Genomic DNA, 114,970 nt, shown 5'->3' with positions numbered 1-114,970 from the left:
CGATGTCGGCGAGCATCTGGCGGAAAAACGCCTCATGCTCTTGCTCGCTGAAGCCGAATCGCGTCTGCGCCACATAGTTGCGGTACGGCACCGGTGCTGCCAGCGGTGCGTCGTGCCCGGACAGGCTGGCGTGGATTTCTTCGCGCATCGCCTCCAGTGCAATGTGATCCATCGCCAGGTGATGGAACAGCAATATGCCGACCACCCGGTTATGCGCCGGGTCTCGGGCATACATCAAGCGCAGCAGCGGCGCCTGACTGACATCGAGGCGATAACGCCGCGCGTCGAAGCGCTCGTGCAACTGATCGATGATTGCGCCGCCAGCAGGGTCAAGTTCGACTTCCTGCACCGGCAAAATGGCCTCGCGCCAAACGACCTGAACCGGTGACGTCAGCCCTTCCCAAACCACCGCCGTACGCAGGATATCGTGCCGTGCGATGACCTCGCGCAGCGCAGCGGCGAAGGCCTCGACCCGCTCGACGCTGTCGAACGCCAGCAGCGATTGCAGCAGGTACGGATCGCCCTGCGCAGCGGTGATGTGGTGATAGAGAATGCCTTCCTGCAACGGCGCCAACGGGTAGATGTCCTGCACATTGGCGGCGCCACCCGGCACCGTCGCAACGATACGCTCGATCATCGCCTGATCCAGTTGCACCAGTGGCAACAGGTCCGGCGTGATGTGCGTGCAGTCGGCGGAAATACGGTTGGCCGGCACCTCGACTTCGCGACCGCTGCCCTCCGCCGCTGCCAGCGCCGCCAGTGTCGGCTGGCTGAACAGCACGCGAACATCGCTGCTCATGCCAATCTGGCGCATGCGTTCGATCAGGCCCACAGCCAACAAGGAGTGGCCACCCAGCTCGAAGAAATGGTCGTGACGCCCTACCCGTTCAACCTGCAAGACCTCGGCCCAGATCTGCGACAGGGCGATTTCGACGTCACCTTGTGGCGCCTCGTATTCCCGACGGATCAACGCCTCCGGTCCCGGCGGCGGCAAGGCTCGACGGTCGAGTTTGCCGTTGGCCGTCAGTGGCAACGTTGCCAAGCGCACGTAAGCAGCCGGCAGCATGGCGGCTGGCAAACGCAAGGTCAGGTGCGCGTGCAGTTGCAGGATGTCCAGCGTTTCACGCTCGGTGAACCACGCCAACAGTTGACCGTCGCGCACCAGCACCACGGCTTCCTGCACCGCATCATGGCTGGCGAGTGCCGCTTCGATTTCGCCCAGTTCGACACGCACACCGCGGACTTTCACCTGGTCATCGTTGCGGCCGATGTACTCAAGGTTGCCGTCGGTGCGCCAACGTGCGAGATCGCCGGTGCGATACATACGCGCATCCGGCTGCGCACTGAACGGGTCGTCGAGAAAGCGTTCCGCTGTCAGATCCGGGCGATTGAGATAGCCGCGGGCAACCCCGGCACCGCCGACATACAGCTCGCCGATGATGCCGATCGGCACCGGGCGCTGCTGATCATCGAGCAAATACGCTGTGGCATTGCTCACGGGTTTGCCGATGTGCAACGCCTGCCCTGGGGTGATCAGCCCCGAGGTCGCGACCACCGTCGCTTCGGTCGGGCCATAGTTGTTGACCACCGCAAAACCCTGCGCGCGGTTGAACTGGCGCAGGCGATCGCCGCCGATCAACAAGGTGCGCAAGGTCGGGTGATCGAGTTGTTTGCTGAAGGCGTATTCGGCAATCGGCGTTGGCAGGAAGCTGACGTCCAGCGGCTGGGCACGCCACCAGTCGAGCAGCGCGTCGATGTCTTCACTGCCTTCGCTTGCGGGCGACAAATGCAGCGTCGCTCCGGCACTCAGCGCCGGCCAGACCTCCCACGCCATCGCGTCAAAACCGAAGCCGGCGAGGCTCGAAGTGTGCTGCCCGAAGCTGAGCCCGAATGCCTCGCAGTGCCAGTCGACCAGATTGCCCAGCGTACGGTGCTCGACCATCACGCCTTTGGGCAACCCGGTTGAGCCTGAGGTGTAAATCACATACGCGAGGTTGCTCGTGTTCAGCTCCGGCAGGTCGGGATCGGTCAAGTTGTCGAGCGACCATTCGCGCCGATCAAGCTCGATCAACGGCAGCGCTGTGGCGGGCAAGCGCTCACGCAGATCACTTTGCGTCAGCAGCGCTACCGGAGCACTGTCGCTGAGCAGATAATTCAGGCGCTCGACTGGATGCGCCGGGTCAATCGGCACATAGGCGGCGCCAGACTTGAGAATCGCCAGCAGCCCGACCAATGTCTCCAGGCTCCTACGCGCGACGATCGCCACGCGGTCATCCGGCCGTACACCGAGACCCAGCAGATGATGGGCCAACGCATTGGCTTGCTGGTTCAGCTCGGCATAGCTCAGGGTTCGTCCCTGATACGTCGCGACCACGGCGTCCGGTTGTTCGGCCACTCGGGATTCGAATCGCTGATGAATCAGCTGCCCCTGCGGATAACTGACGCGGGTGTCGTTCCACTCATCGAGCAGGGCCAGCTCTGCCGGGCTATTGAGGTTGAAATCGGTGATCTCGAGTTCCGGACATTCCAGACCCTGCTCCAGTATCAGCAACAAGCGCTCGGTCAACGACGTCATCTCGTCAGCCGTGAAATAGGCCGGCGAGTACACCAGATGCAGCCAGGCCTTGTCGTTGTAACGGTTGCTGCGCAGGTGAAGGGCCAGCGGTGTTGCCTCGTGTTGGTTGGAGACCTTGACCGAGTGTCCCGACGCCTCACCGTAACGGTAGTCATGGTCGTCCTGTTCGTAGGACACCGACAGCTCGAACAGTTGCGCGCGGTCTTCACGCAACAGACCCAACGCGCGGTTCATCTCGCTCAGCGGATAGCGTTGATGGCGAAAATCCTGCTTCAGGCTATCGCCGATTGCCTTGATCAACTCAGCGAATGACAACGCTCGGCCAAAGCCCATGCGCATTGCACTGACCTGGGTGAACAAGCCCAAAGTGCTTTTGAAGCGGGCGCCGGAGCGATTGAGAATCGGCAAGCCGACCACCCACTCGTCACGCTGGGCGGTACGACTGAAATACACATGCAGCGCCGCCAGCAAGACATGAAAGGCCGAGCCACCGAATCGTCGCGCGCAGTCTTTCATGCGCTCATGCAGAACGGCAGGAAAAGCCTCGACGTGGATGCGACTGGGCGCCGCTTCAGGCTCAAGGGGTTCGCGATGACGGGGCGTCAACAAGGGCTCGGGAAGGCTGCGGTACTTGTCCAGCCAATAGCGTTGATCACGTTCATAGCGGAGTGACTGATGGTAGCGCGCATCATCTTCGATAAAGCCGACATAGGACGGTGCCGCTCTGCGCGGATGCTCGCCACGGTACAACGCGCTGTAGATCTCACCCACCGACTTGAACAGCAGCGCGAACGCCCAGCCATCGATGATCAAGTGATGGGCCTGGGCCGCCAGCCAGTGGCGATGGCGATCGAGGCGAATCAGACAGAAGCGGAACAACGCTTGCCCGCTCAGTACAAAGGGCTGCGCCATCTGCGCTTCGACCAGTGTCCGGGCAGCCGACTGTGGATCAGTCTGGCCGCTGACATCATGCAGCGACATCACCACCGGCAGCGCCTGGGCAAAACCTTGCAACGGCAGCCCGTCGCGACCAACGTCCGATCGCAGAACAATGCGCAAGGCGTCATTGGCTTCAACCAGATATTCAAGCGCCGATTGCAGCAATGCCGGATCCAGCGGGCCGCTCAGTTCGACGTAACCGCCAATGTTGTACAGCGGCGAATCTCCGCGGCTCAGTTGGTCCAGCCAGATATCCCGTTGAGCGGCAGTCAGCGGGAATGTCTCGACAGGCACGGACAGATCGTCCGCCACGTTGGCAGAAATAGGCTGCATAAGGTCCATCTCATGAAATTTTGCCGGTATTCAAGCATCGGCCTCCGCGCCGACATGACACCTGAAACCCGGACAACCACTAGCCTCGTACGCGCCTGTCTGACGTTGCGGGCGTGTTTATCGTAGGCACTGCGCAAAAACCCGGAGAGGAAATACTGAAAAGCTTGTAGGAAAAAAGCCACATACCAGCGCCGCCATTTGCTCAAGCGCTGTCGATCAGAATTTGACTATCGCCCGGGTTTCCGGGGCCTGAGCGTGACTGAACAGTCACTCACACCGGTACACCTGTGTTCAGCGGCGTCAGAACCCCGGCGCCAACATTCAGAAATAGTGGCACTTTGTGTCCCTGTTTTCCCCTACAGACGTAGGACAAATCCATGGGCTTAAATCCCGCTCCAGATCGTGTTCAAGGAGAAATGACGGCGTGGGCGGCTTTTGCAAAGACGGCAGACGATTCAGTGAGGGTTCTGAACCAGGGATGACAAGGATATGAATCTGACCGGCAGTATTCGCAATATGGAAAACCCGCATTTCTACTGGCAACTGGGTGAGCTGATTGCAAGCACGGGCAATGACCACTTCGCCACGAACATGTTCCAGTTGGTCGACACGCTGGTGCCGGTCAACCGGGTAGATCTCAGCGAGTGGACACTGGATGAGCGACAGGCCAGCGTGGTCGACATCAAACCGTTGGGCAGCGCCGGTCTGACGCAGACCTGTGCACCGGCCGATCCGCTGGAAAGCCCCGACGATCATCCGTTGTTGCAGAAAATGATCGAGATGAACGACTCGCTGCTGATTCAGCTGCGAGCCTCGCTGCAGCCTCGGCATCCGCAACACAGCGCACACCAATGCAATCTGGTCTCGCGTACGTCCAACCGGCGTTGCGTGATTTCGTTTTACCGACCGCATACGCAACGGGTGTTTTCCCTGCCGGAGTTGTCGTTTCTAAAAAGCCTGTCCGACACCCTGCTGCCACTGATCGAACGCCACGCACAGATCAGCCGGCAGATCCTTGCCCGTCAACCGCGCCAACCCTTGGCCGAGCTGGATCAGGCGCCGCTGGCGCAAGTGTTCGATGAGCGATTGGCGCTCAGCGACATCGCCCTGTCGGTGCGCGAAAAAGAAGTCTGCCTCGGTTTGTTGACGGGCGGCACCGTGCCGCAAATGGCGGAAAAACTGCGGGTCAAAAACAGTTCGATCGAGACGTATCTCAAGCGCGCCACCGCCAAACTCGGCGTCAGTGGCCGCCATGGTCTGGCGAAATGGATGGCCGGGGCCTGAGCAAAACGCTCTCCATATGCATGAGGCAGTTCGATGTTGACGTTGCGACTTTCCCTGCTGTCCATGGCGATGCTGATGGGCGGTTGTTCATTGATTCCCGAGTATCAGCGGCCCGTTTCACCCAGTGCCGCGCAGTATCCGACAGCGACACAGGCGGCAACGCACACCGAGGACTGGCGCACGCTGTTCACTGACCCGGCGCTGCAACAGCTGATTGAAAGCGCTTTGGTCAACAACCGCGACCTGCGCGTGGCGGCACTCAACGTCGAGGCCTTTCAGGCGCAGTACCGCATTCAGCGCGCCGACCTGCTGCCGGCGGTGTCGGCCAATGCCAACGAGTTGCGCCAACGCATGCCGCCGAGCGTGACCCAAGGCAAAGCGCTGATCAATTCGACGTACTCGGTCAACCTTGGCATAAGCGCCTATGAGCTGGACTTCTTCGGCCGCGTGCGCAGCCTTAGCGAGCAGGCGTTGCAAACCTGGCTGGCGACTGAACAGGCACGGCGCAGCGCGCAATTGAGTCTGGTGGCCAACGTCGCCAACGCCTACCTGACCTGGCGCGCCGATCAGGAACTGCTGGAACTGACCCGCGACACACTCGCCGCCGACGAACAGAGCCTGCACCTGACTACGCGCAACCGCGAGGCTGGCAAGTCTTCGGCGCTGGAACAGGCCCAGGCGCAGACCAGCGTCGACAGCTCTCGGGCCAATCTGGCGCGTTATCAGCGGCAGGTTGCGCAGGACTTGAACAGCTTGACCTTGCTGGTCGGCGCACCGGTGCCGGACGCCCTGCCCGCACGTCCTCTGGCCAGCGATCTGGTGCAACAACTGCCCGCCGGTTTGCCATCGGATCTGCTGCAACGGCGCCCGGACATTCTCCAGGCCGAGTACAAACTCAAAGCAGCCAATGCCAATATCGGCGCAGCGCGGGCGGCGTTTTTCCCCAGTGTCAGCCTGACGGCGAATGCCGGCACCTCCAGTCGTGACCTGTCCGGTTTGTTCGGCGCTGGTTCCGGGGCGTGGACGTTTCAGCCGCAGATCAGTCTGCCGATTTTCAATGCTGGCAGCCTGCGCGCGAGTCTGGATTATTCAAAGTTGCAGAAAGACGTGGCCGTGGCCGAATACGAAAAATCCATTCAAACCGCCTTTCAGGAAGTCGCCGACGGCCTCGCCGCGCGCCGCACCTATCAGCAGCAATTGCAGGCGCAGCGCGATCTGGTCGAGGCCACGCAGACCTATTACAACCTCGCGCAGAATCGTTACAAGAACGGCGTCGACAGCAGCCTGACGTTCCTCGATGCGCAGCGTTCGCTGTTCAGTTCGCAACAAGGCCTGATCACCGATCGCCTCGCGCAACTGGTCGCCGAAGTCAATCTGTACACCGCGCTGGGCGGTGGCTGGAGCGTTGAAGAATCGCGCGTGCAGTGAGGCTGCCGTCACTTTTTCTTACACCTTTTGTCGCTCGATCCTGCGCCGAGTGGCGATCCGTGGCCGGCCTCTGCCTTCAGTTTGGTATCATGCGCCGCTTTTACGGTTAACCCCCCGCCAGTCCTGCTGACTGACGGGCTGCAAAAGGCGGTATTAGATGACGGCTTTGTTGACTCGCCGCAAGGTGCTTGCGGGAATGGGCGTGCTCGGGCTAGGCCTGCTCGCCGGCTGTGACACCCGCGGCCAACTGTCGTACAAGTACGGCAAGGATCTGAGTAACAAGATCATGGGGCGCACCTTCAAACTGAAGAACACCGATGGCGAAACCATGACGCTGTCGAGCTTTCGCGGCATGATGCCGATGGTGTTTTTCGGCTTCACCCAGTGCCCGGCAGTCTGCCCGACCACCCTCGCCCGCGCGGCCAAAATCAAGAAGCTGATGGGCGCTGATGGCGACCGTTTGCAGGTGATTTTCATCAGCCTCGATCCCGAGCGCGACACGCCGGAAATCCTCGACGCCTACATGAAAGCCTTCGACCCGACGTTCGTTGCGCTGTACGGCACGCTTGAGGAAACAGCGGCCACGGCCAAGGAATTCGACGTGTTCTACGAGAAAGTCCCGGCCGGCGACACGTACACCATCTCGCACACCGCCACCAGTTACGTTTACGACTCCAACGGCGGCTTGCGCCTGGGGCTGTCCACCTCGCTTTCGGCAGAACAATGCACGGAAGATTTGCTTACTGTTATGGAGGTTTGCTGATGCAACCTGTTCTGAACCACATCAAACGTGCTGTCATCGGTTTTTCTCTGCTGGGTCTGGCATTCCAGGCGACCGCAGCGACCGAAGTCGACGATGCCTGGGTCCGAGCCACCGTGCCGACCCAGTCCGCCAGCGGTGCATTCATGACCCTGACTGCCGACAGCGACAGCAAGTTGCTCAGCGTCGCCACCCCAGCAGCCCGAGACGTGCAGATCCACGAAATGAGCATGAAGAACGACGTGATGAGCATGGGCCCGGTGAAGTTCGTCGAGCTGCCGGCCGGCAAAGCCGTCAAGCTTGATCCGAACGGCTACCACGTGATGCTGATGGGCCTGACCGGTCAGCTCAAGGAAGGCGAAAGCGTGCCGCTGACCCTGACCGTGGAAAACGCCAAAGGCGAGAAAGAGACCATCGAAGTGAAAGCGCCGGTTCGCGCGCTGACTAACATGGAAGGTCACGATCACAGCAAAATGCACTGATCTGACTGAGCGGCGATAAAAAGGGGCGGCCTGATCGATGATCAGGCCGCCCTTTTTTTTGTCTTTTCTGTGCAGGCATTAACGCTTGCGGGCCAATGCCCTGCGCACGCTTTCTCGTGACATCCCCGAGCCGGAACGGCTCACGGCTTTATCTACGGGCGCCTTGGCCAACTGTTCCTTGCGCTTTTCCACCTCACGCCACTGGTAACCGAGATATCCGCCTGCCGCCACAATCCCCAGCCAACCGAACACCGAACTGACGAAGAACCACAGCCCGAGGGTGATCCATACGTTTTTCGAGGTGAATAACTTCAAGCTGTCATCGACAGGCAGCGGTTCCTCCGGTTCAACCGCTGCCTTTGTCACCGGAATTCTATGCACCCCGTCCAGATCAATGCGCCAAGCGAAGTCCGCCCCGGCCACCGGAATGTCTAGCTGATTGCCTTCAGCACGATGCACGCGAATTTCGCCATCGACGAGCGACGTGGAGCTGAAACTGATCTGGGTTTCATAGTGAATCTCGCCGTTGACCTGTGTCACGACCGTTCGTTTTTGGTCAATGCGGGTGTCGCGCATGTCGATTCCTTGAGCGTTCCACGTCGGACGACGTGCGAAGGGATAATCCGTTGGACTCGAATGCTACTGAGTGGCTTTTACGCTGTCCAGAAACAACCCACGGCGTTCCGCTCCTTGCCCCGGCGTGATCAGCTCCCCGCGCCACCATGCGCCTCTTCAAAGAAATAATCCTTCCAGCTGTCGGCCTTGTTCTTCAGCACGCCCAGTTCCTGCAATTTCTCGGCATAAATAAAGGTGCGCTGCGGCACCACGGTGAAATCGATTTCCGGGTCCTTGACGATTTGCTCGACCAGAGCCAGCGGCAACTTCGACTGCTCGACACGAATGTACGCCTGAGCCGCTGCCGGCTTATCAGCCTTGATGATCTTCTCGGCCTCGGCCAAAGCGTCGTAGAACGCCTTGTAGGTCTTCGGGTTTTCGTCGTGGAATTTTTCTGTGGTGTACAGCACGTTGAACGTCGCCTGGCCGCCGAGCACGTCGTAGGAACTCAACACTTTGTGCACGTTGGGATTCTGCAGGGCCTGATACTGGAACGGCGGGCTGGAGAAGTGCGAGTTGATTTCCGAGCCGCCGGCAATCAGCGCCGCCGTTGCATCGGGGTGCGGCAGGCTGACTGAGATGTCGTCGAACTTCTTGTATTGCGCGTCACCGAACTCCTTGGCGGTTTCGATCTGCAAGGTGCGCGACTGGAAGCCGACACCGGCGGCCGGTACGGCAATGCGGTCCTTGTCGGTGAAGTCCTTAAGCGTCTTGATGTTCGGATTGTTGGTCAGCAGATAGTTGGGCATCGAGCCCAGCGCGGCGATGGCTTTGACGTTCTGTTTGCCTTTGGTGCGATCCCACACCGTGAGCATTGGCGGCACCCCGGCAGACACCACGTCGAGCGATCCGGTGAGCAACGCTTCGTTCATCGCCGTGGCGCCGGAAATACTGTTCCAGTCGACCTTAATGTCGAGGCCCTGCTCCTTGCCGTGTTTTTCGATGAGGTTCTGATCGCGCACTACATCGAGAATCAGGTAACCGATGCCGAATTGCTGGGCGATGCTGATCTTGCCTTCGGCCTGAGCGCCGGTGCTGAACAAGGCACTCGCCGCCAGGGAAGCGGCCAACAGAGTCAGTGCGGAACGTTTGAACGGTGTGGCCATGACAACCTCGCAGCATGGGGGTGGTTTGCTGAAAGGCCTGACTTTATCGCTATAAAAAATAGAAATTAAATATCTTTATCGCATATCGATAGCACGGGTTGTTGAGCGAAACGAGGTTGCGGGCTTTTGATTCCGAAGTTGAAAAAGATCGCAGTGTTGCGCAGCTCCTGCATTGGATACCGGTGATGGTTTGGCGGCTTAAACAGCCTGAAACAATAAATCCGTCGGTGGCAATATCGCCGATTGCCGTTTGACCCGAGGGCCGATCAGGGCTGCAGCCGCGCCATCACCTTCGAGAGCTCGTGCGCCAGCACATCAGTTGCGCGTTTAAAAGGGCGATCAGACAGCCCACCCTTGATATCATCGCGCACACTTTTATGACGACTTAATGGCTGGAAGGTCTTTTTTGTGAGCGCTCTTTTTAACCGGTTGCGGCAGCCGCATGCCCGCCTCTTTTCGTTGATCTTTCTCGTGCTGATTGTGCCGGTGTGCCTGCGTGCGGCACTGGGCTGGTCAACGCCACTGGGTTATGTGTCGGATCTGGCCATCGGCAGTCTGTTGGTGGTTTTGCTGCATCGTCGTGCCTGGTGGCTGGCCTTGCCGGTGCTGGTGTTCTGGGGCTTGCTGGCCGTGGCGACCGCTGAACTGGTCAGCGCCGTCGGGCGTCTGCCGACGCCTTCGGATATTCATTACCTGATCGATCCGCAGTTCGTAGAGAACTCCACGGGTGGCGGGCTGGCGCACCCGGCGCTGGGCATCACTTTGCTGCTGGCCCTGCTGTTTTGGCTGCTGACTCAATTTGCCAGCCGTGGCACACCGCGTCCGCCCCTGCCCCGCGCTGTCTGGGGCGCGCCGCTGGTGTTGTTCGCCGCGCACTGGGGCGCGCAAAACCTGTGGCCGAGCGAAGCGGATCCGTGGCGCCAGTACAACCTGCCGCACCAGTTGCTGGCCACCGAAGTCGCCGATTTGCAGATTCAGGCCGAGGAATGGCTGGACGGCGATGTTGAAGAACCCGCTCCGGCCATGGCCGGTCTCACCGACGTCGACCTCAACGGGCAGAAACTGCTGGCCGCCCCTGGGCAAGCGCGCAACGTACTGATCATCGCGCTGGAAGGCATTCCCGGTGCCTACATCCGCGCCAACCGCGAAGCCATCGGCAGTCATTATCAGGAAGACCTGATGCCCAACCTCAGCCGCTGGGCCGAGCGCGGCATGAACACCCCGGATTACGTGCTGCATACGCACCAGACCATTCGCGGTTTGTACTCCATGCTCTGCGGCGATTACGACAAGCTCAACAACGGCACGCCCAAAGGCGTGGAGATGCTCACCCTCAACGAGCGCAATCAGGCCTGCCTGCCGGCGCAACTGCGTGAGCACGGCTTCAGCACGCACTATCTGCAAGGTGCCGGCCTGCGTTTCATGGCCAAAGACAAGATCATGCCGCACATCGGTTTCGATGCGACTCATGGCCTGGAGTGGTTCAGCAACAGCAATTATCTGGAGTTCCCGTGGGGCAAGGATGACGGGGCGTTTTTCGAAGGTGCGCTCGATTACGTCGGCCAACTGAAAAAGCAGAAACAGCCGTGGATGTTGACGCTGCTGACCGTGGGCACTCACCAGCCCTACTCCGCACCGGAGGAGTATCTGGAGCGCTATGAAACGCCCAAGCAAGCCGCCGTCGGCTACCTTGACGATGCGCTGGAGCAGTTTCTCAACGGCCTCGAGCGTCAGGGCGTTCTGAAAGACACGCTGGTGGTGATCACCTCGGACGAATCCCACGGCATCGACGGCGTGCGGCTGGCCTCTTCATGGGGCTTCAATCTGACCCTGGCGCCGGAGCATGAACAACTGCCGCGACTGAACAAGGGCGTCTACGGTCACGTCGATCTGAGCACCTCGATCCTCGACTACTTCGACCTGCCGGTGCCTTCCGCGCTAAGCGGCCGTTCGCTGTTTCGCGACTACGACAGCGGCCGCGAAATCATGTCGTTCACCAACGGCAAACTGCGTTATCACAACGGTCAGGGGATCTTCTCCGAGTGCGACATGCCGCGCCGCTGCCGCTACTACGAAAGCGCCGGCTTCATCGCCGAAAGCGCCACGTACAAAGGCAACTACAGCGGCCACCCGGCCCGGCAGATCGCTGCTCGCGCCAACGCCCTCGACCTGTCGCTGCTGCGCACGCCGCTCAATCATCGCTATCAATTCGGCAGCACCAACGTCATCCCCCTGCAAGCGCAGATCAAGGATGACTGGGCCGACAACCTGATCGGCGCGCAGTATCTGGAAATGCCCAAAGGCTCGCACACTCGCGTGCGTCTGACCGTACGTTCAGTCGACCCGCAGCAGGCGGCGTACATTCAGCTCAAGGCCAAGGAGTTTGAACAGGATGTGCAGATCGGTCTGCCGCAGGAGATGGTTGCAACCGCCGAGCAGCCGCTGGAAATGAACTTCAGCTTCGACAACCCGCAAGAGCGCAAAGCGTTTTCTTTCCATCTGCTGGGGTATGGACTGGGCGCAGTTGAAGTGACGGACTTCAGTGTGATCACTGAATTGCCGGGGCAAGAGGACATCCTCGACGACGTGCCGGATGACGACACCGCCCAATCCACCTGATCACGCCCGTGTAGGAGCTGCCGCAGACTGCGATCTTTTGCTTTTAAATCGCAGCCTGCGGCAGCTCCTACAGTGGGAATCAGTGATTATCAGAACGTCGTGCGCAAGCCGACCTGAATGCTGCGCCCTTCTGCCGGCGCAATGTCGCGCAGGATCGAACTGGCGTAACGCACGGTTTGATTGGTCAGGTTCTCGGCATTGACGAAGGCCAGCCATTGGCTCTGACCGACATCGAAGTGATACCCGACATTGGCGCCCAGCGTGGTGTAGCCGTCAGTGCTGCTTTCATTGTCCGGCACGCGATGTTGTGAACTGGCGTGTTCGACATCAATGCGCGCCTGCCATTTGTCCAGTTCCCACAGCAACCCGGTGTTCAACCGCAGCGGCGCGATGCGCGGCAAATCCTCGCCAGTGTCGAGGTTCTTCGCGCGGGTGTAGTCGCCGGACATTTCCAGCGCAAACTTGCCGTAGGCGCTTTCGCCGAGGGACCAGCGATCTTGCGCTTCAATACCACTGAAGCGCGCACGAACACCGGAGTAGGTGTATTCAGGAATACCATCGGCGTCCTCTTCACCCTCGTCATTCAGCGTTCGGCCCGTGCCGAGCAAGCCGATGTAGTTGGAGAAGTGGCTGTAGAACACACCGACACTGCCCTTGTGCGTACCATTGTCGAAGCGCAGCGCGAGATCACTGGACACGGCTTTTTCTTTCGACAGCCCGGCATCGCCGACTTCATAGGTGCCGGTCGCCACGTGGGCTCCGTTGGCGTACAGCTCATAAAATGTCGGCGCACGTTCGGTGTAGCCCAACGTCGCGGCCACCGACCAGATCGGCGTCAGCGTGTACACCGCACCGGACGACAGACTGCCAGCGGTGAAACTGCTGGAGCGATCGGCGTTGGCAAAGCGCTCATTGCCCTTGGCATCCGGATCGACCGTGGTGTGCTCAAGGCGTCCGCCGAGGGTGAACAGCAGTCGGTCGCTGGCTTGCAACTCTTCCAGAATGAACAGCGCACTGGCATCGGTATCGGTCTGCGGCACGAATGCTTCTTCGCCGAGTGCCGAGAACTCGTTGCGGCTGACCTGCGCACCGATTACCCCATTGAACGGCCCCAACGGCTGGTGCCGCGCCTCGACCCGCGCCTCGTAACCTTTGTTCTTGAACGTGGTGCCGACCTCGCCACCTTCGATTTCGCGATGCTCGTAATCGGTGTAACCCGCATCCAGTTTGATCGAACTGAACGGCCCGTCGAGATTGCGTATCTCCGAGGCGAAGGCGTAGTGCTCTTGTTGCATGCGGATGCGCACATCTTGTTCAGCGGGCGAACCGTAATTGGAATCGTAGTTGCTGTAGGACAGGCCAGCGTATCCGTCATCCCAAGTGTAAGACCCGCCCACTGCGCCGCCGTCCTGACGACCATCACTGTTGGCCAGGCGATGTTTTTTCGAATCGCCGTCGTCGTTCGCGCGTTCGCGGCTGGTTTTCGCGTAGCCGGGGATTTTCAGGTCATTGAACTCGCGGGCACTGGCGTCCAGATGCAAGGCGAATTGACCGTTGCCAGCTTCGAGTTTGCCGGCGCTGCTGCGCGTGGTGTCGGCACCGCCGTAGCGCAACTCACCGGCGCCGTGGATACCGTCGATAGCCTCGGTCGGAATGCGGTTATCGAAGGTGTTGACCACCCCGCCAATGGCACTACCGCCGTACAGCAGCGCTGCCGGGCCACGGACGATTTCAACGCGCTCGACATTGACCGGGTCCAGCGGCACGGCGTGATCGTAAGACAGCGACGAGGCATCCAGTGCGCCGACGCCATTGCGCAAGATACGGATGCGATCACCGTCCTGACCGCGAATGATCGGCCGGCTCGCTCCAGGCCCGAAGTACGACGAGGACACGCCGGGTTGCTTGTTCAGGGTTTCGCCGAGGCTGCCCTTCTGTTGGAACGTGAGGTCGTCGCCGCTGAGCACCGTCGAGGGCGACGCGAGTGTCTGGCTGCCGAGCGGATTGCCGGTGATGACTTGCGGTTGCAGTTCGAGGGTGTCAGCGGCGAACACCGGGGATGCAAAAAGCAGCGCGGCGGCCAACGGATTGAGGCGTCGTTGCAGGGGTTTAGAACGGGCAGGCATTGCAGAATTTCCATGCGCTGAAAAGTGAGGATCGCTGCCAGCGTTTTTCTTTAACGCTGGTAGAAACAGAATGAAACGAATTTTATGTTATACAATAACATTTCTTCCTGTCATCCCGATTTTCACTTTTTGTTTTTTTGCAGAGGCTCAACCACGCATGTTTCCAGCAGGTAGCCGCTATCGGCTGATCCGTGAAGCGCTCCGAAAAACGCTGAAAGACTTTGCCTATCAGCGCCCAATAGTCGGCCTATTAGCTGACTCTCCAAGTCGGGTCTAGCCTTACTAGTCCGAAGTCGGCACGAGCCGGCCGTAGCAGACCTGATAAGGACCCGAACATGGCAAACGAATCGAAATGCCCGTTCAACCACGCCGCCGGTGGTGGTACGACGAACCGTGACTGGTGGCCGAATCAACTCAACCTGAAAATCCTGAGTCAGCACTCGCCCAAGTCCGATCCGTTGGGCAAGGACTTCGACTACGCCAAAGCCTTCAAGAGCCTCGACTTTCAAGCCCTGAAACAAGACCTCAACGCCCTGATGACCGACTCCCAGGACTGGTGGCCGGCCGACTTCGGCCACTACGGCCCCCTCTTCATCCGTATGGCCTGGCACAGCGCCGGCACCTATCGCACCGCCGATGGCCGTGGTGGCGCCGGCTCCGGTCAGCAACGTTTTGCGCCGCTGAACAGCTGGCCGGACAACGTCAGCCTCGACAAGGCCCGGCGCCTGCTGTGGCCGATCAAGCAGAAATATGGCCGCAATATTTCCTGGGCTGATCTGATCGTTCTGACCGGTAACGTCGCGCTGGAATCCATGGGCTTCAAGACCTTCGGTTTCTCCGGTGGCCGCCCCGATGTGTGGGAGCCGGACGAAGATGTGTACTGGGGTTCGGAAACCGAGTGGCTCGGCGGCGATAACCGTTACGGCAAGAGCAACGGCCCGGTGCAGGAGCCCGGCGACGGCACGCTGGTGGCGGAACCGGATCTGCATGGCCGCGAAGAAAGCCGCACCGATCAGGGCGAGCGCAACCTGGAAAATCCCCTCGCCGCCGTGCAAATGGGCCTGATCTACGTGAATCCGGAAGGCCCTGAAGGCAATCCGGATCCAGTGGCCTCGGCCAAGGACATCCGCGAAACCTTCGGCCGCATGGCCATGAACGACGAGGAAACCGTCGCGTTGATCGCTGGCGGTCACGCCTTCGGTAAAACCCACGGCGCCGGACCTGCGGACAATGTCGGCCCCGAGCCGGAAGCGGCAGGCCTCGAAGAACAAGGCCTCGGCTGGCGCAACGCGTTCGGCACCGGCAAGGGCGCCGACACCATCACCAGTGGCCTGGAAGTGACCTGGACCACTACACCGACGAAGTGGAGTAACAACTATCTGGAAAACCTGTTCGGCTTCGAGTGGGAACTGACCAAAAGCCCGGCCGGTGCACACCAGTGGATACCGAAAAACGGCGCCGGTGCCGGCACCGTCCCTCATGCTCACGACTCGAACAAGAAGCTCTCGCCGACCATGCTGACGTCCGATCTGGCGCTGCGTTTCGATCCAGCGTATGAGCAGATTTCGCGTCGATTCCTGGCCAATCCCGATCAACTCGCCGACGCGTTTGCCCGCGCCTGGTACAAGCTGATCCATCGCGACATGGGTCCGCTCTCGCGCTATCTCGGCCCGGAACTGCCAAACGAAGAACTGCTGTGGCAGGATCCGATTCCAGATGTTACTCACCCGTTGATCGACGACAGCGATGCGGCTGCGCTAAAAGGCAAAATCCTCGCGTCAGGGCTTTCGGTGTCACAACTGGTCTCCACCGCTTGGGCAGCACTCTCGACGTTCCGCGGTTCAGACAAGCGAGGCGGCGCCAATGGCGGTCGTCTGCGTTTGGCACCGCAGAAGTTCTGGCAGGCCAACCAGCCGGAGCAACTGGCCAAAGTGCTGCAAACCCTTGAGGGCATTCAGGGCGAGTTCAATGACGGTGGTGCTGGCAAGAAAGTCTCGTTGGCAGACCTGATCGTATTGGCGGGGAATGCCGGGGTCGAACAAGCGGCGAAAAACGCCGGTCACTCGATTAGCGTGCCGTTTAATCCCGGACGCACGGATGCCACTCAGGAGCAAACCGACGTCGACTCCTTTGGCTTCCTTGAGCCGGCTGCCGATGGTTTCCGCAACTACAGCAAAGGCAAATACACCGTTTCGGCCGAAGCACTGCTGATCGACAAGGCACAACTGCTCACCCTCACTGCACCGGAAATGACAGTGCTGCTGGGTGGTCTGCGGGTGTTGAATACTAACGTCGGGCAGACGCGGCATGGCGTGTTCACCGACAAAACCGAAGCGCTGACCAACGACTTCTTCACCAACCTGCTGGACATGGGCGTGGAGTGGAAGCCGACTTCGAGGGATGCGGATGAGTTCGAGGGACGTGACCGTAAAACCGGTAGCGTGAAATGGACGGCGACGCGGGTGGATCTGGTGTTTGGTTCCAATGCGCAGCTAAGGGCGTTGGCTGAGGTGTATGCCAGTTCGGATGCGAAGGAGCAGTTCGTTAAGGACTTTGTTGCGGCGTGGACGAAGGTCACCAACCTCGACCGTTTCGACCTGAAGTAACTTTTAGTCAATAAAAACGCCGCATTGGTTAATGCGGCGTTTTTTTGTGCGTACGGCTTGGGGAGTTGTGTTGATGCATAAATCTTACCCCCTCACCCCAGCCCTCCCGAAACGTCGGACCGCCCCCAAGGGGGCGAGGGGGAAAGGGAGCCGATCTTCGTGCTTTTCAAGTCCTGAGTTCGACTCCGGACTTTCAGGTCGGCGTATAGCGCAAAGACGCCTCAGTCAGTCCCCTCTCCCACTGGGAGAGGGTTAGGGTGAGGGCCAGTCCACAGCTGGAACACCGACTCCAATCCACCATCAAGCCAGACTTTTGCTCACCACCTCATACACATCACTCGACAACTGCCCCGACGCCCGAATCCGCTCCAGCTCAGCCTTCATCAACGCCTGACGCGCATCGTCATATTTACGCCAGCGAGTCAGCGGCGCCAATTGGCGAGAAGCGATCTGCGGGTTGAAGCCGTTCAGCTCGATCACCAGATCCGCGAGGAAGCGATAACCCGAGCCATCTGCCGCGTGGAAGTTGATCAGGTTCTGCCCGGCAAACGCGCCGACCAGCGCACGTACCTTGTTCGGGTTCTTGATGTTGAACGCCGGGTGCTGCATCAACGCTTTCACGCGCTCCAGACCGCCAGGCAGAGTGCTGCCGGCCTGCACACTGAACCACTGATCCATGACCAGAGGATTGTCCTTGAAGTGCTCGGCGAAACTCGCCAGCGCCAAGGCTTTCTGCTCTTCAAATGGCGAATTCACCAACACCGCCAGCGCCGTCAGGCGCTCGGTCATGTTGTCGGCGCTTTCGAATTGCTCCAGCGCCGCCGCCAGTACTTCCGGCTTGCCGCTAAGCATCAGGTACGACAGCGCAATGTTCTGCAGCGCGCGACGGGCAAAGTGCTCGGCCTCGGCGACGTACGGGGTTTTCTTCGACAGGTCACGGTTGGCCTGATAACGCAGCCACAGCGCCTCGAACAAGCCTTCGGCCAGTTGCTTGCGCGCGAACTCGCGAGCGATATGGATCGCATCGACATCCGCCACTTCGCTGATTTCAGTGAGGTACGCCTCACCCGGCAGCGAGAGCATTTCCGCGACCATCGCCTGATCCAGCGAGTCGTCCGACAGCACCGTACGCAGTGCCGAGACCAGACGCGGATCAAGCTTCAGGCTTTCGCCCTTCTGCTGCTGGCCAATCAGTTCTTGCAGCACCTGCACTGACAGTTGCTGACCGGCATCCCAGCGGTTGAAACCGTCGCTGTCGTGCTGCATCAGGAACATCAGTTGATCGCGGTTGTACGGGAAGCTCAGTTTCACCGGCGCCGAGAAGCCACGCAGCAGCGATGGCAGCGGCTGTTCGGCGATGTCAACGAAAGTGAAGGTCTGCTCGGCTTCAGTCACCGAGATCACGCGAGTGGTGCCTTGCGCCGACGCTTCACCGCTCAGGCGCAGGGCAATCTCGTTGCCCTTGCTGTCAAGCAGACCGAGTTCGACCGGGATCACGAACGGCAGTTTTTCAACTTTGTCCGGGGTTTCCGGGCAGCTCTGGCGGAAGGTCAGGCTGTAGGTTTTCGCAGCGGCATCGTAAGACTCGCTCACCGCCAGACGCGGCGTGCCAGCCTGGCTGTACCAGCGCTTGAACTGGCTCAGGTCGACGCCGTTGGCATCTTCCATGGCCTTGATGAAGTCGTCGCACGTCACGGCTTGGCCGTCGTGGCGTTCGAAGTACAGATCACTGCCCTTACGGAAGCCTTCTGCACCGAGCAAGGTATGGATCATGCCAACCACTTCCGAGCCCTTTTCGTACACGGTCAGGGTGTAGAAGTTGGAGATCTCGATGAAGCTGTCCGGGCGCACGGCATGGGCCATCGGGCCGGCGTCTTCGGCGAACTGGTGGGTACGCAGGTAGGCGACGTCCTGAATGCGCTTGACCGTGGCCGAGTTCATGTCGGCAGAGAAGCCGGAATCACGGAACACGGTGAAGCCTTCTTTCAGCGACAGCTGGAACCAGTCGCGGCAGGTCACGCGGTTGCCCGACCAGTTGTGGAAGTATTCGTGGGCGACGATGGCTTCAACGCGCTGGTGCGCGGCATCGGTAGCGGTTTCGGCGCGGGCCAGTACGGCGCTGGAGTTGAAGATGTTGAGACCCTTGTTCTCCATCGCGCCCATGTTGAAGTCGTTGACGGCGACGATCATGAAGATGTCCAGATCGTACTCGCGACCGTAGACCTCTTCGTCCCAGCGCATCGACTTCTTCAGGCTGGTCATCGCGTGCTGGCACTTGTCGATGTTTTCCGGCTCGACGTAAATGCGCAGCGCAACGTTGCGGTCAGTCATGGTGGTGAAGCTGTCTTCAACGCACCACAAGTCACCGGCCACCAGCGCGAACAGGTACGCCGGTTTCATGAACGGGTCTTCCCAGGTTGCCCAGTGCCGGCCGTCTTCGCCCGGGCCACTGGCAATCGGATTGCCGTTGGAGAGCAATACCGGGTAGCTGTGCTGCTCGGCGACCACGGTGGTGGTGAACTTGCTCATCACGTCCGGGCGGTCGAGGTAATAGGTGATCTTGCGGAAACCTTCGGCCTCGCACTGCGTGCAGAACATCGTGCCGGACTTGTACAGGCCTTCCAGCGCGGTGTTGGTTTCCGGGTGGATCTTGACGCTGGTGTCGACCGTGAAGGTTTCAGCGGTCGGCTGCAGGGTCAGGTGATTCTCGGTGAGCTGGTATTGACCGTCAGTCAGTTCTTGATCGGCCAGCGTCACCGAGAGCAATTCCAGTTGCTGGCCGTCGAGCACCAGCGGCGGCAGGCCCGGGCCACGTGCCGGGTTGCGGCGCATGACCAACTGCGCGTGCACCAGGCTGTGATCCTCGAACAACTCGAAGGTCAAGTGAGTTTCATCGATCAGGTACTCGGGCGCCTGATAGTCCTTCAGGTAAATCATCTTCGGTTGTTCGGTGCGCATGCTGAAGTCCTTATTGATGCACGGCGAGCTGATAAGCCGTGTACTTGCGAATATTGATCACGCCGGTGTCGAAGATCAGGTACTGGCCCTTGATCCCCAGCAGCGTGCCTTCGGCAATCGGGTTCTTGTCCAGGTTGAAGCTGACGATTTTGGCCGGGTATTGCTCGACTGGATAGCGGATCTCGAGAGGTTCTACATCGGCAATCGTCTGAATGGCTTGTAGGCCGAATCGCTCCTGCAAACCTTGCAGGCCTTCTGCGCAACTGTCGAACAGTTGATCGCGCACTTGCGCCAGATCCACCGCCGCCGCATCGCCCTTGAGCAACGCGCGCCAGTTGGTTTTATCCGCGACCTGGCTGCGGAACAGGTCTTCGACGAAGCCCGACTGCTGCCGTGTCGACACACGCATGATTGGCAATGCCTGACACGCACCCTGATCGATCCAGCGAGTCGGCAGTTGCGTAGCACGAGTGATGCCAACCTTGATGCCCGACGAGTTGGACAGGTAAACCACATGATCGGTCATGCAGAACTGCTCGCCCCACGCTGGATCGCGACAGGTGCCGGCGTCATAGTGGCAGCGCTCCGGGCTCATGATGCACAGGTCGCACTGCGCCAGTTTGGTCATGCACGGATAGCAGTAACCCTGACTGAAACTGGTTTTGGTCTTGCGCCCGCAATGGGTGCAGTGGATCGCCCCCAGGTACTCCAGACGCACCGTGGTGCCGATCAACGGGTTAACCGGCACCTCGACGTCATCCAGACGAAACGCGTATTGCACATTCGGCCCGTCCAGGCGCGCCGACATTTTGCTGATTGCACCGCGGCCAATCTCGATCAATGGATGGCATCCGACTTGAACAGGATGTTCGGCACTTCAATCGACTTCGACGCACATTCCTGCGGGCCCATGTAACCGGTGCGCTGGTCTTCAGGCAGGTTCTGGATTTCCCAGGCGATCATCGCCTGCAACGACAGCTCGCGCTGCTCGGCGGTGAGCTTGCCACCGTCCGACCACTTGCCGATTTCCACGGCCAGCTTCAGGCTCTCGTAGATGTCCGGGGTAATGTTGTTGATCATGTCGTTAAAAGAGGACATCAGGGTCTCCGTGCTCTTTATTCACTGAAAATTTTAGGCGGCCAGTTTACGGCGGTTATACAAACCACCCAACAAACCGGTGAAGCATCCGATGAGTAACCCGCCGACGTGGGCGGCGTTGGCGATTTCGCCGAAACCGATCACCGAGATCAGTCCGGACATGCACACCAGCAACCAGATCAGCATCATTGCCAGTACACCACGCGGCAGACGATAGGCCGGGTTCGGCGACAGCAGCTGGAAGATCCAGCAATGCCCGAGCAATCCGTAGAGTACGCCGGACAACCCGCCGAACAAGGTCGCGCCGCTCCATGCAAATTGCGCGTAGTTGGAAACGAGGCTGAACAACAGCGTGAGGCCGATCAGGTTGATGCTGCCTTGACGCGACTCGATGCGCCGCCCCAGCTCCCAGTACCACATGCCGTTCATGGCCAGGTGGAGGATGCCGAAGTGGATCAGCATCGGCGTAACCAGTCGCCACCACTGCCCCGCTGCCAGACTGTCAGCCAGCGGCGTGAAATGGATGTATTCGCCGACTACCTGAAAATCGAGGAAAGTCAGCCAGCGCAGGGTTTGCAGGTTCTCACCGAGGTACGTCAGCCCGCCAACAATCAGGCATAACAACAGGATGAACCCGGTGGCCTTGGCGTATTTCAATTGCTCGGCGAAACTCGGGCGCTTGAAAGTCGGCGCGATGGGGATGTCCATTTGCTGATCGGGATCGCCGGCCGGGAAGCGCTCGTACAGCGAGCGCACGTCTTCACTGATTTCCGCCGGCGCCCACAACACTTGCTCGCCCGCTTCCTCGCTGACGCGATGCGGCACCTGCATGCGTTGCAGCAGTTTGACGAAACCGCTCAAGTCCACCGCCAACGGCAGACGCAATACCGCTACCGCACTCATTGCAGCACCTCCGGCCGCTCGACATCGACCCAGACAAATTTATGCGGATCCAGACGCGTTTCCTGATCCAGACGATAGGCGACCAGTTTGCCGTAGAGCACCGCGCTGTAATCCAGACACGCGAGGTTCGGGCGGATCGGCGCCGGTTTGCCGCTGCGCCAGTAGTGGCCGACGAACAGCAACGGCTCGTCGACGCCGTAGCGCAGCAGGTTGTTTTTTTCGCTGGACGTGAGCGGCTTTTGCGCCACGGGTTCCGGCAGAGCATCAGGCTGGAAGACGATATCGCCGTAGGTTTTCGGGTCGTCTTCCCAGAACTTGGTGCGGAAGAAAGAACGCACCAGACCGTCGCCACTGGTCATGGTCAGGCCATCCGGCAGGCGCATGTCGGTGCCGCGCAGCAGGCGGTCGAACACGGTACAGGCGAAACTGTCCGGAACCGCCGAGGCCTGCAGGAAGTGTTCGTCGATGCAACCGTTGGGGAACAGCGCGCGCAACGGTTCGATCAGGCCAGCATCCCAGCAGGCGTGGACGACGCGGAAACGCCCGGCGTCGACAAACAACGGCAGTTCATAGAACCAGCGCTGGAAATCATGCCAGTCGCCGGGATGGTCTTCGAACTGGGTCAGGGTTTCGTGCAGCAGACGCGCGTGGCGCGGCGTGTGTTCGCGGACGAACTGCTTGCCGCTGCCCGGTAGCGCCGGCGTGCTCCAGCCCAGCGCGTTGAATTCGTGGTTGCCCATGATGCACAAGGCCTGACCGGCCTCGACCATGTCGTGAACGATGTGCAGCGCCTCGCGAATGCGCGGGCCTCGGTCGATGATGTCGCCGACGAACACGGCCATGCGCGATGGATGCCGCCAGACCCCGCCCTGCTTGTGATAACCGAGGCGGTCAAGCAAGTGTTCGAGGGTCAGGGCGCATCCGTGCACGTCACCAATCAGGTCATAACTGCGCGCGGGATCGAGCATCAGTCGCCTCCACCGCCCAGCTTGCTGCCCCAGCCGAGCTTGGTGCGGCAGACTTCGTAGTAGTTGTGATCGAGCGGGTGAATCAGCCGCAGCTTCTGCGCTTTTTTGCTGACGGTGATGGTGTCGCCCGGCGCGCAGGTGAAATGGTTCTGCCCGTCGCAGGAGACTTGCGGGTAAATCTGCATGTTTTTCGACACGACGATTTTCAGCTCACTATTGCCATCGACCACAATAGGTCTACTGGACAACATATGGGGGTACATCGGCACGATCACAATGGCATCGAGCTTGGGATGCATGATCGGCCCGCCGGCGGACAGCGCGTACGCGGTGGAACCGGTCGGCGTCGCGACGATCAGGCCGTCGGCCTTCTGGCTGCAGACGAACTGGCCGTCGATGTACAGCTCGAACTCGATCATCCGCGTCGATTTGCCGGGGTGCAGCACCACGTCGTTGAGCGCATCGCCCTGGCCGATGGCCTCGGCATGCCGGCGCACTTCGGCTTGCAGCAGGAAGCGGTTTTCCACCAGATAGTGGCCGTCGAGCACCTTGGCGACTTCGACTTCCAGCTCGTCCGGGCGAATATCGGTGAGGAACCCGAGGCTGCCACGGTTGATACCGAGCACCGGAATATTGTGTTTGGCCAGCGCTCGCGCGGCGCCGAGCAGGCTGCCGTCACCGCCGACGACAATGACCATGTCGCAGACTTCGCCGAGCATCTTGCGCGACGAGGTTTGCAGGCCGTGGCCCGGCAGCACTTCAGCGATGGTGTCTTCGAGGATCACATGCAGGTGACGATCGAGCAGAAACCGTTTCAGTCGGCGGACGGTATCCAGCACCTGGGAACTGCCCAGGCGACCGATGATGCCGATATTACGAAATTGCTCCATGAGACCTCTGCGGACAATCGAAAACGCGAAAAACCCGATTATGGGCGAAAGCGCCGGTTAGACAAAATCCTTTCAGCCTCAAGGGTGCGCTCGTGTTTACGGCTATGCTCGCAAGATGATCCTATTTCCTGACTTGCTGCAGTTGCCCCACCAATTACGCCACCCGGAAGTGCGCGATCTGGCGTGGGTGATCCTCGCCCCGCCGATGCTCGCCACCACGCCGTGGCCGCAGCGCCATCCGCTGGCGGGCAGCGATTGGGTGCACGATCCCGAGCGACTGGAACACTGGCTGCGTCAACTCGACCGCGACAGCTATGGCTTGCTGCATTGGTTGTCGCAGGCACGCACGCGACGTCTAGGCCTGTATTACGAACGGCTGTGGCAGTTTGCCGTGGAGCATGCGCCGGGCATTGAGCTGATCGCGGCCAACCTGCCGATCCGCCGCGAGGGCCACACCCTCGGTGAACTGGATATGTTGTTGCGCGACCGCGATGGCGTGCATCACCTGGAACTGGCGATCAAGCTTTATCTCGGCCCGCAAAATGGCGACGGCCGTGACCCGGCGCAGTGGCTGGGACCGGGTTGTCATGATCGGCTGGATCGCAAACTGGCGCACCTGGCCGAACATCAGTTGCCAATCTCGGCGCGCCCGGAAAGCCGCGAAGTGCTGGCGGCGCTGGATATCGAGGTGTTCAGCGCGCAGCTGTGGCTCGGTGGTTATTTGTTGTATCCGTGGCCCGGGCAGGCGGAATCACCGAACGGTGCGCATCCGCAGCATTTGCGCGGCAGTTGGTTGCATCAGAAGGATTGGCCGGCGTTTGTCGCGCAACGCCCGGCCGGACGCTGGCAACCCCTGCCCCGCCATGCCTGGCTGGCGCCGGCGCATTATCCGGCGGATCAGACCTGGACTTTGGAGCATTTACGGATCTGGCTGGAAGATCTTGAACCGCTGGCCCCGGCGCAGTTGCTGGTGCGCCTGACCGAGAATGCGCGAGGGGAATGGGAAGAGGCTGAGCGGTTGTTTCTGGTGTCGGACCTTTGGCCGAATGTCCCGGGCCAGGCCTGAGTTTGTTGGTGTTTGATATGACGCCTTCGCGAGCAAGCTCGCTCCCACATTTGGAATGCATTCTAATGTGGGAGCGAGCTTGCTCGCGAAGGGGGCGACTCGGTTTAAAGGGATAAACGCAAAGCCAAAGCCGCCAACGTCACCAACAACACCGGCACCGTCAACACAATCCCGACCCGGAAGTAATACCCCCAGCCAATGTGAATGCCCTTGCGTTCCAGCACATGCAGCCACAACAGCGTCGCCAGACTGCCAATCGGGGTAATCTTCGGTCCCAGGTCACTGCCAATCACGTTGGCATAGATCATCGCTTCCTTGACCACCCCGCTCGCCTGACTGGCATCGATCGACAGCAAGCCAATCAGCACCGTCGGCAGGTTATTCATGACCGACGACAGCAACGCGGTCAGCACCCCGGTGCCCATTGCCGCGCCCCACACACCATGACTTGCGAAGACATCCAGCCAACCGGCCAGATACCCGGTCAGCCCGGCATTGCGCAGGCCATACACCACCAGATACATGCCCAGCGAGAAAATCACGATCTGCCACGGCGCTTCTTTCATCACCTTGCGCGTGGAAATCTTGTGGCCGCGAGCGGCGATACCCAACAGCAACGCGGCGCACACAGCGGATATCGCACTGATCGGAATGCCCAGCGGCTCCAGCGCGAAGCAACCGATCAGCAGAATCACCAACACCGCCCAACCGGCGTAGAACGTGGCTTTATCGTGAATCGCGGTGTCGGGATGTTCGAGTTGCTCAGGGTCATACGTCGATGGAATGTCGCGGCGGAAAAACCACAGCAACATGCCCAGCGTCGCCGCCACGCTGACGAAGTTCACCGGCACCATCACCGCTGCATAGCGGTTGAAACCGATGTGAAAGAAGTCCGCCGAAACGATGTTGACCAGGTTCGACACCACCAGCGGCAGGCTCGCGGTATCTGCGATAAATCCCGCGCCCATCACGAAGGCCAAGGTTGCCGCCGGGGAAAAGCGCAGCGCCAGCAACATCGAAATCACGATCGGCGTGAGAATCAGCGCCGCACCGTCATTGGCGAACAACGCCGACACCAGCGCGCCGAGCAGCACCATGAAGGCAAACAGCTTGCGTCCACTGCCGCGTCCCCAGCGCGCCACATGCAGCGCGGCCCAGTTGAAGAAGCCGGCTTCGTCGAGCAACAGACTGATGATGATCAGCGCGACGAAGGTGCCGGTGGCATTCCAGATGATCTGCCAGACCAACGGGATATCGCTGAGGTGAACGACGCCGAAGATCAGCGCCAGCACGGCACCAAGCGTCGCACTCCAGCCGACGCCGAGGCCTTTGGGTTGCCAGATGACAAGGGTAATGGTCAGCAGGAAAATCAGCGACGCAGCGAGCATCCGCAACAGCCTTCAATAATTGGGTAAAAAGAACACGACTAATGCCAAGCCGAACAGATAAACCTGTGGGAGCGAGCCTGCTCGCGAAGGCGCAGTGTCAGTCGCCAAAAATGCAACGGCTGACGACGCCTTCGCGAGCAGGCTCGCTCCCACAGGGGATTCGGTGAAGTTACTTCTTGTGTTGCTCTACGAATTGTCCGTACGCATTGATAAAACTCTGCAGAAAAGGTTTCACCGATTCGCTCAACTTGCCCGCCTCATCAAACGCTGAACCCGCCCCGCCCAAGTACGCTTCCGGCTGCTGCATGCACGGCACATTGAGAAACACGAACGACTGGCGCAGATGCTGATTCGCGCCGAAACCACCGATTGCACCGGGCGAAACACTGATCACCGCCCCCGGCTTGCCACTCCAGACAGCCTTGCCATAAGGCCGCGAACCAACGTCAATGGCATTCTTCAACGGCGCCGGGACCGAACGGTTGTACTCGGGCGTAACAAACAGCACCGCGTCGGAAGAACCCACTTTTTCCCGGAAAGTGCTGTAGGCTGCCGGCGGTGAATCGCCGTCGATGTCTTCGTTGTAAAGCGGCAAGTCGCCAATTTCGACAATTTCCAGCTTGAGGTTCGCCGGGGCCAGCTCCGCCAGCGCCAGGGCGACCTTGCGATTGATCGATGCTTTGCGCAGGCTACCCACTACTACAGCGACGTTGTAGACATTGCTCATGGAAGACTCTCGATTGTTCGTGGAAGGAGCCTGTAGTTATAGATGATCCGGTGACGATTCCACCAGCACCCGAGGGAAATTCGCGCGTGCTGAATATTTTTTTCCTGTAGGAAAACTTACAGGCCTTGATGGCGGTCTACCAAGCCGCAAATCAAGCGTTTTATCTCCAGAGGTTCTAAGCAGATGGCAGCAGTACTCGTCGGTCAGTTCCATGCAAGAGATGCGGAAGGCCGCGTTTATTCCGTGCATGAGTTCCAGGAATCCAACCCGTCGGCAGACGGTTCCACTGGCTCGGAGCCGATTTACAAACTGGCTATTGGCGATCGCGTCAACAAGGTCAGTGAGAGCGAGTTTCTCCTGGTTCAGTCAGGCATCACCCTGATCCGCGAGCCCGAGCCAACCGTCGCTTCATAACTGGCCGTTATGAGCAGAAGTCATATGCGCAGACTTGGGGTAGGATTCAGCCACTGACCCCACCTGCTGAACATGGACTTCACGCATGCGTTTACGTCATATCGAAGTGATTCAGGCGCTCTTGCAGACCGGTCACCTGGGCACTGCCGCCGAATGGCTGCAGTTGCCGGTGGCCGAGGTCGAAGAGCGTTTGCGCGAAGCCGAGAGTCAGTTGGGGTTCATGCTGTTCGCCAGCGTGCGCGGGCGCCTGCAATCGACGCCCGAAGCGCGGGCGTTGCAAGTCGAAATCGCCCATGTCTATGAAGCGCTGGAGCCGGTGCAGCGCCTGGCCAGCAGCCTCAAGCAATACCTCGCCCCGCCCTTGCGCATCATTGGCACCCCGCCGCTTGCGCAGCAATTACTCCCCCAAAGTCTCTCCGCCCTGCGCCGACGTCTGCCGGATGCACCGTGCAGCCTGCTCAGCGCGCCGACCCGCGATATCGTCCGCAGCCTGCTGTTGCGCGAAAGTGATCTGGGCTTGAGCCTGCACGATCCCGAACATCCCGACATTGATTGCCGGCCACTGGCCCAGGGCAAGCTGCAACTGCTTGCGCCTCACGGCTGGCTGCAACCGAAACAGAAATACATTTCCCTGCAGGATCTCGCTGGCCAGGCGATGGTCGGCCTCGAAGGCCAGGACCCGTTGAGCCCGGCGCTGGAAAACAAGCTCCAGGCACTGCGTCCGGCGCCGAGCATCCAGACCCGCGTACAAACCCATCAGATGATGCGCAGCATGGTCGAAGCCGGCGAAGGTCTGGCCATTGTCGATCCGTTCACCGCACTGGGCGCGCGTTCGGCCGGGCTGGACGTCTGCCCGCTGTCGCCGGCCGTGCCGATCAGCCTCTACGCACTGACCTTCAAGCACACCGCGCCGGCGTTGGCCATTCAGACTCTACTGGCGATCATCACGGAACAAGCCGAGGCGATGCTGGCGAGCTGACAGGATTCTCCAGCGGGTTATCGAACAATCGATACCAGAACAGCGCCACTTCGGCGGTGTTCGGATCAATCCCGCGATAGCGCAACTGGTCCACGCCACCAATCACGTAGCCGCAACGCTCATACAACCGACAAGCGCCGAGGTTGTTGTTCTGGGTTTCGAGCATGATTCCCGGCAGCTTTTTCTTGCGGCTCCAGAACTGCGCGACATCCAGCAACGCCTTGGCCACACCATGCCGGCGCGCCGGCGCATGCACCGCCAGCTCATCGATATGCGCGAAGCCGTTCCAGTTGGTGCTGATCACCAGATGACCGACCGGCTCATCATCCAGATACGCCATGAAAATCGCGCTGTCGGGCGCATTGTGAAAAGCGCTGAACTCCTCCGGATCGATGCCGTAGCACTTGCGATAAGGCACGATCGGAGTGACCCGCCACTGCTCAACGGGCTGGCCAATCACGGCGGCTCCATAAGCCGCGACTTCGAAGCTGAAGTCGCTGCCCCAGATATACGGCGCAAAGCCTTCATCGGCGACACGCACCGACAGCCCTGGGTATTTCGGATTCATGACCGGTTGCATACTGGGAAAAGTCCTCATTCCTTGACGCAATCGACGGTGTACTGCCGTCCATTGCCTTCATCTTCGTGCTGCAATCCATGCACATCCGCGACAAAACCGGGGAAGCTGCTATCGAACGTGCGGGCAAATTTCAGGTAATCGATGATCGAGCGAGTCGACTCGGTAAAGCGTTCGCCGGGCATGATCAGTGGAATGCCCGGTGGATACGGCACCAGCATTACCGCTGCTATGCGCCCCTCCAACTCGTCGATGGGCACCGCCTCGACTTCGCCACGGACCAGATGATCATAAGCGTGAGCCGGCTTCATGGCGATTTCCGGGAGCACGGTGTACATGCGTTTAAGGTGTTTGGCCGTGGCGTTACTGCGATAACAGGCGTGCAACTGATCACACAAATCGCGCAGGCCCATGCCGCGATAACGCGCGGCGTCTTCTTGCGCCACACACGGCAGACAGGTTTCCAGACGCACGTTAGCGTCGTAACTGCGTTTGAATTCGAGCAATTCGGTGAGCAGCGTGCTCCATTTGCCTTTGGTGATGCCCATCGAGAACAGCACCAGGAATGAATACAGCCCGGTTTTCTCCACCACCAGGCCGCGCTCCCAGAGAAACTTGCTGACGACCGCCGCCGGAATGCCCTTCTCGCTCAGCGCACCGCCGGCATTGAGCCCCGGCATCACCAGCGTGACCTTGATCGGGTCGAGCAAGACGTAATCGTCACTGACTTCGCCAAAACCGTGCCATTCGGCATCCGGTTGCAATAACCAGTCTGCGGTCTGCACGCGATCGATGCCCTCGACACCCGGCGGCTGCCAGATCGAAAACCACCAGTCATCAGCGGCAATGTGCTGGCGCAGATTGGCCAGCGCGCGGCGGAAGCTCAGCGCCTCATCAAAAGTTTCCTGCAACAGCGAACGCCCGGCCGGGCCTTCCATCATCGCCGATGCCACGTCCAGCGAGGCAATGATGCTGTACTGCGGCGAAGTCGAGATGTGCATCATGAACGCTTCATTGAAACGGTCGCGATCGAGTTGCCGCGCACCGCCGTCCTGCACATGAATCATCGACGCCTGACTGAACGCGGCGAGCAGTTTGTGCGTGGAATGCGTGGTGAACACCAGCGGGCTGTCTGCGCTGCGCGAGGTGGCCATGCCGTAGCGACCGGCGAAGAACTCATGAAACGCCGCGTAGGCGTACCAGGCCTCATCGAAATGCAACACTTCGACGCTGTTGCCGAGGCTTTGCTTGATCAGCTCGGCGTTGTAGCAGAGGCCGTCGTAGGTCGAGTTGGTGACCACGGCGAGTTTGACTTTCGGTGCGCGGCCCTTGGTCAGCGGGCTGGCATCGATCTTCGCCTGAATCGATTCGCGGCTGAATTCACTCAGCGGGATCGGCCCGATAATGCCCAGCTCATTGCGCTCCGGGCACAGGTACAACGGGATTGCGCCGGTCATGATGATCGCGTGCAACACCGACTTGTGGCAGTTGCGATCGACCAGCACCAGATCGTCACGGCCGACCATCGAGTGCCAGACAATCTTGTTAGCTGTTGAGGTGCCATTGATCACGAAAAAGGTGTGATCAGCGCCGAAATTGCGCGCCGCGCGTGCTTCGGCTTCGGCGAGCGGCCCGGTGTGATCGAGCAGCGAGCCAAGCTCCGGCACCGACACCGACAAATCCGAACGCAGGGTGTTTTCACCAAAGAACTGATGGAACGCCTGCCCCACCGGACTCTTGTGATAGGCCACACCGCCGCCATGGCCGGGGGTGTGCCAGGAATAATTGGAGTCCGCCGTGTGCTGCACCAGCGCCTTGAAAAATGGCGGCAGCAAACCATCCAGATACTTGCGCGCCGCCCGCGCCACTTGCCGGGCCAGAAACGGCACGGTGTCTTCGAACAGATAGAGAATGCCGCGCAACTGATTGAGCTCGGCCATGGCATCGGCCGGGGCATTTTCCAGAGTGACTTGCTCACCCAAGGCAAAGATCGGCAGATCCGGTGCGCGCACCCGCGCCAGACCGATCAGTTCGGCCATGTTCTGCAACAGATGCGAGTTGGTGCTGGCGTCCTCGGCGGCAATCAACATGCACGCGAGGCCATGGTGGGTCGACGCAACGAGCCGCCCTTCGGCGTAGTCGATGGCCGAAACGATATTGAAACCTTCCTGCTCCAACTCCCGGGCGATGCCGCGGATACGGTCACCGGCGACCGTGTCGGCCTTGATGTCGCGATGGACGATCAACACCGGAAACTTCAAATCTTTGTACATGGGGCTCAGTGTCCTGAGGCGGCGGCTCAATGTCTGCCAATGCACTCAGGGTAGAGGGTTGCAGCGAAAGTGGCGAGGGTGGCCAGTTGGCTTCATACCGCCAAAAGCAAAGATCGCAGCCTTCGGCAGCTCCTACAGAGGATCGCATTCCAATGTAGGAGCTGCCGAAGGCTGCGATCTTTTGATCTTTCAGGCCTGAGCGTCGGCCTCGGCAATCTGCGTCCACATCGCCGGGCCACCCGCCGATTTGGCAATAATTTCCAGCCGCACCAGATGCGCCGCCAGCTCTTCTTCCGTCGCACGAATGATCCGCGCAGGCTGGCGATCCGCTGGCAGACGACGAATCTCGGTCGCCGAGTTGTCCGCGCCATCGCCCGTACCATTGCCGTCAGACGCATTGCCCGCCAGCGACAGACTGGTCTGGCCGCCGGTCATGGTCAGGTAGACGTCGGCGAGAATCTCCGAGTCGAGCAAGGCGCCGTGCAGTTCACGGCCCGAGTTGTCGACGCCATAACGTTTGCACAATGCATCGAGGCTGTTGCGCTGCCCCGGGTGACGTTCCCGGGCCATCATCAGGGTGTCGAGAATCGAGCAGTGCTGGGTGATGTCGGCGCGATCATGCTGGCCCATCAAAGCGAATTCGTTGTTGATGAAGCCAACGTCGAACGCCGCGTTGTGGATGATCAGCTGCGCGCCTTTGATGAATTCGAAGAACTCATCGGCCACTTCGGCAAACCGTGGTTTGCCAACCAGGAATTCGTTGGTGATGCCGTGAACGCCGATGGCGCCCTCATCACTCTCGCGATCCGGTTGCAGGTAAACGTGAAAATGCCGGCCCGTCAGGCGTCGGCCGATCAGTTCAACACAGCCGATTTCAATGATCCGGTGACCATCGGTCACCGGCATGCCGGTGGTTTCGGTATCGAGTACAACGGATCTGGTGGCCATCAGTGTTCAGCTCTCAACGGGTCGATCTTGCAAAAAACGCGGATATTAACACGCTCGGCGGGGTGTTTCAGTGAGACCGTGGCGTCCCATTCGCGAGCAAGCTCGCTCCCACAGTGGATTTGTGTTGTGAGCACGATCCAGTGTGGGAGCGAGCTTGCTCGCGAATGGCCGCACCACGGTTGAGAAGCGAAATCAGCTCTGTTTGTAACCGCGCACCTCGTCAACGCCACGGTTCGCCAACTGGTCCGCCCGCTCGTTACCGTGATGGCCAATGTGCCCACGCACCCATTTCCAAGTGACCTTGTGGCGGTTGACCTGTTCATCCAGCTCTTTCCACAGATCGGCGTTTTTCACTGGCTCTTTGGCCGCGGTTTTCCATCCGCGCTTTTTCCAGTTGGCCATCCATTCGTTGATGCCCTTCATCACGTATTGCGAGTCGGTCACCAACAGCACTTCGCACGGGCGCTTCAAGGCTTCGAGGCCGCGAATCGCGCCGAGCAGTTCCATCCGGTTGTTGGTGGTGTTGGTTTCGCCGCCCCACAGTTCCTTTTCAACGCCCTTGCACACCAGCAAGGCGCCCCAGCCGCCCGGGCCGGGGTTGCCCTTGCAGGCGCCGTCAGTGAACAGTTCTACGGTGTCGACGCTTTCAACGCTTTCGCTCATGCCACTCTATCCAGAAAAATGCCTGTCTTGCCGATCACGGATCGGCAATGACCGAGGCCGGGACCAACCCGGCCACAAATAAAAGAAGGTTTACGGTTCGATACGCCGGCGATTGACCTTGGCCATCGGCAGCGGAATCAGCTTGCCCATCGGCTCGCGACGTTCCTGACGCAGCGGCCGCAACCCAACCACGATCTTGCGCGCGACCAGTAAGTAGAAGCCGCCGCCCGACAGTTGCCAGTCACCGGCCTTGCGTTCCCAGCCGGCCAGACGGGCCTGCCACTTGGGTGACGCGAGCGGCGGACGATAGCACCCGAAGCGGCGTTTCTCCAGCGCAAAGCCCAGCAGATTGAGCCAGTCGGCGACCCGCGACGGCGAGATGCAGCGTGCCTTTCGCAGTGCGTCGTGGGCGAAAACATGGCGTAGACCCCAGGTGCTCCACGGGTTGATACCAATGATCAGCAAATGCCCGCCGGGGCGTACGCTACTCGCGGCTTCACGCAGCAAACCGTGGGGTGACAGGCAAAAATCCAGACCGTGCTGCATCACCACCACGTCGGCAGCATGCTCGCTGAGCGGCCAGGCCTGCTCTTCGCAGACAATCTCGACCCCCGGCAACGGCGCACCGAGGCGCACATTGCGCTGCACTTGCGGCGCTGCCGGCGGGGTTTCGGCCGATGGCCCGTAATGCACCAGATAGCCGCCAAAGAAGCGGCCCAACTCGTCTTCGAGCATGCGCCGCTCTTCATCGAGCAAGAATTGCCCGAGCGGGCCGGACAGCCATTCACGGGCTGCACCGATCAGGGCCAGCCAGTCAGGATCAGCCTGTGCGAACGCTTTATCACTCATCGCATTCTCCAAAGCGCCAGGAACTACTAAGATGCGCCAATGTTTTCCGCTTGGCGAATTCCGACGATGATACAGATCAGTGCCCTGCCCGCGTTCACCGACAACTACATCTGGTTGTTACAGGATCACCGTACCCAGCGCTGCGCGGTGGTCGATCCGGGCGATGCCGCGCCAGTGCAGGCGTGGCTCGAAGCGCATCCGGGCTGGGTGTTGAGCGAAATCCTGATCACCCACCATCACCATGATCACGTTGGCGGCGTCGAGCGCCTGAAAGCGCTGAGCGGGGCGACAGTTTACGGCCCGGCCAGCGAAAACATCCCCGGGCGCGACGTGGCGCTCGAGGACAACGACAGCGTCAGCGTGCTCGGCTGGGACTTCGACGTCTATGCGGTGCCCGGTCACACTTTGGGACACATCGCCTATTACCACCACGGCTTGCTGTTCTGCGGCGACACCCTGTTCGCCGCCGGTTGCGGCCGCTTGTTCGAAGGCACACCGGAGCAAATGCACCACTCGCTCGGGCGACTCGCCGCTTTACCGGAAGATACGCTGGTCTACTGCACCCATGAATACACCTTGAGCAATCTCAAGTTTGCCGCTGCCGTCGAGCCGAGCAACCCGGACATTGCCGCCCGTCTGGAAAAAGTCACCCAGCAACGGCAAAACGGCGTGATGACCCTACCCTCGACCCTCGCTCTGGAAAAGCTCACCAATCCGTTTTTGCGTACCACTGAAACATTAGTTAAACAAAAAGTGGACGAACGGGCAGGCGCTCAAAACCGGGCGCCGAGTGAGGTTTTTGCGGCTCTGCGGGCATGGAAAGATAAGTTCTAAGCGCCCCACTGCCTGGTACAAAAATTCTGAATGGTTGACCGCAAGGGGTGCGCTTTCTAGAATCGCCCGACATTTTTGCCCGGAACTTACTTCCAGCCAATGTCGTCATCCATACGTAAGTCCGTCAATTCAGACGCATTGACCCGCCTGGCGCAAGCCATCGCGGTGGCTGTGTCCGCCACGCTGGCGGGCTGTTCCAGCCATGCTCCGCAGACTGAAGCGACCCATACGCCGAACATTGCTGCGCGAGCCAAGCAGAAGCCGATCTGGCTGACCGAAAAGCCCAGCCCACAGGTTCCCCAGGATATCTGGGAACGCATGCGCCAGGGCTTTCAGCTGCAGGAAGGCCTCGGCGTCAACCCGCGCATCGAGCAGCAGCGCCTGTGGTTCGCCAGCAATCCCTCTTTCCTCGAGAATGCCGGCGAACGCGGCAGTCTCTATATTCACTACATCGTCGAACGCCTCGAAGAACGCAACATGCCGCTGGAACTGGCCCTGCTGCCAGTAATTGAAAGCGCCTACAACCCGATGGCCTATTCCCGGGCCGATGCGGTGGGTCTGTGGCAATTCATTCCGTCCACCGGGCGTTACTTCAACCTGCGTCAGACCCGCTTCTATGATGGCCGCCGCGATATCACTGCTTCGACCACGGCAGCGATGGACTACTTGACCCGTCTGCACGACATGTTCAACGGTGACTGGCTGCTGGCTCTGGCGGCGTACAACGCCGGCGAAGGTACGGTCAGCCGCGCCATCGAACGCAATGAAAAGCTCGGCCTGCCAACCGATTACTGGAACCTGCCGCTGCCAGCGGAAACCCAAGCCTACGTGCCGAAGTTGCTGGCATTGTCGCAAGTGGTGCTGGCGCCGGAAGCCTACGGGGTCAACCTCAACCCGATCGCCAACGAACCATACTTCCAGGTCGTCGAAATCAACCAGCGCATGGATTTATCCAAAGTCGCCGCAGTTGCCAATATCGACGAAGACGAACTGTTCCAGCTCAACCCGGCCTTCAAGCAACGCACCACCATCGATGGCCCTCAGCATCTGCTGGTGCCAACGTCGAAGGCGCAATTGCTGACCGCCAGTTTGCAGACCATGCGGCCTGACGAACTGATCAGCCCGCGTTCGCTGAAGCCGGTATTCGAAGGTGCCGATCCTTCGGAGGTAGCAAAACTCAAGCGTGCTTACCGCGTGAAGCGTGGCGACAACCTCGGTTCCATTGCCAAGGCCAACAAGGTCGAAGTCAAGGATCTGCAGCGCTGGAACAAGCTGACCGGCAAGAATCTCAAGGTTGGCCAGACGCTGGTGATGCAAGACACCACCAAGCGTGCGCCGGCTCGCAAGTCCGGTCGGGTCAACACAGTGGTTGCGGCCAACAGCAAGAGCAAAGGCAAGGACGACAGCGCGCAGCAGACCCAGTACAAGGTCAAACGCGGCGACACGCTGTACGTGGTGGCCAAGCGATTCAACGTTGAGATGCAGCATCTCAAGCGCTGGAATCCGGGTGCGGGTAAAGCGTTGAAGCCGGGGCAGATGCTCACGGTTTATCAGCCGCACTGATGGAAGAGCCCCTTAGATTTCAGGGGCTTTTTTTTGGATCAGGTTTTTGTGTTGTGCTTTAGATCCATCCCCCTCACCCCAGCCCTCTCCCCCAAGGGGGCGAGGGGGAAAGGGAGCCGATCGGGGGCTATTCAAAATCTGAGTTCGACTCGGTAACGCACGTCGGTGCATCCCTCCAAAACACCGCGATCAGTCCCCTCTCCCTCCGGGAGAGGGTTAGGGTGAGGGGCTTTTCAAAACGTAAGTTCGGCTCGACAGTTCAGGTCGGCGTAGCTCGAAGAAACAACTCGGTCAGTCCCCTCTCCCTCCGGGAGAGGGTTAGGGTGAGGGGCTCTTCGCGCAAACGATTAACCGCGCATTAACTCCTATCTTTTTCCAGTCCAGACAAGCTGTTACTGTACGGCCCACTAAGCCCAAGCCGCCTGGATCGGATCTGACTTGAAGCGTCCCCTCCTCCTGCTCCTGATCAGCCTGGCCTTGAGCTCAACCGCAAGCGCGACGATTACCGAAAGTCACGGTTATGCGCAGTTCGGCACGCTCAAGTACCCGGCCAGATTTACCCACTTCGACTGGGTCAACCCGCAAGCGCCCAAGGGCGGTACGTTGCGGGTGATGGCGTTTGGCACCTTCGATACGGTCAACCCGTACACGTTCAAGGGCACCAGCCCGGTCACCACAGCGAATTTCCTCCAGTACGGCATCAATGAGCTGAACGAGCCGTTGATGGTCGGCACCGGCCAGTACTCGCCGTCGGGTGACGAACCCGCGTCCAGCTATGGCTTGATCGCACAATCGGTGGAATACAGCGAAGATCGCAGCTGGGTGGTGTTCAATCTGCGCCCGGAAGCGCGTTTTCACGATGGCACGCCGATCACCGCTTATGACGTGGCGTTTTCCTATCGAACGCTACTCAAGGACGGTCATCCGCTGTACCGCACCGCGCTGCAGGAAGTGCTGCGCGTCGACATTCTCAACAAACAGCGCATCCGCTTCGTACTCAAGCGCTCGGGCAATCCGCTGCTGATCCTGCGCCTCGGTGAGTTGCCGGTGCTGCCGCAGCATTACTGGAAAGACCGCGACTTCAAAGCCACCACCTTCGAACCGCCACTGGGCAGCGGCCCTTACCGCATCACCTCGGTGACGCCGGGCCGGCAGTTGATCTTCGAGCGGGTCAAGGATTACTGGGGCAAGGACCTGCCGGTCAATCGCGGCAAGTACAACTTTGATCGCATGGAAGTCGAGTTCTACCGCGACAGCGATGTCGCCTTCGAAGCGTTCAAGGCCGGCGAATTCGACATCTACATCGAACATCAGGCGAAGAACTGGGCCAACGGCTACAACTTCCCGGCCATTCGCCGTGGCGACGTGATCAAGGCGCAGATCCCGCACCAGATCCCGACCCAGAGTCAGGGCTTGTTCATGAACACCCGCCGCGCCACCTTCGCCGACGTGAAGACCCGTGAAGCGCTGGGCCTGATGTTCGACTTCGAATGGACCAACCGCGCACTGTTCAGCGATGCCTACAAGCGCACCACCAGTTATTACCCCAACAGTGAATTCACAACCTCCGGCCTACCGGTCGGGCATGAATGGCTGATGCTCAAGCCGTACAAGGAACAACTGCCGGCCAAGCTGTTCACCGAGCCGTTCACCCTGCCAAAAACCGACGGTCGCGGCATTCCCCGGGACACCATGCGCAAGGCATTGGCATTGCTCGCCGAAGCTGGCTGGAAGCTCAACGGTCAGCGCCTGCAAAACGCTGACGGCCAACCGCTGCGGTTCGAACTGCTGCTGGTCAATCCGAACCTGGAGCGCCTGTACCAGCCCTACATCGAGAATCTCAACAGCATTGGCGTCGACGCGCGCCTGCGTACCGTGGATCGGGCGCAGTACAAACAGCGCCTCGATCAATTTGATTTCGACATGATCTCGATGACGCTCAACCAAACCCTGAGCCCGGGGCTTGAGCAGTGGCAGTACTTCCACTCCAGTCAGGTGAACGTCAAGGGCAGCAAGAATTACGCGGGCATCGCCAATCCGGTGGTCGATCACCTGCTCGAACAATTGCTCGCCGCGCGCACCCGCGACGAACAGGTCGCCGCCGGCAAGGCGCTCGACCGCGTGCTGCTCTGGCAGCACTACAGCATTCCCAACTGGTATCTCAATTATCACCGTCTGGCCTACCGCAATCGGTTGGCCTTCGTCACCACGCCGCCCTACACCCTGGGCCTGAGCGCGTGGTGGCTGAAGTCTTCGGAGAAAGATCAATGAAACCGATCCGCGCCCTGCTCGTCCAGGCCAGCGGCTTACTGTTCGCCGGGCTCGCGTTTGCTGCCCCGCAACACGCCGTGACCCTGTACAACGAGCCGCCGAAATACCCGGCCGATTTCAAGCATTTCGATTACGTGAATCCCGACGCGCCCAAGGGCGGCGTGTTCCGTCAGGCCGGCTTCGGCGGCTTCGACAGCCTCAACCCGTTTATCAGCAAGGGTGTGCCGGCCGATGACGTCGGGCAGATCTACGACACCCTGACCAAGCACAGCCTCGACGAGCCGTTCACCGAGTACGGCCTGATCGCCGGCAAAATCGAAAAGGCCCCGGACAACAGCTGGGTGCGTTTCTACCTGCGCCCGGAAGCACGTTTCCATGACGGCCACCCAGTGCGCGCCGACGACGTGGTGTTCAGCTTCAACACCCTGACCAAAGAAGGCTCGCCGCTGTTTCGCGGTTACTACAATGATGTCGCCGAAGTCGTCGCTGAAGACCCGCTCAAGGTACTGTTCAAGTTCAAGCACAGCAACAACCGCGAGTTGCCGCTGATCCTTGGCCAATTGCCGGTGCTGCCGAAACACTGGTGGGCCGATCGCGATTTCAACAAGGGCAACCTGGAGATTCCGCTGGGCAGCGGCCCGTACAAGGTCGCCGAAGTGAAGGCCGGACGTTCGGTGCGTTACGAGCGGGTCAAGGATTACTGGGGCAAGGACCTGCCGGTCAATCGCGGTTTCTACAATTTCGACACGATGACCACCGATTACTACCGCGACAACACCGTCGCCCTTGAAGCCTTGAAGGCCGGCCAGTTCGATTACTGGTTGGAGATGGCCGCAAAAAACTGGGCCAATGCCTACAACATTCCGGCCGTCACCGAAGGCCGCTTGATCAAGGAACAGATCGCCAACAGCAACCCGACCGGCATGCAGGGCTTCGTCTTCAACCTGCGCCGCCCGGTGTTTCAGGATGTGCGCGTGCGTCAGGCACTGGGTCTGCTGTTCGACTTCGAATGGACCAACAAACAGCTGTTCAACGGCGCCTACTTCCGTACCCGCAGCTATTTCGAAAACTCGGAAATGGCCGCCACCGGCCTGCCCGACGCCGATCAACGAGCGATCCTTGAGCCGTTCCGCAGCAAGCTGCCGGCGCAGGTGTTCAGTGAAGCGTTCGACAATCCCAAGACCGACGCCAGCGGCATGATCCGCACCCAGCAGCGCGAGGCCTACCAACTGCTGCAAGAGGCTGGCTGGAAGATCGTCGACGACAAAATGGTCGACGCCACGGGCAAGCCTGTAGTGATTGAATTTCTACTCGCGCAGACCGAGTTCGAACGGGTTTTGCTGCCGTTCAAACGCAACCTCAGCGACCTCGGCATCGATCTGGTGATCCGCCGCGTCGACGTTTCGCAGTACATCAACCGCGTGCGCTCGCGGGACTTCGACATGATGGTCGGCAGTTTTCCGCAGTCCAACTCGCCAGGTAACGAGCAGCGCGAATACTGGATGAGCGCCGCTGCCGATAAATCGAGCAGCCGCAATACCTTGGGTTTGAAAGACCCGATCGTCGATCAACTGGTCGAGAACCTGATCAACGCCGACTCGCGCAAGAGCCTGGTGGCCCACGCCCGCGCACTCGATCGCGTGCTGCAATGGGGGTATTACCTGGTGCCCAACTGGCACATCAAGACCTGGCGTGTGGCTTACTGGAATCACATTGGTCACCCCAAGGTCTCACCGAAATACGACATCGGCATCAATACCTGGTGGATCAAGCCTGACGCAAAACCTGCGATAGAAGTCGAAACCAAACTGCAAACCGACCCTGCGGGCACGGAGTAATCAGATGCTGGCGTATATTTTTCGGCGACTGCTGCTGATCATCCCGACCCTGTTCGGCATTCTGCTGATCAACTTCGTGATCATCCAGGCCGCGCCCGGCGGCCCGGTAGAACAGATGATTGCCAAGCTCGAAGGCTTCGAAGGCGCTACCAGCCGGATTGCCGGCGGCGGTGCCGAGGTGTCGGTGGCCGGCTCGTCCTATCGCGGCGCGCAGGGGCTGGACCCGGCGCTGATCAAGGAAATCGAGCACATGTACGGGTTCGACAAATCGGCCCCGGAACGGCTGTGGATCATGGTCAAGAACTACGCGACGCTGGATTTCGGTGACAGTTTCTTCCGCGACGCCAAGGTCATCGACCTGATCAAGGAAAAGATGCCAGTGTCGATCTCGCTGGGGCTGTGGAGCACGCTGATCATGTACCTGGTGTCGATCCCGCTGGGGATCGCCAAGGCTACGCGACACGGCAGCCATTTCGACGTTTGGACCAGTTCGGCGATCATCGTCGGTTACGCGATCCCGGCGTTCCTGTTTGCGATTCTGCTGATCGTGGTGTTTGCCGGCGGCAGTTATCTCGACTGGTTCCCGCTAAGGGGCCTGACCTCGAACAACTTCGATGAGCTGAGCATGGGCGGCAAGATCCTCGATTACTTCTGGCACCTGGCGCTGCCAGTGACAGCGCTGGTGATCGGCAACTTCGCGACCATGACCCTGCTGACCAAAAACAGCTTCCTCGACGAGATCAACAAGCAATACGTGGTCACCGCCAAGGCCAAAGGCCTGACCCGCCATCGCGTGCTCTACGGCCATGTATTCCGCAACGCCATGCTGCTGGTGATTGCCGGTTTCCCGTCGGCGTTCATCGGCATCTTCTTCACCGGCTCCTTGCTGGTGGAAGTGATTTTCTCCCTCGACGGCCTCGGGCTGATGAGTTTCGAAGCGGCGATCAACCGCGACTACCCGGTGGTGTTCGGCACCCTGTTCATCTTCACCCTGCTGGGGCTGGTGGTGAAACTGATCGGCGACCTCACCTACACCCTGGTCGATCCGCGCATCGACTTCGAAAGCCGGGAGCATTGAGATGAACCTGTCCCCTCTCAACCGCCGCCGCTTCGAACTGTTCAAGGCCAACAAGCGCGGCTGGTGGTCGCTGTGGCTGTTTCTGGTGCTGTTCGGCCTGAGCCTCGGCGCCGAGCTGATCGCCAACGACAAGCCGTTGGTGGTGCATTACGACAACAACTGGTACTTCCCGGCGATAAAGCGCTACCCGGAAACCACCTTCGGCGGCGAATTCCCGCTGGAAGCCAACTACAAGAGCCCGTACATCCGCGAACTGCTCAAGGCCAAGGACGCGTGGGTGTTGTGGGCGCCGATTCCCTATAACTACCAAAGCATCAACTACGACCTGAAAGTCCCGGCCCCGGCGCCGCCCTCGGCGGACAACTTGCTCGGTACCGACGACCAGGGTCGCGATGTGCTGGCGCGGGTGATTTACGGCTTTCGGATTTCGGTGCTGTTCGCGCTGACGTTGACCGTGTTGAGTTCGATCATCGGCGTAATTGCCGGCGCGTTGCAGGGTTTCTATGGCGGCTGGGTCGATCTGGCCGGGCAGCGTTTTCTGGAGATCTGGTCGGGCTTGCCGGTGCTGTACCTGCTGATCATTCTCGCCAGTTTCGTCCAGCCGAATTTCTGGTGGCTGTTGGGGATCATGCTGCTGTTCTCGTGGATGAGTCTGGTTGACGTGGTGCGCGCCGAGTTCCTCCGTGGCCGCAACCTCGAATACGTGCGCGCCGCAAGGGCGCTGGGCATGCAGAACGGCGCGATCATGTTCCGCCACATCCTGCCCAACGCGATGGTTTCGACCATGACCTTCATGCCGTTCATCCTCACCGGCGCCATCGGCACCCTCACCGCTTTGGACTTCCTCGGTTTCGGTTTGCCGGCCGGCAGTCCGTCGCTGGGTGAACTGGTCGCCCAAGGCAAATCCAACCTGCAAGCGCCGTGGCTGGGCATGAGCGCGTTTGCCGTGCTGGCGTTGATGTTGAGTTTGCTGGTGTTTATCGGCGAGTCCGCTCGCGATGCCTTCGACCCGAGGAAGTGAAATGAATCAGGACAATCTGATCGAAGTGCGCGACCTCGCCGTCGAATTCGGTTTCGGCGAGCGCGTGCACCGGGTCGTTGAAGGCGTGAGTTTCGACATCAAGCGTGGCGAAACCCTCGCGCTGGTCGGCGAATCCGGCTCGGGCAAATCGGTGACCGCGCATTCGATCCTGCGTTTGCTGCCCTATCCGATGGCCCGTCATCCCGCCGGCAGCATCAACTATGCCGGGCAAAACCTGCTGGGTCTGAGCGAAAAGACTATTCGCCACATTCGCGGCAACCGCATCGCGATGATCTTTCAGGAGCCGATGACCTCGCTGAATCCGCTGCACTCGATCGAGAAGCAGATCAACGAAGTCCTCGGCATCCACAAGGGCCTGACCGGCAAAGTCGCCACCAAGCGTACGCTGGAGCTATTGGAGATGGTCGGCATCCCCGAGCCGCACAAGCGCCTCAAGGCCCTGCCCCACGAATTGTCCGGTGGCCAGCGTCAGCGCGTGATGATTGCCATGGCCCTGGCCAACGAGCCGGAATTGCTGATCGCCGACGAGCCGACCACCGCTCTGGACGTGACCGTTCAGCTGAAAATCCTCGATTTGCTCAAGGAATTACAGGCCAGATTGGGCATGTCGCTGTTACTGATCAGTCACGATTTGAACCTGGTGCGAAGAATTGCGCATCGCGTATGTGTCATGCAGCGCGGTTGCATCGTCGAACAGGCATCGTGCGAAGAGCTGTTCCGTTCGCCGCAGCATCCGTACACTCGGGAATTGCTCGGCGCGGAGCCCAGCGGAGGCCCGGCGAGCAATAAAATCGGCGCGCCGCTGCTTGAAGTCGAGGACCTGAAAGTCTGGTTCCCGATCAAGAAAGGCCTGCTCAAGCGCACGGTGGATCACGTCAAGGCAGTGGACGGCATCAATTTCAGCCTGCCCCAGGGTCAGACTCTGGGGATTGTCGGGGAAAGCGGTTCCGGCAAATCCACGCTGGGTCTGGCGATTTTGCGGCTGATTGGCAGCAAAGGCGCGATCCGCTTTGAAGGCAAGCAGCTAGACTGCCTGACGCAGAACGAGGTTCGCCCGTTGCGTCGGGAGATGCAGGTGGTGTTTCAGGACCCGTTTGGCAGCCTGAGCCCGCGCATGTGTGTCAGCGACATCGTTGGCGAAGGCCTGCGGATTCACAAGATGGGCACCGCCGAGGAACAACAGGCGGCGATTATTGCGGCATTGAAGGAGGTAGGTCTGGATCCGGAAACCCGGCACCGCTACCCCCACGAATTTTCCGGTGGGCAACGGCAACGAATCGCCATTGCCCGGGCTTTGGTGCTGAAACCGGCGCTGATCCTGCTGGACGAGCCGACTTCGGCGCTCGACCGGACGGTGCAGCGGCAAGTGGTGGAGCTGTTGCGTTCACTGCAAGCCAAGTACAACCTGACGTATTTGTTTATCAGCCATGACCTGGCTGTCGTCAAAGCGCTGAGCCACCAGTTGATGGTGGTCAAGCATGGCCAAGTGGTCGAACAGGGAGACGCGCAAAGTATTTTTGCCGCCCCCCAACATCCGTATACACAGCAGTTGCTGGAAGCCGCTTTTTTGGCACCAGCCACTGCGCAATAACCTGAAAGAGGAGCAACACATGGGTTTTCTCGCCGGTAAGCGCGTACTGATCGTCGGTGTCGCCAGCAAGCTGTCCATCGCATCCGGCATCGCTGCCGCCATGCATCGCGAGGGCGCTGAGCTTGCCTTCACTTATCAGAACGACAAACTGAAAGGTCGTGTTGAAGAATTCGCCCAAGGCTGGGGTTCGAGCCCTGAGCTGTGCTTCCCGTGCGACGTGGCCAGCGATGAAGAAATCGCCAAGGTCTTCGAAGCACTGAGCAAGAAGTGGGACGGCCTGGACTGCATCGTCCACTCCGTAGGCTTCGCCCCGGGCGACCAACTGGACGGCGACTTCACCGAAGCCACCACCCGTGACGGTTTCCGCATCGCTCACGACATCAGCGCCTACAGCTTCGTGGCCCTGGCCAAAGCCGGCCGCGAAATGATGAAAGGCCGCAATGGCAGCCTGCTGACCCTGTCGTACCTGGGCGCCGAGCGCACCATGCCGAACTACAACGTGATGGGCATGGCCAAGGCTTCGCTGGAAGCTGGCGTCCGTTACCTGGCCGGCTCTTTGGGCCCGGACGGCACCCGCGTCAACTGCGTATCGGCTGGCCCGATCCGCACCCTGGCAGCGTCGGGCATCAAGAACTTCCGCAAGATGCTGGCCGCCAACGAAGCGCAAACCCCGCTGCGTCGCAACGTCACCATCGACGAAGTCGGCAACGCCGGCGCCTTCCTGTGTTCCGACCTGGCGTCGGGCATCAGCGGCGAAATCATGTACGTCGACGGCGGCTTCAACACCACCGCCATGGGCAACATCGAAGAGTGATCTTCGCCTAGCCAATAAAAAACCCGCCGGATATGGCGGGTTTTTTTATGCCTGAGATAAACCGCCCCTGCACTACATATGTACCGCTCGGCCTGCTGTCCCTCGCTCGATAATCGGCGCTTGATGCCTGTCAGCCGCCAAGGAGAGCACAGATGAGCGACACACCACCCACCCTGCCCCCGCAACAGACCCTGATTCAAAACCTTATTGCCGAGCTGACCGCAGCCCCCGTGATTACGCCCGACACCCCTTCGCGTACGCTTGAAATTCCTCGCTCATGCCTGCTGCGCGAATGGATGGAGCTTTACTGGACAGCCCTTGAACGTCCCGAGTTTCTGGACTGGGCCAGCCGCTTCCACATCGATCTCGATACCTTGCGTCTCAAGGGCGACACCCTGCAAGCGCAGATTCCGTCAAACGGCACCACGAGCCTGCGCACATTCACGCTGGAAGATGACTCCGGCTGGTGGCAGATGGCGCCGATGTTATTGTCCATCGCCCAGCACATCGACCCCGGCAGGCTCGGTCTGCCTTACATTGGTGGTAAATCCGCCAATCCGCTGTATCGGTTCCCCCGTGAAGTGGTACTGGCGTTTTACGGGTATCCAGAACCGCAAAACGCGATTCAGGCGAAAATGATCGTCGTCGAACTGAAGGCTGGTGGTCTTGCTGCAATCGATCAAAACGGCAACACCACCTCTGCGGTGGTCAAGGAACGTACCGCGCAGTTGCAGGACCTTAAAGTCATCGCCGAAACCATCGATGAAGTGGTGCGCACCAGCGATCCGTTCGAGCAACGCAGCCTCGCCAACACTCCGGTGTCACTCAACTCGGCGTCCGTCTTGGCCACGCGCGGCGGCCCGCGTCTCAAGCTCGGACAGCTTCTGGCGAGCTATGGATGGCCTCAACCGGTAAATGTCGAGGAGGCCCGGGTGCTTGCGCAACGCTTGCGACAGCACGACTGGCCGCCGCTGCCCTACGTCAGCGAATATGTACAGACGGGAATCCGGATCAAGCACTATCAGGATGAATTCGCCGATATCGAAGACTGTCGGCATATCGTCCGGCGTCTGGAAGACCTGAGCTGGAACAAGACCCCCACGGCGAAAATCGATCTGGAAGAACTCAGTGAACCGATTGCGCTCTCGGCGCTGGGTGAACGTATCGCAATAGGCCAACGTCAATTGCTGAAGCTGCGGTCCGAACCGGCATTCCAGGCTATTTTGCAGCAACACAAATTGCCTGCGGACAGTCAACTGCTGCTGACCAGTACCGGTCACGTCGGTACGTCCAGCGAACACGGCTGGGTAACGCTGACATCGCAGGTGGAAAAACACGCCGGCCTGAAATCCTATCGTGATCGACTCAGGAACCAGGCACGTGAAGCCGGCGGTGCTTTGCGCGTCAGCGGCCAGGTCAGCCTTGCGCAAATGCTGGGTTTCTACCAAATATCACGGCCCAAAACGGTACAGCAAGCACTGCTCATCGCCAAATGGGAGAGGACAAACCTGCACATGCGCCCCGGGCACATGAATCACTGGTATTTATTAGGTCAGCCCGGCAAGCAGACCGAACGTTTAACTACCGAGCAACGGCGAATCATCGTTGAGACCACCCGTGCATTCATGCCCAAGGACTCGGCGCCATTGATCGATTATCTGAGCGAAGGCGTCGATACCGATCTGCCTCTCGCCACCCTCAAGGCCAAAGCCGATTATCTGATCAGCCGGATTCTGATCACAGCGCGAGCCCAGGCATTGGGCAATGAATTACTCGACAAACTTGCCGCGCCTGCTCACACCAAGGCACTTCTGGCCACCAATCGCGAGCGCCTGCTCATCGCGGCGCTGATTCTCAGCCTCGACGCGACGGCGGGTGAGCATCCGGACCGCATCATCGGCCAGCCCTTGAATGACAATTTCTTCTGGGGCGAGAGTTACGAGGAGGTGCGACGCTTTATCGATCACCAATTCGGTCTGACATTGGTAAAAAACAAGACACTGGCCACCCATCTTTTGTTATCCGGCCTCGCCCCGGAATTTTTGATCCGTGATATTCCCGCAAACATCAATTACATGAGTTGCGTACGCTGGGTCAGGTTGAAACAGATCGTGCTTTATATCGAAAACCGTTTTCCGGGCGTGGCACGCCTGATGACGTACGGACAATTGTCCGCGCTGACCAAAGGGCAGGTCCCGGCTGACTTTTACACGTTCCTGCGCAGTAATGCCTGCGCTTCGGCCGTGCTGGACTGGGCAGTGGTCAGAGGCTTGATCCAGCGTAAATCCGAAAGCTCGACGACGCTCTATGACGCCGTCTCGCTGAAGCGCGCCGATATTGCCTTTCGCAAGCACAATCGCCAGATGAGCCAGTTTTACCGCCGGGCTTTTATGGCGCCATTCCCGACGCCCGCCACGGTCGCCCTGAATGATCTGCGCAAGATCTTCGTCGATAATGCGCATCTGGAGGACAAGGCTCTGTTCCTTCCTGCATCGAAAAATGACTGTTACTCGCTGATCGAAATGCATCTGGCCGCCAGGCTATCCACTGATATGCAGGCCTGGCAATCGAACCATGCACAAGTCTCGTTGACATCAATGAGCGCATCATTTGCCAGGCTTCGTCACGTGCCGACGCTCTTTCATGCGGCACTTGCTGCTCGCCTCAAGCAAATGAAAAACGCCCATATCGCCCTCATCAAGGAAGCCTTCTGCCGTTTGCCGCTGGCGCAACGGCTCGACATCGAAGACAACACCGTGGAATTGCTCGCCCTGCAGCCACTGCCCTGCCCAGCAAAAAACCTTGCGGGACAAATAAAACCCGCTGGCGACACCGCACCGTTCGCCATCATTGCTCTGTTACGCGGAACGACGCACAGGGTGTTCGAAATTTTCACCCAACGGTCAGCGGTTGTCCTGCGGCGCGATATCGATATCGCCCTGCTTGCACCGTCTGCTGCGAACGCGAAGGCGAAATCGCTGCCTTTCGATGCCCAGGCATATCGCGACGGAACCTTGCCCAACGCCAATGCCACGTGCAACGCACTCATCACCCGCCTCAAGGTTCACGGTGCACCCTTGCCGCAGCAAACGCGCAGTGACGTTCCCGATACCTTTTCCTCGAAAAAGGTCGAGGCCATCGCCACCACCGCTGTCCGGCATCTGTTCGATGCCTACGAAAGCCAAGCACTGCAACAAGCACTGATCGCACCGGCGCTCAAGGATACCGATGAAAGTCAGGACCAATGGCTGAAGTTTTACGCGACCCTGACTCCGCCCAGATAATGCCGTGTCGTGCATCGGCGTCATCGAAGAGGTGATGCCTGGATTCACCGCCAATCCCTGTAGGAGTGAGCCTGCTCGCGATAGCGGTGGGTCAGCCGATGAAGATGTTGAAAGTGTGGACGCCATCGCGAGCAGGCTCACTCCTACAGGGGATCTGCGGTGCATTCGCTAACAGCGCTTCAGGGCCTGCTTGTGCGCATACATCGCGCCGTCGGCATCCGCCAACAGCCGATCCACAGTCTCATGGCGCTTGGCGTCATATTCGATCTGACCCACGCTGAAGCGAATCGCATAGCCCCGGTGCAACGTGGCATTGCGCTCCTCGAGGATATCCTTGAGCCGCGCCATGATCGTCGTGGTTTCAACATGGCTGGAGCCGGTCAGCAACGCCACAAACTCATCCCCGCCCAGCCGCCCGACCACGTCACTTTCGCGAAAGGCAATGCGTAGCACATCGGCAAAGGTCTTCAGCGCACTGTCGCCCTCGGCATGCCCATACAGATCGTTGATCTGCTTGAAGTCATTAAGATCAAAAAACAGCAAGGTCGCCGGCCGTTCCAGCCGCGCGCAGGCGTCCAATGCATGCTGCGCCAACTGCTTGAAACCACGGCGATTGGACAACAAGGTCAATTCATCCATGCTCGCGATCTGCACAGCGGCCAACTCTTGCTCGGCCATTTCCGCCAGATCACGCAACAGCGCGCGTTCTTCCTCATCAAGGTCGCGGGGCTTGGTGTCGATCAGGCACAGCGTGCCCATTTTGTTGCCATTGGGCACGGTCAGCGGGTAACCGGCGTAGAAACGAATGTTCGGTGCACCAGTTACCAGCGGGTTGTCATGGAAGCGCACATCTTCGCGGGCGTCAGGCACCAACAGCAGGCCGTCGTTAAGAATTGCATGACCGCAGAACGAGATATCCCTCGACGTCTCGCTGACATCAAGCCCCACACACGACTTGAACCACTGCCGATTGGTGTCGACCAGCGTGACCAGTGCAATCGGCACATTGAACAGGCGTTTCGCCAACCGTGTCAGTCGATCGAAACGCTCTTCAGGGGCGGAATCGAGCAGTTCGAGTCCGTGTAGCGCTTGAACTCGCGCCGTTTCATTCGCGGGTTTTCCTGGAACCAGCATCAGCACACTCCATTGGCAACAATGCTTTCAAGCGTAGCGCTAATTTGGCAATGGCTCACATTTGCGCCACCGGGCATGGCCCGCCCGCATCGGCCCACAGCTTGAATTGCGCGACAAAAATATCGTGCGGCACCGGCACCGGCGCGCGCCCTGCTCCGGGATTCCAGCCCCACAGCACCAGTTTGTCTTCGCTGACATGTTTGATCAGCGCGGCGAAGTCGCGATCGCCGTTGCTTGAGCGATCCTTGATCATCGCGCAGAGTTTGTCCGGCGGCAGGCCGATCCAGGCCATTTTGTGCGCCGCCGGCGGCAGGCTCCAGTGCGGCGCACCCGGCGGTGCATGCGGGCCGTAACTGGCCGGCGGATTGTTTTCCGCGTGACAGGTCGCACAGGGCAAACCGGCGGCACCTTTGCCGTCCATGCCGCGCACCACGTTCATCGCATGGGGGATGCCAGCGTCGAACTGCAAAGGCGAATCCCCAGGAATATGGCAGTTCTGGCAGCGCGGACTTTGAAAGACTTTCTGCACCGTGCCGAACGCCTTCAGCGCTTCCTGATCATCGGCAAACAGGTCCGAGGCATAACCGCCCAGCCCCAACAGAATCACCGTGCCCAACACTAGATGTCGTTTCATCTCACACCCCCGACAGTTGCAGCGGCAACTCGCGCAGACGTTGCCCGGTCAGAGCGAACACCGCGTTGGCCACGGCTGGCGCGGTAGGTGGCACGCCGGGCTCGCCGATGCCGCCGGGTTTCTCGCTACTGGGGACGATATGCACTTCGACCACCGGCATTTCGTTGAGCCGAAGTACCTGGTAATCGTGATAGTTGGACTGCACCACACCGCCGTTCTTCACGGTGAGCTTGCTGTGCAGCGCCATGCTCAGGCCAAAGGTGATGCACGATTCCATCTGCGCGGCGATGCTCTGCGGATTCACCGCAATCCCGCAATCCACCGCGCAGACCACGCGATGCACGCGAATCGCCAGATTGTCCTGCGACACCTCGGCGACCTGCGCCACATAGCTGCCGAATGATTCGTGCACCGCCACGCCGAGGGCATGGCCGTCCGGCAGCGGCGCACCCCAGTTGGCCTTTTCCACCGCCAGATTGAGCACACCGAGGTGGCGCGGGTGCGCCTTGAGCAGCGTTCGCCGGTACTCAACCGGATCCTTGCCCGCCGCTGTCGCCAGTTCATCGATCAGCGATTCCATGACGAAACCCGTGTGAGTGTGACCGACCGAACGCAGCCACAGCACATTGATGCCGGTTTTCGGCGAATGCAGGTCGACCTGATGATGCGCCAGATCCTTGATGTAGGGACTGTCGGCCACGCCCTCGACCGAAGTCACATCGATGCCGTTCTTGACCATTGTTGCCTCAAGCATCGTCCCGGCCATGATCGACTGCCCCACCAGCACATGCTGCCAGCTCAGCGGCAGGCCATCGGCGCCCAGGCCGACCCGGGCCTGATGCAGGTACATCGAGCGGTAATAGCCGCCGCGAATATCGTCTTCCCGTGCCCACACGGTTTTCACCGGCATGGCGGCAGCTTTCGCCACTTGCACCGCTTCAGCGACGAAGTCCGAGGTCGGATTGGCCCGCCGGCCGAAACCACCACCGAGGAATTCGGTATGAATTTCGACCTGCTCGGGCTTGAGCCCGGTGATTTTGCTGGCGACCATTTGATCCAGTGTCTGAAATTGCGTGCCGGTCCATATCTCACATTTGCCGGCGCTGATTTTCACCGTGCAATTGAGCGGTTCCATCGGCGCGTGAGCCAGATAAGGCACGCTGTATTCGACGTCGATTTTCTTCGCGGCTTTGCCGAAACTGGTTTTCGCGTCCCCAGCCTGGGTGGCGGAAGTGCCCGGCGTCGCCGCCAGTTTGCGGAAACTCTCCAGCAGTTTTTCACTGCTCATGTCGGCAAGCGATCCCAAGTCCCAATCGACCTTCAGTGCATCGCGGCCCAGCTTCGCCGCCCAGAAATGCTCGGCCACCACCGCGACTCCGCTGGGCACTTGCAGCACCTTGTGCACACCGGGAATCGCCAGCGCTGCGGCGCCTTCGAAGGATTTGACCGTGGCGCCGAACACCGGCGCGCGCGCGACCATCGCGGTCATCAGGCCTTCAAACTGCACGTCCATGCCGAACTTGGCGCGGCCGGTGATTTTCTCCGGCGTGTCGAGGCGCTTGGTCGGTTTGCCGATGACTTTCCAGTCTTTGGCTTCCTTGAAAGTGATCGACTTCGGATCCGGCACCGGCAGTTGCCCGGCAGCGTCCGCCAGTTCGCCATAAGTGGCGCGTTTGTCGCCGGCAATCACCACGCCCGATTCAGTGCGAATCGTCGATGGCGCCACCTCAAAGTGTTTCGCCGCCGCCTCGACCAGCATCTGCCGCGCCGTTGCGCCTGCCAGCCGATAGCGGTCGAACTCCATCCACGTCGACGTCGATCCGCCGGTGATCTGCATGCCGCCAAACGCGGGCATGCCGTAATCCGCCGCCGACGCGGGCGAGTGCTCGACGCGGATCTTCGACCAGTCCGCGTCCAGCTCTTCGGCAATCAACATGGTCAGGCCGGTCCAGATGCCCTGGCCCATTTCCGAATGCCCCAGCAAAACGGTGACGCTGTTGTCCGCCGCAATCCGCAAAAACGCATTCGGCGCAAACACCTTGCCTTCATTCTCGGCCGCATAGGCAAACTTGTGGCCGCCGGGGACGACAAACGCCACCACCAGCCCACCGCCCAACACGGCACTGCCCTTGAGAAAACCCCGACGCGATACAGGACTGTTCATCATCTATCTCCCACAGATTGAATCAGCCGATTTCCGAGGCACGCTTCACAGCGGCGCGAATGCGCGGATAAGTGCCGCAGCGGCAGATGTTGCCGGAGAGCGCCTGATCGATATCGCTGTCGGTGGGTTTGGGGATTTTCGCCAGCAAGGCGGCGGCAGACATGATCTGCCCCGACTGGCAGTAACCGCACTGCACCACGTCGAGTTCGGCCCAGGCTTGTTGCACCGGGTGCGAGCCGTCGGTGGACAGGCCTTCGATGGTGAGGATTTTCTGGCCGTGGGCCACAGCTGTTGCGGGAGTAATGCAGGCGCGCAACGGCGCGCCGTCAACGTGCACGGTGCAGGCCCCGCACTGGGCCATGCCACAGCCGAATTTGGTGCCGGTCAGGTGCGCAACATCGCGCAGGACCCAGAGCAACGGCATGTCCGCGGGGACATCGAGCTCCTGATCCTTGCCATTGATATTCAAGGTCAGCATCGGGGAAATTCCTCAGACTCACGGTGTTCTGAAGGGGCGCCGCTGTGGCCATCGATGCCTACGCGCGCCTCGGCTTATCCCTTTCAGCAAAGCCTAATTTGCGCACGAAGCCAGACGTTGCGACCACCGGTCATGCAGATATCGACTTTAATCCTACATTTGATAACGGCTCGCACTGAGCCAGCGCAGCAGAAATCCATCATGAGCAAAACCGGTCCGCGCTGCCGCGCGGGTTACCCATCACATTGGTCTGGAGTCGCGAACATGGGATTTGTCACCACCAAAGACGGCGTCGAAATCTTCTACAAGGATTGGGGCCCGAAAGACGCGCCGGTGATCCACTTCCACCACGGCTGGCCGCTCAGTTCCGACGATTGGGATGCGCAAATGCTGTTTTTCCTGGGCAAGGGCTTTCGGGTGGTTGCCCATGATCGCCGTGGGCACGGGCGTTCGAGCCAGGTCTGGGACGGGCACGATATGGATCACTACGCTGACGATGCGCTGGCGGTGGTCAATCATCTGGGTCTGAAGAATGTTGTGCATGTCGGTCATTCGACCGGTGGCGGTGAGGTGATTCATTACATTGCCCGGCATGGCCAGGACAACGTCGCCAAAGGGGTGCTGATCAGCGCAGTGCCGCCGCTGATGGTGCAGACCGAGAGCAATCCGGGTGGGCTGCCGAAGTCGGTATTCGATGATTTTCAGGCGCAGTTGGCGGCGAATCGCGCGCAGTTTTATCGCGACATTCCGACAGGGCCTTTTTATGGCTACAACCGGCCGGGCGCCACGCCATCGGAGGGGATTATTGCCAACTGGTGGCGGCAAGGGATGATCGGTGGGGCGAAGGCGCATTACGACGGGATCGTCGCGTTCTCGCAGACAGACTTCACCGAGGACTTGAAAAAGGTCACGGTGCCGGTGCTGGTGATGCATGGTGAGGATGATCAGATTGTCCCGTATGCGAACTCGGGGCCGTTGTCGGCGAAACTGCTGCCGAACGGCACGTTGAAATCGTATCCGGGGTTCCCGCACGGGATGCCGACGACGGAGGCCGAAACGATTAACGCGGATCTGTTGGCGTTTATTCGCGGCTGAAATCGTTGGCAGCCATACACTTCCCCCCTGTGGGAGCGAGCTTGCTCGCGAAAGCGTCATTACTTTCAATATTGATGTCGACTGACACGACGCATTCGCGAGCAAGCTCGCTCCCACAGAGACTATGTGACATGCCAAAAATCCTCACTCCATTCCAAGTCCCACAAGTTTTCTGCCCCCTCTACTTCTCTGTACGCGCGGTGCTCTCGCGATCACGCTCGTAGTGGTGAGCCAATGGCAGCGCCGGTAGCCATGACTCGCGGCGAATCGTCCAGAGTTCGTAGGTGGGTTTGAACTGACTCAGATCATCCAGCGACCCTACATTGACTTCGACTTCATCTGCCGAACGCGCGAACACCGGAGAGCCGCAGCGCGGACAGAAAAAGCGCCCGTTGTAGTCGCGCGTTTCGCCGATGACTTTCAGCGCATCCTCGGGAAATATGGCCGAGGTGCCGAACAACGCACCATGGCGCTTGCGGCAGTCGAGGCAGTGGCAGATACCGACACGATAAGGCTGACCTGCCACTTCAAAACGGACATCGCCGCACAGGCAGCCGCCAGTCAATCGATTCATATGACACCTCCTCTGCTCGACAGCCAATTACAGATCGTCCAAATCGGGAAAGGCAATCCTGCCCAGCGTCCAAGGCTCAACAATCTGGCAATGCACATTGCGCAGAAATGAGCCACACTCGCTTCGGTTATGGGCATCCGGGCCGGTGACCGTCAGTAACAGATATTCATCCCGAAACGCGTCATAGGCATAGATCAGCCAAAAGTCATTATCAGCGTCGTCAACCAATACAGTGCGGTAATACTGACGATTTATTTTTGCCCATCGAGTTTGCAGTGACGAAGTACTGGCAAGGTGGATATGGTGCATATCGGTCAGATCGAGTCGTTCGTCACGCCCGAAAATCCCGGGTAATTCACCGCACACCTTGTAGTTATAAAAATGTGCAGCGAAGTTTTGCCAGTTAGTGATTTTTTCAAAAAGCGCAGAAATCTTGATGGCTGGCATTCAGGCCTACTTTGTAATAGGTAGCCTGCCAGTGATCACAAATTTATCGAACACTTTCTGCCCATCACGCGCGGCTTGCCGAACATCAAGGAATGTCAGCTCATCACGAACTTCCTTTTTGTTAGGTTTGTCGGTCTTTCTGGTGGTGGCCATCGGAGCCTCCGAAGCTTGTGTATTCATGCTGACCAGCTTAAGTGATTAAGTTTTGACCGGCAAACGATAGGATCTTGTTTCAAGGCAGACAAGTCGGCGGATTCTTGCAGATCTGTAGGTCATTACACCCAAAATTGTAGTCCGTAAAACTCCTGAATTTAGATCTCATTGCTCGGCAATGCCCATTGGTAAACGTCATCCGGTTATCGCGTTTAAAGCACACAAACCGTTACGCCATCCTCCCTACAACACCTTGCGTCGTTACCTACGCGTACGCCAGAATCCGCCGGCTTACACGGCTATGGGCCGGGCTATATCGTTTGCCTGTCACTGCAAAACAGTGATCGGGTTTGGTAGCCCGCTTTAAATTGTCGTTGTTGCGACACCGTCGATGCTGTCTCCTTTTTTTGAGGTATGGCTTTGTATGGTGGGCATGCGTGGGGCTCATCCGTGAGCGCCGGGTTACCCAATTTGACCGGTCTACCAACCCGCGCATGGCCGCCACCCGCCGTTTGGTAGCGAGGGTGATGGCTCCCATTTTTTCAAATTGGAGCTTTATCCATGTTCAAAATCACGCCAAATCCACCGCCCACCGATCCAATCCCTCACGACCCCGCGCTTGACCCGCAAAAGGTCAAAGAGGCAACCAACCGCGCCCTCGACTACTACCTGCGACCCGAAGCACTGGGCGCTCCGCCAAGCTCGCCCCCGTTTCGCCCGGTCTATCTGGTGGACCCCACGCTGGATGAAGAAACCCTGCTGGTCGAAGCCTGTGAGTCGCTTTCCTACGCCCACTCCATGGCCGGCAACATCGCCAACTCGATAGGCGGCCCGGAGCGCAAACCGCTGCTGGCGCTGCAACAGGTGATCATGCTGAACGAGCTGTTGGTCAACCGTCTGCTGGACAAGCTACGCATCCCGCAGTAGCCAACACACGGAATGAGTGAGGGGTCACACCCTCACTTTCGCTCTGCCCCCTCCTGTCGATTGATGAGCAGAACTCATCAAGCCATCCCGATTTAGCCGTCTAGTCCCCACCAGTCACCTCGCTTAGTCTTCTCCCCACGCCCAATGGGAGATCGACATGCACAAGCACACACTCGGCATCCGTTCACTCGAATTATCCGCCCTCGGCTTTGGCTGCATGGGCCTGAGCCATGGTTATGGCTCGACCACGGATACTCAGAGAATCGCAGAACCGCAGTGGACGGAGCCTTCCACGATGGCTACTGACACACGCAGCAGCGCTGCCCTCCCCGCACTCATGGCGCTCTGCCTGAGCGTTGGCGCGATGTTCAGCCTTACCACCCAAGCAGTCGAGGCACCGAAATCCATGACCACCCCGCAAACCACCGCACAAGCCCTTTCGAACAAACAACAGACGATTCCACTGATTGCTGCGTTCATGGCGACCAGCGACATGCCCAACCTCAACGCGGCCCTCAACCAAGGACTCGACGCCGGCCTGACGATCAGCGAAACCCGGGAAATTCTCGTGCAGCTCTACGCTTACGTCGGCTTCCCACGCAGCCTCAACGCCTTGAACGAGCTGATGACGGTGGTGCAGGCGCGCAAACAACGCGGCATCGAAGATGCGCCGGGGCGTGAGCCGAGCCAGGCGATTCCAGTCGGGGATGAACTGCTGGCCGCCGGCACCGCGAATCAAACGAAAATCTCGGGCGCTCCGGTAAAGGGCCCGGTGTTCGAGTTCGCCCCGGTGATCAACCGGTACCTGCAAACCCACTTGTTCGGCGACATCTTCGAACGCGACAACCTCGACTGGCAAAGCCGCGAACTGGCCACAGTCGGAGCGCTGGCAGCGACGCCGGGCGTGGAACCGCAACTGCGCGCGCATATGGCGGCAAGCTTGCGCGTCGGGCTCAGCGCGGCACAGTTGGGCGAGGTCACTGAGCAGTTGAAAAAACACGGGGATGCGCAGACTGCCGAACGTGCGAATGCAGCGCTCAAGGAGGTTTTGGCGGCTTCGAAAAAATGACCTGAAAATGGACCTGATATCGATGTCTTAAAGAAAATCGGCGTTCGGGGTTGTGGTGGATACGCTCATCTACAAGCCCTTGCCTGCGCTCAGCGTCCATACTGTGGTTTTTCAAAAGTCGGGACACCGCCATGCCCTCCCCCGAATCCAGCCTTTTGCAGAGCTGGCACGACAACGCTGATGCCTGGATCGAAGTGATCCGCAGCGGCACCATTGAAAGTCGTCAGCAGGTTACCGATCAGGCGATTCTGCTGGCGATCATGGGTCGTCAGCCGCAGCGTGTGCTGGATCTGGGTTGCGGCGAAGGCTGGTTGTTGCGGGCGCTGGCGGATCGCGGGATTGATGCGGTCGGTGTGGATGGCGATGCGCGGCTTATTGAAGCGGCGCGTTTGGCGGGGGCAGCCCAGGTGCATGTCGCCAGTTATGACGCGTTGGTCGAGGCGAAGGTCGACGTGGGCCGTGACTATGAGCTGATCTGCGCCAATTTCTCATTGCTGCATCAGGACGTCATCCCGCTGCTGGCGGCGATGAATGCGCTGCTGGTTCCCGGCGGCACGTTGCTCATTCAGACACTGCATCCATGGTCTGTCGCGGCAGGCGATTACCAGGATGGCTGGCGCGAAGAAACCTTCGCCGGATTCAAGGGCCAGTGGCAGCCGATGCCGTGGTATTTCCGCACGTTGTCGAGTTGGCTGAATGCACTGGATATGGCCGGGTACCAACTGACCAGCCTGCGAGAGCCACAACACCCGCAAAGTCCGCTGCCGCAGTCGTTGCTAATGGTTGCCGAGCGCCGTTGAGTTTTCAGAAACACCACCACACTGTGGGAGCGAGCTTGCTCGCAAAAGCGGTGTGTCAGGCAATGCAGATTCCGACTGTGCCGACGCCTTCGCGAGCAAGCTCGCTCCCACAGGGTTTTGCGTTGACCACATATCCAGGGAACGCTGCTGCCCACTGTGGGAGCGAGCCTGCTCGCGAAAGCGGTGTGTCAGGCAATTCAAATACAGACTGTGCTGACGCCTTCGCGAGCAGGCTCGCTCCCACAGGGATCTATGCGGTTTGCGGGATCATCTGCGTTGCACGGATGCGGTACTGCGCGAGCAAGCGCATGACGTAGCCGATCTTGATCAGGGTCGGGCCGAGGATGGTCAGGGCGTGCATCGCCACCAGCAGCGCAATCGGCATCTGACCGTTGTAGAGGTAGGCGCCGTAGATGCCGGCCAGCAACATGACCAGCCCGGCGACAAGAATTTTGCTCGACAGATGCAGAACGTTCAGCGGGCTTTCGAAGAAAGTGAGCATGGTGGCGTATTCCTGAGCGGTTCGTTGTGTACTCTGAGTACTTCAAGTCCCGTGCCAGAATTTCAAACCAGTAGAATCAGTCACTTGCAGGGCATCGAGTCAATTTGACACAAACGCTATGAAGTCAGTTTGACTCCGCACCTTGTCATTAGTACTACACCCGATAAAAAACCAAAAACCCTCCACCTAAAAGCAAACCAATATCATTTGCGCACTTCCCATCCTTTTGCTTTAATCGCGACCCATTCTTATTTAGACCGATATCGGTCGTCTTGGACGCTTGCGCTGATGACCGTCGCCGATGCCTCGCTCGTGCACAATCTCTACCTTAGCCATCATCGTTGGCTGCACGAGCTATTGCGTCGACGCCTCAGCAACGCGATGGATGCCGCCGACCTCGCCCACGACACCTTCATCCGCGTGCTCAAGCGTCCGCAAACCTTCAATGGCGAAGTGCATGAGCGCTCGTATCTGGCGACCATTGCCCGGGGTTTATGCATCGATCACTGGCGCCGTCAGCAACTGGAACAAACCTGGCTGGAATCCCTCGCCAGCCGTCCACCTGCCTCGCAACCGTCGCTTGAGCAACAGGCAATCATTGTCGAAACCCTGCACGAAGTGGACGCCATGCTCCAGCGCCTGCCGCAGCGGGTCAGCGAAGCATTCATCCTCGCGCAATTACACGGCATGCCTTACAAGCTGATCGCCGAGCAGATCGGCGTCAGCGAGCGGATGATCAAGAAATATCTGGCGCAGGCGATGATGCATTGCGCGATCCTCGAAGCTGAACTCGACGGGTTACTGATTGAATAGCCCCGTGAACAAACTCAGCCACGCCAGCCTCGAGCAGGCCGCCAACTGGTACGTGCAATTGCATGACGAGCAGGTCGCCGAGCCTGAGCGTCTGCGTTGGCAGGCGTGGCTGGCGCAAAGTCCGGAGCATCAGGCCGCATGGCGTTATGTCGAACGGGTCGGCCAGCGTTTCGCGCCATTGCAGAGCGAAAGCGAAGCCGTCAGCCACGCCCTGCGCAACAGTGCGCGCAGCTCGATCAGCCGCCGTCAGTCACTCAAGGGCTTGCTGATTCTCGCGGCCACCGGGCTGGCGGGCTGGGCGGTCGGGCGCAATACGCCGCTGCTGGACTCGGTCGAACGCTTGAACGCCGATCTCTCCACCGGCACCGGGGAAACCCGCGAAGCTACGCTAAGCGATGGCAGTCGAATCTGGCTCAACGCCTTGAGCGCGTTGAACGTGCGCTTCGATGCGCGTCAGCGCTTGCTGCAACTGCGCGCCGGTGAAGTCCTGATCGATACCGCAAAAGACCTTGGGCGAGCCTTTTGGGTCGAGACCGAACATGGCCGGATGCGTGCACTGGGTACGCGTTTCAGCGTGCGCCAGACGGATCGCCACACGCTGCTGAATGTCTACGAGGGCGCCGTTGAGGCCACTAACCACCAAGGCGAAAGCCAAGTGGTGCAGGCCGGTCAGCAACTGGTATTCAGCGCCGGCCGGTTGTACACCGCGTCTGCAGCGGATCCAGCGCGCGAAGCCTGGCGCCGGGGCGTGTTGCTGGCCGATAACCTGCCGCTGGGTGAACTGATCGAAGAACTCAGCCGTCATCGCCCGGGACATCTGCATTGTGATCCGGCGGTGGCAAACTTGTCGGTGATGGGTTCGTTTCCGCTCAAGGACACCGATCAAGCCTTGCGTCTTCTGGAAGCGGCGCTGCCGATCCGCATCGACGAAACCTTCAACTGGTGGGTCAGCGTCGGGCCGAAAGCCTGAGGATTTTTCACACCCCGATTCCCTTTTTGCGGATTCATTCGGTTAACCCTCAGCAGCCCTCATTTCGTTGATCGCTTTCGGGAACTCCATGTTGCGCGCCACCCTCGCCCGCTGTCGTTTTGCTCTGGCCATGGCATCCGCCGTGCCGGGGTTGTGCGTGTCGATGGCGCGGGCAGATGTGCAGAAGCAGCATTACGCAGTGGCTCCCGGCTCATTGGTCACAGTGCTCAACCATTTCGCCGAGCAGAGTGGCGTGTTTATCGCCGGGCACAATGATCTGGCGGCAGACAAACGCAGCGCCGGTCTGAGCGGTGATTACACCCCGCAACAGGCTTTGCACATCCTCCTCAATGGCAGCGGTCTGCAAGCGCAGCGGCAAAGCGGCGGCGGCTACGTCCTGCGCAGCACAGCCTCTGCAGCCCCACTGCAACTGGATGCCACCACCATCAGCGGCAAAACCCTCGGCGCCATCACCGAGGACACTCACGCCTACACCACCGGCGTCAGCGCCTCCGCCACCGGTCTGCCGCTGTCCCTGCGCGAAACCCCGCAATCGGTCACGGTGATCACTCGCCAGCAACTCGACGATCAGGGCGCCAACGGCATCGCCGACGTGCTGCGCCGCGCGCCGGGCATCAGCGTGCAGAACTACGACAGCGAGCGCTGGGAGTTTTCCAGCCGTGGCGCGCCGATCACCAATTTCCAGTACGACGGGGTCAACACCGACTACGACGGCGTCTACGATTACGGCACCACCAGCACCGACATGGCGACCTTCGATCGCGTCGAAATCATCAAGGGCGCCACGGGATTGATGACCGGTTCGGGCGACCCGTCAGCCACGGTCAACCTGATCCGCAAACGCCCTACCCCCGCGTTCAAAGCCGCACTCAGCGGCAGCGTTGGTTCGTGGGACAACTACCGCAGCGAGTTCGACATCGCAGGGCCGCTGAACGACAACCTGCGCGCACGCTTCGTCGGCGTTCATCAGGAACGCAGCGCTTACGCCGATCACTACCAGAACAGCAAGGACATCGCCTACGCCATCGTCGAAGCCGACCTAAACCCGGACACTCTGTTGACCGTTGGTTTCGATCAACAGGACACCCGCTCACGCGGTGCCACCTGGACCGGTTTCCCGATGTTCTACAGCGACGGTTCGCGGACGAATTTCTCGCGCTCGTTCAACCCGGCCACAGACTGGAGCCGCCGCGACTTTATCAACCAGACCTTGTTTGCCGCCCTCACCCGGCAATTGCAAAACGACTGGGCGTTGAAAATCAGCTACGACCGCAAACGCCGCGAGCACGACACCCTGCTCGGCTCCGCCAGTGGCGGCAATCCGGACCCGGTGAGCGGCGACGGCATGTTCCTCTACATGGGCAAATTCAAGGGCGACGAGGTGCAGGACAACCTCGATATCAACCTCGGCGGGCCGTTCAGCCTGTTCGGTCGTGATCATCAGTTGCTGGTCGGTTTCATGGCGATGAACACGCGCCAGGACAACCCGGTTTACGGCTCGGTGTACCCGCCGCTCAACGGCAGCATTTTCGACTGGCATGGCGAGTTCGCCAAACCGGATATCCCGCAAATCGGTACGGACGCCATCCGCCAACGCCAGACCGGCGCATACCTCTCGACGCGCTTCAGGGTCAGCGACGATCTGGCACTGATCCTCGGCGCACGCGTCAGTGATTTCAGGGGCAGCGACCATCTCGATTACAGCGACCCGAACACCGCCAATGTCCGCGACGGCTACCGCCAGACCGGTGTGATCACGCCGTATGCCGGTGCTGTCTATGACCTCGATGACACCTACTCGCTCTACACCAGCTACACGCGCATCTATCAACCGCAACTGAGCAAGGACGCCACGGGCCAGATACTCGACCCGGTACAGGGCGATAGCTACGAAGCGGGGATAAAAGCTGAATACTTCGGAGGTCGGCTCAACGCCAGTTTTGCCGTGTTCCGCATCGAGCAGGACAACATCGCCGAACAGGTCAGCGGCTTCGACAATCAGGCGGTGTACCGGGCCGTGCAAGGCGCGACGACCAAGGGTTTCGAGTTCGAACTGGCCGGTGAAATCGCCGACGGCTGGAATCTCTCCGCCGGCTACGCCTACAACCACACGCGCGATGCCAAGGGCGATCCAGTTTACGCTTCGATCCTGCAAACCACCGCGCCCGAGCAATTGGTGCGGGTGTTCAGCCGCTATCGCCTGCCCGGCGCCTGGCAAAACCTCACCCTGGGCGGCGGTGTCAGTTGGCAGAGCGAATTCTTCGGCGACGTATTCCAGCCCGGCACCGAGCAGAACGTGCGCATCACGCAGGACAGTTACTACCTGGTCGACGCGATGGCGCGCTATCGCTTCAACGAGCACCTGAGCACTTCGCTCAACATCAAGAACCTCTTCGACAAGAGCTACTACACCGGTCTGGGCAATTTCGGCACCGGTTTCTACGGCGAACCGCGCAACCTGCAACTGTCCGCGCGCTGGGATTTCTGAAGCGCAACTTGTCGATCTACGGCACCGGCAATCGACCAGGGACTGACTACGCTGTTAATCCAGCGTGTCTAACCTGCCGAGGATGACTGCCATGCAACGCTTTCAGAAACTCACGCCCTGCCTGTGGTTCGACGATCAGGCCGAAGCGGCCGCGAAGTTTTACTGCTCGATCTTCGATAACGCGAAAATCACCGGCCTGACCCACTACAGCAAGGTCGGCCAGGAGTTTCACGGCAAGCCGGAAGGTGCGGTGATGACCGTCAGTTTCGAACTCGACGGCCAGACTTTCACCGGGCTCAACGGTGGGCCGATGTTCAAATTCAGCGAGGCGATCTCGTTTCAGGTCAATTGCCAGAATCAGGAAGAAGTCGACCATTTCTGGGGCAACCTGTCCGAGGGTGGCCCTGTCGAGGCCCAGCAATGCGGCTGGCTCAAGGACAAGTTCGGGGTGTCATGGCAGATCGTCCCGGTGGCGTTCATGCAAATGATGCTGGACCCGGACACCGCCAAGTCGCAGCGCGCGATGCAGGCCATGTTCCAGATGAAAAAACTCGACATTGCCGAACTGGAACGGGCCTTTGCCGGCCAGAGCTAATACACTGGCGCCCTGGCCTGCCGGGAATAACAACGATGAAACACGCTGCCGCCAAACACCCTGAAAAAGCCCCGCGTTTCTGGCGTGACGCGGCGCTGCCATTCATTGAAGCGCGGGCCATCGCCGATGGTCGCGACGTCTGCTATGCGCGGCATTCCCACGCGCATTTTTCCATCGGTGCGATCACTGCCGGGCGCAGCACGTATGTGCATGAGCAGGCACAGTTCGAAGTCGCGGCGGGCACTGTGGTGCTGATGAATCCCGGTGATGTGCATGCGTGCAATCCGATTGATGACCAGCCTTGGTCGTACGTGATGCTGTACGTCGAGACGCCATGGCTGACGGATTTGCAGCATCAGTTGGGCTTTGCCAGTAATCTTGAGTTTCGGCGTTTTTCCACCACTCACCTCAATGATGCTGCGCTGTTCAACGAACTGAACGGGCTGTATCAAACGTTGGTCGACCCGCAACAGGATGTGCTGCGGAAACAGAGCGCAGCAGTGGAGTTTTTCAGCGACCTGCAACTGCGTTTGAACCCCGCCGGCCCCTCTCTGCGCGAACCCAATTTCAAACTGAAACGCGCTGCGGACTTCATCCGCGAACACTGCACCGAAGTGCTGAACCTCGACGACATCTGCGCCGCGGCAGAGCTTTCACCGTCCTACCTGATCCGCGCGTTCAAACAGCATTACGGCATGACGCCCCACGCTTTTGTGGTCAACCAGCGCATCCAGTTCGCCCGCGAGCGTTTGCGCAGCGGGCAGTTGATTGCCGATGTGGCGCTGGAAGCCGGGTTTGCCGATCAGGCGCATTTTCAGCGAGCATTCAAACAGCATCTGGCGGCAACACCCGGGCAATATCGCGGCTGACGGCTTGCCCCGATTGATCGTTCCCACGCTCTGCGTGGGAAAGCAGCCCGGGACGCTCCGCGTCCCTTCCAGAGCCGAACGCAGAGCGTCCGATGAGGCATTCCCACGCGGAGCATGGGAACGATCAATCGCTGGCCAACACATTCAAATATTGACATATCGGTAAATTCCGATATCGTCGCGGCATGGACCTACTCGAAATCTTCAAAGCCCTCTCGAACCGCACACGCCTGGAAATCCTCAAAGGCTTGAAGGATCCCGAGAAACACTTTCCTCCGCAGGATGAGGGTGACGTGCACACGGTGGGTGTTTGCGTCAGCAGTATTCAGGAGGGCGTCGGGCTGTCGCAGTCGACGGTGTCCGATTATCTGGCGACGCTGCAACGCGCCGGCCTAGTCGAAGTCAGACGCATTGGGCAATGGACCTATTACAAACGTAACGAAGCAGCGATCAGTGCGCTGGCCGAGATCATCGGCAGCGAGCTGTAATTTTTTGCCCCAAGATATCGAGAATTCCCGATATCCCTTTTTACCGAAACGAGGAAATGCAATGAAAGCGATGATCCTTACTTCATTTGGCGGCGCGCAATCGTTCGAACTGTGTGACGTACCCAAGCCAGTGCCACAAGCGGGCGAAGTGCTGGTGCGGGTGCACGCCACCTCCATCAATCCGCTGGATTATCAGGTGCGCCGTGGCGACTATGCCGACCTGGTGCCCCTCCCCGCCATTACCGGGCACGACGTTTCTGGCGTTGTCGAAGCCGTCGGACCCGGGGTGACAGCCTTCGTACCGGGCGACGAAGTCTGGTACACCCCGCAGATTTTCGATGGTCCAGGCAGTTATGCCGAATACCACGTGGCGGCCGAAAGCATTATCGGCAAGAAGCCGCCCACACTGAGCCATCTTGAAGCGGCGAGCCTGAGTCTGGTTGGCGGCACGGCGTGGGAAGCGCTGGTTGTGCGCGCGGCGCTCAGAGTCGGCGAGAGCATTCTGATCCACGGCGGCGCGGGTGGCGTCGGTCATGTCGCAATCCAGCTGGCCAAAGCCATCGGCGCGAAGGTCTTCACCACCGTACGCGAAGCAAATTTCGAGTTCGCCCAGCGCATGGGCGCCGATGTGCTGATCGACTACAAAAAGGAAGATTACGTCGATGCGATCCTGCGCGAAACCGAGGGACGCGGCGTCGATGTGGTGTTCGACACCATTGGCGGCAATACGCTGACACGCAGCCCGGACGCCCTCGCACAGCTTGGCCGCGTGGTATCGATCGTCGACCTTGCCCAGCCACAAAACCTTATTCAGGCCTGGGGCAAGAACGCCAGCTATCACTTCGTGTTCACCCGACAGAACCGCGGCAAGCTCGATGAGCTAAACGCATTGATCACCAACGGTCAGTTGCGTCCACACGTTGGCGCGGTCTATCCGCTGGCCGACCTCGGTCTCGCCCATGCCTTGCTGGAAACGCCCAACAACGGCGTTCAAGGGAAGATCGCGATTGCTGTCGCGCCGTCACCCGAACTCGCCAATCGCTGAACTCAGTGCAAGGAGAACACCATGATTTATGAGATCGCTTTACTGCTCGTTCACACAGAACAAACTGCGGCGTTTCGGCATGCGTTTACCGAGGTCGAGCCGTTGCTCAAACGCGCCAAGGGTTACGGCGGGCACTTGCTCGCACAAGGCATCGAAACGCCTGAGGTGTTCAATCTGATCGTGCGCTGGCAGTCCCTTGAGGATCACACGCCGGGGTTTGAAGCGAGTGAGGACCATCGGCTGTTCATGCTGGGGCTGGAGGAATATTTTTCCGAGGAGCCGAAGGTTTATCACATTGAGGGCGGCGCCTTTCAGCAGCCGTTCGACTAACCTGCGGCAGTGACGCCCGATCAATGTGGGAGCGAGCTTGCTCGCGAATGCGGTGGAACAGTCAGCACATCCATTGACTGACACACCGCTTTCGCGAGCAAGCTCGCTCCCACAGGATCAAGTGAACAACAAGTAGATAGCGCTCAGTGCCAACAACCCTGCCATGCTCCGATTGAACCAGCGCATCCCCGCCGCATTGCTCAAATACCCACGCAAAAACGTCCCGGCATACGCCCAGCAGCCCACCGACAGATAACAGATCACCAGATACACCGCCGCAAACTGCCACACCAGCCGCGCCTCGCCATCGGCGACAAACGCGCCCATACCCGCGACACACGCCAGCCAGGCTTTCGGGTTGAGCCATTGCATTACCGCGCCATAGAGCATCGATGGCGCTCGTCCGGAATCCTTGGCGTTCAACTGCCCATCATCCACGGCCAGTTTCCACGCCATAAACAGCAGAAACGCCACGCCGGCCAGTTGCACCACGCGGGTCATGAATGGCCAGAGTTTCAGCACCTCGTGCAAACCCAGGCCCATCAGCACCAGCAACAGCACAAACCCCAACGTGGCCCCGGCGACATGCCGTTGACTGGCACGAAAACCGAACTGCGCCCCGGAACTCAACGCCACAATGTTCACCGGCCCCGGCGTGATCGACGCCGCCAGCGCAAACGCCGCCATGGATACAATCAGACTCATCGCACACCTGCTTCAAATCGAGGAACAAGGTGCACACCCTAGCCAGCGCCCGGTTCCCCGTATTGAAGAAAATGCCCCTGTGATCCTGATCGTTCCCACGCTCTGCGTGGGAATGTAGCCCGGGACGCTCCGCGTCCCTTCCAGAGCCGAACGCAGAGCGTCCGTTGAGGCATTCCCACGCAGAGCGTGGGAACGATCAAACCCCATTCGCGAGCAGGCTCGCTCCCACATAAAAATCTACGCTCAGTCCAGGCGCGGCACGGTGAAGCGAAACTCGCTGCCCTGCCCCGGTTCGCTCTCGGCGAAGATCCGTCCGCCGTGGGCTTCGACGATGCCTTGAGTGATATACAAGCCCAGACCCGTGCCGGTCGGGTTGCCTTCTTTCACCGTCCAGTAACGGTCGAACACGTGCGGCAGGTGCTCTTTGGGGATGCCCTCGCCGCTGTCGCGCACGGTGAACACGATGTCATCGCCGACCGACGTGGCATGCACGCCCACACTGCCCAGACGCGGGGTGAACTTGATCGCGTTGCCGACCAGATTCGACAGCACCTGGAACAGCCGCTCGGGGTCGGCGTGAATGCGCAGATCAGGATCGGCGTCGAAGGAAATGCTGATGTCCTTGTCCAGCGCCAGTGGCGCGAGCAGTGCCTGTGCCTCTTCGAACATCTGCCCGACGTCGAGTTTTTGCGGGGTGATGGAGTAGCGCCCGGCGTCGATTTTCGAGGTGTCGAGCAAGTCCTCCAGCAGCGTGTTCATGCGTCCGGCAGCCTGCTGCATGGTGTCGATGGCCGTCGAGATACGCCGTGAAGTGTGCGGGCCGTCCGAGCTGAAGGCCTTCTGCATCATGCCGCAAAGCATCGAAATCACGGTCATCGGATTACGCAGATCGTGGGACACCACGGCCACAAGTTCATCGCGGGCGCGCACTGCTTCCTGCTCACGGCGTACTTGCCGGGCCAGATCGTTTTCCAGTGCTGAACGGCGCAGATCGTTGGCGGCGAACAAGTCGCCGTGGCTCCACTTGGTGGAGATCCCGGCCATCTCGACTTTCCAGATTTCGAACGAGGTACGCGGGCGCAAACGCAGGCCGGCATCGGAGTTTTCCAGGTCCAGCGGCTTGCGCGGATCGCCGCTCCAATTGATGTTTTCCTTGACCTCGGGACGGAACCAGAACACGCCGTTGTCCACAGGTTTCGGCAGGCTCATGGCGAGCACGCCGCTGGCCACCTGCTGATACTGCGCGGCCGGCGGGTAGACGCTAGACAGATGATGACTGGCAAACACTGCCTCGCCACTGTCCTGCAACCACTTGTGCAAGGCGCGAATGTCTTCCGGTTCCGGGCAGTTGCCGTAGCGGTGCAGTTGTTTGTCTTCGATGATGGCGATGCCGCCGGCATTGGTCAGCCCCATCAGCGTTTGCGGCTGGTTGGCCAGGCCGTCGAAGACATTTTGCGGCGAGTCGATCATCGCTTGATTGAGCAGCGCCAACGCCTCGACTTTCTCTTCACGCTGACGGCTGATCTCCAGCGCTTCCATGGCGCTGATCTGCAGCGACAGCACCTGGCCGATGGTCTGACACGCGGCGCGCAATTCGTGCGGCACATGCAGTGGCTGACGATTGCCGCAGCTGATCAGGCCCCAGAGCTTGTCACCCTTGAGCAGGGAAATGCTCATCGACGACAGCACGCCCATGTTCTTCATGTACTGGCAGTGGATCGGCGATACGCTGCGCAGCGTGGCAAAACTCAGGTCCAGCGGCGTGTCAGTGTCCGGGCGCAACTTCGGCAGCAGCGGCACCGGTTGGTAGTCGGCATTGGGGATGATCCGCAGCCAGTTAGTGCGATACAGCTCGCGCGCCTGCTCGGGAATGTCCGACGCCGGGAAGAACAGTCCATTGAAAACTTCCATCGACGGGTCGGAGGCTTCGGCGATGACCTGCCCGTGGCCCTCCTCTTCGAAACGGTAGATCAACACCCGGTCGTAACCGGTCATGGCCTGGATTTCCTTGACGCTGATGTCGTACAGCGCCTGCAAGGTGGTGGCCGCTTGCAGACGCTGAAGCATGCGCCCCAGATGGGTCTGGTTGCCGGCGACATTGCGCGGCTGGAAGTTTTCCACATGGATTTCCAGTTCCAGAATCAGCACGCCTTGATGGCGGTGCAGCAAACCCTCGAACGCGGTGCCGTTGAGCCTGAAGCGCAGCGGCTGCAAGTCGGACAGCGACGGTTGCAGCAAGGCTTCGCGCACTTGCGCCGCCTCAGCGTCGCCCAACAGACTTTCCAGCGGCTGACCGATCACGCTTTGCGGTGCGCGGGCCAGCAGGGTTTCGACGTTGGCGCTGACCTGAATGATCGCCAATGCAGGCTCGCTCAGGGTCAGCAACAGACCGTGAGGCTGGATCGCACCGGGGAAACGAATCGGTTCATCGGCACAGTTGGCCAGCAGTTCTTCAAAGGCTTCTTTGTCTTGCGGGTTCATGCCAGTACCTCCCGGCTTTCGAGCCAGTGCTCGAAACAGCTGAATGTGGTTTGTGCTGCCGTGACGACAGCGGCGCGCTCGGCGGCGCTCATTGGCCGACTGCCGAGGTATTCGATGAAGTCACGCCAGCGCCGACCCGTGGCGGCGCCGTAGATATCAAGAAAGGCCGCGCCGTTGTTGGCTTCCAGGCCTAATCGTGAAGAGATTTCGCGGCGCAGAATCTGCCCGCCGAGCGTCGCACCCTCGAGGACGTAGAGCACGCCAAGGCAGGCAGCGCTTGAGTCGACGATCGGCAATTGCTGGCAGTGCGGCAGGCTTCGCAGCGCCTCGGCGGATACGCTCAGCGCCTGCAAATCCGCGTGTAATGTCTGTGCTTTGAGACGGGGCGCCAGATCAAAATCGGCCGGGACTGCGCCGCTTTGTTGCAGTGCGTTTTCCAGGGGCCAATAGAAGCCGTAATAGGCCTGCATCAACCGCACAAAAGCCTGGGTATCGAGGGTATCGGAGAAAAAAGGAAGGCGTTTTTCCAGCGCGATGTGCAGCTCGGCAGTGCCGGCCCGCAGATCTTGCAGCACCGGTGGCACATAAACTTCACGGGCCTTTGCTTGCATGTAGATCGCTCTTGGTGGGGCCGCCTGGGGCCAAACGGGGTGGGTACAACGTCGGCGAAAGTTTACACGGCAATCGCCGTATCTGACCGGATGGATAGTTCTTTCTGACGAAACCATCACCCTCTGATTGATACAGAGTGAAGGCATCTGCAAAAAGTTCGACCGCATTGCCCAACAGCGCCGGGCGCTGTACCGCGACAGCGTTGCGTGACTGTATGGGTCTGGGCGCGTTGAGGCTGTGATAAAAATATCGCTCTGGTTTCTGGAGTGCCTTCATGGATCTCGCCACGCTCACCCTGTTTCTCCCGGCTTGTTTTGCCCTGAACATGGCCCCCGGGCCGAACAATCTGCTGTCGGTCAGCAACGCCACGCGTTATGGCTTTCGCCGCGCGTGCACGGCGCGCATCGGGCGGATTCTGGCGTTCGCCGGGATGATTGCGCTGGCCGGTGCGGGCCTCTCGGTGGTGTTGCAGACTTCGGAATGGCTGTTCCATGCGATCAAGATCGTCGGCGCGGCGTATCTGCTGTATCTGGCCTGGCAGTTGTGGCGGGCCAATCCTGAGGCCGAGCAGCAGGTGACCGCAGCAACGGTGGGGTTCTTTGCGTTGGCTCGGCAGGAGTTTCTGGTGGCGGCGGGCAATCCGAAGGCGATCCTGTTGTTTACTGCGTTTCTGCCGCAATTCGTCGACCCGACGCGGCCAGTGCCGGCGCAATTCGCTGTGCTCGGCGTACTGTTCCTGCTGCTGGAATGGATTGCCATCAGCGCTTACGCGTGGATGGGCCTGCACATGCGCCGCTGGTTCGCCGAGCCGCGCGGCAAACGGATCTTCAATCGTTGCTGCGCGGGCCTGCTGTCGGCGGCGGCTTCGGTGCTGTTGATGGCCAAACGCGCTTAAGCCTCGGACGGACCTTTGAGTTCGACCTGATTGCCGTCCGGGTCGAAGCAATACAGTGACAAGCCGTAGCCCTCGGCACCGAAGCGGCGGGCGGCTTTTTCGACGCTCAGTCCGTGTGATTGCAAGTGTGTAATGAGCGCCGCTTCATCAAACGGTTCGATGCGCAGGCAGAAGTGATCGACGTTACGCCGCTCGGCCCCGGCCGCCCCGCCGCCCTTGCGGCCGAGTTCGCCTTGCAGGTCGACCAGATCAATCATCGAAGTGCCGGCGCGCAGGTGTATCAGGCCCAGCGGTTCGTTGCGCTTGACCACTTCGGCGCCGAAGGCCCGGTTGTAGAAGTCGATGCTGCGTTGCAGGTCCGCGACGCGCAGGACGATGTGATCAATGTGTTGGATGGAAAACGGATGCATCGGGCACACCTCAACAAACGGTAGGAGCTGCCGATAGCGGCGATCTGGGATTTTGGGACGCGGAGCGTCCCGGGCTGCATTCCCACGCAGAGCGTGGGAACGATCAAGATCGCAGCCTGCGGCAACTCCTACACGGTAGTTCAGGGGATTTGAAAATTCACTGTCGATTTTTCGGTGGAGCCATCGACAAACTGGTTTTACTCTCAGCCCATGAACATACAAACCGCTGTCCTGCCACCCCACGCCGAGATGGTTCGCGCCATGCTCGAACGCGACACTGCCTATGAAGGCGTGTTCTTCACGGCCGTGAAAACCACCGGGATCTTCTGCCGCCCGAGTTGCACGGCGCGCAAGCCGAAACCGGAGAACGTCGAGTTCTTCGCCCATGCCGATGACTGCCTGTCGGCGGGCTATCGCGCCTGCCTGCGCTGCAAACCGCTGGACGCGGCGGCCATCGCACCGGACTGGGTGCAGCGCCTGCTCAAAGCCGTGGAGGCCGACCCGGAGGTACGCTGGAGCGATGCCCAGTTGCTCGCCGAAGGCATCGAACCGCTGAAGCTGCGGCGCTGGTTCAAACAGCATTTCGGCATGACCTTTCACGCGTGGCTGCGCACGCGCCGATTGGGCATGGCGCTGGGCGGAATCAAGCAAGGCACCTCGATTGATCACGCCGCGTTTGATTCGGGTTATGAATCGCTCAGCGGTTTTCGTGATGCCTTTCAGAAGTCCTTCCACATCACCCCCGGTCGCGCCGAACACAGCGAGCCGCTGCTGTTCACCCGGCTGACCACGCCGCTGGGGCCGATGATCGCCATGGCCGAACGCCGTGGACTGGTGTTGCTGGAGTTTCTTGATCGCCCGGCGCTGACCCGTGAAGTCGAAGAACTGCAGCAACGTTACGGCTACGCGGTCGCGCCGGGGCACAACGCGCATTTGCAGCAGATCGAGCAGCAACTGGCGGCGTATTTCGCCGGCAAACTCAGCGAGTTCAGCGTGCCTCTGCACTTGCCCGGCAGCGAGTTTGCCCGGCAGGTCTGGTCGGCGCTGCTGCAAATCCCTTACGGCCACACCAGCACCTACGGCGCCATCGCGGCCGGTTTGGGCAAACCCGGCGCCAGTCGCGCGGTCGGTCTGGCCAACGGTCACAATCGACTGTCGATTGTGGTGCCCTGCCATCGGGTGATCGGCGCGGATGGCTCGCTGACCGGCTATGGTGGTGGACAACCGCGCAAAGCGTTTCTGCTACGGCTGGAAAACGCCGCCGTGCAACTCACCCAACAATTGGCATTCTGACCAACCCCATCAACTGACAAAAAGGATTTTTGATGAACGCGCTCGCTACGCAGTTTCACCAGTTGCACCAGCAAGGCCTGTTGATTCTGACCAACGTCGCCGACGCCACCGGTGCGCGACTAGTCGAGCACCTGGGCGGTAAAGCCGTGGCCACCAGCAGCGCGGCGGTGGCCTGGGCCCATGGGTATCCGGACGGCAACACCCTGCCCCTCGAACGTCTGGTGTCGACGGTCGAATCGATCGCGCGGGTCATCAGCATTCCATTGACCGTGGACGTCGAGGCCGGTTACTCCGATGACCTCGGGCGCGTGGCAGAAGTGCTGGATGCGGTGATCGCGGCGGGTGCCGTCGGGATCAATATCGAGGACGGTTCTGCCGATCCTGAGCTGCTCGCGCGCAAGATCGAAGTGGCGCGACAGGTTGCCAACAAGCGCAATGTGCAGCTGTTCATCAATGCGCGCACCGATGTCTATCTGAAGAGCCTCGTCCCGGCCGAAGATCGCGTCGCCGAAACCCTGCATCGGGCGGAGCTGTATCAAGCGGCCGGCGCTGATGGTTTGTTCGCAGCGGGCGTTACGTCGGCCTATGAAATCGAGGCGATCTGCAAGGGCACTGCGCTGCCAGTCAATGTCCTTGGTTTCGCTTGCCTGCCTTCGCCTGAAGAACTGCAAGCGCTGGGCGTGCGCCGCTTGAGCGCGGGTTCCGGCATTGCCGAATTCCTCTATGGCGCGATGGGTGGGCTGGTGAAAAGCTTTCTGGCCAGCGGCAAACTCGACACCCATGAGCTCAAGGCCTTCACCTATGGCGAAGTCAACGGCTTGCTGAAATAGCATGGCTGATGCCTATCAAGCGGCCAGCGAGTTTCTGGCCGCGCTTGATGCGGACTGGCAGCGCCATATCGCAGCGGTCGGCCCGTGCCTGCATCAACCGCATCCGGCGCGTGATCCGTATGAGTCGCTGGTGCGGGCGATTGCTTATCAGCAACTGCATGCCAAGGCCGGGGATGCGATTGTCGGGCGGTTGGTGGGGTTGTTTCCTGGGCAATCGTTTCCGCGGCCCGAGCAGATTCTTGCGACGGATTTCGAACGCATGCGCAGTTGCGGGTTTTCGGCGGGCAAGATTGCGACGATCCATGGGATTGCCCAGGCGACGCTGGACGGCGTGGTGCCGAATTACGCCACGGCGCTGGCGATGGACGATGAGGTGCTGATCGAGCGCTTGGTCAGTTTGCGCGGGGTGGGTCGCTGGACGGTGGAGATGTTGCTGATCTACAGCCTGGAGCGCATGGATATTCTGCCGGCCGATGACTTTGGTGTGCGTGAGGGGTATCGGCGTTTGAAGGGGTTGGAGGTGCAGCCGACGCGCAGGCAGATGGTTGAGATCGGGTTGGCCTGGAGTCCTTTTCGGACGGTGGCGGCTTGGTATTTGTGGCGGGTGCCGAAACCGTTGCCCTCACCCTAGCCCTCTCCCAGAGGGAGAGGGAACTGATTGGGGGAGATTGGAGATTTACACCGACATGAAATAGCGCCTCTGAATCCACAATAGCCAAGACTTCTCAAACCCATAATCGACTGCCCTCACCCTAACCCTCTCCCAAAGGTAGAGGGAACTGATTGGGGGAGATTGGAGATTTACGTCGACCTGAAATAGCGTCTGTGTATCCATGATCGCCAAGACTTAGATCCATAATCGACTCGGTTTTTCAGGTCGATGTATAACGCAAGACACCTCGGTCGGCTCCCTCTCCCTCCGGGAGAGGGCTGGGGTGAGGGCAAGCTGTCTGTATCGCACTGTATATCCCGAAGCCGCAGACACACCAAAAGCACATTCCCCCACCCCGCCGACACATCCCCGATACACCCCGACGCTGAAATACCCCGGTCGATTCAACTTGCCCAATCCACCGGAGAAGCATCATGACCACCACCCTTTCAAGCGCCGTCAAAGGCTTGCACCTGAACCTCGATCGCGCCGGCACCTGGCTCGCCCCTCTGACCCTGCGCCTGTTCATCGCCTGGGAGTTTTTCGAATCCGGGCTGGAGAAATTCAACGGGCAGAACTGGTTCGAAGACATTCAGGACAAATTTCCCTTCCCCTTCGATCACCTGCCGGCGACGCTGAACTGGGAACTGTCGATGTGGGCCGAGCTGATCTGTGCGCTGGCGATTCTGGTGGGCTTCGGCACGCGTATCTCGGCGATTTCGCTGATGGTGGTAACGGTCGTAGCCACCGCCGCCGTGCACTGGCCCGCAGACTGGTCGTCGCTGAGCGAACTGGCGCAGGGGTATGCGATCACCAACAAAGGCTTCGGCAACTTCAAGCTGCCGGCGATTTACCTGGCCGCGCTACTGCCGTTGGTGTTCGCCGGGGCGGGCAAGTTGAGTATTGATGCGTGGCTGGCGCGGGTGTTCTGGAACAGAAGCACCCGCTAAGGCTCAATGCGCCCGATCTAGCCCGGCGAGCAAGGCGCTGTCACGGCTGTAGATATCCGGCGAGTAACGCACGCGGCCACTGCTGTCGACCTGTGCCGTCCAGTAAGTCATCAGGATCGGCACCGGCGCCGACAGGCGAAATTCGTGGGTGGTGCCGGTGGCCAGCAGCGTTTCGGTACGGGCCTTTTCCGCCGGGGTGAGCAGCAGATCGCGTAACTGCATCGGATGCTCGACCCGCACGCAGCCGGAACTGAAGGCACGCGGGCCTTTTTCGAACAGCGCCTTGCTTGGCGTGTCGTGCAGGTACACCGAAAATGGGTTGGGGAAGCGGATAACCATTTGCCCCAGCGGATTACGCGGCCCGGCATCCTGACGCAGCATGATGTTGCCGGGGTTGTCCCAATCGATGTCCGCTGCCGCCACCGGCTGACCGTTGGCGTCGAGCACTTGCAGGTTCTGTCGACTGAGGAAGGTCTGGTCCTTGCGGATCTCCGGCAGTTTGTCCTCCTTCCAGATGGTCGGCGGCACGGTCCAGGTCGGGTTCAGGGTCAGGCGTGTCACCCGCGATTTGAGCAACGGCGTCTGGCGCTCGGCGCGGCCAACCTGAGTGCGCGTTTGCCACACCGGCACGCCGCCCTGATACAGCGTCAGTTCAGCGGCGGCGACGTTGACCAGCAGGCCATTAGGTTCCATGTCCTGAGCCATCCAGCGGAAACGCTCAAGGTTGACGCGCAATTGTTCACGGCGCGTCAGCGGACTGATGTTGAGTTCGGCAATCGTGCCCGGCCCGACAACGCCGTCGGCCTGCAACGAATGATTGGCCTGAAAACTCTTCACGGCATCGACCAGCATGCCGTCATAAGCGTTGCCGGGCGTGCCAATGACGTGGGTCAGATAACCTTCGCTGTACAGACGCTGAGCCAGTTCCGGCACGCGTTGGTCTTCCATATCCGGGCGCAGCAGCGGCCCGTTGCCCACCGCTTGCCACTGCGGCAAGGCTTTGAGCCGTTGCGCCGCGTAGAGCTGACGCAGATCCTGATATTGCGCCAGACGCGGCCGCGCCAGGTCGAACGCAGCGGGAATGTCATGCATGCCCGGTACGGCGATGGCCAACAATTCCGCCTGACGGTCGCGCGGGGTAGCGTCGGCATGCCACAGCGGTTCGAAGTGCGATTGCAGCAGGCGACCGTAGTGCAAATCCTGCAGGGCCTGAAGATAGTTGCGACTGATGTCGATGTCGGCACACAACTCGCCATCCTGCGGCGCCGTGGCCGCGATCGGATAGCGTTTCGGATTGAGGCCATCATCGGCCAACAGCTGCAATTGCGCCTGCAAAACCGGCAATCGCGCAGACTCACTCGCCCACACCGGCATCCAGTCCTGCTGCTGGTAGAAGGCTTGCAGTTGCGTCAGCGCCGGGCCGTTGAGCTGTGCGGCAATCGCCGGGCAAGACTGCGCCAGGCTGATCATTACGGCCTGCAACGGGCTTTGCGGCTCGACCGGCATTTCGGCCGGTGGCGTTGGCAGTGTCTCCAGCGGCGGCAACGGCTCATCGGCACAAGCGACAAACGGCGCAGCGAGCAAACAAATGCTCAAGTAGCATGCGTACTTTTTGAACAACTGCTTTACTCCAATCCATGGCCGTCCAGATGATGGCCAACCTTACATCAGGTGCGCTTGAGAGTCAGGCTCGATCGACGGGCTTGCGGGTATTGACTGGGAGTCAGGAGCCAAAGTGCCAAATAAGTAGCAAGTGAGGACACTTTATAAAATGTTGACGTTTTTGCGCCGACTTCTGCTGACTGCCACCGCTATCGTCGTGACCAGTCCAGTTTTTGCCGCCGGCAAACCATCGCCGGTTCTCTACACCAGCCTCGCGCACGCCGCGCCAGAACTCAATCCCCAAGCGCTGAAAGGTGCTTTGAACGCCATGCAATGCGCGGTCAACAACGGTGCGAAACCATCCCGCCATCTGGCGATCATCGACTATTCGCAACCGTCCACCGAACGCCGCCTGTGGATCTTCGACCTCAGCAAAAAGAAATTGGTGCTGCGCGATCTGGTCGCCCACGGCTCCAACTCCGGGGAAAACTTCGCCACGCAGTTTTCCAATGTCGAAGGCAGTTACCAATCCAGCCTCGGCCTGTTCCGCACCCAGGAAAGCTACAGCGGCACCCACGGTTATTCGCTGCGCATGGACGGTCTGGAGCCAGGCTTCAACGACATGGCCCGCGATCGCGCGATCGTCATTCACGCGGCCAGTTATGTGAATCCGTTGTGGAGCAAGAAACAGGGGCGCATCGGTCGCAGCCAGGGTTGCCCGGCGGTTCGGCCGCAAATTGCCAAACAGGTGATTGATCGTCTGAAGAACGGCCAGTTCATGTTTTCGTGGTATCCGGATCAGCGCTGGTTGAAGTCGTCGCCGTATCTGAACTGCCAGCCGCAGCAGGTGGCGAGCATTCTCAATACCCACGCGAGCTGACCGAACACCACAAATCCCCTGTGGGAGCGAGCCTGCTCGCGAATGCGCTGGGTCAGACACTTTAAATGTGTGCTGACATACCGCATTCGCGAGCAGGCTCGCTCCCACAGGGATAGTGTTCCTTCAGTTAAACCGTTTTCATCCGTTTCATTACAACTTTGTCATTCAGCTGTCGGTTTGCCGTGCGGATCGCTCGGTAGCCTGAAGTTGTCCCGGCGCCAATGCCGATCAACTTCGAACACTGAGTGACTGACCATGAAAACCCTCCTGCTCGCCTTCACCGCCCTCCTCGCCAACGGCAGCGCGTTCGCCGCGAACACGCCCGACAACGCCGTGATTCATGACAAATCCGGCTTCTACGTCAATCTGGATGTCGACAAAGTACTGTCCAGCACCGATATTTCACAGGCGTGCGGCGTGGTCCCGGCGCAATTGAATTACCTCGACCATCAGGGCCGCGAACATGTGCTGGACTATCAGGTACAAGGCAGCGGCTGCATCAATGACCATTGAGACTGATCGATGAATATTCTGGTTGTCGAAGACGAACCCAAGGCGGGCAACTACCTGCTCAACGGTCTGCAGGAACTGGGTTACAGCGTCAGTCTCGCCCGCGACGGTGCCGACGGCCTGCACCTGGCGCTGGAACACAGTTTCGATGTGATCGTGCTCGATGTGATGATGCCGAAAATGGATGGCTGGGAAGTCCTGCGCCGGTTGCGCAAGGAAGCCGACACGCCGGTGCTGTTTCTCACCGCCCGCGACGATATCGCCGACCGCGTCAAAGGCCTGGAACTGGGTGCCGATGATTACCTGATCAAGCCGTTTTCCTTCGCCGAACTGGTGGCGCGCTTGCGCACCCTGACCCGGCGCGGGCCGATTCATGAAGACGAACAGCTGCAAGTCGCCGACCTGCAGATCGACGTGCTCAAGCGCCGCGTGAACCGTGCCGGTGTACGAATCACCCTGACCAACAAGGAGTTCGCGTTGCTGCAGTTGTTCGCCAGCCATACCGGGCAGGTTCTCGCCCGTTCGCTGATTGCCTCTCGGGTGTGGGACATGAATTTCGACAGCGACACCAACGTCGTCGATGTCGCCGTGCGCCGCTTACGGGCGAAGATCGATGATCCGTTCCAGCTCAAGCTGATCCACAGCGTGCGCGGCATCGGCTATCGCTTCGATACGCAGCCATGAGCGGCCATCGCCCTTATTCGCTGACCTTGCGCCTGGCACTGGTGTTCGCCCTGCTTGCGTTCGCTTCGCTGGCCGGACTCGGTGCCGCGCTGTACAACGAACTGGAGCAACAGTTGATCCGCCGTGATGACACCGCGCTGGTAAGTCGCGTCGATCAGTTGCGCACCTTCCTCAACGACAGCAACACCCTGGAGCTAATCAAGAACAAACCGGCGCTGTTCCAGAACATGCTCGGCAACCGCGAAGCACTGCTGACCATCGGCGCGCCGGGGCAACCGCCGCTGCTGGTGGTCAACCCGGGCAATCTGAGCACGCCGACGCTGCCGGCGGTGCCCGTCGATCATGCGATGACGCTGAAAGACGTGCAGCATCTGCCTAGCGTCGATGGCGTACCGTTTTCGGCGGTGGCGGCAAGTATCGATTCCGGTGAACTGGGCAGTCTGCAAGTCACCACCGGGCGCCTGATGAGCGAGCGCACGGCGATGCTCGCCAATTACCGCTTGAGTGTTTATGGCCTCGCTTCGTTGGCGGCGCTGTTGCTGGCGGTGGTGGGCTGTTTGTTGGTGTATCGCGGGTTGTTGCCGTTGCGGCGACTGGCGAAACACGCTCATGGCATCGGTGTCGGCAACCTTGGCGAGCGCCTCGCCAACAGCGGTGCGCCACGAGAATTACAGCCGATGATCGAGGCGTTCAATGCCATGCTTGATCGACTCGCCAAGGGCTTTGCGCAGTTGAGTCAGGTGTCCACCGACATGGCCCACGAGTTGCGCACGCCGATCAACAATCTGCTTGGCGAAACCCAGGTTGCGCTGCAGCAGAATCGCAGCAGCGAGGCCTATCAACAGTTGCTCGCCTCCAACGTCGAAGAGCTCGAACGGCTGACGCGAATGCTCGACAACATGCTGTTTCTGGCGCGCACCGATCCGGCCAGTGCCCTGAGCCAGCGTCAGGAACTGGATGCGGCGGATGAAATGCAGCGCATTGCCGATTACTTTGAAGGCCTCGCGGCGGATGTCGGCGTGAGCATCGAGGCGCGTGGCAGCGGTGTGATCTGGGCCGAGCCGATGCTGTTGCGCCGCGCGCTGGCCAACCTGTGTGCCAATGCGATCAAGTACGGTGCGGCGAATTCGACGGTGCAGGTGGAGGTGATTGCCGAGCCGCAGGGCAGTTATTTACGGGTGCGCAACCACGGCACAACCATTGCCCCTGAACACTTGGCGCGGCTGTTCGAACGCTTCTACCGTGTCGATCAGTCCCGTGAGCGTTCGGCGCAATCCAACGGCCTGGGCCTGTCGATCGTGGCAACCATCATGCAGTTGCATCAGGGCCGCTACAGCGCCAGCAGTGTCGATGGCATCACCTGCTTCGAACTGTTCTTCCCGGCCCGGCAATCAACATAAATAGCCAACACACCACAAATCCCTGTGGGAGCGAGCTTGCTCGCGAAAGCGGTGTGTCAGTCACCGGAGATATTGGCTGTACCGACCTCTTCGCGAGCAGGCTCGCTCCCACACTTGATCTCGGTTCGGCCGGAGACCTACCGATCAACCCGCCCCCCTGTGGGAGCGAGCCTGCTCGCGAAAGCGGTGTGTCAGTCACCGGAGATGTTGGTTGTGCGGGCCTCTTCGCGAGCAGGCTCGCTCCCACCGTTGAACTGCGCTCGGCTGATGATCAACGCCGTGAGCATCAACGCCACCGCGACGCCAAAAGTGATGTGCAATCCGCTGGCAATCGCCGTTGCAGGCGCCTGTGTCGGATCCCCCGCTGCCAGCGCAAACACCGCGCCCATCACTGCCGCGCCGGTGATCAACCCAAGGTTGCGCGCCAGCCCGAGCATCGCCGAAACCACGCCGCGCTGATCCTGACGAACCCCGGCCATCAATCCGGTGTTGTTGGCCGCCTGAAACAACGCATAACTGATGGCGACCACGGTGATCGGCAACAAATACCCAGGCAGCCCCAGACTCATTGGCAACAGCGCCAACAAAGCGCAGCCGCAAGCCATGGCGAACAATGCACCCGGCACGATCCGCCGCGCACCGAAGCGATCCACCAAACGTCCAGCCGGCACACCGCCAAACGCGGACAACAACGGCCCGACCGATAATGCCAAGCCGACCACGGCGCTGTTGAGGCCCAATCCGCGACTCAGGTAAAACGGTCCCACCACCAGCGTGGTCATCATCACCGTCGTCACCAGCAACGTCAGCGTCAGGCTGCTGCTCAGTCGCGCGTCGTTGAACAGCGACAAGCGAATCAGCGGCGCCTTGGCCTTCTTCTCGACCACGACGAACAACCCGACTCCGAACAGGCTGGCCAGCAACAACGGCAACGTGAAACCTTCTAGCGTCATTGCCAGCGCATAGGCTGCCAGCGTGAAAACCAGCACCGCGCTGCCAGAATAATCGAACGCCATGCGCCGCCCCGCTGCCCGATCCGCCGGCAAATAGCGGTACACCAGCCACGCATTGAGCAAGCCCAACGGCACGTTGAGCAGAAAAATCGCCTGCCAGCCGACGTGCGTTATCAACAGCCCGCCCAGCGACGGCCCAAGACTGGTGCCAGTCGCCGACATCGTCGCCAACAAACCCATCGCACTGCCCGCCCGCGACTTGGGCACCGCTTCTGACACCAGCGCCACCGTCAAGGCGAACATGATCGCCGCGCCAACGCCTTGTACCGCTCGTGCACCGATCAACCAAGCAAGTCCCGGTGCCAGCGCACAGGCCAACGAGGTGCTGGTGAAAATGCCAATCCCGATCAACAGCAATCGCCGCCGTCCAAAACCATCGCCCAACCGCCCGACGCTGACAATCAATGTGGTGATCGCGAGCAGATAAGCCAGCACGATCCATTGCACTTGTTGAAACGTCGCATCAAACGCCGTCGCCAGAATTGGCAGCCCAGCATTGGCGATGCTGGTGTCCAGCGACGGCATCAACATCGACAAGGCCAGACTGGTCAGCGCCCAGCGGGCGGGAGTGCTCAGGGGTTCTCGGGACATGGGAGGTTCGCCGCGCAAAAGTGATCTGCCATAGCCTGAGCCTCGACAAGACACGGCGCAAGACGCATGCTTTGCACTCGATACCTGCACGGAACGCCATGTCATGAGCACTCCGGATCTGAACCTGCTGATCACCCTCGACGTGTTACTGCGTGAAGGCAGCGTCGCCCGCGCCGCCAAATGCCTGCGGTTGAGCCCGTCAGCCATGAGCCGCGCCCTCGCCCGTCTGCGCGAAACCACGGGCGATCCGTTGCTGGTGCGCGCGGGTCGTGGCCTGGTGCCAACCCCCCGCGCACTGGAATTGCGCGAACGAGTCAGCCATCTGGTGCAAGATGCCGAGGCGGTTTTACAGCCTGCCGAAGTGCTCGACCCCAGCAGGTTGCAACGCACTTTCACCCTGCGCAACACCGACGGTTTTGTCGAAACCTTTGCTGCCGCCCTGCTCGCGCGCATCGCTGAAGAAGCGCCCGGCGTGCGTCTGCGTTTTGTGCAGAAAGCCGACAAGGACAGCACGCCGCTGCGCGAGGGTCGTGTCGATCTGGAAACCGGTGTGGTCGACGACAGCACCGACCCGACGCTGCACAGCCGCATCCTGTTTCAGGATCAGTGGATCGGTGTGGTGCGTGAGGGGCATCCCTTGAGCTCGGAAAAAATCACTAGCAAGCGCTTTGCCGGCGGCGAGCACATTCTTATCTCACGACGCGGGCGCAGCAGCGGCCCGGTCGACGAAGCGTTACTCGCGCTAGGGCTGACACGGGACATCGTCACTTCATTCGGCGGATTCTCGGCGGCGCTGACGCTGGTGCGTGAATCAGACCTGATCGCCACTGTCCCGCAGCGTCACACCAGCAAACTGCGCACGGGCCTGCACAGTTTCGCCCTGCCCTTCGCGATGCCGGACATCAGCGTGTCGATGCTCTGGCATCCGCGCATGGACGCCGACCCGGCGCATCGCTGGTTGCGCGATTGTGTACGGCAAGTCTGCGCTTAACGCGCGTCGCCACCGGCAGGTTTGTAGAAGAGAAATTTTTTCGTTTCAGCGGTTCTGCGGTACTCCTTGGCCCAGCTCGGATGCACATTGCGGTCATGGAAATACAGCGCGCCGTTGGTGCGATCCTTGAGTTGGCGGTTCAGCGCTTTGCGGGCGATATCCTTGGCCAGCGTGTATTCGGCATCCTCCTTGACCTGATCCGGACGCCCGTCGCACCACCAGGAAAACTGGCAGCTCTTGGTTTCCGAACCCTGTTTGACGACGGCGCAAATGTTGTCGGGAAAGCCTTCGTGGCCAAGGCGATTCATCACCACACTGGCCACGGCTTCCATTTCCGGAGTGTCCTTTCCCTTGGCTTCCCAATAGATGCTGCGCGCCAGACAGGTGATCGGATCGTCCAGCGGCGCGGCACCGGCAGGGTCGACCGCTTGTACTTCGGTCGGGGTGATGGCCTCGGCTTTCGGGGCCGGGGCGGCGCTGACTTTGTCCGCCGCTTTTTCTTCCAGCACTTGGGCTTTTTCTTCAGCCTTCGCTTTGATCGGGGCCTGATCGGTGGCCCATGCAGAGCCTGCCAACAGGGTAAATACGAGACAACCCGCCCAGCCTTTCAATCCCATGTCTGTTCTTCCGGCAGCGCCCGATGCGGGCAAGGTGTTACGTCGGGGAGACACCCGGTTTCCGGGGTCTTCGGTGAGTGTAGACGGCAAATCCAGAGGCAAAGTTGCGCAGAAAATCCACTGAATGAAGAAAAAAGACATTGCACTCACCGGGGGCCTTTCGCGCATCATGGGCGCATTCAGCTCAAGGGAGATTTCCATGCGCTTCATGCCATCTGTTTTGCGTCTTGCCGCGTTGTCCGTGGGCGTTGTGTTTGCCATTCCGGCGCTGGCCGGCGATGAGTCGCAACTGATCGAGTCGATCAACAGTTATCGCAGCCAGCCGCAGCGTTGCGGCAGTCAGGCGTCGAATGAACTGCCACCGCTGTCAGCTGATCCACGGCTGAGATTACGCGCCACCGGTGCTGTCGATCTGCAGCAAGCCATGGCCAGCGCCAGTTACCCGATGGTCAATGTGCAAGCGATCACGCTTAACGGCCCGCGTGATGCGGCGTCGGCGATGCAGGCGATCAAGGAAAGTTTCTGTCAGGTGGTGCTTGATCCGCAGTTTGTCGATGTCGGTGTCAGCCGCGACGACCGCGACTGGCGCATTGTGCTGGCGCGGCCGCTGCTGACAGCCAGGCTCGGTGATGCGCAAAGTGAGGGGCAGAAATTGCTCAGTGAACTCAACGTCGCCCGCAGTCAGGCGCGTCAGTGTGGCGGCCAGGCTTTCGCCGCTGCCGCACCGCTGGCCTGGAACGCGACACTGGGCACGATCGCCCAGGATCACAGCCGCGACATGGCCAACAACAATTACTTCGACCACAAGGACCGCGACAGCCGCACCCCGGGCGATCGCGCGGAACTCGCCGGTTACAGCGGCCAACAGGTCGGCGAAAACATCGCCGCCGGGCAAGACACCGTGCACAAAGTCGTCGAAGGCTGGCTCGCCAGCCCCGGCCATTGCGCCAACCTGATGAACCCGCAATACAAGGAACTCGGCGCCGCCTACGCGACCGACCCGAAAAGCAGCGCCGGCATTTACTGGACCGCGATGTTCGGCGCCCAGTAAACCCAATCTCAAACACACCGCTCCCACAGGGGCTTGAGTTGATCAGGAGATCTTCCGCCGAACCGAGATCAAATGTGGGAGCGAGCCTGCTCGCGAAGAGGCCTTTACATTCAGCAACAATGTCGTCTGAACTGACGCTTTCGCGAGCAGGCTCGCTCCCACAGTGTTCGGCGGTGCTTACATTTCTCCAACCACCACAAATCCCTGTAGGAGTGAGCCTGCTCGCGAAGAGGCCATTACATTCAACATCAACGTTGTCTGCCCTGACGCCTTCGCGAGCAGGCTCGCTCCCACAATGTCCGGTGGTACATCCAAAATCCCCGACCATAAAAAACCGGAGCCAGGCTCCGGTTTTTTATGGGGTCAATGGGTCCGCATGCCCGCCGCATACATCGCCAGTTTCAGCAGACCCGCCACCACCGCCAGCGACACCACACTGCCCAGCCAGATCAACAACAGCCAGCCCAGACGCTTGTACCACCGGCTGCTTTTCACTTCACGCGAATCAATGGTAGCCATCGCCAATCCTCACTTTGCCGCGGAATACGTAGTAGCTCCAGAAGGTGTACATCAGGATCACCGGCAGGATGAACAGTGCACCGATCAACGCAAACAACTGGCTCGACGGCGGTGACGCGGCGGCCCAGATGCTCACCGACGGCGGGATGATGTTCGGCCAGATGCTCAGCGCCAGGCCGATGTAACCGAGCAACATCAACACCAGCGTGAACACGAACGGCCAGTGCGTATGCCGCTGACGCAACGTGCGCAGCAGCCCGAACAGCGCCAGCAACGCCAACACCACCAATCCGGCGAACACCTGCAGATGCCCGTGCGTCGACCAACGCGCCGCCAGTTCCGGATGCAGTTGCAGCGTCCACACGCCAATCACCAGCACCATCGCCATCAGCAGCAAGGCCAGCGGCCGGGTGAACAGGCGCATCCGCGACTCCAGCATGCCCTCGGTCTTGACCAGCAACCAGGTGCTGCCAAGCAACGCGTACGCAATCACCAGGCCCACGCCACACACCAGCGGAAACGGCGCCAACCAGTCCAGACCGCCACCGGCAAACTGCCGATCAACCACCGGAATCCCGGACACGTACGCGCCAATCACCACGCCTTGGGAGAACGTCGCCAGCAGCGAGCCACCGATAAACGCCTTGTCCCACCAGTGACGCTTTTGCGGCGATGACTTGAAGCGAAACTCGAACGCCACGCCGCGAAAAATCAACCCGCAAAGCATCAGGATCAGCGGCAGATACAGTGCTTCGAGAATTACCCCATACGCCAGCGGAAACGCGCCATACAACGCCGCGCCACCGAGCACCAACCAAGTCTCGTTACCGTCCCACACCGGCGCGACGGTGTTCATCATCACATCACGTTCCTGCTCGTCCGGGATCAGCGGAAACAGAATCCCCAGGCCCAGATCGAAGCCATCCATGATCACGTACATCATCACCCCGAAGGCGATGATCACTCCCCAGATCAACGAGAGATCGATACCTTGAATAGCCATGACTCAATGCTCCTTCATAGGGGCGGTAGCCGCCGAAATCGGTCGACGCGGCGTCTGCAATTCATCGCCCGCAGGCGGATGTTCGTGGTGGGGCTGCGGGCCTTTTTTCACCAGTTTCATCATGTAGCTGATACCCACGCTGAACACGGTGAAATAGATCACCACGAACAGCGCCAGCGACGTGCTCATCTGCGCCACCGAGTGATGCGACGCCGCGTCGTGAGTGCGCAGCAAGCCATAAACCACCCACGGCTGACGCCCGACTTCCGTGGTGATCCACCCGGCCAGCAGCGCAATCAAGCCGCTCGGCCCCATCAACAACACCAGACGCTGGAAGCCGCGATGCTGATAAAGCTTGCCGCCACAGCGCAGCGCCAACCCCAGCAAACCAACAAGGATCATCAACATCCCCAGCCCGGCCATGACGCGGAAACTCCAGAAAATCACGGTCGAATTCGGCCGGTCTTCTTTCGGGAAGCTCTTCAGCGCCGGGATCTGCTTATCGAGGCTGTGGGTCAGGATCAGGCTGCCGAGGTAGGGAATCTCCAACGCATACTTGGTCTTCTCAGCCTGCATATCAGGGATGCCGAACAGCACCAGCGGCGTCGGACCGTTGTCGGCGTTTTCCCAGTGGCCTTCAATGGCAGCGATTTTTGCCGGTTGATGCTCCAGCGTGTTCAAGCCATGGGCGTCACCGACCACTGCCTGGATCGGCGCAACGATCAACGCCATCCACAACGCCATGGAAAACATCTTGCGCACCGGCGCCGTGTTATTGCCGCGCAGCAAATGCCAGGCAGCCGACGCACCGACGAAGAACGACGTCGCCACAAACGCGGCAATCGCCATGTGCGCCAGACGAAACGGGAACGACGGGTTGAACACGATCGCCAGCCAGTCCAGCGGCATCACCCGCCCGTCAACGATTTCGAAGCCCTGCGGCGTCTGCATCCAGCTGTTGGAGGCAAGAATCCAGAAGGTCGAAATCAACGTGCCGATGGCGACCATCACCGTGGCGAAGAAGTGCAAGCCCCGGCCGACGCGGTTCCAGCCAAACAACATCACCCCAAGGAACCCGGCCTCAAGGAAGAATGCCGTTAGCACTTCATAGGTCAGCAGCGGCCCGGTGATGCTCCCGGCAAAATCCGAAAAGCCGCTCCAGTTGGTACCGAACTGGTACGCCATGACCAGTCCGGAAACCACGCCCATACCAAAGTTGACCGCGAAAATCTTCGACCAGAAATGGTAGAGATCGCGGTACGTGTCATTGCGGGTTTTCAGCCACAGACCTTCGAGTACCGCAAGGAAACTCGCCAAACCAATGGTGATCGCCGGGAAAATAATGTGGAACGAAACCGTGAACGCGAATTGAATTCGCGCCAGGTCCAGTGCCTCCAGATTGAACATGATGATGTCCTCATCCAGGCTGAAAAGCGGCAGCACGAACCCGGGCCACCGCCAGGCGCGAACGCCTGCAGCCAGTCAAATTGCTATGGTTTTTATAGGTTGCGGATTACGCCACCGACGACGGAATCAGGTTGCTGACCTTCGCAGCTTCGAGGCGGATCGCCACGAATTTTGAGGTCGGCGTGTAGGTCCGGTCGCCGTAGCTTTCCAACGGCACCAGCGGATTGGTCTCCGGGTAGTAAGCCGCTGCTTGCCCTGCGGGAATGTCGTAGGCGATCAAGGTAAAACCGCTGACCCGACGTTCACGTTCGTCATCCCACAGCGCCACCAGATCAACCTTCTGCCCCGGCTCGAAACCCAAGCGCAGGATGTCCTGTTCGTTGGCAAAGATCACCTCGCGCATGCCGTAAACCCCGCGATAACGGTCATCGAGGCCATACAGCGTGGTGTTGTACTGATCGTGGGAACGCATGGTTTGCAGAATCAGGTGCGGTTTCACCGGCAAGTTGCGCACGCCTTCGCTGATCAAGTGCTCGGGCAGCACGCACGGGGTGAACTGGGCCTTGCCACTTTCGGTGTTCCAGACCCGATCCGAAGCGTCGTTGCCGAGGTGGAAGCCACCCGGAATCAGCAGTTTTTCATTAAAGTTTTCGAAGCCCGGAATCACGTCGGCAATCAGGTTGCGGATGCGCCCATAGTCGCCCACCACCCACTCCCAATCGATCGGGTGTTTGCCCAAAGTCGCGGCGGCGATCCCGGCAATGATCGCCGGCTCGGATTTCAACTGCGCCGACTTCGGCTTCAACTGACCGAACGACAAATGCACCATGCTGAACGTGTCTTCGACGGTCACGCCTTGTGGGCCTTCGGCCTGAATATCGATGTCGGTACGCCCGAGGCACGGCAGGATCAGCGCGTCGCGACCGGTGACCAGATGGCTGCGGTTGAGCTTGGTCGCGATGTGCACGGTCAGGTCGAGTTTGCGCATGGCGGCGTGGGTGCGCGGGGTGTCCGGCGTGGCTTGGGCGAAATTGCCGCCCAGACCGATAAACACCTTGGCTTCGCCACGCTCCATGGCGCCGATCGCCATCACCGTGTTGTGGCCGTGCATGCGCGGCACGTCGAAGTTGAAGCGTTTTTCCAGCGCGTCCATCAAGTCTTTCGGCGCCAGTTCGTTGATGCCCATGGTGCGGTCGCCCTGCACGTTACTGTGGCCGCGAACCGGCGACAGACCTGCGCCCGGACGGCCGACGTTGCCGCGCAGCAGCTGCAGGTTAATGACTTCCTGCAAGGTCGCCACCGAGTGCACGTGTTGGGTCAGGCCCATGGCCCAGCACATGATCACGCTCTTGGCGCGGCCATACATGCGCGCGGCCAGTTCGATGTCATGCAACGGCACGCCGGACTGCTCGACGATGTGCTCCCAAGTGGTTGCATCGACTTCAGCCAGATAGCTGTCGAGGCCCGAGGTGTGCTCGGCAATAAACGCATGATCGAACACCGGCTCGCCGCCAGTCGCCTGCGCTTCGCGTTCCCACTGCAGGAGGAATTTGACCATGCCGCGAATCATCGCCATGTCGCCACCCAGCGCCGGGCGGAAGTACGCGGTGTTGGTCGCTTCCCAGCCGTTGCTGAGCATTTCGAGCGGGTTCTGCGGGTTCTGGAAACGCTCCAGGCCACGCTCTTTCAGCGGATTGATACAGACCACTTGTGCGCCGCGCTTTACCGCTTCACGCAGCGGTTCGAGCATGCGCGGGTGGTTGGTGCCGGGGTTCTGGCCGATGACGAAAATCGCGTCGGCGTGGTGCAGGTCCTCGTAGACCACGGTGCCTTTGCCGACGCCGAGGGTCTCGATCATGCTCACCGCACTGGCTTCGTGGCACATGTTCGAGCAGTCGGGGAAGTTGTTGGTGCCGAACGCACGGACGAACAACTGATAGAGAAACGCCGCTTCATTGCTCGCGCGGCCCGATGTGTAGAACTCGGCTTCGTGCGGCGATTTGAGGTTTTTCAGATGATCAGCGATCAGCGCGAACGCATCTTCCCAACTGATTTCCACATAACGGTCGACCCGCGCGTCGTAGCGCATCGGGTGGGTCAGACGGCCCTGATATTCCAGCCAGTAGTCGCTCTGTTCGGCCAGGCTCGACACCGTGTACTTGTTGAAGAAGGCCGGATCGACCAAACGCCCGGTCGCTTCCCAGTTCACCGCTTTCGCGCCGTTTTCGCAGAACTTCAACATGCTCGCACCCGGCGCTTCACCCCAGGCACAACCCGGGCAGTCGAAGCCGCCGTTCTGGTTGGTCTTGAGCATGGCGCGGATGTTTTTCAGGGCGTTTTCACTGCCCAGCCAGCTCTTGGTCAGGCTGATGACAGCGCCCCAACCGGCAGCGGCGCCTTTGTAGGGTTTGTAACGGTCGACTTGTGACATGGGACTCTCCATGACGATGCACACAGGCATGAACCTGATTCGGTTAAACAGCGACGGCCGACTTGCAAGGGTGCAAAGTGGTCGTTGGGTTTGCCGGGGCAAGGATATGAACCGTTACAAAACATTGTCTAATCGCTATTAATGACCGTCTTATCGAAAGCATCTATCACGGCTAAAAACCCTTTATTTACGGGACTTTGCGAAACTAAAGAAGCAACTTTCGGCGAAAAATAATTCATCATCGACGGCATCAATCAGCTGTTCATAAACAGTGATTGGACGGCACTGAAAGTTAGCCATAACCTGCGCTGACCAAACCCCTTTCACAGTGGTTTTCATTCCTGCGAGGCTGTCATGTCAGAGCGTGTCTTGATCGATGGTTACAACCGCCGCGTCGACTATCTGCGCATGTCGGTGACCGACCGCTGCGATTTCCGCTGCGTCTATTGCATGGCCGAAGACATGCAGTTTCTGCCGCGCCAGCAAGTGCTGACGCTGGAAGAGATCTATCAACTGGCGCAGAGCTTTGTGGCGCTCGGCACGCGCAAGATTCGCCTGACCGGTGGCGAGCCGCTGATCCGTCCGGGCGTGGTCAAGTTGTGCGAGCAGATCGCCGCCCTGCCCGGCCTGCGCGAGTTGTGCATGACCACCAACGGCTCGCAGCTCGGCAAACTCGCCGCGCCGTTGTTCGACGCCGGGGTCAAACGCCTGAACATCAGCCTCGATAGCCTCGACCCACAACGTTTCAAGCAGATGACCCGCACGGGCGATCTGGCGCAGGTGATCAACGGCATCGATGCCGCGCGCAAGGCCGGTTTTACCCGCACTAAACTCAATGTCGTGGTGATGCAGGGTCGCAACGATCAGGAGATCAATGATCTGGTCAGCTTCGCGATCGACCGGCAGCTCGACGTCTCTTTCATCGAAGAGATGCCGCTGGGAATCATCAGCGAACACAGTCGTGCCGAGTCGTTTTTTTCCAGTGCGCAGGTGCGCGAAAAGATTGCCGAACGCTATACCCTGATTGACTCGGCGGAATCGACTCAAGGCCCGTCGCGCTACTGGCGGCTGGCCGAGGCGCCGGAGATTCGTCTGGGCTTTATCTCGCCGCACAGCCACAATTTTTGCGGCACCTGCAACCGCGTACGGCTCACCGTCGAAGGGCGCCTGCTACTGTGTTTGGGTAACGAGCATTCGGTGGACCTGAAAGCGGTACTGCGTGCGCATCCGGGCCAACCGCAGCGGCTGGAGAAAGCCATTATCGAGGCGATGAAGCTCAAGCCGTATCGACATAATTTCGAAGTGAACGATGATGTTCAGGTCGTGCGCTTCATGAACATGACGGGCGGCTAGACCGCCCCTTCCAAGGGTTATCGGAACCGCACAGCATGATCATCAGACCCAAGGTCAACCAGTTCGCCATTCTCTTCACCCTCAAGGGTTCGATCGCCAAGCGCATCGCCATGCGCACGTTGATGGTCACCCTGCTCGCTTCGGCTATCGTGCTGGTGGAAATCCTCCATCCGAGCAACTTCACCAAGGTCAACGCCACGCCGTTTACCTTGCTCGGTTTGTCGCTGTCGATCTTCATGAATTTTCGCAACAACGCCTGTTATGACCGCTGGTATGAGGCGCGCAAGGCCTGGGGCGAGGTGATCGTGCATATTCGCTCGGTGATTCGTGAAACCCATGTGATCCGTGAATCGGCTGAGCGCAAGCCGTTGTTGCTCAACCTGTGCGGCTTTGCCCATGCGTTGAACGCGCGATTGCGCAAGGAAAGCGAGGCCGATGCGAGCAGCCAATGGATCATGCCGAAACCCGATCCACAGACGCCGGACTACAGTGGGCGCATTCTGCAAACGGTCGGCCAGCAGTGTTCCGATCTGCATCAGAACGGTGAACTGACTGAGTGGCGCTACATGCTGCTGGCCAATCACCTGACCAGCCTGACCCAGGCGCAAGCGGTGTGTGAGCGGATCAAAACAACGCCACTGCCATTTCCCTACACACTGCTGTTGCACCGGACGATTTATCTGTTCTGCATCCTGCTGCCGTTCGCCATGGCCGAACCGCTGGGCTGGCTGACGCCGCTGTTCACGGCGATTGTCAGCTACACGTTTTTTGGCCTGGATGCGATTGCCGATGAGCTGGAAGATCCCTTCGGCCGCGATGAAAACGACCTGCCGACCGATGCACTGGTACGCACCATCGAACGTGACATCCTCAGCGAACTCGGCGCAGACGTACCGCCGGCGCTGAAGCCAGTGGACTATGTGCTGAGCTGATCCTTCTCTCCAAACACCCCGAAACCCTGTGGGAGCGAGCCTGCTCGCGAAGAGGCCCTGCCTGCCAACATCAATGTTGACTGACACTCCGCTTTTCGCGAGCAAGCTCGCTCCCACAGGTTTTGCATTCACACCCGGATATTGATGAGCACCATAAAGCCATTGTGGGAGCGAGCCTGCTCGCGAAGAGGCTCTGTCAGCCAACATCGATGTTGACTGACACTCCACCTTCGCGAGCAGGCTCGCTCCCACAGTTTGATTGGTGGTGAGGTCAAAAGAGTTCGTTGAACGGGATGAAGCGCAGCGGGTCGCCGAGGTTGTGGGTGCTGTTCTCAGGGATTTCCACCAGGCCATCGGCCCAGGTGGCGCCGAGCAGGACGCCGGAGCTTTGATTCGGAAAAAGCACCGCACGCCCCGCTTCCAGCCTCACCCGCAGGTATTCACGGCGGCTGCCAGCCTTGTGCCAATCGAAGCCCGCGTTAACCGTAAAACTCAGCGGCATGACCTCTTCCACGCCTTGAATGCGCAACAGATACGGCCGCGCCAATAAGCCAAAAGTCACCAGCGCCGAGGTTGGATTACCCGGCAAACCAATCACCGGCACCGCACCAAAATGCCCGACCGTCAGCGGTTTGCCAGGCTTGATCGCGAGTTTCCACAACAGCGGTTTGCCGTTGTCGCGCAGCACCTGTCCGAGACAATCGGCATCACCGGCAGACACGCCGCCCGTGGTCAGAATCAGATCCGCGCTCACTTGCAGTTGCTCAAGCTTAAGCCGCGTTTGCGCCGGACGATCCGGGAGGATGCCGGCGTCGATTACCTCGCAGCCCAGCTCACGCAACCAGTGACCGAGCAACACACGGTTGCTGTTGTAAATGCTGCCGGGGCGCAGTGGCTGGCCCGGCTCGACCAGCTCGTCACCGGTCGACAGCAGCGCCACACGCGGGCGACGCACCACGTGCAGTTGCGCCAGCCCTTGCCCGGCGGCGACCGCCAGCTCGAACGGCCCAAGGCGCTTGCCGGCGCGCAGCAGGATGTCGCCAACGCGATTTTCCTGACCTTGCGCGCGGATGTTCTGCCCCGCCTTCAGCGGCTGCAAGAAGCGCACGCGGCCGTCCTCCAGCACTTCGACGTTCTCCTGCATCTCGACGCAGGTGGCGCCGGGCGGCAGCGGTGCGCCGGTAAAAATCCGTGCGCAGGTGCCGGGCAGCAACGTGTCCGGCGCCAACCCGGCATAAACCTTTTGCGAGACCTTCAGCGGTTGTCGGTGCAGATCGGCGAGATTGAGCGCGTAACCGTCCATGGCGCTGTTCGGCCACGGCGGCAGGTCGAGTGTCGCCACCAGATCACTGGCCAGCACCCGCCCACGCGCATCGTCGAGCGCCAGCACTTCGCTTTCGGCCAGACCTTGCTCATTGGCCATGCCAAGCAATTGGTCGAGGGCGTCCTCGACCGGCATCAGCGGCGCCTTGCTCATCCGCGTGGCCCGCAGGCTTGCACGGCTTTCAGGTGCGGGACGAAATTGCATGGGCGATGACGGTTATCCAGTTGCTCGGCAAGAATGCCTTCCCACGCCGTGCGGCAAGCGCCGGTCGAACCCGGCAAGCAGCACACCAGCGTGCCGTTCGACAGCCCGGCCAGCGCACGGCTTTGCACGGTGGATGTACCGATATCCAGAATCGAGATCGCCCGGAACAGTTCGCCGAAGCCGTCAATCTGCTTATCAAACAAGCAGGCCACCGCTTCCGGCGTGCTGTCGCGACCGGTGAAACCCGTGCCGCCAGTGATCAGCACCACCTGAATGCCTTCGTCGGCAATCCAGTTCGCTACCTGAGCGCGGATCTTGTACAGATCGTCCTTGAGCAAGTTGCGCTCGCTCAACGTATGACCGGCTTCCAGCAAACGACTGACCAGCAATTGGCCCGAGGTATCGCTGGCGTAATCGCGCGTATCGCTGACCGTCAGTACGGCAATATTCAGGGGGACAAACAGGGCATCGGCTTTGGCGCTCATGGCAGTTCTCCGGCAGCAGTCAATCAACATTGCCGAGCAGCCTAAGTGCCACTTATGAGTACTGTCTAATCACTCTGGCCAACCGCATTATCGACCCGCTCTATCGGTGCTTTGCACCTCGCTGAATGCCAGCAGAACCGGGCCTGATAGAGCTGATCGATAGGCCCTTAAACAGTTCCGATTGGACGAATATCCGTTCAGATGAGATCGTCGCACCTCGCGTTTTTCGTGCGCCTCGCGCATCTGCGTCAATACTCAATCCAATTTCTCAACGAGCAGGTGCCTTCGTGGACATCAAACAACTCAAGTTCCTGATCGCGCTGGACGAAACCCGCCACTTCGGCCAGGCCGCCGCACGCTGCCACATCACCCAACCGACGTTGTCGATGCGCCTGCGCAATCTCGAAGATGAGCTGGATCTGGTGCTGGTCAACCGTGGCCAGCGCTTTGAAGGTTTCACCCAGGCCGGCGAGCGTGTACTGGCCTGGGCGCGCACCTTGCTCGCGGCGCATGACGGTTTGTTTGCCGAAGCGGCGGCGTGTCGCGGGCAACTGGTGGGTAGTCTGCGTCTGGGTCTGGTGCCGCTGAGCAGCTTCAACCCGGTCAATTACATTCAGGGTTTGTCCGGCACTTATCCGGAGTTGAAGTTCAGCCTGTCGTCGCTCAGTTCCGACGAGATAATTGCCGGGCTGGGCAACAATCAGCTTGATCTCGGCGTGTGCTACCTCGATCACGTCAACCCGAACTATTTCGAGTTTTTCGAGATCGGCGAAACCCGTGTCGGCTTGCTTTACGACAACCGGCATTTCCATTTCGAAGGCTCGGAAATGAGTTGGGAAGACGCCGCCGAGCTACCGCTGGGGATGATCACCGCCGGCATGCATTATCGTAAATCCATCGATTTGAGCTTCCGCAGCCGTGGCCTCAGTCCGCAGCCGATCATGGAAAGCGATTCGACCTATCAGCTGTTGCAGGCGATTCACCAGGGCTTCTGCTGCGCGATCATGCCGCTGGACAGCGGGCTTGAGGAGCCGATCGAGCACCTGTCGTTCATGCAGTTGCCCGATGCCAGTGTGCTCGCGCCACTGGGCCTGGTGATGCGCAAGACCGAACCGCGTTCGGCGATTGCCGAGAAGTGTTTTGCCGAGGCGCGGAAGTTGTTTGGGGTAGAAGTGCCCGCTGAATAATTGATGTTGGATGTCAGACCGCCTTCGCGAGCAAGCTCGCTCCCACAATTGAAATGCATTCCCTGTGGGAGCGAGCTTGCTCGCGAAGAGGCCCGACCAGACAGCAAAAAAATCGGATGTGACGGTGTTGATCGACCAAAGCAATCACCACATCAGAACAAGCGATTGGACGCACTTTTAACGCCCCCGTAGCCTGAACACTCTTCAGCGTTTCGGGACTTTCAAGATGCTCTGCCAAGTCGAAACCATCACAGAATCCACCAGCGAACCCAACGCCCCCGCGCCGCAACCGGCGCAAGTGGCGTTTCGCGAATACCTGCCCGACGCCGCCATCTCCCACGCCGCGCTAGCCTCGGAAATCGCCCTCGCCATCACCTACAACGGCCTCAGCCAGGCAGTGATGATGGTCTCGCCCGGCAACCTCGAAGACTTCATCCGTGGCTTCAGTTTGAGCAACGCGATCATCGACAGCGTCGACGAGATCTACGACATCCGCCTGACGCATTTCGATCAGGCTTGTCAGGCCGATGTGCAGATTTCCAGCCGGGCGTTCTGGGCCTTGAAAGATCATCGTCGGCAAATGACCGGCACCAGTGGCTGCGGCATCTGTGGCGTCGAAGCGCTGGAACAGGCGTTGCCGCAACTGCAAATTCTGCAACCTTCACCGCTGCCGCCGGCCAAGCATTTCGACGACATCCGCCAACGCATCGAACAGGCCCAGCAACTGGCGCGCAGCAGCGGTGCCTTGCATGCCGCGCTGTTCTTCGACGCTGACGGCGAAGCCTTGCTGTGCCGCGAAGACATCGGCCGCCACAACGCCCTCGACAAGCTGATCGGCGCGATGCAGATCGATGCCATCGATGCGGCTGAAGGCTTCGTCGTGGTCACCAGCCGTTGCAGCCTCGAACTGATTCACAAAGCCGTGCGCGCACGCCTCGGCACCCTCGTCAGCCTGTCCGCGCCCACCGCGTTGACCGTGCGCTGGGCACTCAAGCACCGGCTCAATCTGATCCACGTGCCGCACCGCAACGCCCCGCGAATTTACAGCCCGCTCCAGGAGATTTCCGCATGAGCCACACCCTCACCCACCTTGACGATCAGGGCCGCGCCAACATGGTCGACGTCAGCGACAAAGCCGCGACCCGCCGCGAAGCCACGGCGCAAGCCTGGGTGCAGATGCGCCCGGAAACCCTGCAAATGATCCAGGCCAACGGTCACCCGAAAGGCGATGTCTTCGCGGTGGCGAGGATCGCCGGGATACAAGCGGCCAAGCGCACTCACGAGCTGATTCCGCTGTGCCATGCGCTGTTGCTCAGTTCGATTCACGTCGAACTCAAGGCCTGCGAACCGGACCGCGTGCAGATCACCAGCACCTGCCGCCTTACTGGCCAGACCGGCGTCGAACTCGAAGCGTTGACCGCCGCCAGCGTTGCCGCGCTGACTATTTACGATATGTGCAAAGCGGTGGATCGGGCCATGGTCATTGGCGATATCCGCCTGCTCAGCAAACAGGGCGGGCGCTCGGGGCACTTTCAATGGGAGGACGCGCAATGATCCTGATCAACTACTTCGCCAGCTATCGTGACCGGTTGAATCTGGGCGGTGAAAAAATTCCGCTGACTGAGGCTTTGGGCAGCGTTGAGGACGTGCGGCAAATGCTCATGCAGCGCGGCGATCTGTGGCGCGAAGTGCTCGGTGCCGGCAACCTGATGTGCGCGGTGAATCAGGAGCTGTGTCAGCCGAGTCAGGTGATTGAGGATTTTGATGAAATCGCGTTTTTCCCGCCAGTGACCGGGGGTTGATCGATGGCTATTCGAGTCCAGTACAAGAGCTTCGATGTCGGTCAGTTGACGGCTGATCTGCACGCGCGCAATCCACGGGTGGGCGCGGTGGTGAATTTCATTGGTTATGTGCGTGATCTGAACATTGGCCAGAGCGTGAATGAGCTGTTTCTGGAGCACTATCCGGGCATGACCGAAAAAGCCCTCGAGCAGATCGCCGAAGAAGCCCGTGAGCGCTGGCCGCTGTTGGGCGTGGAGATTGTGCATCGGGTCGGCGCGTTATCGGTGTGCGAGCCGATCGTGTTTGTCGGGGTCAGCAGTAAACATCGGCATATGGCGTTCGAGGCCTGTGCGTTCATCATGGACGTGCTCAAGACCCGCGCGCCGTTCTGGAAGCGCGAGACTACGCCGGAGGGTTCTCACTGGGTCGAGGGCCGTGAGAGTGATCGGAATGCGGCGTTGCGCTGGAGTCTGGCGCATGCCTGAAAAGCAAAAGCCCCTCATCGGAACGCCGCCCGCCTAACCCTCTCCCCGAGGGAGAGGGGACTGATTGGGGGATATTGCAGAAGTACGCCGACGTGAAGGAGTTGTGGTGAATCCATAATCGATAAGATCTTTCAGGTCGACGGATGAGGCCCCCTCTCCCCGAGGGAGAGGGGACTGATTGGGGGGATATTGCGGAGATTCACCGACTTGAAAGATTGGCTCTGAATCCATAATCGACTCGATCTTTCAGGTCGACGAACAACGCTAGACACCTCGGTCGGCCCCCTCTCCCTCTGGGAGAGGGCTGGGGTGAGGGTTGAAAGTCTGATTAGATAGCCACTCCGCCAGGATTCAACTCCGGAGTCACGCTTGAGCACAGCGCCGAACCACCTGCCCCGCCCCGACCCCGTCACCCTGCGCCAGGCCTGGCGCTTCTGGCTGAAACTCGGCTGCATCGGTTTCGGCGGGCCGGCCGGGCAGATCGCGATCATGCATCAGGAGCTGGTCGAGCGCCGGCGCTGGATCTCCGAAAAACGTTTCCTGCACGCACTCAACTACTGCATGTTGCTGCCCGGCCCCGAGGCTCAGCAATTGGCGACGTACATCGGCTGGCTGCTGCATCGAACGTGGGGCGGGGTCATTGCCGGTGCACTGTTTGTGTTGCCGTCGTTGTTCATTCTGATTGGCTTGTCCTGGCTGTACGTCGCTTTCGGTGACGTGCCAGCGGTGGCCGGTGTGTTTTACGGGATCAAACCGGCAATCACCGCCATTGTCCTGCACGCCGCGCATCGCATCGGCTCGCGTGCATTGAAGAATGCCTGGCTGTGGGCGATTGCCGGGGCGTCATTCGTGGCGATTTTCGCCTTCAATGTACCCTTTCCCTTGATCGTCCTCGGGGCCGCGTTGATCGGCTATCTGAGCGGACGATTCGCACCGCAGCAGTTCAGCAACACGGCGGCGCGCAACAGCGAGAAATCCTTCGGCCCGGCGTTGATCGACGACGATACGCCAGCCCCCGAGCATGCCCGCTTCAGCCTGCCGAAGCTGCTGCGTCTGGGGTTGATCGGCGCAGTGCTCTGGTGTTTGCCGATGGCGTTACTGACGGTGCTGTTCGGCTGGGACGGCATCTTCACGCAAATGGCCTGGTTCTTCACCAAAGCCGCGCTGCTTACCTTCGGTGGCGCCTACGCGGTACTGCCTTACGTCTATCAGGGCGCCGTCGGGCATTACGGCTGGTTGACGCCGACGCAGATGATCGACGGCCTCGCCCTCGGCGAAACCACCCCGGGCCCGCTGATCATGGTGGTGGCGTTTGTCGGTTTCGTCGGTGCCTACGTGCAACCGACGTTCGGCGCAGAACATGCCTTTGCCGCCGGGGCGCTGGCGGCAACACTGGTGACCTGGTTCACCTTCCTGCCCTCGTTTCTGTTCATCCTCGCCGGCGGGCCGTTGGTGGAATCGACGCACAACGAACTGAAGTTCACCGCACCGTTGACGGCAATCACCGCCGCCGTGGTCGGGGTGATTGTCAATCTGGCGTGTTTTTTCGCCTATCACGTGTTGTGGCCAAACGGTTTTGCCGGGGCGCTGGATCTGTTTTCGCTGATGCTGGCGGTTGCGGCAGGATTGGCTTTGTTCGTTTTCAAGCGCGGCGTGATCAGTGTGTTGATCGTTTGCGCCCTCGCCGGGCTGGGCTTTGAGCTGATGCGCTGAACCCTGGCTCGCGAATCTCCCGTTTACACGCCCGCGAATTCCCCCTTACTATCCGGGCACACCGGTCGGCGGGTCAGCCCGCCACCGACGTTTTCCGCCAACGGAAACACGCGTTATGAGTACGTCACTACAACAAGCAGAATCGTTGAACGTCTCTACCCTGCGCACCCTCTCTCACAGGGGCGGCGTATGAATCGTATCGTCAATCTCCCCATGGCCCTGCGCCGCTCCAAGCTGCGTCACTCCGCACGCCCGCCGGATATCGCCCGGTCTGTCTGATCGCGTCCGTTAAAAAACCGCGACAGCCCCCTACTTCTTGATATCCCTGCCAGGACAGCCACGCCTATTGCCGCGTCGTGTCCGGCCCGAATCTGCGCGCCTGTGCGGCGCCATCGTGAGTGATTGATTATGAAATTCGCAGCCATCGAAGACGCACGCCTGTTCCTTGATCAGAACCCCGATATCGACATGATCGAGTTGTTCATCCTCGACGCCAACGGCGTGCCGCGCGGCAAGCTGTTGCACCGCGAAGAACTGCTCGCCGTGTACGAAAGCGGTCGACCGCTACCAAGCACCATCCTCGGCCTGACCGTGCAGGGTGAAGACGTCGAGAACTCCGGTCTGGTCTGGGACGTCGGCGATATCGACTGCCGCGCCTATCCGCTGGAAGGCAGTCTGGTGCGCCTGCCATGGCGGCAGATTCCGACCGCCGCCGTGCAGGTCAGCATGCACCCGACCGAGGGCATGCCGGCGAGCATCGCTGACCCACGGCACTTGCTGATCAAAGTCATCGACGGTCTCAAAGCCGAGGGTTATTTCCCGGTGATGGCGTGTGAACTGGAGTTCTATCTGCTCGACGCCAAACGCGATCACAACGGCCGCCCGCAACCGGCACTGGACGCCGACGGTGGTCGACCGCGACACACTCAGGTTTACGGTTTGCGTGAGTTGGAACAGATCGAACCGTTCCTCGCCGACCTCTACAGCGCCTGCAAACTGCACGGCATTCCGGCGCGCACGGCGATCTCCGAGTACGCGCCGGGTCAGGTGGAAATCACCCTTGAACACGGTGATGCGCTGGAGGCGATGGACCAAGCCGTGCGCTATAAACGTCTGGTCAAAGCCATCGCCCACAAGCACGGCATGCAGGCAACCTTCATGGCCAAGCCGTTCGATGATCTGGCCGGCACCGGCATGCATATGCACGTCAGTCTGGCCGATGCCGCGGGACACAATCTGTTCGCCTCCGAAGACCCGGCCGGCACGCCGCTGCTGCGCACGGCGATTGGCGGCATGCTCGCGTCCTTGCTCGATTCGCTGCTGCTGTTCTGCCCGAACGCCAACTCCTACCGGCGCTTTCAGGCCAACAGCTACGCGCCGCTGGCGCCGACCTGGGGCGTCGACAACCGTACCGTGAGCCTGCGCGTACCGGGCGGCCCGGCCAACACCCGGCACATCGAACACCGCATCTGCGGCGCCGATGCCAACCCGTATCTGGCAGCGGCGGCGATCCTTGCCGGGATTCATCGCGGCATTCGTGAACACCTTGATCCGGGTGCGCCGGTTGAAGGCAACGGTTATGCGCAGGCGAAGGAGTTGCTGCCGACGGATTGGCTGACGTCGCTGCAGGCGCTGGAGAATTCGGTGTGGGCACGGGACGCCTTGGGGCAGGAGTTTCTCGGGGTGTATCTGGCGGTGAAGCGTGCCGAGTATCGGCAGTTCATGGCCGAGGTGGGTGAGCAGGATTGGCGTTGGTATCTCACCGAAGCCTGAATATTCACATCTCCCCTGTGGGAGCGAGCCTGCTCGCGAAGGCGTCGTCACATTCAACATTTTGGGTGACTGACACGCCGCTTTCGCGAGCAAGCTCGCTCCCACAGGGATTGCACTCCGACTCCCGAATTTTGTGTGGACACTGACATGACCGAACGCTGCAATTCCTACTACACCGCCACCCTTAACCAAGACACCAACTACCCGCCCCTGCAAGGCCGGCACAAAGTCGACGTGGTGATCATCGGCGGCGGTTTCACCGGCGTCGCCACCGCCGTCGAACTCGCCGAAAAAGGCCTGAAAGTCGCCATCGTCGAGAGCCACAAGATCGGCTGGGGCGCCACCGGGCGCAATGGCGGCCAAGTCACCGGCAGCCTTTCCGGCGACGGCGCAATGCGCAAACAGATGCGTCCGAAACTCGGCGACGAGGTCGATGATTTCATCTGGCACCTGCGCTGGCGCGGACATGAAATCATCCAGCAACGCGTCGAGAAATACGGCATTCAATGCGACCTCAAACACGGCCACTTACACGCCGCGTACAAACCCAGCCACATGACTGACTTGCGCAAGGATTATGAAGAAGCCGTACGGCGCGGATTAGCTGATGAAGTCAGCCTGCTCGACCGCAGCCAGGTGCGTGATCTACTGCAAAGCGATCTCTACCACGGCGCAATCAAGAACTCCCGCAACATGCATCTGCACCCGCTCAACCTGTGCATCGGTGAAGCGCGGGCGGCGGAAAGTCTTGGCGCGCTGATCTTCGAAAACAGCGAAGTGCTGGAGATCATTCATGGCGCTACGCCCGGTGTGCGCACGGCTCACGGGCAGATCGATGCCAATCAGGTGATGCTCGCCGGCGACGTCTATCACAAGCTCGAACCGGGGCAGCTCAAGGGCAAGATTTTTCCGGCCATGGGCGGCATCGTTACAACCGCGCCCCTAGGCGATCTGGCGAAACAGATCAACCCCGAAGACCTCGCGGTGTACGACTGCCGCTTCGTCCTCGACTACTACCGCCTCACCGCCGATGGCCGCTTGCTGTTCGGTGGTGGCGCCAACTACAGCGGCAAGGATTCACGGGACATCGCCGCCGAACTGCGCCCGTGCATCGAACAAACCTTTCCGGCGCTCAAAGGCGTGCAGATTGATTACCAATGGAGCTGCGCGATGGGCATCGTCATCAACCGCATCCCGCAACTGGGCAAGCTCTCGGACAACGTCTGGTACTGCCAGGGCTACTCGGGGCACGGTATCGCGACGACGCACATCATGGGCGAGATCATGAGCCGCGCGATCACCGGGCAAATGGAACAGTTCGATACGTTTGCCCAGTGCCAGCACATACGCGTGCCGATGGGGGATTTGCTCGGTAACCCGTTGTTGGCGGCGGGGATGTGGTATTACCAGATGCTTGAGCGACTTCGCTGAAAGATGGGTTGAATGTACCGACCCCTTCGCGAGCAAGCTCGCTCCCACAGTTGACCGAGTTCTATCTCAGAAACGCGTTCGAATGTGGGAGCGAGCTTGCTCGCGAAGGGGCCATCAAAACCACCACAAAACCTCAATCAGGCAACTGCTCGACCACAATCCCCAACCGCCGGTAATCTTCGACACTCCCCGACGCCACATGCCGCTCGGTAATCAGCGTATGCAGGCGCGAACACGGCGCCACCACAAACGGCTCCACCGCCCCCAACTTGTCCGCCGTGGTCACCGCAATCACTCGCGCGGCGCCATCGAGCATCGCCTGCTTCACCGGCACTTCATCAAAATGCAGCGAGGTAATCCCCACTTCCGGATGAATCGCACACACGCCAGTAATCGCCAGATCCGCCCGGATCCCGGCCAGCAACCGCAGCGCCTCATGCCCACCCGCCGCCATCGTGCGCGGGTTCAACTGGCCGCCAGCGAGAATCACTTTCACACCCTTGAATTCCGAAAGCGCAATCGCCGTCATCGGCGAAGCGGTCACCGCCGTGATGCTGATATCTGCACGCAACGAGCGCGCCACTTGCAGCGTGGTCGAGCCGGAGTCGAACAGCACAATCTGCCCGTCTTCAATCTCCTGCGCCGCTCGTTGCGCCAGGCGAATCTTCACCTCATCCGTCTCATCCAGCCGCGTGAAGTAATCCTTGCCGGAGTCCTTCGGACGCGGCAACGCCCCGCCGTGCACGCGCTGTACCAAACCGGCGTTGTCCAGTTCGGACAGGTCGCGGCGGATGGTGTCTTCGGAGACTGCGAAGTGCTGACTCAACTCGGACGCCATGACTTTACCGTCACGTTCAAGGAGCAAAAGAATTTTCTGTCGACGCAGGGACGGCAGTTCAGCCGCGGAATGATCGTGCATGGTTATGCCTGTTTATGCTTGTAGTTGCAGGTTTCGCGAGACTAACCAAAGCCTCGCGCAAACACAAATCGGCAGGTATCGATTGTTTCGATCTTTGGAATCAACAAGGCGAATTTTTTCTTTGCTTTCAACCTGTTCAGAATGGCCGCACTTCTAAAAGGCTCAGGATGAACACCTCATGAATCTCAATTTTGCGTTTGCTTGCATGATCGTCGTGTCGTTTGCAATTGCCCTCGGCCACGCCTGACAGTGCCTCAGACCGACGCCAACAAATGCTCACGCAGCCATTTATGCGCCGGATCACGGTGCGAGCGTTCGCCCCAGAACATCGCCATTTCGTAACCGGGCACTTCCAGCGGCGCGTCGACCACGTGCAACGCCGGGTTGCCGCGCACCAGGCGTGACGGCAGCATCGCCACCAGATCGGTGCTGGCCAACACCGACATCGCCATCAGAAAGTGCGGCACCGACAACACCACTTTTCTCATCAGCCCGACATCAGCCAACGCCCGGTCGGTCACCCCGAAAAAGCCCCCGCCCTCGCGCGACACCATCACGTGCTCCAGCGCGCAGAACTGTTCGCGGCTCGGCGCCTGCATCAAACCTGGATGCCCGACTCGTCCCGCCAGCACGTAACGCTCGGTGAACAGCGGACGTCGATGCAACTCCGGCGGCGCGTCTTCGCTGATGTGCAGCGCCAGATCGAACACGCCCTGCTCGGCCTGTTTAACCAAATGCGCCGGGGTCAGATCGATCACCGCCAGACGCGTGCCCGGCGCCTGTTCGCGCAAGCCGCTCAGCGCCGGCAACACCACCGTCGACTCGCCATAATCCGTCGCGGCGATTTTCCAGGTGTGGGTCGCCAACGCCGGGGCGAACGCACTGGCTGGCGCCACTGCCCTCTCCAACGCCTCCAGCGCCTCGCGCAATGGCTCCCGCAATTCATCGGCGCGCGCCGTCGGGCGCATGCCGCGCGGCCCGGGCAACAGCAGCGGATCCCCGAAGATGTCGCGCAACTTGGCCAGATGCACACTCACCGATGGCTGCGACAGGTTCAGCCGTTGCGCCGCACGGGTGACGTTGTGCTCCGCCAGCAGCACATCAAGGGTCAGCAGCAGATTGATATCCAGCCGTCTCAAATTATTCATGGCTATACCAGACATATCAGACATTCATTTCCAATATACCGGTTGAACGCCGATCCTGCAGTCACTCAGCTAACGGAGCTTCAACATGAACGTGCTACTGGTTTACGCCCATCCAGAACCGACTTCCCTCAACGGCTCGCTGCGCGACTTCAGCGTCCAGCGTCTGCAAGCCGCCGGCCACACCGTGCAAGTCTCCGATCTCTACGCGATGAACTGGAAAGCCAGCCTCGACGCTGACGATGCCCCGCAGCGCGATGCGACTAAACCGTTCCACGCCTCCCTCGACTCGAAAATCGCTTACGCCGAAGGCACCCAGGCTGCCGACATCGCTCGCGAGCAGGAAAAACTGTTGTGGGCGGATGCGCTGATTCTGCAGTTTCCGCTGTGGTGGTTCACCATGCCGGCGATTCTCAAAGGCTGGGTCGATCGGGTATACGCCTACGGTTTTGCCTACGGCGTCGGCGAACATTCCGACAGTCGTTGGGGCGAGCGTTATGGCGAAGGGAAAATGAAAGGCAAACGGGCGATGTTGATGGTCACCACCGGTGGCTGGGAGTCGCATTACGCACCGCGCGGGATTAACGGGCCGATTGATGATTTGCTGTTTCCGATTCAACACGGGATTTTGTACTACCCCGGTTTTGAAGTGGTGCCACCGTTTGTGGTGTATCGGACTAGCCGGATGGATGCAGCGCGATATGCCGAGACTTGTGATGAGTTGGGGCGGCGGCTGGATGAGTTGTGGAGTGCAAGGCCGATTGGGTTCCGGCAGCAGAATGGGGGGGAGTATGAGATCCCTGCTTTGACCTTGAAGAGCGATATCGCGCCGGATAGCGAAGGCTTCGACGCACACATCCGCTAGTGCCGCATCGACCACGTAGAGCAAAAGCCCCTCACCCTAACCCTCTCCCAGAGGGAGAGGGGACTGACCGAGTTGTTTTTTCGAGCTACGCCGACCTGGAATATCGAGCCGAACTCAAGTTTTGAACAGCCCACAATCGGCTCCCTTTCGCCCTCGCCCACCTGGGAGAGAGGCGACTGACAGAGTTGTTTTTCCGAGCTACGCCGACCTGGAATATCGAGCCGAACTCAAGTTTTGAACAGCCCACAATCAGCTCCCTTTCCCCTCGCCCCCTTGGGGGAGAGGGCTGGGGTGAGGGGGACGGATCTAACTGACACACCGCAACACATTGGCATCAGCTCGAGTCATGTTTCCTCGCGCGCCCGCCGCACCTGCACCAACAACGCCGGGGCAAAATGCAGCAACACCATCCGGCTCAAATGATGAGTCAGGATAAACACCACATTCAGCCCACCACCAAACGCGACAATCGCAATCGTCTCAATCGCCCCCGGCATGTACGCCAACCATAGCGAAAGCGGATCATTGCCCAACCAGCGTGCCGCGACTTCAGCAAACACCGCCGCCACCACAATCATCAAACCGACCGAGACCAACGCCATGCGCCCATGACGTCCCAGCTCCGCGACACCCAGCCCCTGAAAACGTGAACCGATACGCACACCGAGAATCAGCGCCGCCAGATTCAAACTCCAATCCGGCATGTGAAAACCGTGCAGCCATCCCGCTTTCACAAACACCGCCGTGATGATGATCGCGGTGAGCATGAACGGCGCCGGTACACCAATCACCAGCAGCAAGCGTCCGAGCAGTACACTCAGCGCGATCACCGAACACGCGGTCAGCGCCATGCCCGTCGTCAAAGGATCGCCGTCGGCAACCGCGATGGCCGCTTGGCCGGGAATCAGGAAACTCACCAGCACGGTAATCAGCAGCAAGCGCATCAGATGCACGATGATGACCTTGCTCGACGCCTTTTCCGATTCGAGCAAATCAAACACCGCCGCCAGCGCACCGGGATAAACCGCCAACAGCGCATCAGTGCGATTCCAGCCTGCGCCGCGCGTCAGCCACCATCCAGCCAATGCGATCTGCACTGCCAGGCAAATCAGCAACACGCCGAGGCTCGGCAACATCGTCGAGGCCGTCGCGCTGTCCCACGCTTCAAACATGAGCCCGGTGGCGATGCCCAGCGTGACCTGGATGTAACCCAGTCCATAGGGGGTTGCCGGGGCGATACCGGTTTTACTGGCAAACAATGCGGTAACGACGATCGAACCCAGCAGCAGGCCATGGGGTACGCCTTCGAACTGCAACAGCGCGCCGAAACCAGCCGCAATCAACAAACACAGAATAGATTTCATCAATCCTCCATCGACTTGAAAGTGTGACTTACGTCGTCTGAACCAATGAGTCAGGATGTACTTTCATGGCGCGTGATCGATGGTTTCTTCGGTGTTTGCGCAACCAGTATTCTGCGGGTGTGCTGTTCCTGTGACTGAACCAGCTTCTCGCCCTTGATAATCTTCAGGCATTCAAGCAACGAGCTGACACCAAAGAAACCCGCGACCGGCACGGTGATACCCATCCAAAAGGCGAATTTCGGTTCAAGCCCCATTGGCTGGATCAACAGAAGTGGAGACATCGCAATAGCGGACCACACGATATACAGCGTGAAACTCCAGGCTTTTCTCCAGATCCTGGAAAAACGCTTTCTATACTTCGGGCGGAAATCAATCCTGTGGCGCTCGACATCAAGCTCAACGTACTTTCTGGAAAGCACATAGTCCCTGAGGTTTCTGGCCGGATTAACGAGGGAAATCAGATACGCGACATCGGCGGGATTGATCGTCGAAGTACCCGCGATAGCCAGGTAGCCGCGCTCCCTGACCAAAAGAGGTAAATCAGGGTTTTGCTCAATATCCTTCAACACCTCTTTCGCGACCCGGTACTCCTCCGCAAGCCGGCTTTTGCCCATAAACGATAATTCGCGAATTACCTTTGTCGCAGCAGCGACGACTCCGATTACCGTCAGTAGCTGAACGATCGTTGCAAACTCCATCCTTGGTTCCTCCCTCTGTGCCTTGCATGGCAGTAAATCGATCGGGAAATGACCTAAGCGGGCAATCCCCTGTTAACCGCGCAACCGTCCAATTGCCCGGCGGTATTTTTCGACCCGTTCCAGATCCTCCCAGCTCGGCGAAGCAATCCGCGACAGGTCGCTGTTCTCTTCCAGATCCGCCAGCTTCACCACCCGACCGATCGTGTTCTGCGCGGCGCGCTCGACAAAATCCTCGTAGGACTCGCCCGGCACTTTGCTCACCGACTCAATCGCCGTCAGCACCTCTTCGCTGAAGCCTTCCTTGCGCAAGTCATCGAGGCTGACACCGCAATCCTCAACCACGTCATGCAGCACGGCGACGATGCGTTGTTCCAGCGTGCTCATGCGCAACATAACCTTCAGCGGATGCAGAATGTACGGCGCACCGCCCTTGTCGACCTGCCCGGCGTGGGCCGTGGCGGCGATGGCGATAGCACGTTCGAGGGTCTGGGTCATGGGATTCTCCGAGGGTTAAACGCCGTAGCGGCCGCCGACGTGGATGTTGCGTTTGAGCCAGTTGCCGATTGCCTTCAGCCGTCCGACTGGTTTGGCTGGCCCGGAATGACGCTGAAGAATCAACGACACGATGGTGATTTGGTCAGCTTGCGGATCGGCATCGATTATCTCAGCGACCCAGGCGCAATCAGCCTTTCTCAGATGCTCGCGCCAATCACCGGGCCAGGCGTCCAGCTCATCCAGCGCCAACCACCGGGCACCGCCCTGCTCGGCATGCCCGCCACCTATTGACTGTTCGAAACACAAAGGCGTGGCCGGCCGGGACAGGTCGAGGCTGAAAATGTAAACGTCGTGGGTTTTATGTTGCGGTGTGGGAGCGTTGTTGCGGCTGCCGATAACCATCATGGCGATGTTCCAATCCTTTGGCGCTGAATGTTTCCGATTGTTTCGCAGTGTACGCGACAGGAGCAAATCAAAAACCCGATGGAACCTCCCTCCTCCACGCCGTCTCGAAACTATAAAGCGCCAACATCATCGATCAGACCCGGCGCCTTTGAAGAGGAAACCCCGATGAACATTCGCTTCCTGCTTCTGATCGCCACCTTCGCAGTCATCCCCACCTGCGTCATGGCCGAAGGCTGCGACGTCCAGACCCAATCCTCCAGCGCCTCGGTGCCGGCGGTGGAAACCCACAGCTGCTATGAATACGAAGGCATGCCGGTCAACTCAATCGACTGGTCGTGCAGCAACGAAAGCAAAGACATGCTCAGCAGCACTAAAACCAAGGTCGAACACTGTGCCGATCACTACCAGGCCACGTGCATCGCCACCATAACCCAGGAATCCCTGGCCAATCCGCACTCCACCAGCAAAGACAAGAATGCCAAGGCATTGAACATCCCCGACAACGCCCAAGTGACCACGTATTACTACGACGTGGAGCATTTGGCCCAGGCGCGGATTGATTGTGAGAACGGTGGCGGGCATTGGAAAACGAAGTAAACGACTGATATCCATGCTAGCGACAGGCAAAGAAAAGCCCGGCTCAAAAGGACCGGGCTTTTTAGTACGCGATATCCATCAACCGCCGCCGCTTCCGCCACTGCTGCTACCGGTTGATTGCCCAGCACCACTGGGTTTGGTGGCAGAAGGCACCGGTCCGTTATCCGTCTTGCCGCCATCCCCACCTTTGGGCAGCGAATCGGCATCCGGATCGGCATTGGTGGCTGGGGACGCCGGCTCACGAGTCTGGCTTGTGCCGTCGTTTGCCGTTGGGGTGGACGTCTCGCCAGCCGCGATCGCGTACAGCGAACTGCCGGACAGCAACGCCGCGAGGGTTAACACCGCGATTTTATGGTTCAACATGGTGGCTCTTCCTTTGCGTGGTGAGTTACAGCATTGGAAGAAGGTGTGCGGCGAAGGTGCGGTGTGTCGGACGAGTGGTCATCACTCGAAAGTCTCGGACCATTTCGATGTCTGAAAACTTCGTAGGAAAACACCCCATGTGGCGAGAGAACTTGCTCCCGCTGGCTTGCGAAGCTGCGCCAAAACCGGATAGTCCGTTTCTCCCAGACATAGCGCACGCCCCGAATTACGACGGATGTGTCGCCGAGCGGGAGCAAGCTACCTTTTCACAGGTGTGCGTATCACGTCCTACAGGTCGGTTGTGGCGGCTGAAATTGCTGCCTAGAGTGAGGTTGTCGCCGACCGCAGTCAGCGATGGGTTTCGCAGCCCTCAGAAGTGACACGTACCGCTAAATGACAACTGTGGCAAAATCCGCCACCGCTTCATTTTATGGCGGCTGTGTGTGGGAGACCTTCGGGTCTGCCGGTTTGACTCTTCTCCGGTCTGCGAACCCGCATACAGCTGCCACCCATTTGTTTCGCAGCAGAAAGGTGGCACTTCCTAATACATTGAAGAGTGCAACCTATGACGATCAAAACACCGCTCCACCACTACGCCCACATGTCCCACCCCGCCACCGAGCACCCCGTCCTCATCATCGACACCAACGCCCCACTACGCGATCTCCACGCCTGCGCTGCCGAACGCCTCGATGCCGTCCTCAAATACCTCGATCTCATTGCCTGCATCCGCCTCCCAGACCACGCCGAACATGACATCAACACCGTGACCAACATCGCCCGGATCATGGTGCAGGATGTGAGTGATGTGTTTCGAGTGATTGAGCAGCGGGGGTTTGATACTTTAAAAATATAATATCCTCTTATAAAAACCGCATAAGTGCGGTTTTTATTCTCAAGCGGTGGCGAGTGCCAGAGCGTCCCGAAAACCATTAGCCAACTACTAAACCAACTCCACTCCCTCTCAGAGCGCCTCCAAGTCGTGAATACCGAGCTTTCTCAAATCCGCCTGAGCAAGCAAGAAGTGTTTGTGCCATAGATTGGGACCACTTCCACCACGATGAGAGGCCTGCCAAGGCTTTGGGGAATCAAGAAAATGCCATACCACACTGTCACGCTCGAGATGATTTATATCTCCTGGAAACAGAAAAGAATTGTACTTCGCAGATAGAGGATGAAAATGCCCTTTCAACGCCTTATTAATTGCACACTGATCGTGATATATCAACTCCACTTCTGGATCCAACACATAACCTATAGCTTTCTGAAGAATAACTTCGGTAGCAGGGTGCTTCAAATCAAATAGCATCACACCTGAGTTCAGGTATTTCTGATTTGATATACCGTGAAGCTTCATTGCTCGCACAACTTTATCTATTTTCCGATCGACTACACCGGACACCGGAAACCCCATCTGATCGACAGCAAACATTGGCATCAGATCGTTGACCACAACTATATCCGCATCCAAATAGATCAACTTACCAAACCCCATACCACACAGCATCTTTATCGCAAACAATCTACCATACGCCATAGACGAAAGTGTTCTGACAGTATGATACCCGTAACGCTCACGACACTTACTGATCTCCGGCATATTATCGTGAATTAAAAGAAACTCTGGCAGCCCCGCAAACTGGGAAACTTTTCCAGATATCATTTCCCAAAAAGATATTTCCGATTCGGGTAGAAACAAAGCAAAAACCGGCTTGATCGCACATTGATTCATTTCTCTGACCACATCAAAAATAGCAACTAAAGCCGGAACTCGGTATAACTTATCCACGCATAGCAGAATGACGTTTTTTGCAACTGGAATTTTCGATAACAGATCAACTCCACTTAAGTCGATACACGAGACAGGCGATAACCCTCTAACATCATCTCCCTTGTGGTAGAGAGAAGATACCGCTGCTCTGCAAGCCATCAAATCAGGAAGACGGTACCACCCCTCAACATCCTCGATATATTCAACGACTTCTTGCGCACTTTTTTCGCTGTCGATCATCCGCAATACGGCCTGCATTTGCCTGTGATAGCAAAACTCAGAGCGGATTAGATATCTCAATAACTTTCTTCCAGTTACGAGATCTCCTATCTCAATATAATAATAAATAATTGAACTTAATAGACAACATGGCAAAAAACAAAACCCGGTATAAAAAGCAATCAACTCACCTGCACAACCAAGTCTATTTTTCTCACAGAGAAAATCAATCCTGACACTAGCAAGGCTAGGTTCCATCATAAAATCCTGAAGAGTTAACTGCGAGAATAATTCTTCCACCGCTTCCTCGCTTTCAACCTCTAAAGCCAGCCTGACTTCCAACGCTTTTAATTTCAGATTAAATGGGCAAACCGCTACTAGATACTTAATTAACGACCTAGGGCAATCAGTTTCCCCCCGTTCCATCAAACCAAAAACCAAATCGACAAGCAAATCTACGTACTCAGGGGCAATTTCAAATAACGGATGGTAAATCAGTTTCACCAAAAACTGATCCGCCCCGTACAAGACTGAGAGCGACAACAAGGACTTGATGGATCCACTATTCGCACACCCATACTTTTTTTCAAGATAGGCAATCACATCATCAACTTCCACGGCATTTAAAGAGCATCTTATGGCAAGAACCTCAAAATCAGATAAATTTTCCAGCGGCGTTTCTTTTTCATAAAAACGATAGTTTTTTTTAGTTAATGCCATCAACCCTTGCAGGTCAACCGCTCTCTGGACAAATTCAATACTATTCATATATCGCTCCTGCTCAGCAGTCACCGATAAACAATTCTTCCCGAGAAAAATTCTTGACCGTAAAACTCAACAGCCAACAAATTAACTCCATCCACTTCAAAACACCGGCCCCGGCATCAATAGCAAGGAGTTGACTAATGCTATTTAAATTTACGACCATGCACACCTGTCACAACTGACAGGTCGCAATAACATTTCGCAATTAATAACTATTTTTTTATACCAACCAGAACTAGATTTTCTGCTGCCATTAAAAGCTCAAAAAAATATTTACGCGCCCTCTTCGCAGCCATCTTCGAACAGAATGCACTTCAATAAATCGTAAAAAAAATCCGACACCAAAATGGCATCGGATTTTTCAAATGTACAACGAGAGCTCAATTGAGCAAGTAACTCAAATATCTAGTATTAAAAATTCGCCGGCGTATTAGCACTAATAATCTCAGCCTCATCCGCCCCGATATTCCGAAACTTATGCGGCAGCGTGGTCGGAAAGTAATACCCATCCCCCGCATTCAACACACTCACCGACCCATCCACAGTCAACTCCACCGTGCCCCGCGTCACCAGCCCACACTCCTCGCCCTCAGCATGCACAATCGGCTCTTCCCCCGAACTCGCACCTGGTGCGTATTGTTCGCGCAGCAAGCGCATCTGGCGGCTGGGCACGGAGGCGCCGATCAGCAGCAGGCGCAGGCCGTGGCGGCCGAGGTCGGGTTGTTCGTTGGCGCGGAAGACGTATTGGTGTTCGCGCGGGGGTTGGTCGAAGGTGAAGAAGTCGGCCAGGGACATCGGTATGCCTTCGAGCAGCTTTTTAAGTGAGCTGACGGAGGGGCTGACGCGATTCTGTTCGATCAGGGAGATGGTGGCATTGGTCACGCCGCTACGCCGGGCCAGCTCGCGCTGGGAGAGTTTGTAGCTTTCGCGTACTAGTTTGAGTCGAGAACCCGTATCCATGACTGCCTTATGTGAGAAGTACTTAGGCTCTGCGCGAAAACTGCCTGCGCGACGATCATGCTGCGTTAAAAACAGGCTCGGAATGCTCATGTAGGGCCCTACACTCCGCTTCCTCGCCTGTTTTTGCCTTGCCTGATCGCCGCTCGGCGGTTCTCGCGCAGACCCACGGGTAATGGGGGTGGGTGGCGGGTGCCGCGCGAGGGGCGCGGATCACGTTGCTCCCGTGTCCCGGAACCGTGAAAGGCGGCTATTAAATCACGTTTGCCGGTGTTGCTCAGCAGGTTCGATGGACGGTGGGGTAAAAGTCCTTCTTGCCTTGGTAATGCAGTTACTGTGGGAGCGAGCCTGCTCGCGATTGGGTGGCACATTCACCATTATTTTTGACTGGATGACCGCCTTCGCGAGCAAGCTCGCTCCCACAGGGTTTGTGGTGTTTCTGTGGGAGGGATGGTGGCTGGGTTGGCCTCATCGCGAGCAGGCTCACTCCTACAATGTGATCTTTGGTGTTTCAGTCGGATTGATGTTGCCTTCGCTGGCCTCTTCGCGAGCAGGCTCGCTCCCACAGTTGGATATCTGGGTGTCAGTGACATCGGTGGTGTTGCTGCAGCATTAAAAAACCGGCGGGGTCTTGGGCCGCCGCCGGGGAGGTAACTTAGATGCCGAAGCGGTCGCGCAGTGAGTAGTAGACGGCGCCGAGGGCGGTGAGTGGTGCGGAGAAGGTGCGGCCGCCGAGCATTGGCATGTGTGGCAAGGAGGCAAAGGCGTCGAAGCGTTCGGCGTCGCCGCGGATCATTTCCGAGATCAGTTTGCCGGCCAGGTGCGAGCAGGTGACGCCGTGGCCGCTGTAGCCTTGCATGTAGTAGGCGTTTTTTTCGATACGGCCGAATTGCGGCATGCGGGACATGGTCAGCAGGAAGTTGCCGGTCCAGCGGTAGTCGATCTTGACGTCTTTGAGCTGCGGGAAGGTCTTGAGGATCTTCGGGCGGATCAGTTGTTCGATGTCGTCCGGTTCACGCGCGCCGTAGACCACGCCGCCGCCGTACAGCAGACGGTTGTCGGCGGTCAGGCGGTAGTAATCCAACAGATAGTTGCAGTCTTCGACGCAGTAGTTGTTGGTGATCAGGCTGCGCGCCTGTTTCTCGGTCAACGGTTCGGTGACGACGATCTGCGAGCCGCACGGCATGCTTTTCGCGGTGACGCGGTTGTCGAGGCCTTGCGGCAAGTAGGCGTTGCCGGCGATCAGCAGGTACTTGGCGCGGACCTGACCTTTGGCGGTGCGCACGACGTTGGGCTCGCCGTATTTGATTTCCACGGCCGCCGATTGCTCGTAGATCTTGCCACCCAAACGTGTGATCGCAGCCGCCTCACCGAGCGCCAGGTTCAGTGGATGCACGTGGCCGCCCTGCATGTCGAGCAGGCCGCCAACGTAAGCATCGGAGCCGACTTCACGACGAATCTCAGCCGCGTCGAGCATCTTCAGGTTGTTGTTGCCGTAACGTTCCCAACCGCGCTTTTGCTCAGCCAGACCATTGAGTTGTTTTTTGTTCATCGCTGCGAAGATGCCGCCCGGGCGGTAGTCGCATTGGATGTCGTATTCCTTGATGCGCGAACGGATGATGTCGGCGCCTTCGAAGATCATGCTGCCGAGGATTTCCGCAGTCTTGTCGCCGTAGCGCTCTTCGATCACGTCGACGTCGCGGCTGTAGGAGTTGACCAGTTGACCACCATTGCGGCCGCTGGCGCCGTAGCCGACTTTGGCCGCTTCCAGCACCGTCACTTTGTAGCCGGCTTCGGTGAGGAACAGTGCCGAGGACAGGCCGGTGTAGCCCGCGCCGATGATGCAGACGTCGCACTCGACCGACTCTTCCAGAACCGGAAAGTCGATGACTTCGTTGCGGGTGGCGGCGTAGTAGCTGTTTACGTGTTGCTGTTTCATACGTTTCTCCGAGGGCCGCCAGACGCTGGCGACCACCGCTGTAATAGAGTCAGAGCTTGATCCAGGTCGCTTTCAGCTCGGTGTACTTGTCGAACGCGTGCAGCGATTTATCGCGGCCGTTACCCGACTGTTTGAAGCCACCGAACGGCGCGGTCATGTCGCCGCCGTCGTACTGGTTGACCCAGACGCTGCCGGCACGCAGGCCACGGGCGAAGGTGTGTGCCTTGCTGAGGTTGCTGGTCCACACGCCGGCGGCGAGGCCGAAGATGCTGTCGTTGGCGATCTGCAGCGCTTCTTCCGCAGTGTCGAAGGTGATCAGCGACAGCACCGGGCCGAAGATTTCTTCCTGGGCGATGGTCATTGCGTTGGTCACGCCGTCGAACAGCGCCGGTTGCACATAGAGGCCACCGGTTTCTTCGAGGGTGCGTTGGCCGCCGGCAATCAGCTCGGCGCCCTGCTCACGACCGATGCTGATGTAGCGCAACACGTTGTCGAGTTGACGCTGATCGACCACGGCACCGACGGTGGTGGCTGGATCGAGTGAATGACCCGGTTTCCAAGCTTGCAGCGCTTCCACCAACAGCGGAATGAACTGCTCGCGGATCGAACGCTCGACCAGCAAGCGCGAACCCGCCGTGCAGACTTCGCCCTGGTTGAACGCAATGGCGCCGGCCGCTGCTTGTGCTGCCGCGCGCAAGTCCGGTGCGTCGGCAAACACCACGTTCGGGCTCTTGCCCCCTGCTTCGAGCCAGACGCGTTTCATGTTGCTTTGGCCGGCATAAATCAT

Annotated in this window: 104 protein-coding genes (2 of these 104 only partly in view); 55 read left to right on the top strand and 49 right to left on the bottom strand. The window is 59.5% G+C overall.

Going from position 1 to position 114,970, the window contains the following annotated elements:
- Nucleotides 1–3,847, bottom strand: the 5' portion of a protein-coding gene (locus F8N44_RS12330) for a non-ribosomal peptide synthetase (protein WP_150650500.1). The gene continues 2,564 nt to the left of window position 1, outside the view; only the first 3,847 of its 6,411 coding nucleotides appear in the window; its start codon is at nt 3,845–3,847; the stop codon falls past the left edge of the window.
- A gap of 489 nt (nt 3,848–4,336) precedes the next feature.
- Between F8N44_RS12330 and F8N44_RS12325 the strand changes: the two genes are divergently transcribed.
- From F8N44_RS12325 to F8N44_RS12310, 4 genes are all read left to right on the top strand, one after another.
- On the top strand, nt 4,337–5,131 hold the full coding sequence (locus F8N44_RS12325; protein ID WP_150650499.1) for a helix-turn-helix transcriptional regulator: 795 nt from the start codon (nt 4,337–4,339) through the stop codon (nt 5,129–5,131).
- Nucleotides 5,132–5,164: 33 nt separating this feature from the next.
- Entirely contained in the window at nt 5,165–6,559 is a 1,395-nt protein-coding gene (locus F8N44_RS12320) for an efflux transporter outer membrane subunit (RefSeq protein WP_150650498.1), read from the top strand.
- A gap of 157 nt (nt 6,560–6,716) precedes the next feature.
- Nucleotides 6,717–7,322: an SCO family protein gene (locus tag F8N44_RS12315; RefSeq protein ID WP_008079652.1), complete on the top strand. Its 606-nt coding sequence runs from the start codon at nt 6,717–6,719 to the stop codon at nt 7,320–7,322.
- Complete coding sequence (locus F8N44_RS12310) at nt 7,322–7,801, top strand: copper chaperone PCu(A)C (RefSeq protein WP_150650497.1); 480 nt, start codon at nt 7,322–7,324, stop codon at nt 7,799–7,801. The genes F8N44_RS12315 and F8N44_RS12310 overlap by 1 nt, the downstream gene beginning before the upstream one ends.
- A gap of 78 nt (nt 7,802–7,879) precedes the next feature.
- On the opposite strand, the gene F8N44_RS12305 is transcribed toward F8N44_RS12310, so the two are convergent.
- Both F8N44_RS12305 and F8N44_RS12300 read right to left on the bottom strand, forming a co-directional pair.
- Entirely contained in the window at nt 7,880–8,377 is a 498-nt protein-coding gene (locus F8N44_RS12305; protein WP_150650496.1) for a hypothetical protein, read from the bottom strand.
- A gap of 128 nt (nt 8,378–8,505) precedes the next feature.
- Entirely contained in the window at nt 8,506–9,522 is a 1,017-nt protein-coding gene (locus F8N44_RS12300; RefSeq protein ID WP_127928543.1) for an ABC transporter substrate-binding protein, read from the bottom strand.
- Between the two features lie 408 nt (nt 9,523–9,930).
- Between F8N44_RS12300 and F8N44_RS12295 the strand changes: the two genes are divergently transcribed.
- Nucleotides 9,931–12,141 (top strand): LTA synthase family protein, encoded by a 2,211-nt coding sequence (locus tag F8N44_RS12295; protein ID WP_150650495.1) that lies wholly within the window; start codon nt 9,931–9,933, stop codon nt 12,139–12,141.
- Between the two features lie 89 nt (nt 12,142–12,230).
- On the opposite strand, the gene F8N44_RS12290 is transcribed toward F8N44_RS12295, so the two are convergent.
- Nucleotides 12,231–14,267 carry a TonB-dependent receptor gene (locus F8N44_RS12290; protein WP_150650494.1) on the bottom strand — a complete coding sequence of 679 codons (2,037 nt, stop codon included), beginning with the start codon at nt 14,265–14,267 and terminating at the stop codon, nt 12,231–12,233.
- Between the two features lie 335 nt (nt 14,268–14,602).
- On the opposite strand from F8N44_RS12290, the gene katG reads away from it, so the two are divergent.
- On the top strand, nt 14,603–16,873 hold the full coding sequence (katG, locus tag F8N44_RS12285; protein ID WP_150650493.1) for a catalase/peroxidase HPI: 2,271 nt from the start codon (nt 14,603–14,605) through the stop codon (nt 16,871–16,873).
- A 300-nt stretch (nt 16,874–17,173) separates the two neighbouring features.
- Here the strand turns inward: katG and pepN are convergent, their stop codons facing one another.
- The 6 genes from pepN to F8N44_RS12255 are packed head-to-tail and all read right to left on the bottom strand — an operon-like array spanning nt 17,174 to nt 23,690.
- Nucleotides 17,174–19,831 carry an aminopeptidase N gene (gene pepN, locus F8N44_RS12280; protein ID WP_150650492.1) on the bottom strand — a complete coding sequence of 886 codons (2,658 nt, stop codon included), beginning with the start codon at nt 19,829–19,831 and terminating at the stop codon, nt 17,174–17,176.
- A 10-nt stretch (nt 19,832–19,841) separates the two neighbouring features.
- On the bottom strand, nt 19,842–20,672 hold the full coding sequence (locus F8N44_RS12275) for a DUF2797 domain-containing protein (RefSeq protein ID WP_150650491.1): 831 nt from the start codon (nt 20,670–20,672) through the stop codon (nt 19,842–19,844).
- Entirely contained in the window at nt 20,669–20,929 is a 261-nt protein-coding gene (locus tag F8N44_RS12270) for a YeaC family protein (protein ID WP_007919229.1), read from the bottom strand. Before F8N44_RS12270 ends, F8N44_RS12275 begins: the two co-directional genes overlap by 4 nt.
- 33 nt (nt 20,930–20,962) lie before the next feature.
- Nucleotides 20,963–21,832, bottom strand: coding sequence for a rhomboid family intramembrane serine protease (locus F8N44_RS12265; RefSeq protein ID WP_150650490.1), 870 nt, complete (start codon nt 21,830–21,832; stop codon nt 20,963–20,965).
- The gene (locus F8N44_RS12260; RefSeq protein ID WP_150650489.1) at nt 21,829–22,800 is read right to left on the bottom strand and encodes a metallophosphoesterase; all 972 of its coding nucleotides are present in this window, start codon (nt 22,798–22,800) and stop codon (nt 21,829–21,831) included. Before F8N44_RS12260 ends, F8N44_RS12265 begins: the two co-directional genes overlap by 4 nt.
- The gene (locus F8N44_RS12255) at nt 22,800–23,690 is read right to left on the bottom strand and encodes an NAD(+) kinase (protein WP_003224174.1); all 891 of its coding nucleotides are present in this window, start codon (nt 23,688–23,690) and stop codon (nt 22,800–22,802) included. The genes F8N44_RS12260 and F8N44_RS12255 overlap by 1 nt, the downstream gene beginning before the upstream one ends.
- Nucleotides 23,691–23,805: 115 nt before the next feature.
- Here F8N44_RS12255 and F8N44_RS12250 point away from each other — a divergent pair, with 115 nt between their 5' ends.
- Complete coding sequence (locus F8N44_RS12250; RefSeq protein WP_150650488.1) at nt 23,806–24,756, top strand: DUF1853 family protein; 951 nt, start codon at nt 23,806–23,808, stop codon at nt 24,754–24,756.
- A gap of 104 nt (nt 24,757–24,860) precedes the next feature.
- Here F8N44_RS12250 and F8N44_RS12245 read toward each other — a convergent pair whose 3' ends face one another.
- Both F8N44_RS12245 and F8N44_RS12235 read right to left on the bottom strand, forming a co-directional pair.
- Nucleotides 24,861–26,144 (bottom strand): arsenic transporter, encoded by a 1,284-nt coding sequence (locus F8N44_RS12245; protein WP_150650487.1) that lies wholly within the window; start codon nt 26,142–26,144, stop codon nt 24,861–24,863.
- Nucleotides 26,145–26,313: 169 nt separating this feature from the next.
- Nucleotides 26,314–26,871: an NADPH-dependent FMN reductase gene (locus tag F8N44_RS12235; RefSeq protein ID WP_007910565.1), complete on the bottom strand. Its 558-nt coding sequence runs from the start codon at nt 26,869–26,871 to the stop codon at nt 26,314–26,316.
- A 183-nt stretch (nt 26,872–27,054) separates the two neighbouring features.
- On the opposite strand from F8N44_RS12235, the gene F8N44_RS12230 reads away from it, so the two are divergent.
- Both F8N44_RS12230 and F8N44_RS12225 read left to right on the top strand, forming a co-directional pair.
- Nucleotides 27,055–27,285 carry a hypothetical protein gene (locus tag F8N44_RS12230; protein WP_127928565.1) on the top strand — a complete coding sequence of 77 codons (231 nt, stop codon included), beginning with the start codon at nt 27,055–27,057 and terminating at the stop codon, nt 27,283–27,285.
- 85 nt (nt 27,286–27,370) lie between these two features.
- Nucleotides 27,371–28,264 carry a LysR family transcriptional regulator gene (locus F8N44_RS12225; protein WP_150650486.1) on the top strand — a complete coding sequence of 298 codons (894 nt, stop codon included), beginning with the start codon at nt 27,371–27,373 and terminating at the stop codon, nt 28,262–28,264.
- On the opposite strand, the gene F8N44_RS12220 is transcribed toward F8N44_RS12225, so the two are convergent.
- From F8N44_RS12220 to F8N44_RS12200, 5 genes are all read right to left on the bottom strand, one after another.
- Nucleotides 28,230–28,844 (bottom strand): GNAT family N-acetyltransferase, encoded by a 615-nt coding sequence (locus F8N44_RS12220; RefSeq protein WP_150650485.1) that lies wholly within the window; start codon nt 28,842–28,844, stop codon nt 28,230–28,232. The two genes, F8N44_RS12225 and F8N44_RS12220, sit on opposite strands and share 35 nt — an antisense overlap.
- A 14-nt stretch (nt 28,845–28,858) precedes the next feature.
- Nucleotides 28,859–31,114: an Orn/Lys/Arg decarboxylase N-terminal domain-containing protein gene (locus tag F8N44_RS12215; protein ID WP_150650484.1), complete on the bottom strand. Its 2,256-nt coding sequence runs from the start codon at nt 31,112–31,114 to the stop codon at nt 28,859–28,861.
- Between the two features lie 189 nt (nt 31,115–31,303).
- Nucleotides 31,304–32,062, bottom strand: coding sequence for a DNA polymerase III subunit epsilon (gene dnaQ / locus F8N44_RS12210; protein ID WP_123532076.1), 759 nt, complete (start codon nt 32,060–32,062; stop codon nt 31,304–31,306).
- A gap of 192 nt (nt 32,063–32,254) precedes the next feature.
- Nucleotides 32,255–32,725 (bottom strand): ribonuclease HI, encoded by a 471-nt coding sequence (rnhA, locus tag F8N44_RS12205; protein WP_093430719.1) that lies wholly within the window; start codon nt 32,723–32,725, stop codon nt 32,255–32,257.
- A 90-nt stretch (nt 32,726–32,815) separates the two neighbouring features.
- Nucleotides 32,816–33,574: a class I SAM-dependent methyltransferase gene (locus tag F8N44_RS12200; RefSeq protein WP_038366031.1), complete on the bottom strand. Its 759-nt coding sequence runs from the start codon at nt 33,572–33,574 to the stop codon at nt 32,816–32,818.
- Nucleotides 33,575–33,640: 66 nt separating this feature from the next.
- Between F8N44_RS12200 and gloB the strand changes: the two genes are divergently transcribed.
- The 9 genes from gloB (at nt 33,641) to F8N44_RS12155 (ending at nt 47,889) form a co-directional block, all read left to right on the top strand.
- Nucleotides 33,641–34,408, top strand: coding sequence for a hydroxyacylglutathione hydrolase (gene gloB / locus F8N44_RS12195; RefSeq protein ID WP_150650483.1), 768 nt, complete (start codon nt 33,641–33,643; stop codon nt 34,406–34,408).
- A 99-nt stretch (nt 34,409–34,507) separates the two neighbouring features.
- Nucleotides 34,508–35,971, top strand: coding sequence for a transglycosylase SLT domain-containing protein (locus F8N44_RS12190; RefSeq protein WP_038366034.1), 1,464 nt, complete (start codon nt 34,508–34,510; stop codon nt 35,969–35,971).
- A gap of 438 nt (nt 35,972–36,409) precedes the next feature.
- The gene (locus F8N44_RS12185; protein WP_150650482.1) at nt 36,410–38,242 is read left to right on the top strand and encodes an extracellular solute-binding protein; all 1,833 of its coding nucleotides are present in this window, start codon (nt 36,410–36,412) and stop codon (nt 38,240–38,242) included.
- Complete coding sequence (locus tag F8N44_RS12180) at nt 38,239–40,080, top strand: extracellular solute-binding protein (protein WP_150650481.1); 1,842 nt, start codon at nt 38,239–38,241, stop codon at nt 40,078–40,080. The genes F8N44_RS12185 and F8N44_RS12180 overlap by 4 nt, the downstream gene beginning before the upstream one ends.
- Nucleotides 40,081–40,084: 4 nt before the next feature.
- Nucleotides 40,085–41,158, top strand: coding sequence for a microcin C ABC transporter permease YejB (locus F8N44_RS12175; RefSeq protein ID WP_150650480.1), 1,074 nt, complete (start codon nt 40,085–40,087; stop codon nt 41,156–41,158).
- Nucleotide 41,159: 1 nt separating this feature from the next.
- On the top strand, nt 41,160–42,179 hold the full coding sequence (locus F8N44_RS12170; RefSeq protein ID WP_008088512.1) for an ABC transporter permease: 1,020 nt from the start codon (nt 41,160–41,162) through the stop codon (nt 42,177–42,179).
- Between the two features lies 1 nt (nt 42,180).
- Complete coding sequence (locus F8N44_RS12165; protein ID WP_150650479.1) at nt 42,181–43,791, top strand: ABC transporter ATP-binding protein; 1,611 nt, start codon at nt 42,181–42,183, stop codon at nt 43,789–43,791.
- Between the two features lie 19 nt (nt 43,792–43,810).
- Nucleotides 43,811–44,605 carry an enoyl-ACP reductase FabI gene (gene fabI / locus F8N44_RS12160; protein ID WP_007910591.1) on the top strand — a complete coding sequence of 265 codons (795 nt, stop codon included), beginning with the start codon at nt 43,811–43,813 and terminating at the stop codon, nt 44,603–44,605.
- Between the two features lie 635 nt (nt 44,606–45,240).
- Nucleotides 45,241–47,889, top strand: coding sequence for a hypothetical protein (locus tag F8N44_RS12155; RefSeq protein WP_150650478.1), 2,649 nt, complete (start codon nt 45,241–45,243; stop codon nt 47,887–47,889).
- A 168-nt stretch (nt 47,890–48,057) separates the two neighbouring features.
- Here F8N44_RS12155 and F8N44_RS12145 read toward each other — a convergent pair whose 3' ends face one another.
- Genes F8N44_RS12145 through F8N44_RS12130 form a run of 4 tightly spaced genes read right to left on the bottom strand, consistent with a single transcriptional unit; the run spans nt 48,058 to nt 52,299 of the window.
- On the bottom strand, nt 48,058–49,023 hold the full coding sequence (locus F8N44_RS12145) for a sensor domain-containing diguanylate cyclase (RefSeq protein WP_150650477.1): 966 nt from the start codon (nt 49,021–49,023) through the stop codon (nt 48,058–48,060).
- A gap of 55 nt (nt 49,024–49,078) precedes the next feature.
- Nucleotides 49,079–49,657: a hypothetical protein gene (locus tag F8N44_RS12140; RefSeq protein WP_016986541.1), complete on the bottom strand. Its 579-nt coding sequence runs from the start codon at nt 49,655–49,657 to the stop codon at nt 49,079–49,081.
- Nucleotide 49,658: 1 nt separating this feature from the next.
- Nucleotides 49,659–51,821, bottom strand: coding sequence for a xanthine dehydrogenase family protein molybdopterin-binding subunit (locus tag F8N44_RS12135; RefSeq protein WP_150650476.1), 2,163 nt, complete (start codon nt 51,819–51,821; stop codon nt 49,659–49,661).
- Between the two features lie 22 nt (nt 51,822–51,843).
- Nucleotides 51,844–52,299 carry a (2Fe-2S)-binding protein gene (locus tag F8N44_RS12130; protein ID WP_003224136.1) on the bottom strand — a complete coding sequence of 152 codons (456 nt, stop codon included), beginning with the start codon at nt 52,297–52,299 and terminating at the stop codon, nt 51,844–51,846.
- A gap of 264 nt (nt 52,300–52,563) precedes the next feature.
- Here F8N44_RS12130 and F8N44_RS12125 point away from each other — a divergent pair, with 264 nt between their 5' ends.
- On the top strand, nt 52,564–53,394 hold the full coding sequence (locus F8N44_RS12125) for an alpha/beta fold hydrolase (RefSeq protein ID WP_150650475.1): 831 nt from the start codon (nt 52,564–52,566) through the stop codon (nt 53,392–53,394).
- Between the two features lie 181 nt (nt 53,395–53,575).
- On the opposite strand, the gene F8N44_RS12115 is transcribed toward F8N44_RS12125, so the two are convergent.
- The 3 genes from F8N44_RS12115 to F8N44_RS31310 are packed head-to-tail and all read right to left on the bottom strand — an operon-like array spanning nt 53,576 to nt 54,568.
- Nucleotides 53,576–53,968, bottom strand: coding sequence for a GFA family protein (locus F8N44_RS12115; protein WP_150650474.1), 393 nt, complete (start codon nt 53,966–53,968; stop codon nt 53,576–53,578).
- Nucleotides 53,969–53,995: 27 nt separating this feature from the next.
- Complete coding sequence (locus tag F8N44_RS12110) at nt 53,996–54,415, bottom strand: type II toxin-antitoxin system YafO family toxin (RefSeq protein WP_150650473.1); 420 nt, start codon at nt 54,413–54,415, stop codon at nt 53,996–53,998.
- 6 nt (nt 54,416–54,421) lie between these two features.
- Nucleotides 54,422–54,568: a hypothetical protein gene (locus F8N44_RS31310; RefSeq protein WP_163004822.1), complete on the bottom strand. Its 147-nt coding sequence runs from the start codon at nt 54,566–54,568 to the stop codon at nt 54,422–54,424.
- A 561-nt stretch (nt 54,569–55,129) separates the two neighbouring features.
- Between F8N44_RS31310 and F8N44_RS12105 the strand changes: the two genes are divergently transcribed.
- The 3 genes from F8N44_RS12105 (at nt 55,130) to F8N44_RS12095 (ending at nt 57,364) form a co-directional block, all read left to right on the top strand.
- Complete coding sequence (locus F8N44_RS12105; protein WP_150650472.1) at nt 55,130–55,495, top strand: DUF6124 family protein; 366 nt, start codon at nt 55,130–55,132, stop codon at nt 55,493–55,495.
- A gap of 157 nt (nt 55,496–55,652) precedes the next feature.
- The gene (locus F8N44_RS12100) at nt 55,653–56,564 is read left to right on the top strand and encodes a carboxymuconolactone decarboxylase family protein (protein WP_263597107.1); all 912 of its coding nucleotides are present in this window, start codon (nt 55,653–55,655) and stop codon (nt 56,562–56,564) included.
- A 131-nt stretch (nt 56,565–56,695) separates the two neighbouring features.
- Nucleotides 56,696–57,364: a class I SAM-dependent methyltransferase gene (locus F8N44_RS12095; protein WP_150650471.1), complete on the top strand. Its 669-nt coding sequence runs from the start codon at nt 56,696–56,698 to the stop codon at nt 57,362–57,364.
- A gap of 250 nt (nt 57,365–57,614) precedes the next feature.
- Here the strand turns inward: F8N44_RS12095 and F8N44_RS12080 are convergent, their stop codons facing one another.
- Nucleotides 57,615–57,866, bottom strand: a complete 252-nt coding sequence (locus F8N44_RS12080) for a transmembrane sensor/regulator PpyR (RefSeq protein WP_150650470.1) — start codon at nt 57,864–57,866, stop codon at nt 57,615–57,617.
- A 288-nt stretch (nt 57,867–58,154) separates the two neighbouring features.
- On the opposite strand from F8N44_RS12080, the gene F8N44_RS12075 reads away from it, so the two are divergent.
- From F8N44_RS12075 to F8N44_RS12040, 8 genes are all read left to right on the top strand, one after another.
- A complete protein-coding gene (locus F8N44_RS12075) occupies nt 58,155–58,679 on the top strand; it encodes a sigma-70 family RNA polymerase sigma factor (protein ID WP_150650469.1) in 525 nt (174 codons plus the stop codon).
- 4 nt (nt 58,680–58,683) lie between these two features.
- Nucleotides 58,684–59,649, top strand: a complete 966-nt coding sequence (locus tag F8N44_RS12070; RefSeq protein ID WP_150650468.1) for a FecR domain-containing protein — start codon at nt 58,684–58,686, stop codon at nt 59,647–59,649.
- A gap of 88 nt (nt 59,650–59,737) precedes the next feature.
- Nucleotides 59,738–62,158 (top strand): TonB-dependent siderophore receptor, encoded by a 2,421-nt coding sequence (locus tag F8N44_RS12065; protein ID WP_150650467.1) that lies wholly within the window; start codon nt 59,738–59,740, stop codon nt 62,156–62,158.
- A 91-nt stretch (nt 62,159–62,249) separates the two neighbouring features.
- Nucleotides 62,250–62,753: a VOC family protein gene (locus F8N44_RS12060; RefSeq protein ID WP_150650466.1), complete on the top strand. Its 504-nt coding sequence runs from the start codon at nt 62,250–62,252 to the stop codon at nt 62,751–62,753.
- Nucleotides 62,754–62,788: 35 nt separating this feature from the next.
- The gene (locus F8N44_RS12055) at nt 62,789–63,622 is read left to right on the top strand and encodes an AraC family transcriptional regulator (protein ID WP_150650465.1); all 834 of its coding nucleotides are present in this window, start codon (nt 62,789–62,791) and stop codon (nt 63,620–63,622) included.
- A 185-nt stretch (nt 63,623–63,807) separates the two neighbouring features.
- Nucleotides 63,808–64,110, top strand: coding sequence for an ArsR/SmtB family transcription factor (locus F8N44_RS12050; RefSeq protein ID WP_007910618.1), 303 nt, complete (start codon nt 63,808–63,810; stop codon nt 64,108–64,110).
- Between the two features lie 61 nt (nt 64,111–64,171).
- Nucleotides 64,172–65,155 (top strand): zinc-dependent alcohol dehydrogenase family protein, encoded by a 984-nt coding sequence (locus F8N44_RS12045; RefSeq protein ID WP_150650464.1) that lies wholly within the window; start codon nt 64,172–64,174, stop codon nt 65,153–65,155.
- Between the two features lie 21 nt (nt 65,156–65,176).
- Nucleotides 65,177–65,485, top strand: coding sequence for an antibiotic biosynthesis monooxygenase family protein (locus F8N44_RS12040; RefSeq protein WP_150650463.1), 309 nt, complete (start codon nt 65,177–65,179; stop codon nt 65,483–65,485).
- 117 nt (nt 65,486–65,602) lie between these two features.
- Here F8N44_RS12040 and F8N44_RS12035 read toward each other — a convergent pair whose 3' ends face one another.
- From F8N44_RS12035 to F8N44_RS12025, 3 genes are all read right to left on the bottom strand, one after another.
- Entirely contained in the window at nt 65,603–66,190 is a 588-nt protein-coding gene (locus F8N44_RS12035) for a LysE family translocator (RefSeq protein WP_122600306.1), read from the bottom strand.
- Between the two features lie 243 nt (nt 66,191–66,433).
- Entirely contained in the window at nt 66,434–68,671 is a 2,238-nt protein-coding gene (locus tag F8N44_RS12030) for an ATP-binding protein (RefSeq protein WP_150650462.1), read from the bottom strand.
- Complete coding sequence (locus tag F8N44_RS12025) at nt 68,668–69,282, bottom strand: biliverdin-producing heme oxygenase (RefSeq protein ID WP_150650461.1); 615 nt, start codon at nt 69,280–69,282, stop codon at nt 68,668–68,670. The genes F8N44_RS12030 and F8N44_RS12025 overlap by 4 nt, the downstream gene beginning before the upstream one ends.
- Nucleotides 69,283–69,557: 275 nt before the next feature.
- Here F8N44_RS12025 and F8N44_RS12020 point away from each other — a divergent pair, with 275 nt between their 5' ends.
- Nucleotides 69,558–70,178, top strand: a complete 621-nt coding sequence (locus F8N44_RS12020; RefSeq protein WP_150650460.1) for a LysE family translocator — start codon at nt 69,558–69,560, stop codon at nt 70,176–70,178.
- Here F8N44_RS12020 and F8N44_RS12015 read toward each other — a convergent pair.
- Nucleotides 70,175–70,588 (bottom strand): VOC family protein, encoded by a 414-nt coding sequence (locus F8N44_RS12015; protein WP_150650459.1) that lies wholly within the window; start codon nt 70,586–70,588, stop codon nt 70,175–70,177. The two genes, F8N44_RS12020 and F8N44_RS12015, sit on opposite strands and share 4 nt — an antisense overlap.
- A gap of 210 nt (nt 70,589–70,798) precedes the next feature.
- Here F8N44_RS12015 and F8N44_RS12010 point away from each other — a divergent pair, with 210 nt between their 5' ends.
- The 4 genes from F8N44_RS12010 to F8N44_RS11995 all read left to right on the top strand — a co-directional run bounded on the left by F8N44_RS12010 (nt 70,799) and on the right by F8N44_RS11995 (nt 74,313).
- Nucleotides 70,799–71,881, top strand: a complete 1,083-nt coding sequence (locus tag F8N44_RS12010; RefSeq protein WP_150650458.1) for a bifunctional transcriptional activator/DNA repair enzyme AdaA — start codon at nt 70,799–70,801, stop codon at nt 71,879–71,881.
- 32 nt (nt 71,882–71,913) lie between these two features.
- Entirely contained in the window at nt 71,914–72,711 is a 798-nt protein-coding gene (locus F8N44_RS12005; RefSeq protein ID WP_150650457.1) for an isocitrate lyase/PEP mutase family protein, read from the top strand.
- Between the two features lies 1 nt (nt 72,712).
- Nucleotides 72,713–73,342, top strand: a complete 630-nt coding sequence (locus F8N44_RS12000; protein ID WP_150650456.1) for a DNA-3-methyladenine glycosylase family protein — start codon at nt 72,713–72,715, stop codon at nt 73,340–73,342.
- A gap of 455 nt (nt 73,343–73,797) precedes the next feature.
- Complete coding sequence (locus F8N44_RS11995) at nt 73,798–74,313, top strand: DoxX family protein (protein WP_150650455.1); 516 nt, start codon at nt 73,798–73,800, stop codon at nt 74,311–74,313.
- A 3-nt stretch (nt 74,314–74,316) separates the two neighbouring features.
- On the opposite strand, the gene F8N44_RS11990 is transcribed toward F8N44_RS11995, so the two are convergent.
- Nucleotides 74,317–75,933 carry a L,D-transpeptidase family protein gene (locus F8N44_RS11990; protein WP_150650454.1) on the bottom strand — a complete coding sequence of 539 codons (1,617 nt, stop codon included), beginning with the start codon at nt 75,931–75,933 and terminating at the stop codon, nt 74,317–74,319.
- 151 nt (nt 75,934–76,084) lie between these two features.
- Here F8N44_RS11990 and F8N44_RS11985 point away from each other — a divergent pair, with 151 nt between their 5' ends.
- The 4 genes from F8N44_RS11985 to F8N44_RS11970 all read left to right on the top strand — a co-directional run bounded on the left by F8N44_RS11985 (nt 76,085) and on the right by F8N44_RS11970 (nt 79,389).
- The gene (locus tag F8N44_RS11985) at nt 76,085–76,795 is read left to right on the top strand and encodes a murein L,D-transpeptidase catalytic domain family protein (RefSeq protein WP_150650453.1); all 711 of its coding nucleotides are present in this window, start codon (nt 76,085–76,087) and stop codon (nt 76,793–76,795) included.
- A gap of 255 nt (nt 76,796–77,050) precedes the next feature.
- On the top strand, nt 77,051–77,308 hold the full coding sequence (locus tag F8N44_RS11980) for a DUF2790 domain-containing protein (protein WP_150650452.1): 258 nt from the start codon (nt 77,051–77,053) through the stop codon (nt 77,306–77,308).
- A gap of 9 nt (nt 77,309–77,317) precedes the next feature.
- On the top strand, nt 77,318–77,989 hold the full coding sequence (locus tag F8N44_RS11975; protein WP_150650451.1) for a heavy metal response regulator transcription factor: 672 nt from the start codon (nt 77,318–77,320) through the stop codon (nt 77,987–77,989).
- A complete protein-coding gene (locus tag F8N44_RS11970; RefSeq protein WP_150650450.1) occupies nt 77,986–79,389 on the top strand; it encodes a heavy metal sensor histidine kinase in 1,404 nt (467 codons plus the stop codon). The genes F8N44_RS11975 and F8N44_RS11970 overlap by 4 nt, the downstream gene beginning before the upstream one ends.
- A 191-nt stretch (nt 79,390–79,580) precedes the next feature.
- Here F8N44_RS11970 and F8N44_RS11960 read toward each other — a convergent pair whose 3' ends face one another.
- Nucleotides 79,581–80,993 carry an MFS transporter gene (locus tag F8N44_RS11960; RefSeq protein WP_150650449.1) on the bottom strand — a complete coding sequence of 471 codons (1,413 nt, stop codon included), beginning with the start codon at nt 80,991–80,993 and terminating at the stop codon, nt 79,581–79,583.
- A gap of 103 nt (nt 80,994–81,096) precedes the next feature.
- On the opposite strand from F8N44_RS11960, the gene F8N44_RS11955 reads away from it, so the two are divergent.
- The gene (locus F8N44_RS11955; protein ID WP_150650448.1) at nt 81,097–81,984 is read left to right on the top strand and encodes a LysR family transcriptional regulator; all 888 of its coding nucleotides are present in this window, start codon (nt 81,097–81,099) and stop codon (nt 81,982–81,984) included.
- Here F8N44_RS11955 and F8N44_RS11950 read toward each other — a convergent pair.
- On the bottom strand, nt 81,981–82,601 hold the full coding sequence (locus F8N44_RS11950; protein WP_150650447.1) for a cell wall hydrolase: 621 nt from the start codon (nt 82,599–82,601) through the stop codon (nt 81,981–81,983). The two genes, F8N44_RS11955 and F8N44_RS11950, sit on opposite strands and share 4 nt — an antisense overlap.
- 199 nt (nt 82,602–82,800) lie before the next feature.
- Between F8N44_RS11950 and F8N44_RS11945 the strand changes: the two genes are divergently transcribed.
- On the top strand, nt 82,801–83,652 hold the full coding sequence (locus F8N44_RS11945) for a CAP domain-containing protein (RefSeq protein WP_150650446.1): 852 nt from the start codon (nt 82,801–82,803) through the stop codon (nt 83,650–83,652).
- Between the two features lie 363 nt (nt 83,653–84,015).
- Here F8N44_RS11945 and F8N44_RS11940 read toward each other — a convergent pair whose 3' ends face one another.
- The 4 genes from F8N44_RS11940 to F8N44_RS11925 form a co-directional block, all read right to left on the bottom strand.
- Nucleotides 84,016–84,171, bottom strand: a complete 156-nt coding sequence (locus tag F8N44_RS11940) for a DUF2474 family protein (protein WP_150650445.1) — start codon at nt 84,169–84,171, stop codon at nt 84,016–84,018.
- Complete coding sequence (gene cydB / locus F8N44_RS11935) at nt 84,158–85,174, bottom strand: cytochrome d ubiquinol oxidase subunit II (protein WP_150650444.1); 1,017 nt, start codon at nt 85,172–85,174, stop codon at nt 84,158–84,160. The genes F8N44_RS11940 and cydB overlap by 14 nt, the downstream gene beginning before the upstream one ends.
- Nucleotides 85,175–85,177: 3 nt before the next feature.
- Nucleotides 85,178–86,581, bottom strand: coding sequence for a cytochrome ubiquinol oxidase subunit I (locus F8N44_RS11930; RefSeq protein WP_150650510.1), 1,404 nt, complete (start codon nt 86,579–86,581; stop codon nt 85,178–85,180).
- Nucleotides 86,582–86,687: 106 nt separating this feature from the next.
- Entirely contained in the window at nt 86,688–89,012 is a 2,325-nt protein-coding gene (locus F8N44_RS11925) for an FdhF/YdeP family oxidoreductase (protein ID WP_150650443.1), read from the bottom strand.
- Between the two features lie 354 nt (nt 89,013–89,366).
- Here F8N44_RS11925 and moaA point away from each other — a divergent pair, with 354 nt between their 5' ends.
- Together moaA and F8N44_RS11915 are read left to right on the top strand one after the other, a co-directional pair.
- Nucleotides 89,367–90,365, top strand: a complete 999-nt coding sequence (gene moaA, locus F8N44_RS11920; protein WP_150650442.1) for a GTP 3',8-cyclase MoaA — start codon at nt 89,367–89,369, stop codon at nt 90,363–90,365.
- A 35-nt stretch (nt 90,366–90,400) separates the two neighbouring features.
- A complete protein-coding gene (locus F8N44_RS11915) occupies nt 90,401–91,297 on the top strand; it encodes a bestrophin family protein (RefSeq protein ID WP_150650441.1) in 897 nt (298 codons plus the stop codon).
- Between the two features lie 271 nt (nt 91,298–91,568).
- Here the strand turns inward: F8N44_RS11915 and glp are convergent, their stop codons facing one another.
- Nucleotides 91,569–92,774: a gephyrin-like molybdotransferase Glp gene (gene glp, locus F8N44_RS11910; RefSeq protein ID WP_150650509.1), complete on the bottom strand. Its 1,206-nt coding sequence runs from the start codon at nt 92,772–92,774 to the stop codon at nt 91,569–91,571.
- Nucleotides 92,771–93,310 (bottom strand): molybdenum cofactor biosynthesis protein B, encoded by a 540-nt coding sequence (gene moaB / locus F8N44_RS11905; protein WP_038365659.1) that lies wholly within the window; start codon nt 93,308–93,310, stop codon nt 92,771–92,773. Before moaB ends, glp begins: the two co-directional genes overlap by 4 nt.
- Nucleotides 93,311–93,597: 287 nt before the next feature.
- Here moaB and F8N44_RS11900 point away from each other — a divergent pair, with 287 nt between their 5' ends.
- The 8 genes from F8N44_RS11900 (at nt 93,598) to F8N44_RS11860 (ending at nt 101,681) form a co-directional block, all read left to right on the top strand.
- Nucleotides 93,598–94,497 carry a LysR family transcriptional regulator gene (locus F8N44_RS11900; RefSeq protein WP_095124581.1) on the top strand — a complete coding sequence of 300 codons (900 nt, stop codon included), beginning with the start codon at nt 93,598–93,600 and terminating at the stop codon, nt 94,495–94,497.
- Between the two features lie 226 nt (nt 94,498–94,723).
- Complete coding sequence (fdhD, locus tag F8N44_RS11895; protein ID WP_150650440.1) at nt 94,724–95,569, top strand: formate dehydrogenase accessory sulfurtransferase FdhD; 846 nt, start codon at nt 94,724–94,726, stop codon at nt 95,567–95,569.
- Nucleotides 95,566–96,051 (top strand): cyclic pyranopterin monophosphate synthase MoaC, encoded by a 486-nt coding sequence (gene moaC, locus F8N44_RS11890; RefSeq protein ID WP_134176681.1) that lies wholly within the window; start codon nt 95,566–95,568, stop codon nt 96,049–96,051. Before fdhD ends, moaC begins: the two co-directional genes overlap by 4 nt.
- Nucleotides 96,048–96,299, top strand: a complete 252-nt coding sequence (locus tag F8N44_RS11885) for a MoaD/ThiS family protein (protein ID WP_102899228.1) — start codon at nt 96,048–96,050, stop codon at nt 96,297–96,299. Before moaC ends, F8N44_RS11885 begins: the two co-directional genes overlap by 4 nt.
- A 3-nt stretch (nt 96,300–96,302) precedes the next feature.
- Nucleotides 96,303–96,764, top strand: coding sequence for a molybdopterin synthase catalytic subunit MoaE (moaE, locus tag F8N44_RS11880; RefSeq protein ID WP_150650439.1), 462 nt, complete (start codon nt 96,303–96,305; stop codon nt 96,762–96,764).
- Between the two features lie 369 nt (nt 96,765–97,133).
- Entirely contained in the window at nt 97,134–98,477 is a 1,344-nt protein-coding gene (gene chrA / locus F8N44_RS11875; RefSeq protein ID WP_150650438.1) for a chromate efflux transporter, read from the top strand.
- Nucleotides 98,478–98,885: 408 nt separating this feature from the next.
- Nucleotides 98,886–100,250: a glutamine synthetase family protein gene (locus F8N44_RS11870; protein ID WP_150650437.1), complete on the top strand. Its 1,365-nt coding sequence runs from the start codon at nt 98,886–98,888 to the stop codon at nt 100,248–100,250.
- 147 nt (nt 100,251–100,397) lie between these two features.
- Entirely contained in the window at nt 100,398–101,681 is a 1,284-nt protein-coding gene (locus F8N44_RS11860) for an NAD(P)/FAD-dependent oxidoreductase (RefSeq protein WP_150650436.1), read from the top strand.
- A gap of 133 nt (nt 101,682–101,814) precedes the next feature.
- On the opposite strand, the gene F8N44_RS11855 is transcribed toward F8N44_RS11860, so the two are convergent.
- Together F8N44_RS11855 and F8N44_RS11850 are read right to left on the bottom strand one after the other, a co-directional pair.
- Nucleotides 101,815–102,600, bottom strand: a complete 786-nt coding sequence (locus F8N44_RS11855; RefSeq protein WP_150650435.1) for a DeoR/GlpR family DNA-binding transcription regulator — start codon at nt 102,598–102,600, stop codon at nt 101,815–101,817.
- 254 nt (nt 102,601–102,854) lie between these two features.
- Nucleotides 102,855–103,748, bottom strand: coding sequence for a LysR family transcriptional regulator (locus F8N44_RS11850; RefSeq protein WP_191630886.1), 894 nt, complete (start codon nt 103,746–103,748; stop codon nt 102,855–102,857).
- An 85-nt stretch (nt 103,749–103,833) separates the two neighbouring features.
- Between F8N44_RS11850 and F8N44_RS11845 the strand changes: the two genes are divergently transcribed.
- On the top strand, nt 103,834–104,610 hold the full coding sequence (locus F8N44_RS11845) for an NAD(P)H-dependent oxidoreductase (protein WP_150650433.1): 777 nt from the start codon (nt 103,834–103,836) through the stop codon (nt 104,608–104,610).
- A gap of 344 nt (nt 104,611–104,954) precedes the next feature.
- Here the strand turns inward: F8N44_RS11845 and F8N44_RS11840 are convergent, their stop codons facing one another.
- The 4 genes from F8N44_RS11840 to F8N44_RS11825 all read right to left on the bottom strand — a co-directional run bounded on the left by F8N44_RS11840 (nt 104,955) and on the right by F8N44_RS11825 (nt 107,572).
- Complete coding sequence (locus F8N44_RS11840) at nt 104,955–105,974, bottom strand: AbrB family transcriptional regulator (RefSeq protein ID WP_150650432.1); 1,020 nt, start codon at nt 105,972–105,974, stop codon at nt 104,955–104,957.
- Nucleotides 105,975–106,024: 50 nt separating this feature from the next.
- Complete coding sequence (locus F8N44_RS11835; RefSeq protein WP_150650431.1) at nt 106,025–106,672, bottom strand: hypothetical protein; 648 nt, start codon at nt 106,670–106,672, stop codon at nt 106,025–106,027.
- 72 nt (nt 106,673–106,744) lie between these two features.
- Nucleotides 106,745–107,167 (bottom strand): HD domain-containing protein, encoded by a 423-nt coding sequence (locus F8N44_RS11830; protein ID WP_150650430.1) that lies wholly within the window; start codon nt 107,165–107,167, stop codon nt 106,745–106,747.
- A 15-nt stretch (nt 107,168–107,182) separates the two neighbouring features.
- A complete protein-coding gene (locus tag F8N44_RS11825) occupies nt 107,183–107,572 on the bottom strand; it encodes a hypothetical protein (RefSeq protein ID WP_150650429.1) in 390 nt (129 codons plus the stop codon).
- 165 nt (nt 107,573–107,737) lie between these two features.
- Between F8N44_RS11825 and F8N44_RS11820 the strand changes: the two genes are divergently transcribed.
- The gene (locus F8N44_RS11820; protein ID WP_007919301.1) at nt 107,738–108,169 is read left to right on the top strand and encodes a hypothetical protein; all 432 of its coding nucleotides are present in this window, start codon (nt 107,738–107,740) and stop codon (nt 108,167–108,169) included.
- A gap of 78 nt (nt 108,170–108,247) precedes the next feature.
- Here the strand turns inward: F8N44_RS11820 and F8N44_RS11815 are convergent, their stop codons facing one another.
- Nucleotides 108,248–108,532, bottom strand: coding sequence for a hypothetical protein (locus F8N44_RS11815; protein WP_064120842.1), 285 nt, complete (start codon nt 108,530–108,532; stop codon nt 108,248–108,250).
- Between the two features lie 565 nt (nt 108,533–109,097).
- Here F8N44_RS11815 and F8N44_RS11810 point away from each other — a divergent pair.
- Complete coding sequence (locus F8N44_RS11810) at nt 109,098–109,388, top strand: fructose-bisphosphate aldolase (RefSeq protein ID WP_150650428.1); 291 nt, start codon at nt 109,098–109,100, stop codon at nt 109,386–109,388.
- Nucleotides 109,389–109,496: 108 nt separating this feature from the next.
- Here the strand turns inward: F8N44_RS11810 and F8N44_RS11805 are convergent, their stop codons facing one another.
- Nucleotides 109,497–111,290, bottom strand: coding sequence for a glycosyltransferase family 8 protein (locus F8N44_RS11805; protein ID WP_150650427.1), 1,794 nt, complete (start codon nt 111,288–111,290; stop codon nt 109,497–109,499).
- Nucleotides 111,291–111,698: 408 nt separating this feature from the next.
- Complete coding sequence (locus tag F8N44_RS11800) at nt 111,699–112,247, bottom strand: cupin domain-containing protein (protein ID WP_007950154.1); 549 nt, start codon at nt 112,245–112,247, stop codon at nt 111,699–111,701.
- Between the two features lie 286 nt (nt 112,248–112,533).
- Here F8N44_RS11800 and F8N44_RS11795 point away from each other — a divergent pair, with 286 nt between their 5' ends.
- Entirely contained in the window at nt 112,534–112,860 is a 327-nt protein-coding gene (locus F8N44_RS11795; RefSeq protein ID WP_150650426.1) for a hypothetical protein, read from the top strand.
- A gap of 39 nt (nt 112,861–112,899) precedes the next feature.
- Here the strand turns inward: F8N44_RS11795 and F8N44_RS11790 are convergent, their stop codons facing one another.
- Together F8N44_RS11790 and F8N44_RS11785 are read right to left on the bottom strand one after the other, a co-directional pair.
- Entirely contained in the window at nt 112,900–114,183 is a 1,284-nt protein-coding gene (locus tag F8N44_RS11790) for an NAD(P)/FAD-dependent oxidoreductase (protein WP_108226928.1), read from the bottom strand.
- A gap of 49 nt (nt 114,184–114,232) precedes the next feature.
- Nucleotides 114,233–114,970, bottom strand: partial view of an aldehyde dehydrogenase gene (locus tag F8N44_RS11785; protein WP_150650425.1) — the 3' portion only. The gene runs 753 nt beyond the window's last position; only the last 738 of its 1,491 coding nucleotides appear in the window; its start codon lies beyond the right edge, outside the window; the stop codon is at nt 114,233–114,235.

The organism is Pseudomonas fluorescens, assembly GCF_902497745.1.
Classification (GTDB): Bacteria; Pseudomonadota; Gammaproteobacteria; order Pseudomonadales; family Pseudomonadaceae; genus Aquipseudomonas; species Aquipseudomonas fluorescens_BM.
This window is presented reverse-complemented; position numbering and strand designations above follow the sequence as displayed.

Excerpts from the sequence above, each read along its gene's own strand:
- F8N44_RS12325 (WP_150650499.1), top strand. The coding sequence starts at position 4,337 with ATGAATCTGACCGGCAGTATTCGCAATATGGAAAACCCGCATTTCTAC.
- F8N44_RS12320 (WP_150650498.1), top strand. The coding sequence starts at position 5,165 with ATGTTGACGTTGCGACTTTCCCTGCTGTCCATGGCGATGCTGATGGGC.
- F8N44_RS12315 (WP_008079652.1), top strand. The coding sequence starts at position 6,717 with ATGACGGCTTTGTTGACTCGCCGCAAGGTGCTTGCGGGAATGGGCGTG.
- F8N44_RS12310 (WP_150650497.1), top strand. The coding sequence starts at position 7,322 with ATGCAACCTGTTCTGAACCACATCAAACGTGCTGTCATCGGTTTTTCT.
- F8N44_RS12305 (WP_150650496.1), bottom strand. The coding sequence starts at position 8,377 with ATGCGCGACACCCGCATTGACCAAAAACGAACGGTCGTGACACAGGTC.
- F8N44_RS12300 (WP_127928543.1), bottom strand. The coding sequence starts at position 9,522 with ATGGCCACACCGTTCAAACGTTCCGCACTGACTCTGTTGGCCGCTTCC.
- F8N44_RS12290 (WP_150650494.1), bottom strand. The coding sequence starts at position 14,267 with ATGCCTGCCCGTTCTAAACCCCTGCAACGACGCCTCAATCCGTTGGCC.
- katG (WP_150650493.1), top strand. The coding sequence starts at position 14,603 with ATGGCAAACGAATCGAAATGCCCGTTCAACCACGCCGCCGGTGGTGGT.
- pepN (WP_150650492.1), bottom strand. The coding sequence starts at position 19,831 with ATGCGCACCGAACAACCGAAGATGATTTACCTGAAGGACTATCAGGCG.
- F8N44_RS12270 (WP_007919229.1), bottom strand. The coding sequence starts at position 20,929 with ATGTCCTCTTTTAACGACATGATCAACAACATTACCCCGGACATCTAC.
- F8N44_RS12265 (WP_150650490.1), bottom strand. The coding sequence starts at position 21,832 with ATGAGTGCGGTAGCGGTATTGCGTCTGCCGTTGGCGGTGGACTTGAGC.
- F8N44_RS12260 (WP_150650489.1), bottom strand. The coding sequence starts at position 22,800 with ATGCTCGATCCCGCGCGCAGTTATGACCTGATTGGTGACGTGCACGGA.
- F8N44_RS12255 (WP_003224174.1), bottom strand. The coding sequence starts at position 23,690 with ATGGAGCAATTTCGTAATATCGGCATCATCGGTCGCCTGGGCAGTTCC.
- F8N44_RS12250 (WP_150650488.1), top strand. The coding sequence starts at position 23,806 with ATGATCCTATTTCCTGACTTGCTGCAGTTGCCCCACCAATTACGCCAC.
- F8N44_RS12245 (WP_150650487.1), bottom strand. The coding sequence starts at position 26,144 with ATGCTCGCTGCGTCGCTGATTTTCCTGCTGACCATTACCCTTGTCATC.
- F8N44_RS12235 (WP_007910565.1), bottom strand. The coding sequence starts at position 26,871 with ATGAGCAATGTCTACAACGTCGCTGTAGTAGTGGGTAGCCTGCGCAAA.
- F8N44_RS12230 (WP_127928565.1), top strand. The coding sequence starts at position 27,055 with ATGGCAGCAGTACTCGTCGGTCAGTTCCATGCAAGAGATGCGGAAGGC.
- F8N44_RS12225 (WP_150650486.1), top strand. The coding sequence starts at position 27,371 with ATGCGTTTACGTCATATCGAAGTGATTCAGGCGCTCTTGCAGACCGGT.
- F8N44_RS12220 (WP_150650485.1), bottom strand. The coding sequence starts at position 28,844 with ATGCAACCGGTCATGAATCCGAAATACCCAGGGCTGTCGGTGCGTGTC.
- F8N44_RS12215 (WP_150650484.1), bottom strand. The coding sequence starts at position 31,114 with ATGTACAAAGATTTGAAGTTTCCGGTGTTGATCGTCCATCGCGACATC.
- dnaQ (WP_123532076.1), bottom strand. The coding sequence starts at position 32,062 with ATGGCCACCAGATCCGTTGTACTCGATACCGAAACCACCGGCATGCCG.
- rnhA (WP_093430719.1), bottom strand. The coding sequence starts at position 32,725 with ATGAGCGAAAGCGTTGAAAGCGTCGACACCGTAGAACTGTTCACTGAC.
- F8N44_RS12200 (WP_038366031.1), bottom strand. The coding sequence starts at position 33,574 with ATGAGTGATAAAGCGTTCGCACAGGCTGATCCTGACTGGCTGGCCCTG.
- gloB (WP_150650483.1), top strand. The coding sequence starts at position 33,641 with ATGATACAGATCAGTGCCCTGCCCGCGTTCACCGACAACTACATCTGG.
- F8N44_RS12190 (WP_038366034.1), top strand. The coding sequence starts at position 34,508 with ATGTCGTCATCCATACGTAAGTCCGTCAATTCAGACGCATTGACCCGC.
- F8N44_RS12180 (WP_150650481.1), top strand. The coding sequence starts at position 38,239 with ATGAAACCGATCCGCGCCCTGCTCGTCCAGGCCAGCGGCTTACTGTTC.
- F8N44_RS12175 (WP_150650480.1), top strand. The coding sequence starts at position 40,085 with ATGCTGGCGTATATTTTTCGGCGACTGCTGCTGATCATCCCGACCCTG.
- F8N44_RS12170 (WP_008088512.1), top strand. The coding sequence starts at position 41,160 with ATGAACCTGTCCCCTCTCAACCGCCGCCGCTTCGAACTGTTCAAGGCC.
- F8N44_RS12165 (WP_150650479.1), top strand. The coding sequence starts at position 42,181 with ATGAATCAGGACAATCTGATCGAAGTGCGCGACCTCGCCGTCGAATTC.
- fabI (WP_007910591.1), top strand. The coding sequence starts at position 43,811 with ATGGGTTTTCTCGCCGGTAAGCGCGTACTGATCGTCGGTGTCGCCAGC.
- F8N44_RS12155 (WP_150650478.1), top strand. The coding sequence starts at position 45,241 with ATGATCGTCGTCGAACTGAAGGCTGGTGGTCTTGCTGCAATCGATCAA.
- F8N44_RS12145 (WP_150650477.1), bottom strand. The coding sequence starts at position 49,023 with ATGCTGGTTCCAGGAAAACCCGCGAATGAAACGGCGCGAGTTCAAGCG.
- F8N44_RS12140 (WP_016986541.1), bottom strand. The coding sequence starts at position 49,657 with ATGAAACGACATCTAGTGTTGGGCACGGTGATTCTGTTGGGGCTGGGC.
- F8N44_RS12135 (WP_150650476.1), bottom strand. The coding sequence starts at position 51,821 with ATGAACAGTCCTGTATCGCGTCGGGGTTTTCTCAAGGGCAGTGCCGTG.
- F8N44_RS12130 (WP_003224136.1), bottom strand. The coding sequence starts at position 52,299 with ATGCTGACCTTGAATATCAATGGCAAGGATCAGGAGCTCGATGTCCCC.
- F8N44_RS12125 (WP_150650475.1), top strand. The coding sequence starts at position 52,564 with ATGGGATTTGTCACCACCAAAGACGGCGTCGAAATCTTCTACAAGGAT.
- F8N44_RS12115 (WP_150650474.1), bottom strand. The coding sequence starts at position 53,968 with ATGAATCGATTGACTGGCGGCTGCCTGTGCGGCGATGTCCGTTTTGAA.
- F8N44_RS12110 (WP_150650473.1), bottom strand. The coding sequence starts at position 54,415 with ATGCCAGCCATCAAGATTTCTGCGCTTTTTGAAAAAATCACTAACTGG.
- F8N44_RS31310 (WP_163004822.1), bottom strand. The coding sequence starts at position 54,568 with ATGGCCACCACCAGAAAGACCGACAAACCTAACAAAAAGGAAGTTCGT.
- F8N44_RS12105 (WP_150650472.1), top strand. The coding sequence starts at position 55,130 with ATGTTCAAAATCACGCCAAATCCACCGCCCACCGATCCAATCCCTCAC.
- F8N44_RS12100 (WP_263597107.1), top strand. The coding sequence starts at position 55,653 with ATGCACAAGCACACACTCGGCATCCGTTCACTCGAATTATCCGCCCTC.
- F8N44_RS12095 (WP_150650471.1), top strand. The coding sequence starts at position 56,696 with ATGCCCTCCCCCGAATCCAGCCTTTTGCAGAGCTGGCACGACAACGCT.
- F8N44_RS12080 (WP_150650470.1), bottom strand. The coding sequence starts at position 57,866 with ATGCTCACTTTCTTCGAAAGCCCGCTGAACGTTCTGCATCTGTCGAGC.
- F8N44_RS12075 (WP_150650469.1), top strand. The coding sequence starts at position 58,155 with ATGACCGTCGCCGATGCCTCGCTCGTGCACAATCTCTACCTTAGCCAT.
- F8N44_RS12065 (WP_150650467.1), top strand. The coding sequence starts at position 59,738 with ATGTTGCGCGCCACCCTCGCCCGCTGTCGTTTTGCTCTGGCCATGGCA.
- F8N44_RS12060 (WP_150650466.1), top strand. The coding sequence starts at position 62,250 with ATGCAACGCTTTCAGAAACTCACGCCCTGCCTGTGGTTCGACGATCAG.
- F8N44_RS12055 (WP_150650465.1), top strand. The coding sequence starts at position 62,789 with ATGAAACACGCTGCCGCCAAACACCCTGAAAAAGCCCCGCGTTTCTGG.
- F8N44_RS12050 (WP_007910618.1), top strand. The coding sequence starts at position 63,808 with ATGGACCTACTCGAAATCTTCAAAGCCCTCTCGAACCGCACACGCCTG.
- F8N44_RS12045 (WP_150650464.1), top strand. The coding sequence starts at position 64,172 with ATGAAAGCGATGATCCTTACTTCATTTGGCGGCGCGCAATCGTTCGAA.
- F8N44_RS12040 (WP_150650463.1), top strand. The coding sequence starts at position 65,177 with ATGATTTATGAGATCGCTTTACTGCTCGTTCACACAGAACAAACTGCG.
- F8N44_RS12035 (WP_122600306.1), bottom strand. The coding sequence starts at position 66,190 with ATGAGTCTGATTGTATCCATGGCGGCGTTTGCGCTGGCGGCGTCGATC.
- F8N44_RS12030 (WP_150650462.1), bottom strand. The coding sequence starts at position 68,671 with ATGAACCCGCAAGACAAAGAAGCCTTTGAAGAACTGCTGGCCAACTGT.
- F8N44_RS12025 (WP_150650461.1), bottom strand. The coding sequence starts at position 69,282 with ATGCAAGCAAAGGCCCGTGAAGTTTATGTGCCACCGGTGCTGCAAGAT.
- F8N44_RS12020 (WP_150650460.1), top strand. The coding sequence starts at position 69,558 with ATGGATCTCGCCACGCTCACCCTGTTTCTCCCGGCTTGTTTTGCCCTG.
- F8N44_RS12015 (WP_150650459.1), bottom strand. The coding sequence starts at position 70,588 with ATGCATCCGTTTTCCATCCAACACATTGATCACATCGTCCTGCGCGTC.
- F8N44_RS12010 (WP_150650458.1), top strand. The coding sequence starts at position 70,799 with ATGAACATACAAACCGCTGTCCTGCCACCCCACGCCGAGATGGTTCGC.
- F8N44_RS12005 (WP_150650457.1), top strand. The coding sequence starts at position 71,914 with ATGAACGCGCTCGCTACGCAGTTTCACCAGTTGCACCAGCAAGGCCTG.
- F8N44_RS12000 (WP_150650456.1), top strand. The coding sequence starts at position 72,713 with ATGGCTGATGCCTATCAAGCGGCCAGCGAGTTTCTGGCCGCGCTTGAT.
- F8N44_RS11995 (WP_150650455.1), top strand. The coding sequence starts at position 73,798 with ATGACCACCACCCTTTCAAGCGCCGTCAAAGGCTTGCACCTGAACCTC.
- F8N44_RS11985 (WP_150650453.1), top strand. The coding sequence starts at position 76,085 with ATGTTGACGTTTTTGCGCCGACTTCTGCTGACTGCCACCGCTATCGTC.
- F8N44_RS11980 (WP_150650452.1), top strand. The coding sequence starts at position 77,051 with ATGAAAACCCTCCTGCTCGCCTTCACCGCCCTCCTCGCCAACGGCAGC.
- F8N44_RS11975 (WP_150650451.1), top strand. The coding sequence starts at position 77,318 with ATGAATATTCTGGTTGTCGAAGACGAACCCAAGGCGGGCAACTACCTG.
- F8N44_RS11970 (WP_150650450.1), top strand. The coding sequence starts at position 77,986 with ATGAGCGGCCATCGCCCTTATTCGCTGACCTTGCGCCTGGCACTGGTG.
- F8N44_RS11960 (WP_150650449.1), bottom strand. The coding sequence starts at position 80,993 with ATGTCCCGAGAACCCCTGAGCACTCCCGCCCGCTGGGCGCTGACCAGT.
- F8N44_RS11955 (WP_150650448.1), top strand. The coding sequence starts at position 81,097 with ATGAGCACTCCGGATCTGAACCTGCTGATCACCCTCGACGTGTTACTG.
- F8N44_RS11950 (WP_150650447.1), bottom strand. The coding sequence starts at position 82,601 with ATGGGATTGAAAGGCTGGGCGGGTTGTCTCGTATTTACCCTGTTGGCA.
- F8N44_RS11945 (WP_150650446.1), top strand. The coding sequence starts at position 82,801 with ATGCGCTTCATGCCATCTGTTTTGCGTCTTGCCGCGTTGTCCGTGGGC.
- F8N44_RS11940 (WP_150650445.1), bottom strand. The coding sequence starts at position 84,171 with ATGGCTACCATTGATTCGCGTGAAGTGAAAAGCAGCCGGTGGTACAAG.
- cydB (WP_150650444.1), bottom strand. The coding sequence starts at position 85,174 with ATGGCTATTCAAGGTATCGATCTCTCGTTGATCTGGGGAGTGATCATC.
- F8N44_RS11930 (WP_150650510.1), bottom strand. The coding sequence starts at position 86,581 with ATGTTCAATCTGGAGGCACTGGACCTGGCGCGAATTCAATTCGCGTTC.
- F8N44_RS11925 (WP_150650443.1), bottom strand. The coding sequence starts at position 89,012 with ATGTCACAAGTCGACCGTTACAAACCCTACAAAGGCGCCGCTGCCGGT.
- moaA (WP_150650442.1), top strand. The coding sequence starts at position 89,367 with ATGTCAGAGCGTGTCTTGATCGATGGTTACAACCGCCGCGTCGACTAT.
- F8N44_RS11915 (WP_150650441.1), top strand. The coding sequence starts at position 90,401 with ATGATCATCAGACCCAAGGTCAACCAGTTCGCCATTCTCTTCACCCTC.
- glp (WP_150650509.1), bottom strand. The coding sequence starts at position 92,774 with ATGAGCAAGGCGCCGCTGATGCCGGTCGAGGACGCCCTCGACCAATTG.
- moaB (WP_038365659.1), bottom strand. The coding sequence starts at position 93,310 with ATGAGCGCCAAAGCCGATGCCCTGTTTGTCCCCCTGAATATTGCCGTA.
- fdhD (WP_150650440.1), top strand. The coding sequence starts at position 94,724 with ATGCTCTGCCAAGTCGAAACCATCACAGAATCCACCAGCGAACCCAAC.
- moaC (WP_134176681.1), top strand. The coding sequence starts at position 95,566 with ATGAGCCACACCCTCACCCACCTTGACGATCAGGGCCGCGCCAACATG.
- F8N44_RS11885 (WP_102899228.1), top strand. The coding sequence starts at position 96,048 with ATGATCCTGATCAACTACTTCGCCAGCTATCGTGACCGGTTGAATCTG.
- moaE (WP_150650439.1), top strand. The coding sequence starts at position 96,303 with ATGGCTATTCGAGTCCAGTACAAGAGCTTCGATGTCGGTCAGTTGACG.
- F8N44_RS11870 (WP_150650437.1), top strand. The coding sequence starts at position 98,886 with ATGAAATTCGCAGCCATCGAAGACGCACGCCTGTTCCTTGATCAGAAC.
- F8N44_RS11860 (WP_150650436.1), top strand. The coding sequence starts at position 100,398 with ATGACCGAACGCTGCAATTCCTACTACACCGCCACCCTTAACCAAGAC.
- F8N44_RS11855 (WP_150650435.1), bottom strand. The coding sequence starts at position 102,600 with ATGCACGATCATTCCGCGGCTGAACTGCCGTCCCTGCGTCGACAGAAA.
- F8N44_RS11850 (WP_191630886.1), bottom strand. The coding sequence starts at position 103,748 with ATGAATAATTTGAGACGGCTGGATATCAATCTGCTGCTGACCCTTGAT.
- F8N44_RS11845 (WP_150650433.1), top strand. The coding sequence starts at position 103,834 with ATGAACGTGCTACTGGTTTACGCCCATCCAGAACCGACTTCCCTCAAC.
- F8N44_RS11840 (WP_150650432.1), bottom strand. The coding sequence starts at position 105,974 with ATGAAATCTATTCTGTGTTTGTTGATTGCGGCTGGTTTCGGCGCGCTG.
- F8N44_RS11835 (WP_150650431.1), bottom strand. The coding sequence starts at position 106,672 with ATGGAGTTTGCAACGATCGTTCAGCTACTGACGGTAATCGGAGTCGTC.
- F8N44_RS11830 (WP_150650430.1), bottom strand. The coding sequence starts at position 107,167 with ATGACCCAGACCCTCGAACGTGCTATCGCCATCGCCGCCACGGCCCAC.
- F8N44_RS11825 (WP_150650429.1), bottom strand. The coding sequence starts at position 107,572 with ATGATGGTTATCGGCAGCCGCAACAACGCTCCCACACCGCAACATAAA.
- F8N44_RS11820 (WP_007919301.1), top strand. The coding sequence starts at position 107,738 with ATGAACATTCGCTTCCTGCTTCTGATCGCCACCTTCGCAGTCATCCCC.
- F8N44_RS11815 (WP_064120842.1), bottom strand. The coding sequence starts at position 108,532 with ATGTTGAACCATAAAATCGCGGTGTTAACCCTCGCGGCGTTGCTGTCC.
- F8N44_RS11810 (WP_150650428.1), top strand. The coding sequence starts at position 109,098 with ATGACGATCAAAACACCGCTCCACCACTACGCCCACATGTCCCACCCC.
- F8N44_RS11805 (WP_150650427.1), bottom strand. The coding sequence starts at position 111,290 with ATGAATAGTATTGAATTTGTCCAGAGAGCGGTTGACCTGCAAGGGTTG.
- F8N44_RS11800 (WP_007950154.1), bottom strand. The coding sequence starts at position 112,247 with ATGGATACGGGTTCTCGACTCAAACTAGTACGCGAAAGCTACAAACTC.
- F8N44_RS11795 (WP_150650426.1), top strand. The coding sequence starts at position 112,534 with ATGGACGGTGGGGTAAAAGTCCTTCTTGCCTTGGTAATGCAGTTACTG.
- F8N44_RS11790 (WP_108226928.1), bottom strand. The coding sequence starts at position 114,183 with ATGAAACAGCAACACGTAAACAGCTACTACGCCGCCACCCGCAACGAA.